A 115,029-nucleotide genomic window follows, 5' to 3' on the forward strand; every position below is an offset into this window, starting at 1 on the left:
CTGAACAGCCAGCTGGGTTTGCTGCTGGCCGGGCTTGAGGAACAGAGTGGTCAGCATCCGGCCTTGAAGGATGTGATCGAAGTGCTGACACCTTGCCAACACCGCTTGTTCGACCTGGGCGGTGAGTTGGCGATGCCGGTGTACAAGGCACTCAATGCAGCCGAAGTTGACCGGCTAGAGGCCGCAATTGACCGCTGGAACGAAGAGGTTGGCTCGCTGGAAAACTTCATCCTGCCCGGCGGTTCGGCATTGATTGCCCAGGCCCATGTGTGCCGGAGCCTGGCCCGCAGTGCCGAGCGCCGCTGCCAGCATCTAAACGCAGTAGAGCCGCTGGATGGCGTAGGCCTGGCCTATATCAACCGGCTATCAGACTTGCTGTTTGTGGCGGCGCGGGTGATTGCCAAGCGCCAGGGAGTGGCCGAGATTTTATGGCAGGCGGCGGCGAAGCCTCATTGATGGTCAGGTGATTTCGCCCCCCGTAGCTGTCGAGCTACAGCGAGGCTGCGTTGGGGACGACTTGTGCTGGGGGCGGTGTGGCCGACGTAGCCTCGCTGGGGCTCGACAACTACGTCCACGCCTGGCGCCTCAAACTTCAGGCCAGAACGCCCGAATGCCTGCCACACCTTGAGCACCGGTTTCCCAGGCGTTTTCCAGCTCGGCGGGCCCAACGCCACCTAATAGAAACACCGGTTTGCTAAACCCGCTGATCAGCTGCGCCGCCTGCTCCCAACCCAACGGCTGTGCATCAGGGTGAGTCTGGGTCGGTTGCACGGGCGACAGCGTGACAAAATCCACATCCATCAACTCGGCCAGCGCCAGCTCTTCGGCATCGTGGCAGGACGCCGCCAGCCAACGATCCTTAGGCAGCGGCCGGCCCTTGCTGGCGTACTTGCGCAGTTGCGCCGAGGTCATGTGCCAGCCAGCCGAGGGAAAATCTCCCAGCCACTCAAACGGCCCCTTGAGCATCAGTTGTGCCTTACCCGCACACAGACCCACAGCGTCCACCGCCAAGTCGCGGTATTTGGGGTCGTAACCATTGGGCGCACGTAACTGAACCAGTTTGATGCCGCCGGCAATGGCTTTCTGGATACCGCGCAGCAGGGTCGGGGTTTCCAGTTCACCGGGAGTGATCAGGTAGTGGGCAGGCAACCGCGCCGCTGCGACGATCGGCGCATTGGCCGCCGGGAACTCATAGTTCACCAGGTCCCGTGGAGCAACCCACTCAAGTGGCTGCCCTTCGGCGCCATGGGGCTCGCCGGTAAAGGCCGAGACTTCCCAGACATCCAGCAACACCTGCTTGTCCGGGTAATCATGTTGCACCTTGATCAACGGCCGGGCCGCGGTGACCAGAATGCCCAGCTCTTCCTGCAGCTCTCGGCTCAGCGCCGTGGCAACCGATTCACCGGCCTCCACCTTACCGCCGGGAAACTCCCAGAGACCGCCCTGATGCTGGATGTCGGCACGACGTGCCAGCAGAATCCTGCCGTCTACGCCCCGGATGACCGCTGCTGCTACATGAACTCGTTTCACCGTACTACTTCCTCTAAACCGGCCTTATGCCAGGCCTTGAAGGCCGGCCATTGGTAAATCGTCTCGACGTAGGCCGCGTCCACTGCCGACAGCTCTACCTGATAGGTACGCAGGCGTACGGCGATTGGGGCGAAATACGCATCCACCAGGCAGGCACCGCCAAACAGGAATGGGCCAGTCTCAGTGGCAACGGCGCGGCACTCGGCCCACAAGGCGGTCATGCGCTGGACTTCCACCTGCACATCAGCCGGCACCGGTGACAGTGGCGCGTTGTGGCTCAGGTCAAACGACATATTGCCGCGAATCGCGAAGAAACCACTGTGCATCTGCGCGCAGGCCGAGCGGGCCTGGGCACGGGCGGCAATGTCTTTTGGCCACAATTGGGCGCCGGGAAATTGTTCATTCAGGTATTCAGCAATTGCCAGGGAGTCGCCAATCACCCCGTGCTCGGTTTTCAACAGCGGTACTTTGCCGGTGGGCGAGTATTTGAGAACGCGCTCGCGGGTGTCCGGTTGATTGAGCTTGATCAGTTCTTCGCTGTAGTCAACGCCAGTCAGCTCAAGGGCCAAGGCTGCACGCAAGGACCAGGAAGAATAGAGTTTGTCGCCGATGATCAGGTGCAGGCTCATGGTGATCGTCCTTTGCATGAGAGTGAGCAGGCCCGCCGCCTTGAGGGACGGGCCTATGACGCAGGTATCAGGTGCGGTATTCCGCGTTGATCTTCACATACTCGTGGGACAGATCGGTGGTCCAGATGGTTTCGCTGCACTCACCACGACCCAGCTCGATGCGGATGGTGATTTCTTCACGCTGCATCACCGCCGAACCCTGAGCTTCGGTGTAGGTCGCAGCACGGGCGCCACGGCTGGCGATGCACACTTCGCCGAGGAACACGTCGATCTTGCTCACGTCCAGATTGGGTACGCCGGCACGGCCGACAGCAGCCAGGATGCGGCCCCAGTTCGGGTCCGAGGCAAACAGCGCAGTCTTGATCAGCGGCGAATGGGCCACGGTATAGCCCACATCCAGGCATTCCTGGTGATTGCCGCCACCGTTGACTTCAACGGTGACGAATTTGGTTGCACCTTCGCCGTCGCGCACGATGGCCTGGGCCACGTCCATGCACACTTCGAACACCGCCTGCTTCAACGCCGCGAACAACGGGCCGGCGGACGAGGTGATTTCCGGCAGGTTGGCCTTGCCAGTGGCGATCAACATGCAGCAATCGTTGGTCGAGGTGTCGCCGTCGATGGTGATGCGGTTGAACGACTTGTTGGCGCCGTCCAGCAGCAGGTTTTGCAACACGTCACGGGAGACTTTGGCGTCGGTGGCGATATAGCCGAGCATGGTCGCCATGTTCGGGCGGATCATCCCGGCGCCTTTGCTGATACCGGTGACGGTGATGGTCACGCCTTCGTGCTCAAACTGGCGGCTCGCGCCTTTGGGCAGGGTATCGGTGGTCATGATCCCGGTGGCAGCAGCCGCCCAGTTGTCCACGGACAGGTCATCGAGTGCAGCTTGCAAGGCACCTTCGATTTTCTCCACAGGCAGCGGCTCACCGATCACGCCGGTGGAGTACGGCAGCACTAGATTGGCATCGACACCAGTCAGTTCAGCCAGCTTGGCGCAGGTACGCGCGGCAGCGGCCAGGCCTGGCTCGCCGGTACCGGCGTTGGCATTGCCGGTGTTGGTCAACAGGTAGCGCACCGGGCCTTCGACCCGTTGTTTGGCCAGGATCACCGGAGCTGCGCAAAACGCGTTCAGGGTGAATACGCCGGCGACGGTCGAGCCTTCGGCACAGCGCATCACCACTACATCCTTGCGCCCCGGACGTTTGATGCCGGCCGAAGCAATACCGAGTTCAAAACCGGCAACCGGGTGCAACGTAGGCAAAGGACCAAGACCAACAGCCATGAATGCGCTCCTTAAAATGTTTGATGTCTGCGCCGTCGTCATCGACGGTGATTAAATGGCAAAACGCCGCGACGGCTGATGCCGGTCGCGGCGCGGGGTGTTTCTTGTCAGCGGAAAATCTTAGTCGATTTTACCGTGGCAATGTTTGTACTTTTTGCCCGAACCGCAGAAGCACAGTTCGTTGCGGCCCAGCTTCTGCTCGTTGCGCACCGGAGCTTGAGCCAAGGCCACATCGACCTCCTCGCCCAGGGCTTCCGAGTGCTCCAGACCAGGCGCTTCGTCGTGCTGGAACTGCAGACGGGAGGCCAGTGCTTCGGCTTCCTGACGCAGGCGAGCTTCTTCTTCGATCGGGTCTTCGCGACGCACCTGAACGTGGGACAAGACACGAATCGAATCGCGCTTGATCGAATCCAGCAGTTCGGAGAACAGCGTGAACGACTCGCGCTTGTACTCCTGCTTCGGGTTCTTCTGGGCGTAGCCGCGCAAGTGAATACCGTGACGCAAGTGATCCATGGTCCCCAGGTGGTCTTTCCACAGGTCGTCCAGTACGCGCAGAACGATTTGCTTCTCGAACGTGCGCAGTGCTTCTGCACTCGCCTGCTCTTCTTTCTCGTTGTACGCGGCCAGCAATTCGGCCATCAGTTTTTCGCGCAGGGTTTCTTCGTACAGGTGATCGTCTTCGTCAAGCCATTGCTGGACCGGCAAGTCCACACCGAAATCGCTCTTCAACGCCGCTTCCAGGCCAGCAACATCCCACTGTTCAGGCAGGGACTGTGGAGGAATGTGAGCGCTGACGGTAGCGTTCAGTACGTCCTGGCGGAAGTCGGCGATGGTTTCGCCAATGTTAGTGGCGGCCAACAAACTGTTACGCATGTGATAGATCACTTTACGTTGTTCGTTGTTGACGTCATCGAATTCGAGCAGTTGCTTACGAATGTCGAAGTTGCGACCTTCCACCTTGCGCTGGGCCTTCTCGATGGCGTTGGTCACCATGCGGTGCTCAATCGCTTCACCGGACTGCATGCCCAGGGCTTTCATGAAGTTCTTCACCCGATCCGAGGCAAAGATACGCATCAGGCTGTCTTCCAGAGACAGGTAGAAGCGGCTGGAACCGGCATCACCCTGGCGACCGGCACGACCACGCAACTGGTTGTCGATACGGCGCGATTCGTGACGCTCGGACGCAATCACCTGCAAGCCGCCGGACTCCAGCACTTGCTGGTGACGCTTCTGCCAGTCGGCCTTGATCTGGGCGATCTGCTCAGGGGTCGGGTTGTCCAGGGAGGCCACTTCCACTTCCCAGTTGCCGCCCAACAGGATGTCGGTACCACGACCGGCCATGTTGGTGGCAATGGTCAGTGCGCCTGGGCGACCGGCCTGGGCAATGATCTCGGCTTCCTTTTCGTGGAACTTGGCGTTGAGAACCTTGTGCTCAATGCCTTCCTTTTCGAGCAGGCTGGACATGTGCTCGGATGTTTCGATGGTTGCAGTACCCACCAGCACCGGACGGCCCTGGGCCATGCATTCCTTGATGTCGGCAACGATGGCGGCGTACTTCTCGTCAGCCGTCAGGAACACCAGGTCGTTGAAGTCTTTACGCGCCAGCGGTTTGTTCGGCGGGATGACCATCACCGACAGACCGTAGATCTGGTGGAATTCGAACGCTTCGGTGTCGGCTGTACCGGTCATGCCGGACAGCTTGTTGTACAGACGGAAGTAGTTCTGGAAGGTGGTCGAGGCCAACGTCTGGCTTTCGGCCTGGATGTTGAGCACTTCCTTGGCTTCGATGGCCTGGTGCAGGCCTTCCGACAAACGACGACCGGGCATGGTACGGCCGGTGTGTTCGTCGACCAGTACGACCTGGCCGTCCTGGACGATGTATTCGATGTTGCGATGGAACAGCTTGTGGGCGCGCAGGCCGGCATACACGTGGGTCAACAGGCCCAGGTTATGCGACGAGTACAAGCTTTCGCCTTCAGCCAGCAGGCCGACGCGGGTCAGCATCTCTTCGATGAACTGGTGACCGGCTTCGTTGAGTTCGACCTGGCGGGTCTTCTCGTCGACGGTGTAGTGGCCAGCCTTGGTCACTTCGCCTTCGACTTCTTCAACGTGCAGTTCCAGCTGCGGGATCAACTTGTTGATCTCGGTATAGAGCTTGGAGCTGTCCTCGGCCTGCCCTGAAATGATCAGCGGGGTACGGGCTTCGTCGATGAGGATGGAGTCGACTTCGTCGATCACGGCAAAGTTGAGTTCGCGCTGGAATTTTTCTTCCATGCTGAACGCCATATTGTCGCGCAGGTAGTCGAAACCGAATTCGTTGTTGGTGCCGTAGGTGATGTCGGCAGCGTAGGCCAGGCGTTTCTCTTCCGGCGGCTGGAACGGCGTTACGACGCCGACGGTCAGGCCGAGGAATTCATACAACGGGCGCATCCAGTTGGCGTCCCGGCGAGCCAGGTAGTCGTTCACCGTCACAACGTGCACGCCCTTGCCGGACAATGCGTTGAGGTAAACGCCCAGGGTCGCCACCAGGGTCTTGCCTTCACCCGTACGCATTTCAGCAATCATGCCTTCATGCAAGGTCATGCCGCCGATCAACTGGACGTCGAAGTGGCGCATGCCCATGACACGCTTACCGGCTTCACGGGCGACCGCAAAGGCTTCGGGAAGCAGCTTGTCGAGGGTTTCACCTTTGGCTATGCGGGCCTTGAACTCTTCGGTCTTGGCGCGCAATTGCTCGTCCGAAAGGGCAACCATCTGCTCTTCGAAGGCATTGACCAGCTGCACCGTCTTGAGCAGGCGTTTGACTTCGCGCTCATTCTTGCTTCCAAAAAGTTTCTTTAACAAAGGCGCAAACATATCGGCAGGTTCTTCCACACATAGGGATGGAGGGCGCCCCGTGAGTCGCCCGAGCAGCCCTCATGGCCGCATGCGAACGAGCATTCTACCCGGAAACGTGGGTGAGGAAAGTGGCGTTATTCCACGGTGCTGGCACGGCGCACTAAGAGGGCTTGTTTAAAATAAGGGCTTTTTGCTGAACTTCAACCCATCGGGGTAATAAGTTACTCATTGATTTAATGGATAAACTGCCTATAAAGCAATGGCCACAGCGGCGCAGACACTTTCTGCTACCATGGCAGCTCTGTTACTCAAGGTGTCTGATCATGGCATTTCGCCCTCTTACGGCCCGTGCTCCCGCCGTGTTGCTTCGCGAAGCCAAGCCTTTAAAAGCCATCTTCGGCCATGCGCAACGCCTGGGCCATCTGCAACGCCTGGTGGACAGCCAACTGCAACCCGCCGCCCGCGAACACTGTCATGTAGCGTCGTGGCGCGAAGGCAACTTGCTGCTGATCGTCACTGACGGCCATTGGGCGACCCGCTTGCGCTATCAGCAAAAACGCTTGCAGCGCCAGTTGCAGGCCTTTGCAGAGTTCGCCAGCCTCACACGCATCCAGTTCAAGGTACAGCCGCCTACCGTGCAGCAAGGCGCGGTGGGGCATACGATGGATTTGTCGGTGAATGCCGCTGAAACCATTCAGGCTACGGCGGACGGGATTACTGATCCGAACCTGCGCGCGGCGCTGGAGCGGTTGGCCAGTCACGCCAAGCCCAAGGCCTGAGGCTCACACAAGACAATGTGGGAGCTGCTTGCCTCCCACAATTGACCGAGTCGATCCGGCTATTTATCACTTACGCTTGCTACCGCCGAGCAAAGACCCCAACAAACCCCGCACCAACTGTCGGCCCATCTGATTGGCCGCCTGCTGCATTGCCGACTTCAACGCCTTGCCTGCCGTAGAGCCAAGAAAGGCTCCGGCCTTGTCGGTGAAGCTGGGTTCTTCAGTCGCAGGCTTGGCCTCATCGGTCGGCCCCAGTTCTTTGCGGGCCATTAATATTTCATAGGCCGACTCTCGATCAATCGGCTTGTCATAGCGCCCCAACAGCGGTGAAGCGGCGACCAATGCGGCGCGCTCAGCTGCGGTCAACGGTCCGATCCGCGATTGCGGTGGCGCTACCAACACCCGCTGGACGACCTCCGGCGTGCCTTTTTCCTGCAGCGTACCCACCAGAGCTTCACCAGTACCCAACTCGGTCAGCACCGCCAGGGCATCGAAGGCCGGGTTCGGCCGAAAGCCATCAGCCACTGCCCGCAAGGATTTCTGTTCCTTGGTGGTGAACGCCCGAAGGCCATGCTGGACTCGCAAGCCCAGTTGCGCCAGCACAGTGTCCGGCAGATCTCCCGGCGACTGGGTGACGAAATAAACGCCCACGCCTTTGGAACGAATCAGCCGTACTACTTGTTCCAGGCGATCCTGCAGAGCCTTGGGCGTATCGGCAAACAACAGATGCGCCTCGTCGAAGAACAACGCCAATAGAGGCTTGTCGGTATCACCGCGCTCCGGCAACTGCTCGAACAACTCCGCCAACAGCCACAACAAGAACGTGGCATAGACCTTGGGAGACTCATGCACCAGTCGGCTGGCGTCCAGCAGATGAATGCGCCCGCGACCATCGCTGGTCGGCTGCAAGATATCTTCCAACTGCAGGGCCGGCTCACCAAACAAAGCCTCGGCACCCTGCTGCTCAAGCACCGCCAGACGCCGCAACAGGGCCTGGCTGGAGCCGGTGGTCATCAGCGCCGCGTCTTCGCCCAGCAGTTGCGGGTTGTACTTGAGGTGATTGAGCAGTGCCTTGAGGTCCTTCAGGTCCAGCAGCAATAGGCCTTCGCGGTCAGCGACTTTAAAGGCGGCATACAGGGTCGACTGCTGACTGTCGGTCAGCTCCAGCAAGCTGCCGAGCAACAGCGGGCCCATTTCGCTCAAGGTTGTACGAAGTGGATGACCGGACTGACCGTGGATATCCCACAACGTCACCGGATACGCCTTGGGGGTGTAATTAAGGAACGGCATACCGGCGATGCGCTCGGCGACCTTGCCCTGGGGATTTCCCGCAGCGCCCAGGCCACACAAATCACCCTTGATATCGGCGGCGAACACCGCGACGCCGGCATCACTGAATGCTTCTGCCAGGCGCTGCAAGGTCACGGTCTTGCCGGTCCCCGTGGCGCCGGCGATCAGACCGTGGCGGTTGGCCAGGCGCATGGCCTGGGAAATCGGTTGACCTTTGAGGTCTGCGCCAATAAGGAGTTGCGATGAGTCAGGCATTTTGTCACCCATGATTAATCTTTAGCGCCGCACGGTCGATACACATATAGCGAGAGACCCAACAAGTCTAAAAAAAACAGCTTGGCTAGATCCTGCAGGAGCAGATGGAAATACCACACTTTTTTTGACGCTGCTATTTCGCGCGTTTCCAAAAGGACGCGCCTCGGACATTAAGACCTTAGCGGACCCTACAAGCCATGAATAAAAATCTGCGCTTCAGTCACAAAATCCTGCTTGCAGCCGCCCTTATCGTCATCGCCGCATTTGCGTTGTTTACCCTGTACAACGACTACCTGCAACGTAATGCGATACGCGACGACCTGAACAGTTACCTGCATGAAATGGGCGACGTCACCGCCAGCAATATCCAAACCTGGCTGGCCGGACGCATTGTCCTGGTAGAAAGCGCCGCACAAAACATCGCCATCAACCCGGAGCCGACCATCATTGCCGGCTTGCTGGAACAGAAGGCCCTGACGTCGTCGTTCATGGCCACCTACCTGGGTGACAGCAAAGGCGGCTTTACCATTCGCCCCGACAGCAAGATGCCCGACGGCTTCGACCCCCGTGTTCGGCCCTGGTACAAAGGTGCACAGGCCCGCAACGGCTCAACGCTGACCGAACCCTATATCGATGCTGCTACTGGCCAATTGATCATTTCCATCGCCACCCCCAGCAGCAAGGCCGGACAAAGTGTCGGCGTGGTGGGCGGCGACCTGAGCCTGCAAACCCTGGTGGACAACATCGGCGCCTTGAACTTCGGCGGCATGGGCTATGCGTTTCTGGTCAGTGCCGACGGCAAAGTCCTGGTGCACCCGGATAAAAGCCTGGTGATGAAATCCTTGAGCGACGTCTACCCGACCCAGCCCCCAAAAATCAGCAGCGATTTCAGCGAAGTCGAGGTTGACGGCAAAACCCGTATCGTCACCTTTACCCCGATCAAGGGCTTGCCGTCGGTGAACTGGTACCTCGGCCTGTCGGTGGATAAAGACAAATCCTTCGCCATGCTCAGCGAATTCCGCACATCCGCGATTATTGCCACCATCATTGCAGTGGCTATCATCATCGCCTTGCTGGGCATGTTGATCCGCGTGCTGATGCAGCCGTTGCATGTCATGACCCGAGCCATGGAAGACATCGCCGATGGCGAAGGCGACCTGACGCGGCGTCTGACCATTCAGAACCACGATGAATTCGGCATCCTCGGCACGGCGTTCAACCGCTTTGTGGAACGGATTCACACCTCGATCCGCGAAGTGTCCTCGGCCACCGAGCAGGTCAATGAAGTGGCCCTGCGCGTGGTTAGCGCCTCCAACTCGTCAATGGTCAATTCCGACGAACAGGCCAACCGCACCAGCAGCGTCGCCGCCGCCATCAACGAACTGGGCGCCGCCGCCCAGGAAATCGCCCGCAACGCAGCGCAAGCCTCTCATCAGGCCAGCGATGCCCGGCATTTGGCCGAAGACGGTCAACAAGTGGTCGAACGTAATATCAAGGCGATGAACCAACTGTCCGAGATGATCAGCGCTTCCAGCAGCAATATCGAGGCGCTCAACAGCAAGACGGTGAACATCGGGCAGATTCTCGAAGTGATCACCAGCATCTCCCAGCAAACCAACCTGCTGGCGCTCAACGCAGCCATTGAAGCGGCACGGGCCGGTGAAGCCGGGCGCGGGTTTGCGGTGGTGGCCGACGAGGTGCGCAACCTGGCGCACCGGACCCAGGAGTCGGCGCAGCAAGTGCAGAAGATGATCGAGGAGCTGCAAGTCGGCGCCCGGGAGTCGGTCAGCACCATGAGCGAAAGCCAGCGCCACAGCCACGACAGCGTGGAAATCGCCAACCTGGCGGGAGAACGCCTCAACAGCGTGACCCAGCGCATCGGTGAGATCGACGGCATGAACCAATCGGTGGCCACCGCCACCGAGGAACAGACATCCGTGGTGGAGTCGATCAACATGGATATCACTGAAATCAACACACTCAACCAGGAAGGTGTGGAAAACCTGCAGTCCACCTTGCGCGCCTGTTCCGATCTGGAACGGCAAGCGGCGCGATTGAAACAACTGGTGGGCAGCTTCCGCATCTGACCCGCTGCCGAAGCGGCAATCTGCCGCTTCGGCCGTCCAGCTAAATCCCAACCGAACATCTATCCTTGACTAAGGTCCACGGTAAGGAGAGCAATGGATCGGAGGGATGTTTATCGTGCATATCGCTGACATAACCATGTTCTACGCCCCAGCCAGCGGCGGCGTGCGTACCTATCTGGATGCCAAGCACCGACGCCTTGCGCTCAAGCCCGGCATTCGCCACAGCCTGTTGATCCCCGGCGCCCAGTTGAGCGAACAGGATGGTGTGTTCAAAGTCCCTGCCCCCGCCCTGCCCTTCGGCAAAGGCTACCGTTTCCCTCTGCGCCTGGCCCCTTGGTGTAAGGTCCTGCACGATCTACAGCCCGATCTGATTGAAGTTGGCGACCCTTACCTGACCGCGTGGGCTGCGCTGGATGCGCGACGCCAGTTGGATGTACCGGTGATCGGCTTCTACCACTCGGACCTGCCGCTGCTGGTGAGCAATCGCATGGGCAACTGGTTCACGCCTAACGTCGAAGCGTATGTCAGCAAGCTTTATGGCAATTTTGACCGGGTCCTGGCGCCGAGCCAGGTGATGGCCGACAAGCTGACCGGGCTGGGGGTGAAAAACGTCTTCGTCCAGCCATTGGGTGTCGACTTGCAAACCTTTACCCCCGCGGCTCGTGACCCCGGCCTGCGTGCCGAACTGGGTATCAGCGAAGACACCCGGCTGCTGATCTTCGCTGGCCGCGGCGCCAAGGAAAAGAATCTGCCGGTGCTGCTCAACTGCATGAAACGCCTGGGCGATGGTTATCACCTGTTGCTGGTGGGTTCTGGCATGCCCGCTGCCGTGCCAAACAACGTCACCGTGGTAGATGGGTTCCACCCACCCGCCTATCTCGCGCGACTGATGGCCAGCGCCGACGCGCTGCTGCATGGCGGCGACCAGGAAACCTTTGGCCTGGTGATTCTGGAAGCCATGGCCTGCGGCATTCCCGTGGTGGCCGTAGCAGCGGGGGCCTTCACTGAAATCGTCAACGAACGCTGCGGATTGTTGTGTACACCGAACAACCCCCGCGCCATGGCCGAGGCTGTGCTGGAGTTGTTCAGTGCCGACAGCCAACAACTGGGCCAACAGGCACGACGCCACGTCGAGCAGCATTACGCTTGGGACATGGTGGTCGATAGTCTGCTGGGGCATTACCAGGCGGTGCTGGGCACGCACCATCCGATGCTGGCCCATGGCTGAGCCCGAGAACGCGCCAGCGGTATTGCTGGTGCTGCACGATCTCGCACCGCAGACCTGGGCCGATTACCGGCCATTCGTCGAGGTCGTGGATGCCCTGGGCAACGTGCCAATCACCTGGCTGGTAGTACCGGACTTCCACCACCACAATGCTTTAGAGGCCCACGGTGATTTTCGTCGTTTGCTCGACAGTCGGGTTGCCAAAGGTGACGAACTGACACTGCACGGCTACTTCCATTGTGACGACCAACCCGCACCGCGCACCCCACGGGATTGGCTCATGCGCAGGGTGTACACCCATGAAGGCGAGTTTTACCGGCTGTCAGAGGCTCAGGCGCTGAAAAGACTGACGGAGGGTGTGGATCTGTTCCGACGTTACGACTGGCCTGTACAAGGCTTCGTCGCCCCCGGCTGGCTGATGAGCGAAGGCACTCGCCAGGCCTTGCGCCAGTTACCGCTGAGTTACACCAGTGATGCACAGCATTTGTATCGCCTCCCCGACTTCACTCCGATAGCCGCTCCCAGCCTGGTGTGGAGCGCACGAAGCGCGTGGCGCCGAGGGCTGTCGAAAATGCTCAGTGACCGTCGCGAACAGCGCTGGCAACATGAGCCGGTCATTCGCCTGGGCTTACACCCGATGGACATGCGTCATGACCTTTCCCGCCGTTACTGGCTCGATACCCTGCAGCGGATGTTGAACCACGGCCGACGGCCATTGACCAAAGCCGCCTGGTTGGCGACACAGCCTTGATACGGCTTACCTGGCGAGTGGCGCGCTATCAGACGCGGGAGCCTCGGTTTCTTCCTGCAACTGCTCCCACAATTGGGCTGCGCCAGGGAAGTCGGTTCCATCGTCCCCATCGAGAGCATCCGGGTCATAGCGACTCAAACAACCCTCGCCCAACGTAGCGGGCGCTCTGGAAGTGGCTTTATCGAGTGGGTCACTCATCGTCCAATCCTCGAATCAAAAAAAAGGGCCTACAGCGATTTAACGCCCAGGCCCTTTACTCTTCAACCAAAACACTTCGATCAGAACACTTCGATCAGAACACTACTGTCTTGTTGCCACGCACCAACACCCGATCTTCCAGGTGATAACGCAAGCCACGGGCCAGGACCATCTTCTCGACATCACGGCCGAAACGCACCATGTCTTCGATACTGTCGCTGTGGCTGACACGCACTACGTCCTGCTCGATGATGGGACCGGCGTCCAGTTCTTCGGTGACATAGTGGCAGGTTGCGCCGATCAGCTTCACGCCCCGCAGGGAAGCCTGGTGATACGGCTTGGCGCCAACAAACGAAGGCAGGAAGCTGTGGTGAATGTTGATCACCTTGCCCGCATATTCGCGGCACAGTTGCGGCGGCAGGATCTGCATGTAGCGCGCCAGTACCACCACGTCGGCCTCGTGCTGCTTGACCAGGCGCGAGACCTCGGCGAAAGCCGGCTCCTTGTTCTGCGAGTCGACTGGGACGTGGTAATACGGAATGCCGTGCCACTCGACCATGCTGCGCAGGTCGTCATGGTTGGAAATCACGCAGGAGATTTCACAGTCCAGTTCATCGCTGTGCCAACGGTGCAGCAAGTCTGCCAAGCAGTGGGATTCGCGGCTGGCCATCAACACCACGCGCTTTTTCTGCTCCGTGTCGGTGACGCGCCAGGTCATCGAAAACTCTTCGGCGATGGGTGCAAAGGCCTCGCGAAAAGCCTCAAGGCCAAAGGGCAGTGTATCGGCACGAATTTCGTGACGCATGAAAAACCAACCGCTGAGATTGTCCGAGTGATGGCTCGCTTCAGTGATCCATCCGTTGTGGGAGGCCAGAAAGTTACTGACTTTAGCAACGATACCAACCCGGTCCGGGCAAGCGATCACCAGCCGAAAAGTGCGCATTAGGGGAAAACTCCAGAACTTCGCAAAGGCCGCCATTCTAGCGATTGCGCAGAAAAACTGCAGTATTCCTCAACGCTTATTCTGCGCTGATACCCTGACCCGCCCCTTAGTAACGCAAGGCTTTTTACCTCCTATATCTGAACACAAGCAGCTGTTACCACAATTAAGCGGGATTTAATGAGAGTCTCTTTAGCGGGTTGGACGTACTAATTAACTCAACCTCATGCTTTTCTCGCAAACATTCAAAGTAAATTACATAAAACCGACCTTAAATGTTTACTTGGGGAAACTGTCTGACTACTATTAGGGCACTATCCCCGTCACCCAGCGCCCTGCATAAGGTAGTCCACATGTCCTTGATCAACGAATATCGTGCCACCGAAGAAGCTATCAAAGAGCTGCAAGCCCGTTTGAAGAATCTGTCCCAAGACGACAAACTGCAAACCGAGCTGGAATTCGAAGGCAAACTGCGCACCCTGATGGGCGAATACTCCAAGTCCCTGCGTGACATCATCGCGCTGCTGGATCCGGAATCGAAAGTTAAAGCACCACGTGGCGCCGTAAAAACTACCGGCACCAAGCGCGCGCGCAAGGTTAAACAATACAAAAACCCGCACAACGGCGAAGTGATTGAAACCAAAGGTGGCAACCACAAGACTCTGAAAGAGTGGAAAGCCAAGTGGGGCGGCGACGTCGTTGAAGGCTGGGCTACCCTGCTGGGCTAAGCCTCGCAAGGTCGCGACCTGATTCGCGAGACAATAAAAAACGCCAGCTTGCTGGCGTTTTTTATTGTCCGGATTTTCTTAAAGCTGATTACAGACTCAAGCGCACACGCAAAGAATCGGCATATTCCTGCCAATCATCAAGCACCTGACGCTGAACCGATGTAGCACTAACAGCCAACTCAAGCCTGGCCTGTTTGAAACTCTCAAAGGTATTGGGCGCTCCGTAGTCAGCGTCTGACAAACGTTGCTGACAGAAAAGCGTCCAGCGTTGTTGCTCTTCGCTATTCAAGGTCTCAGCAAAGTTGCGAGCGCGGTAACGAAATAATAATTCCGGTAAGCGATGATCATCGAAAGGCCACTGCTGGCGTGCTAGTTGTGCAGGCTCACAAGCTCTCACTTGCTCACATAAACGCCGATCACGATCACCGATAAAACCATCATAAAGCTGCTGCTCAGGGTCGGCGCTCGACGCAAAATCTTCTTCGGCGTAAATCGCTGCCAATTTATCGCGCCAAAGTTCCTGGGCGTCAGTTAGCCGCAGCGCCCGAGCCTGATATTCATCCATATCCAGGTTCAAGCGTTGGCGATCCTCTGCCCGCAGCACATTCAAGGGCGCAACCACCGGGCAACGATTGATGTGCACCAACTTGAGTGGCACCGGCAACTCACCGTCGGCCAGGTCATCACGGCGGGTATACAGGCGTTGACGCAAGGTGTCTGCGTCCAGGTCCAGCAACCCCTGGGGATCGAGCCCCAGATCACAAACGATCAAGGCGTTGCGATTGCGCGGATGCCAGGCCAGCGGCAGGACTACGCCGAGATAATGCCGCTCGGCAGAAAAGCGCCCGGAGATGTGCACCATTGGCTGTAACAACCTGACCTGGTCCATGACCCGCTGTTTGCTGCGTTGCTGAAACAGCCAGTCGTAGAGCTTGGGTTGTTTGTCACGAATCAATCGGGCCAGTGAAATGGTGGCACGCACATCGGACAAGGCATCGTGAGCCTGCCCATGGTCGATACCATTGGCCGCCGTCAGCCGCTCAAGCTTGAGGGTTACGCGGCCGTCCTGCTGCGGCCAGACGATTCCTTCCGGGCGCAGCGCATAAGCGGTGCGCACTACATCGATCAGGTCCCAGCGGCTATTACCGCCCTGCCACTCCCGGGCATAGGGGTCGAAAAAGTTGCGGTACAAACTGTAGCGCGTCATTTCATCATCGAAACGCAAGGTGTTGTAGCCGGCCCCACACGTACCGGGCGCAGCGAGTTCGGCATGCACCCGAGTCATGAAATCGGCCTCGGCCAAGCCTTTTTCCGCCAGTTGGCCGGGTGTGATGCCGGTGATCATGCACGCTGCCGGGTGCGGCAAAATATCATCGCTGGGTTGGCAATAGAGGTTGACCGGCGGCCCAACCTCATTGAGTTCGAGGTCAGTACGAATACCGGCTACCTGCAGCGGGCGGTCGTTACGCGGGTTGATGCCAGTGGTTTCATAGTCGTACCAGAAGATAGTGGTCACGGGCTATTCCTGTGCTGAAGACCGACAAAGTCTAGGCGTTGAAAGGCGCCGGGGGCCAGCGCCATATGCACTGGATAAACATTCAGTGAAATGTTGGCGCAGTTTGAGGTGTTGCTTGTGCCGACGACACTGCTAGCATCCGTCTCTCTATTCGCCGGCTACCCGCCAAGGTCGCCCATGCTCAACCGCTCCGCACTGCCAGGGAATGCGATGCCACCAGCACCACTGGACACCCGCTACCAGATCGAAACCCCGGAAGGTATCGACCTGCCACTGCGCCCGGCCGGCCTGCTGCCCCGTGCGCTGGCGTTCGGTTTTGACCTGGGCTTGCGCGGCGTGATCCTTGGCATCCTGTTCACCGCCCTGGCCTTTCTCGGCAACCTGGGCATGGGCCTGGGTTCGATCCTGCTGTTCCTGGTCAGTTGGTGGTACATGGTGCTGTTCGAAGTCCTCAACCAGGGCTGCTCGCCGGGCAAGCAAATCATGGGCCTGCGGGTGGTGCAGGACGACGGAACACCGATTGGCTGGTCCTCCTCGCTGATCCGCAACCTGCTGCGTTTCGTCGACATGCTGCCATTCGCCTACTTCCTCGGCGCCATCAGTTGCCTGCAACACCCCAACTTCAAGCGCCTGGGAGATCTGGCGGCAGGAACCCTGGTGATCTACCGCGAGCAGCCCCTGTCACGACCGCAACTACCAGAAGCACCTGCGTTGCGCCTGCCGTTTGCCCTTGACCTGAACGAGCAGCGGGCGATTCTCGCTTTCGCCGAGCGCCAGGGCGAGTTGTCCGCAGAAAGGGTCAATGAACTGGCCGCTATTCTCGCCACTCCCCTGCACGTCTCCCCCGAGAGGGCGGTGGCACAGCTCAATGGCGTGGCCCGTGGCTTGTTGGGCCCGGCATGAAGCAAAGTCTTTTCGAAACCCGTCACCAGCCCCATTGGCAGGCGTTTGCCGCCCAACTGACGGCGCTTGAACAAGGCAAGGCCAAGCATCAGGACCTGACGGGCTTCCCCCATGATTACCGACGCTTGTGCCAACACCTGGCGCTGGCACAGGAGCGCGGCTACAGCAGCTACCTGGTAGACCCGCTGCAACAACTCGCCCTGCGTGGCCATCAGCAGCTGTACCGCCATCGCAGCCAGCTCGGCGCCAGCGTGTTGAGTTTTGTGCTGGCCGGTTTTCCCCGGCTGGTCCGCGAACAGTGGCGCTTTGTGCTGGTGGCCAGCCTGCTGTTCTTTGGCAGCCTGATCGGCATTGCCTTGCTGGTGTACCTGTTTCCCGACCTGATCTACAGCATCGTCAGCCCGCAACAAGTGGTCGAGATGCAGACCATGTACGACCCCGACGCCAGCCGCCTGGGGCGCGCTGCCGAGCGGGCATCAAGCGAAGACTGGATGATGTTCGGCTATTACGTCATGCATAACATCGGTATCGCCTTCCAGACCTTTGCGGCAGGCTTGCTGTTTGGCCTGGGCAGTGTGTTTTTCCTGTTCTTCAATGGGCTGATGATCGGCGCTATCGCCGGTCACCTGACGGAAATCGGCTACGGGCAAACCTTCTGGTCGTTTGTCATTGGTCACGGTGCTTTCGAATTAAGCGCCATCGCCCTGGCCGGGGCGGCGGGACTGCAACTGGGCTGGGCGTTGATCGCCCCTGGGGCCCTGACCCGTGGCGAAGCCCTGCGTTTAGCTGCGCACAAAAGCGTACAGATGATCTGCGGCGTCATGCTGTTTCTGCTGATAGCAGCATTTATCGAGGCCTATTGGTCCTCCGCCACCAATGTTGCGCCATGGATCAAGTACCTGGCGGGTGCCGCGCTATGGATACTGGTGGCCGCCTACCTGCTGCTCGCCGGTCGGAGTTGCCATGCGCCTGAGTGATGCCAGCGTGGTAATCCGCCCCCGAAGCTCTTGGGAAGCCATGGACCTGGGCGTGTTATTGGCCCGCGAGCACCGCATGCTATTAATGGTTAGCTGGGCACTGGTGAGCCTGCCTGTTTTTGCCCTGTTCAGCCTCCTGCTGTGGGACTACCCAACCATCGCACTGTTGCTGTTCTGGTGGCTGAAACCTGCTTTCGACCGCCTGCCGCTGTATATCCTGTCCAAAGCCTTGTTCGGCGAAACACCCACACTCAAGCAGGCCTTGCGCCAATGGCCACGCCTGCTCAAGAGCCAACTGTTTGCCAGCTTGACCTGGCGGCGCTTGAGCCTCAGTCGCAGCTTCGTAATGCCCGTAGTACAACTTGAAGGCCTGGAGGGCCAGGCCCGACAACGGCGCCTGGGCATCCTGCAACAACGCAATGCCGGCGCCGCCCGCTGGCTGACGCTGATCGGCGTGCACCTGGAAATGGCGCTATGGATCGGCTTGATGGTGCTGTTCTATCTATTCCTGCCGCAACAGATCGAACTGGACTGGGACTGGCAGCAGCTCGTACTCACTACCGGGGGTGACTGGCTCTGGCTGGAGCACCTGACCAATGCCTTCTACGCACTGATCCTGGTGTTCTGGGAACCGATCTACGTTGCCTGCGGTTTCAGCCTCTACCTGAACCGGCGCACGGTACTGGAAGCCTGGGACCTGGAGCTGGTGTTCCGCCGCCTGCGCCAACGCCTGGGTTCAGTGGCAGCGGCTTTGTTGCTGGCGACAGGACTGGTGCTGGTCCCGCCAACTCCCCGTGCGATGGCTGAACAACCCGCGGACTCAAAAACCGTGAGCACTCAAGCCGCCAGCCAATCGATCAAGGCGCTGCTGGAACAGCCCCCTTTCAAAAATCCGGAAACGCTCACCCGCTATCGCTTCGGCGACGACAAACCCACCGATAAAAACAAACCCGAGGGCGACGCCAAGCTGCCGGCCTGGTTGCAAGCGCTGCTGGATAACCTCAACAGCAACTCGTTCAAGCATCTCGCCCTGGGCCTGGAAGTACTGCTTTGGGGATTGCTGTTGGGGGCCATAGCCCTGGTGATCTGGCGCTATCGCGACTGGTTGCGCACCTTTGTCAGCCAGCGTGGCGCGCACAAGCCCAAGGCCATCAAACCCGCTCCCGCTCAACTGTTCGGCCTGGAACTGGGTACCGAAACCCTACCCGACGACATCGCCAGCACCGCCGAACAACTCTGGCCCACGCAGCCCCGGGAAGCACTCGGTTTGCTCTATCGCGGCTTGCTCAGCCGGCTGCTGCATGACTTCAACCTGCCGCTGAAAAGCGCCGACACCGAAGGCCAGGTCCTGGAGCGCATCCGCCAGTTGCAACAACCGCAGTTGCTGGCCTTCAGCGATGACCTGACCCTCCATTGGCAAAACCTCGCCTATGGCCATCGCCTGCCCCCCGCTCTGGTGCAACAGCAGCTGTGCAGCCACTGGCGCGCCTTGTTCGGTTCCGGAGCTGTGCAATGAACCGGCTACTGCTCTGGGTAGGCTTGCTGCTCGGTTGCCTGTTGGCGGCCGGTGGTTTCTACGCCTGGCACAAGGCGATTCCCTACGAGGAAGTGGTGGATCGCGGCCCATCGCCTGAAGCCCAGGCCAATTCCTACCTGGCGGCGGAACACTTTCTGCGCCAGCAGGGCCTGACGGTCGAACACGCCAACAGCCTTGAGCGCCTGGACAGCCTGCCGCCCAAAGGCAACAGCCTGTTATTGCTGGGTGAACGCAGCAGTATGACGCCGCGCCAAGTCGATCAGTTGCTGCAGTGGACCAAGGCCGGCGGCCATTTGTTGCTGGTGGCCGAAGCTATGTGGGATGAAGAAACCGAGACCAGCGGCGATCTGCTGCTGGATCGCTTGCAGTTGCGACAGACCTTCAGCGATAGCTTCGACGAGCCGGCGCCCGCCAGCAAGCACAAGGCCCCCGACCTGACACGGCTCTATGTCGACAACGAAACCGCCCCGGTTTTTTTCAGTTTCGACACCGACTTCAACCTCACCGACCCCAAGCACCTGGCACAGTTCTCGGCCAACAGCGCCAAGTCCAGCCACCTGATGCAACTGGACCTCGGCCACGGCAGCGTCACCGTAATCACCGACAGCGAACTGTGGAAAACCCCGGACATTGGCCTTCACGACAACGCCTGGCTGCTGTGGTACCTGAACCAGGGGCGTGACGTCACACTGCTGTTCAACAGCGATGTCGATGACCTGTTCAGCCTGTTGTTGCGCTACTTCCCCCAGGCGCTGGTGGCGCTCGCCGCGTTGATTGCACTGGGAGTGTGGCAATCGGGCATGCGTCAGGGGCCGATCCAGGCACCCGCGCCCAAGGCTCGCCGGCAGTTGCAGGAACACTTGAACGCCAGCGCCGATTTCCTGCTGCGCCGCAGCGGGCATAACAGCCTGTTGCACGCCCTGCAACGCGACATCTTGCGCACCGCCCGGCGCCGCCACCCTGGATTCGAACACCTCGACACCGCCGAACAGTGGCAGGCCCTTGAACGCCTGACCCGTCAACCCACTCTCATCATCAGCCAGGCCATGGGTCCACTCCCGGCAAAGCGGCTCTCCAGCGCCGACTTCAGCCGCCATGTGGCCTGCCTGCAAACTCTCAGGAATGCCCTATGAGCGAATTTCCAGCGGACCCATCCCTGACGGCCGATGCCGAGCCATCCCGCCAGCGCGCCAGCCAACTGGCCCAGGCACTGCGCATCGAGTTGCGCAAAGCGGTCATCGGCCAGGACGCAGTAATTGATGATGTCCTCACCGCGCTGATCGCCGGTGGCCACGTGTTGCTCGAAGGGGTTCCGGGCCTGGGCAAGACTTTGCTGGTACGCGCCCTGGCCCGCTGCTTTGGCGGCGAATTCGCACGTATCCAGTTCACCCCGGACCTGATGCCCAGCGATGTCACCGGGCATGCCGTGTACGACCTGCACACCGAACAGTTCAAGTTGCGCAAGGGGCCGTTGTTCACCAATCTGCTGCTGGCCGACGAAATCAACCGCGCCCCGGCGAAAACCCAGGCGGCGTTGCTTGAAGCGATGCAGGAGCGCCAGGTGACCCTTGAGGGCGAAGCCCTGCCCATCGGGCAACCGTTCATGGTGCTGGCCACCCAGAACCCGATTGAGCAGGAAGGTACCTACCCTTTGCCCGAGGCCGAACTGGATCGCTTCATGCTCAAGGTCCGCATGGACTACCCCCAAGCGCAGCAGGAACTGGATATGGTTCGCGAGGTAACTCGCTCACCCCGGGCGGACATGCTCGACGTACAGCCACTTAGTACCGTGCTGCACGCCCAAGACGTGCTGCTGTTGCAACAGGTCGCCAGTGAGCTGGCACTGGATGAGCAGGTACTCGACTACGCCGTGCGCCTGGCCCGCACCACCCGCAGTTGGCCCAGCCTGACCATCGGCGCCGGCCCACGGGCATCCATCGCCCTGGTGCGCGGCGCAAGGGCCAGGGCCTTGCTGCGCGGCGGCGAGTTCGTAACCCCGGATGACATCAAGGGCTGCGCCCTGGCGGTGTTGCGCCATCGGGTGCGCATTGCCCCGGAGCTGGACATAGACGGGCTGGAGGTGGACCAAGTGCTCAAGCAACTGCTGGACCAAGTGCCGGCGCCACGACAATGATCCGCCCATGAAGCCCACTCGCCTGCTGCTGACCTGGCTCGGTGTACTGCTGGCGTTGAGCATCGTGCTCGACACCTTCGCGGCCCTGCAAGTCGACGTGCCGGACACGCTGCACTCAGTAGTCTGGGGCCTGCTCCTGGCCCTGTTGCTGCTGGCCCTGCTGGACGCTAGCCGCCTGAAGCGCCGGCCCTCCCCGCGAGTACAGCGACAAATGCCGGGTAGCCTGGCTCTGGGTCGTTGGGGCGATGTGCGGATCACCCTGGAACACGACTACGCAGAGCCACTGACCCTGACGGTGTTCGATCACGTGCCCGAAGGCTTGAGTGTGGAGAATCTGCCCCAGTCCATTGCCCTGCGGCCCGGTGAACACAGTGAATTGGGCTACCGCCTGCGCCCATTGAGTCGCGGGCACTTCAGCTTTGAGCGCTGCGAAGTCCATATCCCCAGCCCCCTGGGCCTGTGGTCGGCACGACGCCATGTGCAGGTCAACGATATGACACGGGTCTACCCGGACTTCGCCCGTTTGTACGGCGCGCAGTTACTGGCCGTAGACAACTGGCTCAGCCAACTCGGTGTGCGCCAGCATCAACGTCGTGGGCTGGGCCTGGAGTTTCACCAGTTACGTGAATTTCGCGAGGGCGACAGCCTGCGCCAGATCGACTGGAAAGCCACTGCCCGGCAACGCACGCCGATTGCCCGGGAGTATCAGGATGAGCGTGATCAACAGATCGTATTCATGCTCGATTGCGGCCGGCGCATGCGCAGTCAGGACGTCGAACTGTCCCATTTCGATCATGCCCTCAACGCCTGCCTGCTGCTCAGCTACGTCGCCTTGCGCCAAGGCGATGCCGTGGGCCTTTGCACGTTCGCCTGCGACCAACCGCGCTACCTGGCGCCGGTCAAGGGCAGTGGCCAGCTCAACCTGCTGCTCAACGCTGTATATGACCTGGACACCACCCGGCGTACCGCCGATTACCAGGCGGCCGCCAGCCAACTGCTGGCCCGGCAGAAACGTCGGGCGCTGGTGATCGTGGTGACCAATTTACGGGATGAGGGCGATGAGGAGTTGCTGACGGCAGTCAAACGCATCAGCCGCCAACACCGGGTGTTGGTGGCCAGCCTGCGGGAAGAAGTCCTCGACCAACTGCGCCAGGCACCGGTACAGACCCTGCCCGAAGCCCTGGCCTATTGCGGCACCGTCGATTACCTCAATGCGCGGGAAGAACTCCATGACCGCTTGAAAGCCCAGGGTCTAGCCGTGTTGGATACTCGTCCTTCGGAACTGGGAGCTGCCCTGGTGACGCGCTACCTGGGCTGGAAAAAAGCCGGCGTGCTATGAACCCGGCGCACGGCCCAGGCTTTCGGTACAAACACCGAAGCTCGGCTGACAACGCGCACGGTTCCTAGGCCGAAGCCTGGAAGGGATCAAAGCTGAAGTACTGCAACAGCGAGTTGATCAGTTGCTTATACTCGACGGGCGCCTGCAACACGCGGAACCCCGAATCGTATTGCTGGGGGTTGATATCTTCATGGCTCCACAGGCAGGTCGCCGTGAGGTCAATGGCATGCATATCGCCCTCGGGCCCAGGGATCTTCAAGCGCAGTTCGAAATCCGCGTCGACCATCATGGGCAATTGGCTGATTAACATCAGCCCCTCTTCAGAGACGTCGCCCAAATAGCCAATAGGCTTGTCCGTGAGGCGGTTGAACACTCGCAGAAAGCAGGTTAATTGATGCCGCTTGATCCGTCGGTTAGTAAACATGGTGAGTTCGCCATCCAATGACCATGACTCTGGCCGCTCCAGTGATTCGGAACGGGTCGTTGATGCCAACAGCCCGCTCTCCCTGGATCTCGGTGCGACAACAGCAAGGTACTTTGTCACTTTACAGCTGCCGAATCCGGATCCTGTATCCATTTGAATAGAAAGTTGTACAACCAGACTTTCAAAGATTAGTTCAAGTCCGGCAAGGGGCCAGCTATAAAACGACAAATATCATCACAATGATGCTGGCCTAGGCTGCGCGGCACTTGCACCGGGGTAATGCCCCAGTTGCTGCAGGGTATCCAGTCGCGCACGAGCGCGGAACGCGTATTCGCTGGTCGGGTACTGGCTGATGATGAATTGGTAAGTTTGCACCGCATCAACAAACAGTTTTTGCCGCTCCAGGCACTGGCCGCGCAGCATCGAGACCTCCGGTTGCACGTAGCGACGGGAGCGACTCTCACGGTCGACCTGGGACAACTCAAGGGTGACCCGCGCACAGTCGCCGACGCCATAGGCACGATAGGCGTTGTTCAAATGATGGTCCATCGACCAGCGGGTGCAGCCGACAACACTGACGGCAAGGGCAGCAATGATCACAATTCGCATGGGGGTTCTCCTGTCTTGTGCAATGTATCGACCCCTGCGCAAAAATCTTCAAGATTGATCGTTTATACAAACAGATGAAAACAAGTGAATCGCCGATAAGTAGTGCAAACGAACAATGACTACAACCAAAGAGCATAGTAGCCTTCCTCAGTCCTTGAACTCAGGAGTCCGTGCATGTCCGTCCGTCGTACCAAAATCGTCGCCACCCTTGGCCCGGCCAGTAACTCGCCGGAAGTCCTCGAACAGCTGATTCTGGCTGGCCTGGACGTTGCCCGTCTGAACTTCTCCCACGGCACCCCGGACGAGCACAAGGCTCGCGCCAAGCTGGTACGTGACCTGGCCGCCAAGCATGGCCGCTTCGTCGCATTGCTGGGTGACCTGCAAGGCCCGAAAATTCGTATCGCCAAATTTGCCAACAAGCGAATCGAGCTGAAAGTCGGTGACAAGTTCACCTTCTCCACCAGCCACCCGCTGACCGAAGGCACCCAGGACATCGTCGGCATCGACTACCCGGATCTGGTCAAGGATTGCGGCGTCGCTGACGAACTGCTGCTCGATGACGGCCGTGTGGTCATGCGCGTCGACACTGCAACCGCTACCGAACTGAACTGCACCGTGCTGATCGGCGGCCCGCTGTCGGATCACAAAGGTATCAACCGTCGCGGTGGTGGCCTGACCGCGCCAGCGCTGACCGAGAAAGACAAGGCCGACATCAAGCTCGCCGCCGAAATGGAAGTGGACTACCTCGCGGTATCCTTCCCGCGCGACGCAGCCGACATGGAATATGCCCGTCAACTGCGCGACGAAGCCGGCAGTACTGCCTGGCTGGTGGCGAAGATCGAACGCGCCGAAGCCGTGGCCGATGACGAAACCCTCGACGGCCTGATCAAGGCTTCCGACGCCGTAATGGTTGCCCGTGGCGACCTGGGCGTGGAAATCGGTGATGCCGAGCTGGTGGGCATCCAGAAGAAGATCATCCTGCACGCACGCCGCCACAACAAAGCGGTGATCGTCGCGACCCAGATGATGGAGTCGATGATCCAGAACCCGATGCCGACCCGTGCCGAAGTGTCCGACGTGGCCAACGCCGTGCTCGACTACACCGACGCCGTGATGCTCTCGGCTGAAAGTGCCGCCGGTGCCTACCCGCTCGAAGCAGTCCAGGCGATGGCGCGCATCTGCGTCGGCGCTGAAAAGCACCCAACCAGCAAAACCTCCAGCCACCGCATCGGCAAGGTGTTCGAAAGCTGCGACCAGAGCATCGCCCTGGCAGCCATGTACACCGCCAACCACTTCCCCGGTGTGAAGGCGATCATCGCCTTGACCGAAAGTGGCTACACGCCGTTGATCATGTCGCGCATCCGTTCCTCGGTGCCGATCTACGCGTTTTCCCCGCACCGCGAAACCCAGGCCCGCGCGGCCATGTTCCGTGGCGTCTACACCGTACCGTTCGACCCGGCTTCGTTGCCGCCTGAGCAAGTCAGCCAGGCCGCGATCGACGAGTTGCTCAAGCGCGGTGTCGTGGAGAAAGGCGACTGGGTCATCCTGACCAAGGGCGACAGCTACCACACCATCGGCGGCACCAACGGCATGAAGATCCTGCACGTTGGCGACCCAATGGTCTGAGTGACACGCTGAAAAACAAAAGCCCCGCCATGTGAATGGCGGGGCTTTTTGCTTTTCCGCCACAGCAATACCACTTGTCACAAGATGTGCTCACCTTCAGCGCTTGCTGATAAACCTCAACAACGCCGCAATCGCTTCCGGCGATTTCAGCCGCTGGGTAAACAACGCACCCTCCTCTTCAATCACCTTGCGCAACTGTTCGCGATCCACGCTTTTCATCAGTTGCTTGCTGATCTGCACGGCACCGGGGGCCAAGGTTTCGAAACGTTCGGCCACCGCCCTCGCCTTCGCCAGCACCGCTTCACCACTGCCCAGCGCTTCAGTGGCGATGCCCCAGGCGGCAGCCTGCTCACCGGTGAATCCTTCACCCAACAGCAACAACTCGGCAGCTTTCGCATGCCCCAAAAGCCGCGGCAGGATCAGGCTGGAACCAAACTCCGGACACAGCCCCAGGTTGACGAATGGCATGCGCAAGCGGGCGTCGCGGCTGACGTACACCAGATCACAATGCAGCAGCATCGTCGTCCCAATGCCTACCGCCGCGCCAGCCACCGCAGCAATCACCGGCTTACGGCAGTTGAGCAAGCTCTTCATAAAGTGAAACGGCGGGCTGTCGAGGTCCGTGGGCGGTTGTTCGAGGAAGTCTGCGATGTCGTTGCCGGCGGTGAAGCACTCGCTGCTGCCCTGGATAAGCACCGCATTGGTGGTGACATCGGCATCGGCCTGTTCCAGTGCGTCAGCCAGTTGGCTGTACATGGCGCGGGTCAGGGCGTTTTTCTTGTCAGGGCGGTTGAACTGCAGAATCAGCAGCCCGCGTTCGCGCTGCAGCAGGATGGCGTCGGTCATGGCAAGTCTCGCAGATAAAAATCAGCGTTCAACCACGGGGCAGGAACACGTCGGCCAGCAGTTGATTGCGCGGCAACCCCGCCAGGAACAAGCGTTTGGAAAAAGCCTCGACGCTGGAAGGGTGCCCGCAGAGTAAAGCCAGGGTTTGCCGGGAAACAAGCCGCAGTTGCGCCAAAGCCTGCGTCAACTCAGCCGCCGTCCATAGCTCGACCGTCAGGTTGGGGTGGGCGGCCACCAGCAACGCCAGGGGCTCGGCCAAATAATGGCCCTCGGCATCATGGGCCAGGTGAATCACCCTGATGACGCCCTGATGATCCTGGCGCAACGCCTCGCGAAGCACACCCCATAACGGCCCCAAACCGGTACCTGAGGCCAGCAGCCAGAGTGGTCGCGCTTGCCAGTCCGGATCGTATTGCAACGTACCACCACGCAGTTCGCCCAGGCGTAAACTGTCGCCGACCTTGAGTTTCCGGGCGGCATCGCTGAATTCACCGGGCAGGCGGCAATCGAGGTGAAACTCCAGAAACGGGTCCTCCAGGGGCAGGCTCGCCAGGGAATAGGGCCGCGCGACCGCACCGGCCCACAACACCAGGTGCTGCCCGGCCCGGTAACGCAGGCCGCGCTCGGGTTGCAGGCGCAGCCGCAATACCGTCGGGCTCAGCCAATCAACGCTCAGCACCTCGACCGGCAGACCGTCACGCAGCGGGTCAAAAGCTTCGATCTGCACGTCGCCCATGACCTGACACTGGCAGGCCAAGCGCCAACCGTCCTGGCGTTGCGCAGGGCTCAGCGCACCAGGCTGATTGTCCTGAACCTCGCCCAGGCAACGCACCAGGCAGGCATGGCAACTTCCGGCGCGGCAACTGTAGGGGACGGCGACACCGGCCTGGTTCAGGGCATCCAGCAGGTTGCTGCCGGCGGGGACCGACCAGTGGCGTTCGCCGGCGTGCAGTTCAGGCATGGAACGTTCTCAAATGTAAGAGCGAGCTTGCTCGCGATGGTTGCTAACGATAACGCGGGGTGCCTGACGAAACCCACCAGATTCACGTTTTTCGCGAGCGAACTCGCTCCTACCGTAAATAGGACCCGGCATCCATGACCATAGTCGGGTGTATCAGCCACCGCGCCGGGTTATACTGCCGCGCCTTTTTAGCGTCGCGTCAGCACTACCCCAGCACTACCTGCTGACGTGCCTTGGAAAGGTGTCTTCAGACGACCGATGCACCCCACTGAAGCCACCTTTATTGAATGTTCCCGTCTTAATAGAGGAGCGCGACTCATGACCGTGATCAAGCAAGACGACCTGATTCAGAGCGTTGCCGACGCCCTGCAATTCATTTCCTACTACCACCCCGTTGATTTCATTCAGGCCATGCACGAAGCCTACCTGCGCGAAGAATCGCCAGCGGCCCGTGACTCCATGGCACAGATCCTGATCAACTCGCGCATGTGTGCCACCGGCCACCGCCCGATCTGCCAGGACACCGGCATCGTCACCGTGTTCGTACGCGTGGGCATGGATGTGCGCTGGGATGGCGCCACCATGGGCCTGGACGACATGATCAACGAAGGCGTACGTCGCGCCTACAACCTGCCGGAAAATGTCCTGCGGGCCTCAATCCTCGCCGACCCGGCAGGCGCGCGCAAAAACACCAAGGACAACACCCCTGCAGTGATTCACTACTCCATCGTCCCGGGTAACACCGTGGAAGTGGACGTGGCGGCCAAGGGCGGCGGTTCTGAAAACAAGTCGAAGATGGCCATGCTCAACCCGTCCGACTCCATCGTCGACTGGGTTCTGAAGACCGTTCCGACCATGGGCGCCGGCTGGTGCCCACCGGGCATGCTGGGTATCGGCATCGGCGGCACCGCCGAGAAAGCCGCGGTGATGGCCAAGGAAGTGTTGATGGAATCCATCGACATCCACGAGCTGAAAAAGCGCGGCCCATCCAGCCGTATCGAAGAGATGCGCCTGGAGCTGTTCGAGAAGGTCAACCAACTGGGCATCGGCGCCCAGGGCCTGGGGGGCCTGACCACCGTGCTCGACGTGAAGATCATGGACTACCCGACCCACGCCGCCTCGCTGCCGGTGTGCATGATCCCCAACTGCGCCGCCACCCGTCACGCCCACTTCGTGCTTGACGGTTCCGGCCCGGCTTCGCTGGAAGCGCCACCGCTGGATGCCTACCCGCAAATCGTCTGGGAAGCCGGCCCGTCGGCCCGTCGCGTCAACCTCGACACCCTGACCCCGCAAGACGTGCAGAGCTGGAAACCGGGCGAAACCGTGCTGCTCAACGGCAAGATGCTCACCGGTCGCGACGCCGCGCACAAGCGCATGGTCGAGATGCTGAACAAGGGTGAAACCCTGCCGGTGGACCTCAAGGGTCGCTTTATCTACTACGTCGGCCCGGTTGATCCGGTGCGCGATGAAGTCGTTGGGCCTGCCGGTCCGACCACGGCAACGCGGATGGACAAGTTCACTCGCCAGATCCTCGAACAAACCGGCTTGTTGGGCATGATCGGCAAATCCGAGCGCGGCCCGACCGCTATCGAAGCGATCAAGGACCACAAGGCCGTGTACCTGATGGCCGTGGGCGGCGCAGCTTATCTGGTGGCACAAGCCATCAAGAAATCCCGCGTCGTGGCTTTCGCCGAACTGGGTATGGAAGCGATCTACGAGTTCGACGTCAAGGACATGCCGGTCACCGTTGCAGTGGACAGCAAGGGTGAATCGGTACACATCACCGGTCCTGCCATCTGGCAGAAAAGGATCAGTGAAAGCCTGGCGGTAGAAGTGCAGTAAGCATTTCACGGCAAGGATAAAGGCGACCGGGGCAGCATGGCCCGGTCGCCTTTTTTATGTCTCACACCCTCATCTGTGGCGAGAGGGCTCGCCACAACAGCTTTGCTGCGCATGCTATGGTGCTCGCCCTTATTGCGCATGCTCATCTTCGTATGATCACGATCCCCCGCCCATTGCGCTTGACCTTCTACTCCCTGCTGATCATCGCTGGCGCCGTGCTGGCTGCCGCCCTGGCCATACACCACGCCGAACGCCAGGCGCTGGTGGATGACGCGGCCCGGGCCAATCAACAGCTGGCGCTGTATGCCAACTCCCTGCACACCCTGATCGAGCGTTACCGCGCCCTGCCCGCCGTGCTGGCCCTGGACTCGGAAATGATCAGCGCCTTGAAAGGCCCGCTGGACGCCGCCACCCAAGACTTGCTCAACCGCAAGCTGGAGCGCATCAACGGCGCCGCGCAATCATCCACCCTGGAATTGATGGACCGCAACGGCCTGGCCGTGGCCGCCAGCAACTGGAACCTGCCCAGCAGTTATGTCGGGCACAACTACGCGTTTCGGCCGTATTTCAGCCAGACCTTGAGCCAGGGCACCGGACGCTTTTATGCGGTAGGGGTCACCACCGGTATTCCGGGGTACTTCCTCTCCAGTGCGGTACTGGATGAAAAAGAGCAGTTTCTCGGCGCCATGGTGGTGAAGCTGGAATTTCCGGAACTGGAACGCGAATGGGCCCAAGGTAACGACCTGCTGCTGGTCAGCGATGCACGGGGCATTGTGTTTATCGCCAATCAGCCAGGCTGGCGGTATCGCGCCTTGCGCCCGCTATCGGACAGCGACCACGCGGAACTCAAGGCCACTCGGCAATACGACAAAAAACAGCTGATGCCCCTGGAGTATCAGGCGTTGCTGCGCTTCGACGACAACAGTCACCTGATGCGCATCGACAGCCCCGAGGGCAGTGCCAATTACCTGTGGGAATCCCTGCCGTTGAAGGCCGAAGGCTGGACCTTGCATCTGCTGCGCAAACCCCAGGTTGCCGCCGAGGACCAACGCAACGCCGGCCTTGCCGCTGCAGGTCTGTGGCTGGCGCTGGTGTTCCTGCTGCTGTTCCTGACTCAACGCTGGCGCCTGGCTCGCCTGCGCCAACGCAGCCGCGAAGAGCTTGAACAGTTGGTACAAGAACGCACCCGCGACTTGCGCACTGCCCAGGATGGGCTGGTGCAGTCGGCCAAGCTGGCAGCGCTGGGGCAGATGTCCGCGGCCCTGGCCCATGAGATCAACCAGCCCTTGACGACGCAGCGCATGCAACTGGCCACCTTGCGCCTCTTGCTGGATCACGGTCGCGTCGATGACGCTTACAAGGCACTGACCCCGCTGGACGACATGCTCACCCGCATGGCCGCGCTAACCGGCCATCTCAAGACCTTTGCCCGTAAAAGCCCCAGCGGTTTGCGCGAACGCCTGGACCTGGCGACTGTGGTGGATCAGTCCCTGCACTTGCTGGACACCCGTCTGCGGGACGAAGCCATCGGCACAGTGCTGGACCTGACCCGCCCGGCGTGGGTGCGCGGCGATGCAATTCGCCTGGAACAGGTGCTGATCAACCTGCTGCGCAACGCCCTCGATGCCATGGCCGACAAACCGCGCAAGCGTCTGGAAATCCGCCTGCACGCCGATCAACAACTGTGGCACCTGACTGTCACCGACAGCGGCGGCGGGATTGCCGAAGAAAACCTCAACAGCGTATTCGACCCCTTTTTCACCACCAAACCCGTGGGCGATGGGCTCGGCCTCGGGCTGGCGGTGTCGTACGCTATCGTCCACGAACTCGGTGGCCGCCTGAGTACCGCTAACCAAGGCGATGGCGCGGTATTTACCCTGACCCTGCCCATCGCCCTGGAGACCCCGGACCTATGCTGAACGCAGTGATTGTGGTGGATGACGAAGCCAGCATCCGCACGGCCGTGGAGCAATGGCTGAGCCTGTCAGGCTTTGAGGTGCAGCTGTTCAGCCGTGCCGATGACTGCCTGGCGCAATTGCCCAGGGATTTCCCTGGGGTGATCCTCAGCGATGTGCGCATGCCAGGGCTCAGCGGCCTGGAGTTGCTGGCCGAGGTGCAACGCCGTGATGCCGACCTGCCGGTGATCCTGTTGACCGGCCACGGTGATGTGCCGATGGCCGTGGAAGCCATGCGCGACGGCGCCTACGATTTTCTGGAGAAACCCTTCAGCCCCGAGGCTCTGCTCAGCAGCCTGCGCCGAGCCCTGGACAAGCGTGGATTGGTCCTGGAAAACCGGCGCCTGCATCAACAGGCCGATCACCGCGCCAAGTTGGAATCGAGCCTGTTGGGCGTGTCCCGAGGCTTACAGAATCTACGTCGACAAGTGCTGGACCTGGCAACCTTGCCGGTCAATGTGCTTATTCGTGGCGAGACCGGCAGTGGCAAGGAACTGGTCGCCCGTTGCCTGCATGATTTCGGGCCACGGGCGAAGAAGCCATTTGTAGCACTGAACTGTGCCGCGATTCCCGAGCAACTGTTCGAGGCCGAGTTGTTTGGCCACGAGAGCGGCGCCTTTACCGGCGCCCAGGGCAAGCGCATCGGCAAGCTGGAATACGCCGACGGCGGCACCCTGTTTCTCGATGAAATCGAAAGCATGCCCCTCGCCCAGCAAGTAAAACTGCTGCGGGTATTACAGGAGCAGAAGCTGGAGCGCCTGGGCTCCAACCAGAGTATCAAGGTGGACCTGCGCATCATTGCCGCCACCAAGCCGGACCTGCTGGACGAAGCCCGCGCCGGGCGCTTTCGCGAGGATTTGGCTTATCGGCTGAACGTCGCGCAGCTGCGTCTGCCGCCGTTGCGTGAGCGCCGGGAAGATATCCCGCTGCTGTTCGAACACTTCGCCCAGAACGCCGCCGAACGCCTGGGCCGCAGCTTTGCCCCACTGAGCGGGCCGCAATTGGGCCACCTGCTCAGCCATGACTGGCCGGGCAACGTGCGGGAGCTGGCCAACGTCGCCGAGCGCCGGGTGCTAGGGCTCGGTGAACCGGAGCCGGAAGGCATCGAAGCCGGGCAATCGTTGGCGGCGCAGCAAGAGGCGTTTGAAGCCCATTGCCTGAAAGCCGCGCTGACTCGGCACAAAGGCGATATCAAAGCCGTGCTGGCAGAACTCCAACTGCCACGGCGCACCCTGAATGAAAAGATGCAGCGGCATGGGTTGGCACGGGAGACGTTCTTGAAAGATGAGTGAGCGGATTTTCGCTCATTACCAGTTATTCATCAGCGATTTTCCGCTCAATAAAACCCTACAACCCTTCTAGACCGGGCCTTCATCTGTTTGGCACAACTCCTGCTATAGCCCCGACAGGCTGCGCTTGTGCGCGCTCCACAAAAACAATTAGATGAAGGATCCTTCAATGGATAACTCCAACTCCCTGCCTTTGGGGTCGGCGGCTGCGCCGGCAAAAGAACGCACCACTTCCAGCCGGATCAAATCGATCTTCAGCGGCTCGGTCGGCAACATGGTCGAGTGGTACGACTGGTACGTCTACGCCGCCTTCTCTCTGTACTTCGCCAAAGCCTTCTTCCCCAAAGGCGACACCACCGCCCAACTGCTCAACACCGCCGCGATCTTCGCCGTGGGCTTCCTGATGCGCCCGATCGGTGGCTGGCTGATGGGCCTGTACGCCGACCGCAAGGGCCGCAAAGCCGCGCTGATGGCCTCGGTACTGCTGATGTGCTTCGGCTCGCTGATCATCGCCCTGACTCCCGGTTATGAAACCATTGGTGTCGGCGCACCGATCCTGCTGGTCTTCGCCCGCCTGCTGCAAGGCTTGTCGGTCGGTGGCGAATACGGCACCTCGGCCACTTACCTGAGTGAGATGGCAACCAAGGAACGTCGCGGCTTCTTCTCCAGCTTCCAGTACGTAACCCTGATCTCCGGCCAGCTCATCGCCCTCGGCGTGCTGATCGTGCTGCAACAGACCCTGACCACCGAACAACTGTACGACTGGGGCTGGCGTATCCCGTTCGTCATCGGCGCCCTGTGCGCAGTGGTCGCGCTGTACCTGCGTCGCGGCATGGAAGAAACCGAGTCGTTTACCAAGAAAGAGAAGTCCAAGGAAAGCGCCATGCGCACCTTGATGCGCCATCCCAAGGAACTGATGACCGTGGTCGGCCTGACCATGGGCGGCACCCTGGCGTTCTACACCTACACCACCTACATGCAGAAATACCTGGTGAACACCGTCGGCATGAGCATCTCCGACTCCACCACCATCTCGGCGGCGACGCTGTTTCTGTTCATGTGCCTGCAACCCATCGTCGGCGGGCTGTCGGACAAGGTCGGTCGGCGGCCGATCCTGATTGCCTTCGGCATCCTGGGTACATTGTTCACCGTGCCGATCCTCACCACCCTGCACACCGTCCAGAGCTGGTGGGGGGCGTTCTTCCTGATCATGGCGGCGCTGATCATCGTCAGCGGCTACACCTCGATCAACGCGGTGGTAAAAGCCGAGCTGTTCCCTACCGAAATCCGCGCCCTGGGCGTTGGCCTGCCGTACGCGCTGACCGTGTCGATCTTCGGCGGTACTGCTGAATACATCGCGCTATGGTTCAAGAGCATCGGCATGGAAACCGGTTACTACTGGTACGTGACCGCATGTATTGCGGTGTCGCTGATCGTCTATGTGACCATGAAGGACACTCGCAAGCATTCGCGGATTACCACAGACTAAGGGTTCGCTCGCTGTAAAAAAGGGGCCGTGTCAGTGGATGACACGGCCCCTTTTCATTGGTGAACACTCAACCACGGTGCACTATGATGCCCTTCCCAGAACCACCCAGCAGGAACCCCGGCTATGCCTGACGACATCCACTTCTATGAACCCGCCAACGGCCACGGCCTGCCTCATGACCCGTTCAATGCCATCGTCGGCCCACGACCGATTGGCTGGATTTCGTCCCAGGACAGCGAAGGTCGCCTGAACCTGGCGCCCTATAGCTTCTTCAACGCCTTCAACTACATTCCGCCGATCATTGGTTTTTCCAGTGTCGGGCGCAAAGACAGCCTGAACAACATCGAGCAGACCGGCGAATTCGTGTGGAACCTGGCCACGCGGCCGCTGGCCGAGCAGATGAACCAGAGTTGCGCGGCTGTTTCACCCGAGGTCAACGAGTTTGAATTGGCCGGGCTGACGCCGGCAGCCTCGAAAGTGATCGCCGTGCCCCGCGTGGGCGAGAGCCCGGTGTCCTTTGAATGCAAGGTGACGCAGATTATTCAACTGCAACGAGCAGATAAGGGACTGGTGCCAAGCTGGCTGGTGCTCGGCGAAGTGGTCGCGGTGCATATCGCCAAGTGGCTGCTCAAGGATGGGGTGTACGACACCGCCGCCGCCGAGCCTATTCTGCGTGGCGGCGGGCCGGCGGATTACTTTCAGTTGGGGCCTGAGGCCTTGTTCAAGATGTACCGACCCAAGGTTTAGGAAGCTGTTGCCCAGGCCAACTGACCTTCTTCGTCGACGTCGATCAACCGCTCCAATTGCTGGGCGGCAGCGTCGTCGGCGTCATCGGCGGTCTTGAACTTCTGCCCTTCGAGGATAGTGTGAAAGCGCGGCGCGCCCATGCCATCCAGGGCCTTGACGGCGACGGCAGCGCTGTAGCCACCTTCTCCCGGTACTACGGCGGAAACGGCTTCGTGATGGGCAAACTCTTTACGTGCCATGTTGCAGGTCCTGGCCAATGGAAAGTCGGCCATTCTAGACGTTCAGCCAGCCAGTTGCAGATATTCGCCGTAGGCGCTGGCGGCGCAGGTGTCGATGAAGGTCTGGAAGTCCATGCTGCGAACCACCCCGTCATTCAATAACTCGGTGAAGATCATCAGCGCTGGCGAGTTGAAGTAGGCACTCATCGCCTGCTCGCTGCTCCAGAAGCCTGAGATCAACCACACATCAGGTTCCGATAGGGAATGCTGCAACGAAAACTGCAGGCAACCCTGAGCCTGGCGGCCCGGTTCGATCAAACTGCTCAAGCGTGCACCCAGCTCGGTGCTGCACCCGGTGCGGGCGCGGATAAAGGCCATATGGCTCGCGGGAATGGGGGTGGACATGTTCGACTCTCCCGTTGAGAAGTGATGCTCGGCAAGCACTGTGAGGGCGTGTTGCCACAGGATCAAAGATAGCGGCGCTGCCCTACGGGCGGTTAGTCGATTCCTGCAGGCTTATTGCACAATCCTGCGAGATGCGTAGAGGTAACGGGCAGGCCACGGATTCTATGCCCGCCATGAGCGCCTTGTTTCACATGGATCACGCAGTGGTTACGGCCGCTCGACTTGCCTGATTCACGATTTATCGCAGGATCAGGCAAGGATTGTGCAGAATCGGCGTAACACTGCTTTGAAAGCGCCTTTAAGCTGTGCCCATCGTCAAAGCACCAAGAGGTTGCCCCATGTCGTCGTCAGAACACCGTCCTGCCCCCCTCGATCCCGACATGGAAAAGCAGCGCGCGGAACTGGCCGATATCGTTCTGCGCCACACCTGCGAAGACGGCTCCTACGCCACCGCTATCCACTCATTCGTGCTCAATCGGCACAACTCGCCCCGCGACTTCATGCCGGTGCTGGCCCAACCCGCGCTGTGTATCCTGGCCCACGGCAGCAAGGAAGTGCGCCTGGCGGATGAGACCTTCACTTATGACCCGCTCAATTACCTGGTGTTTTCGGTGTCGATGCCGGTGTCCGGGCGCATCATTGACGCCTCGCCGGAAAACCCCAACCTGTCCCTTCGCCTGGACATCGACCCGGCGCAAATCACCGCCTTGATCGCCGAAGCCGGCCCCATGGGCGTACCCACTCGCCCCGCCGCCCGTGGCATGTATGTCGACCGTCTCGACAGCCAACTGCTGGATGCTGTACTGCGCTTGACCCGTTTACTCGACTCACCGAAAGACATCGCCATGTTGGCGCCGCTGATCAACCGCGAGATTCTCTATCGCCTGCTACGCAGCCCGCACGGCTATCGGCTGTATGAAATTGCCGTGGCCAACAGTCAGAGCCATCGGGTCAGCCAAGCTATCCAATGGCTGAACGGCAACTATGAACAACCGCTGCGTATCGATGACCTGGCCAAGGAAGTGAACCTCAGCGTCTCGACCTTGCACCATCGCTTCAAGGCGATGACGGCCATGAGCCCGCTGCAATATCAGAAGCAACTGCGCTTGCAGGAAGCCCGGCGCTTGATGATTGCCGAGGGCCTGGAAGCCTCGGCAGCGGGCTATCGAGTGGGCTATGAAAGCCCGTCGCAATTCAGCCGCGAGTACAGCCGCCTGTTTGGCGCGCCGCCGTTGCGGGATTTGGCGCGGTTGCGCTTGAGCGTCTGACCCTGCCCTGCAACAAGGTATCAGTCCAGGCTACGGGGCAACTGCAAGGTCACGCGCAAGCCACCTTCGCGCAGGTTCTGCAAACTTACTTCGCCGCCATGGCTGTGAGCGATATTGCGGGCGATGCCCAGCCCCAAACCATAGCCCTGCTGCTGCCCGGCGAGGCGAAAGTGCGGTTCGAAGACTTGCTCCAGGCGCTGTTCGGGCACGCCGGGGCCTTCGTCATCGACATGCAAAATGAACTCCGCGCCATCGTCCTCAATGTACAGGTGGGCGTTCTGCCCGTACTTCAAGGCGTTGTCGATCAGGTTGCCAATGCAGCGCTTGAGCGCCAGCGGCTTGCCCGGATAGGCCGCCAGCGCCCGGCCATGCTGGGTCACCCGACCGTTGCCGTTGGGCGCCAGGTAAGGCTCCACCAGGCAGTCGAGCACATGATTGAGGTCCACCGGCTCGATGTTTTCATGGATGTCGGTGTCCTTGACACATTGCAGCGCGCCCTTGACCAGTAACTCCAGTTCATCCAGGTCGCGACCGAACTTGGCTTGCAGCTTTTCATCTTCCAGCAACTCCACCCGCAAGCGCAGGCGGGTGATGGGCGTGCGCAAGTCGTGGGAAATGGCGCTGAATAATTGGCTGCGCTCGGTGAGGTAGCGGCTGATGCGTTCGCGCATGGCGTTGAAGGCGCGCCCCACTTCCACCACTTCGCTGCCGCCACCTTCGGCCACAGGTTCCACATCGGCGCCCAGGGACATGTCCCGCGCCGCCCGCGCCAGACGCTTGAGCGGTCGGCTTTGCCAATGCACCAGCAAACCGATGAACAGCAACAGGAAACTACTGGTCAGTACGATAAACCACACTTGCTGGGACGGCAGGCCTTGCTCTTCGAGGCTGGTGTAGGGCTCGGGCAACAGCGAGGCTATATACAACCATTCACCTTGGGCCAGTTGGATCTGGGTCACCAGCACCGGTGGGTTGACCGGTTCCAGCGTCAGCGCGTAATGGGCCCAGGAGCGTGGCAATTCATCCAGTTTCAAACCGGCGTTGAAAATGCGCAGGTCCTCGGCGCTGACAAACTCCACCGAGATATGCACGTCGCTGCCCAGGGTCTGGCGCAGCACTTCTTGCACGGCATCCAACACCGCTAGTTTGCGCGGGGTTTGCGGCAGCAGCGCCATGTCCAGGGGTTTGTCATTGAGGGTCACCACAAAACGGGTGCCGCCCATGCTGCGCAACTGGTCCAGCACCAACGGACGGTAAGCCACCGGCAGGGAACGGAAATAGCTGACGCTGGCGGTCATCGAATGGGCCAGGCTGCGGGCGCTCGTAACCAGGCCTTCGAGCTGGGTGGCGCGCAGTTGCGAGACCCAGATCACGCTCGACAGCGCCTGGGCAAACAGCACCGCCAGCAAGGTCAGCAGCAGCATGCGACCCAAAAGCGAACGCGGTACCGGAATGCGCCGACGCAGGTCGGTCAGTCGCTCAATGGGCATTGCCGGCAACCACACACGCCGCCAGTTGGTAACCGCTACCGCGTACGGTGCGGATCAGCCGTGGAGGTTTTTCAGTGTCTCGTAGCCGTTGGCGCAGGCGGCTGACGGCCATGTCGACAATCCGATCCAAAGGCATCAGGTCGCGCCCACGGGTGGCGTTGCCGATGGTGTCGCGATCAAGGATTTGCTGGGGATGATCGAGGAATAGTTTGAGCAGGGCAAAATCGGCGCCGGAGAGGATCACCTCTTCGCCATCCAGGTGAAATAGCCGGTGGCTGATCATGTCCAGCCGCCATTCATCAAACACCAGCACGTCGCCGCCGCGCTCCTGGCCAAACTGACAACGGCGCAACAGGGCTTTGATACGCGCCTGCAACTCACGAGGGCTGAAAGGCTTGCCGATGTAATCGTCGGCGCCCAGCTCCAGGCCGATCACCCGGTCAGCTTCGTCGGAGCTGGCAGTGAGCATGATGATGGGCACCTGCGCCTGGCGCGGGTGCTGGCGAATCCAGCGGCAGAGGCTGAAGCCATCTTCGTCCGGCAGCATCACGTCGAGAATCACCAGATCGCACGGGGCCTCGTTCATTGCCTGACGAAACCCCGCGCCATCGGGCACGCCTCGCACCTGGAAACCGGCGCGACTGAGGTAGGTTTGCAGCAACTCGCGGATTTCCTCGTCGTCATCGACGAGGAGAATGGATTTACTGATTACGCTCATGGGGTCGTCCTTATTGTTTTGGATGGGACGGGCTTGATAATTCGTTGTTCTTGCGGGCCTCATCGCGGGCTATGCAAATGCCTGCTCCAACGCAACTCCAGCACCGGTCAACCCGGAATACGGCGCGGTCACCAGCCATACCGGAATGCCTTTGAAGTAGTCGCTCATGCAGCCCTTGTCGCCAAAACTCTTGGCGAAACCACTGCTGATAAAGAAGTCGGCAAACCGCGGGATCACCCCACCGACGATGTACACCCCGCCACGTCCACCGGTGGTCAGCACGTTATTACCGGCCACACGCCCCAGCCAGATACTGAACTGGTCCAGCACTTCCAGGGCAATCGGATCACCCGCGAGGCCTGCGGCAGTAATGGCCTCGGGAGTTTCCAGGACAGCCTCGTGACCGTCCACCGCACAGATCGCCCGGTACAAACGCGGCAACCCGCCACCGCTCAATACGGTTTCAGCGCTGACATGGCCGATCTCGCTGTAGATGTGTTGCCACAGCTGGGTTTCCCGTGGGCTGCTCAAAGGCAGGTCAACATGACCGCCCTCCCCCGGCAACGCCGCCCAACGGCCGGCACCCAAGTCCAGCAAGGTGCCAACACCCAGCCCAGTACCCGGCCCGATCACCACCGCCGGGCGCAATGGCTCGGGCGTGCCTTCACAGACCACTCGAAATTCATTGGGCTGCAAACGGGTCATGCCCAAAGCCATGGCCGAGAAATCATTGACCAGCAGCAGTTCGTCCACCTGCAAGGTTTTGCAGAAGGCCGTTTTGCTCAGGCGCCAATGATTGTTGGTAAATTTAAATTCATCACCGCTCACCGGCCCCGCCACCGACAGGCAGACCGCGCCGATGGAGCCAAGCTCCAGGCCTTCCTCCTTGAGGTAAACCTTGATGGCTTCCTCGGGACTGGCGTGATCCACCGTGGCATGCACACGGATCGAATGCAGTTCCTGATCTCGCCACAACGCAAAACGGGCGTTGGTACCACCGATATCACCGACCAGGGCCAGTTTCACTTGAGTGTCTCCAGGGCAGAAGTAAAGGCGCTGGCGCCCTGCTCTGCGGAGCTTGCGGCCAGGCGCATAAATGCAAACAGCTCGCGGCCTGCGCCCACGTTGTTACCCAAGAGGCCCGTGGCAGGCGCGCGCGCTGCAAATTCTTCGGCGTCCACCTTAAGTTCCAGGGTGCCTTTGACGCCATCGACGCGAATGATATCGCCATCTTTTACCCGCGCCAGCGCACCACCACGCTGAGCCTCAGGGCTGACATGAATCGCGGCAGGGATCTTACCCGAGGCGCCGGACATCCGCCCATCGGTGACCAACGCCACCTTGAAGCCGCGATCCTGCAGCACGCCGAGGAACGGCGTCATCTTGTGCAGTTCCGGCATGCCATTGGAGCGCGGGCCCTGGAAGCGCATCACCGCAACAAAGTCCTTCTCCAACTGGCCGGCTTTGAACGCATCGGCCAAGTCCTGTTGATCCTGGAAAACCACGGCCGGCGCTTCGACGATTTGATGCTCAAGGGCCACGGCGGAGACTTTCATCACGCCACGGCCGAGGTTGCCTTCCATCACCCGCAAGCCGCCTTCCGGAGAGAATGCACGAGCCACGGGGCGCAGGATGGTTTCGTCGAGGCTTTCGATAGGCCCCTCGCGCCAGACCAGTTCGCCGTCCACCAGGAACGGTTCCTGGGTGTAACGGCTCAGGCCAAAACCTGCGACGGTGTTGACGTCTTCGTGGAGCAGGCCAGCTTCCAGCAGCTCGCGGATCAGGAACGACATGCCACCCGCCGCCTGGAAGTGGTTGATGTCGGCTTTGCCGTTCGGATAAACGTGGGAGAGGGTCGGCACCACCTCGGAGAGGTCGGCCATGTCCTGCCAAGTCAATAGAATGCCCGCCGACATGGCGATAGCCGGCATGTGCAGAGTGTGGTTGGTGGAGCCGCCAGTGGCGTTGAGGGCGACGATGGAGTTGACCAGGGATTTTTCGTCGACGATTTCGCCAATCGGCATGACCGCGCCGTTTTGCTTGGTCAGGCGCGTGACCTGGTGCGCGGCTTCGCGGGTCAAGGCGTCACGCAACGGCGTGTACGGGTTGACGAAGGACGCGCCCGGCAAGTGCAGGCCCATGACTTCCATCAGCAATTGGTTGGTGTTGGCGGTGCCGTAGAAAGTGCAGGTGCCGGGGCTGTGGTAGGACTTCATCTCCGATTCCAGCAGCTCTTCGCGGGAGGCCTTGCCTTCGGCGTAGCGCTGGCGCACGTCGGCCTTCTGCTTGTTGGAAATCCCCGACGGCATCGGCCCGCCCGGGACGAAGATCATCGGCAGGTGGCCGTAGCGCAGGGCGCCCATCATCAGGCCGGGAACGATCTTGTCGCAGATCCCCAGCATCAGCGCGGCGTCGAACATATTGTGGGACAGCGCTACCGCCGTGGACATGGCAATCACTTCGCGGCTCAGCAGGCTCAGTTCCATGCCGGGCTCGCCCTGGGTCACGCCGTCGCACATGGCGGGTGTGCCGCCAGCGAACTGACCGACGGAACCGATCTCGCGAAGGGCCTTCTTGATTTGCTCGGGGAAGTGTTCGTACGGCTGGTGGGCCGAGAGCATGTCGTTATATGACGAAACTATTGCCACGTTGGCGGCGTTCATCATCCGCAGGTTGTTCTTGTCTTCGGTACCGCAACCGGCCACGCCGTGGGCAAAGTTGGCGCATTGCAGCTTGCCACGCATCGGACCATCGCTGGCAGCGCCGCGAATGAGCGCAAGGTAAGCCTCACGGGTTGCACGGCTACGGGCGATAAGCCGTTCGGTGACCTCAAGTACGCGGGGATGCATGTGTAGAACTCCAGGCTAACGGATGTGGCGACCTGAGTGCCTATGCTGGTCAAAAGCCCGCCGCGAAGAGCTTGGCAGGGTGTTACTTGACCAATCGGACCAGTTGATTCAGGTCACTCGTTGTTGAATGAACAAAATATTGCCACTAAAAAGGCTTGTTTTCTATTTTTATACGAATAATCTTGTAATTCTTACAACAAATCGACGACAGGCGCTTTTCAAATGACTCTTAGAATCGCAATCAATGGTTTTGGCCGTATCGGCCGTAACGTCCTGCGCGCACTTTATACCCAAGGCTATCGTCAGGATTTGCAGATCGTCGCCATCAACGATCTGGGTGACAGCTCAATCAATGCTCACCTGCTTAAGTACGACACCGTCCACGGCACTTTCGATGCAGAGGTCTCTCACGATCAGGAAAGCCTGACCGTCAATGGCGACCGGATTGCCGTCAGTGCCATTCGCAACCCGGCCGACCTGCCGTGGGCCGCCGAGAAAGTCGACGTAGTATTCGAATGCACCGGTATGTTCACCGACCGCGCCAAGGCCGCCGCCCATATTACCGCTGGCGCGCGCAAGGTAATCATCTCGTCCCCGGCCAAAGGCGCTGATGCCACCGTGGTCTACGGTGTGAACCACGATATCCTGCGTCAATCCCACCAGATCATCTCCAACGCGTCCTGCACCACCAACTGCCTGGCGCCGGTGGCCCAGGTGCTGCACCGCGAGCTGGGCATCGAAAGCGGCTTGATGACCACCATTCACGCCTACACCAACGACCAGAACCTGACCGACGTCTACCACACCGACCCGTACCGCGCCCGTTCGGCCACGCAGAACATGATCCCGAGCAAGACCGGTGCGGCCGAAGCCGTGGGTCTGGTGCTGCCGGAACTGGCGGGCAAGCTGACCGGCATGGCCGTGCGTGTGCCGGTAATCAACGTATCGCTGGTGGACCTGACCGTGCAGCTTAAGCGCGAAGCGTCGGCAGATGAGGTCAACGCCCTGCTCAAAGAAGCCAGCCAGCATTCGAAAGTCCTCGGTTACAACACCCTGCCGCTGGTTTCCAGTGACTTCAACCATAACCCGTTATCGTCGATCTTCGACGCCAACCACACCAAATCCAGCGGCAAGTTGCTTAAGGTGCTGGCCTGGTACGACAACGAATGGGGCTTCTCCAATCGCATGCTGGATAACTGCCTGGCGCTCTGCAACGCCGAATAACCCGCAATCTGTTAGAGGGGCTGTTGTGGCGAGGGCCTTTGCTCCCTCGCCACAATGATCTGAAACACACTCTGCTACTTGCCATTTTTGCTGATGATAAGCATTATCATTCGCTGCAAATCGGTCTGGTATCAGTGTGAGCCAATCTCGCTTCAATCAAGTCTTCCTCAGCCAGCGGGTGATTCTGCTGCGCACCTTGCAGCGGATGGTGAATAACCACAGCACCGCCGAGGACCTGCTGCAGGAAACCTACCTGCGCGTCACTCGAGCTCTTAGCGAGAGACCGATTGATCACCTCGAACCGTTCGTCTTCCAGACTGCGCGCAACCTGGCGCTGGATCACCTGCGCTCGCGTCGGATCCAGGCCCGAACGCTGCAGGAAGGTGTCTCGATAGAGATCCTGCAAAGCGTCGCCTCCCCCCTCAGCACACCTGAAGATGCGACCCACGCCGAACAATTGCTGGAGCACCTGAGCGTCAGCCTCGGCCAGTTGAGCGCCCGCCAGCAGCAGATTTTCATCCTCAGTCGCCTGCACGGTTGCAGCTATCAGGAGATCGCCGACCAGCTCGAAGTGTCCTTGAGCACCGTGCAAAAGGAACTGAAATTGATCATGGCGATCTGTGTGGGTGTGGCTGAACGGCTCGATCGCCCTTAAGCTTTGTCAGGACAAGCCGACAGACTTGTCGCTCCACTATGTAAGACATTGAATAAAACGTGGCGAAGACCCGAGGAACACCGTGACGGACCCGAAAAAACTGCGTCCCCATGAGCTGGCTCATGAGGTGTTGCAAGATACGGCCATGGACCAAGCCCTCGACTGGCTGATTGCGTTGCAGTGCCCACAGCCTGGCCAGCAGGCCGAGTTCCAGACGTGGCTGGCCGCCGATCCGGCCCACATTGAGGCCTTCGCCAAAGCGCAGGCGGCCTGGGGCGGTGCGCCGGTGCACAGCGCCGCCGTGGCCCTTAATGCGCCACGCAAGCCCAGCGCCTGGCACCGCATAAAACCTCACTGGAAACCCTTGGCCACCGCCGCCGTGTTGCTGTTGGGGCTGTTCAACTTCAGCAATCTACCGGTGCGCCTGCAAGCGGACCACCTGACCGTGGTTGGCGAGCGTCAGCGCCTGCAACTCCATGACGGCTCCAAGGTGTTGCTCAATACCAACTCGGCCTTCTCCAGCACCATCAATGACCATCAGCGCATTGCCCGCCTGTATCAAGGCGAAGCGTTTTTCGAAGTGGTTGCCAGCCGTGGCGCGCCCCTGGAAATAGACGCCGGCCCGGTGCGCGCCCGCGTGAACGACACCGCATTCGCCGTGCGTTACCTGAACGGCGAGGCCCAGGTCCAGGTACAGCGTGGGGATGTCGACCTGAGCAGTACGTCTGGCAACGCCCGGGTCCGCCTGAGCGCCGGTGAAAGCATCCGCATCGGCCCCAAGGGCTTCGGTCAACCGGCCAGGCTCGATGCCAATAAGGAACTGGCCTGGGTCCAGGGCCGGCTGATCTTCGAAAACTGCCCGATGAGCGAGGTTCTAGCGGAGCTGCGACGCTATTACCCCGGCTGGATCATCAACAACAATGACAAACTCGCCAGCGTTGCTGTCACCGGCAACTACCGCCTGGACCAGCCACTGGACGTGGTGCGCTCCCTGGCCCACATCACTTCGGCCAAGCTCTCGGAATTCCCGGCAGTGGTCATTCTCAACTGAGGCCAATTATTTTTACTCGATAGTCATCCGTGGTACGTCTCGTCATAGCCAATGCAACTGATTCGCATTTGTGTCAGTTCGCAACTATAAGATTCGTCTCTTGCGGAGCGCTTTCGATGTCCTCTCGTTTCAACCGGTCCTCTTCTCCCTCACGTCGCCACGGGCTGTCCTTGCTGACCGCTGCCATCCTGCTGGCAGGCAGCCAGGTTGCCCCGGTCATGGCCGCCACCAGCGACGAGCCTGCCCGGCACAGCAACGCCAACTACAGCTTCAGCATCGAGCAGCAATCCCTGGTGTCGGCGCTGAACGCCTTTACCTCCGTGACCGGCTGGCAAATCGGCCTGCCCGCCGAATTGGGCGCAGGGGTTTCCTCCCCAGGCACACGCGGGTCGTTGACGCCGGAAAAAGCCCTGGACCGGCTGTTGGTGGGGACCAACCTGAGCTACCGAAAACTGGGCAATAACAACATCGTCCTGGAAAAGCGCGCGGCGGGTAGCGCAATCACCCTGCAACAAATGACCATCAGCGCCACCCGCCAGGAACAGGAAGTGAGCACCGTTCCCAGCACCGTCAGCGTGCACGATCGCCAGGAACTGGACCGCCAGAACGTCAATAACATCCGCGACCTGGTGCGTTACGAGCCAGGCGTTTCGGTCGGCGGCGCCGGTACTCGCTCCGGCAACGCTGGCTACAACATTCGCGGCATTGACGGCGACCGCATCCTGACCCAGGTCGACGGCGTTGAAGTCCCGGACAACTTCTTCAACGGCCCGTACGCCAAAACCCGCCGCAACTACGTCGACCCGGAAATCGTCAAGCGCGTGGAAATCCTTCGCGGCCCGGCATCGGTGCTGTACGGCAGCAACGCCATCGGCGGCGCGGTGAGCTATTTCACCCTCGACCCCGACGACATCATCAAGCCCGGCCAGGATTTCGGCGCCCGCCTGAAAACCGGCTACAGCTCTGCCGACGAAAGCTGGCTGACTTCCGGCACCATTGCCGGCCGCGTCCAGGACTTCGACGGTTTGCTGCATTTGAGCCAGCGCAACGGCCACGAAACCGAATCCTACGATGGCAACAATGCCACTGGCCTGGAGCGCACCGGCGCCAATCCGGAAGACGCCCGCACCACCAACGTGCTGGCCAAACTGGGCTGGAACTATGCTGAAGATTCCCGCTTGGGGCTGACTTACGAGAAGTACAAGGACGATCGAGACATCAATCAGAAAAGTGTGGTGGGCGGACCATTCAACACGGGACGCCCAACCAACTACTACCGCGCCCGCTCAGGCAACGACACCATCACCCGTGAGCGTTTCGGTCTGGAAAACAGCTTTGCCCTCGACAGCCTGTTGGTTGATCACGTGAAGTGGAGCCTGAACTACCAGATCGCCAAGACCGACCAAACCACCGCAGAAATCTACCAGACGTCCCGCCGCGTGTTGCGCACTCGCGAGACGCTCTACGAAGAAAAACAGTGGGTGTTCGACGCTCAGTTGGACAAGGCTTTCAACATCGGCGAAACCGACCACCTGCTGACCTACGGCACTACACTCAAGCAGCAAAAAGTTACCGGCTCGCGGGCCGGCGAAGCTAGCTGCCTGGCGGTCGGCGGTGGCTGCACGGCCATCGGTGCACCGAGCCCGATGCCCTCCGACAGTGTGGTCAAGGCCAGCGATTTCCCCGACCCAACCATCAACAGCTACAGCCTGTTCGCCCAGAACCAGATCAGTTGGAACGACTGGACCTTCCTGCCTGGCGTGCGCTACGACTATGTACAACTCAAGCCCAAGCTGACCGAGGAGTTCCTCAACACCGTCGACCCGCAAAGGATCTACGACCACAGCGACAAGGCAAAAACCTGGCATCGTGTCTCGCCCAAGTTCGGCCTGACCTATGCCCTGACCGAGCAATACACCTGGTTCGGCCAGTACGCCGAAGGTTTTCGCACTCCGTCGGCCAAGGCCTTGTACGGCCGTTTTGAAAACCTTGCTGAAAATTACATCGTCGAGCCCAACTCGGACCTCAACCCCGAAACCAGCAAAAGCTATGAGACCGGGATTCGCGGCAACTTTGAGTCCGGGAGTTTCGACGTGGCAGTGTTCTACAACAAGTACCGCGACTTCATCAACGAAGACGCCTCTGTTGCAGGCAGAACGATCGAAGCGTTCCAGGCCAACAACATCAAGCACGCCACCATCAAGGGCGTGGAAGTCAAAGGCCGCCTGAATCTCGATGCGTTTGGCGCGCCGCAAGGCTTGTACACCAAGGGTTCGATTGCCTACGCCCACGGTCGCAACAACGACACCGGCGAGCCGCTCAACAGCGTCAACCCGCTCAAGGGCGTGTTTGGCCTGGGTTACGACCAGGACACCTACGGTGCGCTGGTCAGTTGGACCCTGGTGAAAAAGCAGGATCGTGTCGACAGCCAAACCTTCTTCTCCCCCGACGGCAACAAGGCCAACGGCCCGTTCAAGACCCCAGGCTTCGGCATCGTGGACCTGACTGGTTTCTACAAAGTCACCGACGAGGTGACCATCAACGGCGGCCTGTACAACCTGACCGACAAGAAATACTGGAACTGGGATGACGTGCGCAGCTACGACAGCGTCGGCGAAGCCGGCGTAACCTCCCCTGCCAGCCTGGACCGCCTGACTCAACCAGGCCGCCACTTTGCGATCAACTTGATCTGGGATATCTGATACGTGGCGCCTCACCCCTGCAGTTTTATCACTGCCAGGGTGAGGATTTTTTACTGTAACGCGTCTTCTTGTTCGTCTAGTTCATAGCAGCCTGGCATTTTCTATTGCGCAGCAAGGCGCTTTCTCCCCTCAAGGACACCCCATGACCGCTTCCCCTACCACCGAACGCCCAAGTCTGCGCTCCCAACGTCTGAACCAGATCACCCACTCGCCGCATACCAAGCTCGACGCCTTGGTCAAGGCCCATGCGCCATTTGAAACCCAGGCCAACTTCGCCCGTTTCGTGGTCGCGCAGTATCTGTTCCAGTCGGAACTGGTGGCGCTGTATAACGACGCAGAGTTGATCAAAATCGTCCCGGACCTGGCCGAACGCTGCCGCGCCGACGCCGCCAAGCTGGACCTGGCCGACCTGGAAACCGAAGTCCCGGCCCCGTTGGCTGGCGCTGTGAAAAACCCGAGCAAGGCACAAGCCCTGGGTTGGCTGTTCGTCTCCGAAGGCTCCAAGCTGGGCGCGGCGTTCCTGATCAAGCGTGCCGTCGGCCTGGGCCTGAGCGAAACCTTCGGTGCCCGTCACTTGGGCGAACCGGCCGGTGGTCGTGCCGAAGGCTGGAAGCGCTTCACCCGCACTCTCGACGCACTGGAGTTCACCCCCGAAGAGGAAGCCGACGTGGAAAAAGGCGCGGTTGACGCGTTTGTGCGCTTCACCGTGCTGCTGGAGCAGGCATACGCTACCACCGCAGAATTAGTCTGATTCCCTTGTAGGAGCGAGCTTGCTCCCGGCGGCGCTCCAACGATGAACCCGAAAGCGCCGCGTGCATTCAGAACGCCCGCATCATCGTTAACGTCCATCGCGAGCAAGCTCGCTCCTACATGAAAAACCCCACCCAAATGACCGGCAAAACCCAATCCTCCTCAAAAGTCGCCCGTGTGCTATTCGGCCTGCTGGCCTACGTCAGCCTGGGGATAGGCCTGATCGCCATCGTCGTGCCGGGGCTGCCCACCACCGAATTCATCCTGCTGGCCGCCTGGGCCGCCACCAAAAGCTCGCCGCGCCTGAGCGCCTGGCTGGAAAACCACCGATTGTTCGGGCCGATTCTGTTCAACTGGCGCAACGGCAAAATCATAGCCCGTCGGGCCAAGGTCAGCGCCACCGTAAGCATGCTGCTGTGCGCAGGCTTGATGCTGGTGATGCTCGACCACGGCTGGCCGATCTACCTGGCGATTGCCGGGATGAGCCTGGGCAATCTGTGGGTCTGGTCGCGGCCGGAACGCCTGTTGCAAACCTCCTGACAAATCCCCTACCACTCATCGCCTCCCCCTCATGAATTACCCGCCCCCGCCGATGTTCCGGGCATAGCGCCGAATGGACTTGGCACCTTGAGTCAGCCACAGACTCTGCTTGCATTCTAATAAGTCCATACGCGAGTAATCCTATGTTCGACACGCTCTCCATCCGCTTGAAAATCGTGCTGTTGTCTGGTCTCTGCCTGTTGGGCGTGATCGCGTTGATTGTCAGCATCAACCTCTACGAGACCAACCAGAACGACAAGCTGATCAGTGCGTCCAGTTCGCGAATGCTCACCGCAAGCGTGGAAAATCTCCTGCAGGCCAAGGCCGCCGAACAAGCGGCGCAAGTGCAAAAAACCTTTGGCGAAAACCTGCTGGTGGTCACCGCTCTCGCCGATCAGGTCAAGGATTTGCGCAACATGGCAGTCAAGCGCTCCCTGGAGCCTTCGACCCTGCGTGAAGAACTCAACCAGAGCCTAAAGACCGCCTTCGAACGCAACACCAAAGTGCTGGGTATCTGGCTGTCCTTCGAACCCAATGCCCTGGATGGCAAGGACAACGAATTCATCAATGACGCCGTCCGTGCCTCCAACGAAGCCGGGCGTTTCTCCAGCTACTGGAGCCGCGCCGGCGGTGAAGGTGAAAACACGCTAATGGTCGAGGAAGACCTGACCAAGACCACCCTCAACCTCAGCGGCACGCCCTACAACATCTGGTACACCTGCCCACGGGACAACAAGCGCATTTGCCTGTTGGACCCGTATGAAGACACCGTGGCCGGCAAGTCGATGCTGATGACCACCATCTCCCTGCCTCTGCTGGTGGACGGCAAGGTGATCGGCGTGATCGGTATCGACATCGCCCTCAACGCCCTGCAAGCCGCAGCCGACTCATCGCAACGCGAGCTGTTCGACGGTGCCGGGCACATGCAAATTGTTTCCGGCAACGGCCTGTTGGCCGGCTACAGTGGCCAGGCGGATAAGGTCGGCAAGAATATCGGCGACATCCTCGGTACCGAGGGCAAGGACATTGTGCAACTGCTGGCCAATGACAACCGCAAGATCCTTGAACAAGGCGAATTGATCCGCTCGGTTTACCCAGTCAAACCCATCGCCGACGCCAGATCCTGGGGCGTGCTCATCGATCTGCCCAAGCAGGTATTGCTGGCCGACTCGGTAAAACTGCAAGCGGTACTCGACGAGGCCCAGGCCAGCGGTACCCTCAAAGCCTTGCTGGTAGGCGCTGCTGCTGGCCTGCTCGGCTTGTTGCTGATCTGGCTGACCGCCACCGGCGTAACGCGGCCGATCAACAGCGTCGCGGTCATGCTTAAGGAAATTGCCAGCGGTGACGGCGACCTCACCCAGCGCCTGGCTTATGCCAAGAAAGATGAACTGGGGGAACTGGTCGGCTGGTTCAACCGTTTCCTCGACAAGCTGCAACCGACCATCGCCCAGATCAAGCAGAGCATCACCGAAGCCCGCGGCACCGCCGACCAATCTTCGGAAATTGCCCGCCAGACCAGCGAAGGCATGCAGGTGCAGTTCCGCGAGATCGACCAGGTGGCCACCGCGTCCAACGAGATGAGCGCCACCGCCCACGAGGTTGCCAACAGCGCATCCAGTGCTGCTAATGCCGCACGCGGTGCCGATCAGTCGGCGCGCGAAGGCATGCAGATCATCGAGCGCAGCACCCGCGACATCACCACCCTGGCCGAGGAAGTCAGCAAGGCCGTAACCGAAGTCGAAGCCCTGGCGGTCAACAGTGAGCAAATAGGTTCAGTGCTGGAAGTGATCCGCAGCATCGCCGAACAGACCAACCTGCTGGCCTTGAACGCGGCGATTGAAGCGGCGCGAGCCGGGGAAAGCGGTCGTGGCTTTGCGGTGGTGGCCGATGAAGTACGCAACCTGGCCAAGCGCACCCAGGACTCAGTGGAGGAAATTCGCCTGGTGATCGAGCGCATCCAGAGTGGCACCCGTGGCGTGGTAGCAACCATGCATTCGAGCCAGAGCCAGGCGCAGAACAACGCCGGGCAGATCCATCAAGCGGTGCAGGCCCTGGGCAAGATCAGCGATGCCGTGACGGTGATCAGCGACATGAACCTGCAAATCGCCAGCGCCGCCGAGCAGCAGAGCGCCGTGGCCGAAGAGGTCAATCGCAACGTCTCGGCGATCCGCACCGTGACCGAAACCCTCACCGGCCAGGCCACGGAGTCGGCGGCCATCAGCAGCCAACTCAATGCCCTGGCCAATCAGCAGATGAAGCTGATGGACCAGTTTCGGGTTTAAGCCCCGGTCCAGGCGCTGACAAACAGCGCAAGGTCTTCTTTTGGCGCCGTGCGCGGCGGGTTTTGCGGGGTGCCCAGGTAGAGGAAGCCGATGACTTCCTCGCCTTCGCCCAATCCCAAACCTTTAGCCACGTGGGCCGAGTAGGACAGCTCACCGGTGCGCCACACCGCGCCAATCCCCTGGGCATAGGCCGCCAGCAGAATCCCATGGGCCGCACAGGCCGCAGCCAAACGTTGCTCGGACTTCGGCACATTGAAGTGCTCCTGCAAGCGAGCAATCACCACCACCACCAGCGGCGCACGCAGCGGGCCGGCCTGGGCCTTGTCGACAAAGGCCTGGGGCGCTTCGGGATTTTGCAGGCGCGCGGCTTGAGCCAGCAGCGTACCCATTTGCTCACGGGCCGGGCCTTCCACGGTCAAAAAGCGCCAAGGCCGCAGCTGGCCGTGATCCGGTGCACGCATGGCCGCCGCGAACAGTACTTCGCGCTGCTCGGCGGTGGGGGCGGGCTCCAGCAGTCGCGGCACGGAAACACGGTTGAGCAAAGCGTCGAGAGCCTGCATTGGCCACCTCCAGAGAAAAATGTGCGGTCATTCTAGCGGGAATGAATCAGATACTACTAAACGATAATTGCTCTTATTCAATCCGCCCTGCCCTGTTAGACTTTGCGCCCTTGTTTTGACTGAACATCCAGGAAACCTGATGCCCCGTCCGCTTCTTCGCTTGTTTGCGCTATTGATGGCCCTGGGCCTGAGTGCCTGCGATGACGCCCCGCCCCCAGCGTTTATAGAGTTCACTCAGGCCGAGCCGGGTGAAGCGCGGGCCGGTGGCAGCACCACGGTGAGGAAGTCCGATCAGAACGCGTTCTCCCTGCCGTCGGCCAACCTCTCGCCTACTCGGCGCCTGGATTTCAGTGTCGGTAACAGTTTCTTTCGCAGCCCCTGGGTGATTGCGCCGTCCACCACCACCGCACGGGATGGCCTGGGGCCGCTGTTCAATACCAATGGCTGCCAGAACTGCCATATCAAGGATGGCCGTGGCCACCCACCAACGACCGATGCGGTCAATGCCGTGTCGATGCTGGTGCGCCTGTCGATCCCCAACTCGCCACCGTACGCCAAGGTCATCGAGCAACTGGGGGTTATTCCCGAACCTGTCTACGGCGGGCAGTTACAAGACATGGCCGTGCCCGGTGTCACACCGGAGGGCAAGGTACGGGTCGACTACACACCGATAAATGTCAGTTTCAAGGACGGCACCGTGGTCGAACTGCGTAAGCCGATTCTGCAGATCACCCAACTGGGCTACGGACCGATGCACCCGGACACGCGTTTTTCCGCGAGGGTTGCACCGCCAATGATTGGCCTGGGATTGCTGGAAGCCATTCCCGACGCCGACATCCTGCAAAACGCTGGGAAACAGGCGGATAAAAACGGCGTGATAGGCCGGCCAAACTGGGTCTGGGACGACGCCCTGCAAAAAACCGTCCTCGGCCGATTTGGCTGGAAAGCCGGACAACCCAACCTTAATCAACAAAATGTTCACGCGTTCTCGGGTGATATGGGCCTGACCACCAGCCTGAGACCGTTCGATGACTGCACCGAGGCGCAAACTGCCTGCAAACAGGCGCCCAGCGGCAACGGCCCGGAGGGTGAGCCGGAAGTCAGTGATAACATCCTGCGCCTGGTCTTGTTCTACACCCGCAACCTGGCTGTGCCGGCCCGCCGTGACGTTGAGTCAGCGCAGGTGCTGGCCGGGAAAAACCTGTTTTATCAGGCCGGTTGCCAGTCGTGCCACACGCCGAAGTTCACCACGGCAAAAAATGCCGCTGAACCTGAACTGGCCAATCAAGTGATTCGCCCCTACAGCGATTTGCTGCTGCACGACATGGGCGACGGCCTCGCCGACAACCGTACCGAATTCCGGGCCAGTGGCCGCGACTGGCGCACGCCGCCGTTGTGGGGCATCAGCCTGACGCAAACCGTCAGCGGGCATACCCAGTTCTTGCATGACGGCCGCGCCCGCAACCTGCTTGAAGCCGTGCTGTGGCACGGCGGTGAAGCGCAGGCCGCGCAGCAGCATGTGCTGTCTTTTAACGCCGAACAGCGCGCCGCGTTGCTCACGTTCCTGAATTCTCTATAAGCTTTGCCCCACTTACAGAAGGGAGCTCGACATGTTCCGTCCCAAGTTGTTGTTCACCAGCCTTGCCGCCCTTGCCCTCGGCGCCTGCTCGCCCCAGGACCCGCAAGCGGTGACCTCGGCGGCCATCGCCAAGCAAGTGATCCTGCCGACCTACAGCCGCTGGGTCGATGCTGACCGGCAACTGGCCGTCAGCGCCCTGGCTTACTGTCAGGGTAACCAGTCCCTGGAAACCGCTCGTGCCGACTTCCTCCACGCGCAAAAAGCCTGGGCCCAGTTGCAACCGCTGCTGATCGGTCCATTGGCCGAAGGCAACCGAGCGTGGCAGGTGCAGTTCTGGCCAGACAAGAAAAACCTGGTAGGCCGGCAGGTGGAGCAACTGGTCACCGCCCAGCCGCAAATTGATGCTGGCGCCCTGGCCAAGTCCAGCGTGGTGGTGCAAGGCCTGTCGGCCTACGAATACATCCTCTACGACGCCAAGATCGATCTGGCCGATGACGCGCAGAAAGCCCGTTATTGCCCCTTGCTGACCGCCATCGGCGAACGGCAGAAACTCCTCGCCGAAGAGATCCTGTCGAGCTGGAACAGCACCGATGGGATGCTGGCGCAGATGACCAAGTTTCCTAACCAGCGCTACGCCGATTCCCACGAAGCCATCGCTGCCCTGTTGCAGGTGCAAGTGACCGCCCTGGACACCCTGAAGAAAAAACTCGGCACGCCCATGGGCCGCCAGACCAAGGGTATCCCACAGCCGTTCCAGGCCGATGCCTGGCGCAGCCAGTCGTCCCTGCAGAGCCTGGAAGCCAGCCTCGCAGCGGCCCAGACCGTGTGGGTCGGCGTCGACAATAAAGGCCTGCGCGGCCTGTTGCCGGCCGATCAGAAGCCTTTGGCCGACAAGATCGACGCCGCCTATGCCGCGTCCTTGAAACTGTTCGCCAGCAACCAGCGCTCGCTGAATGAATTGCTGGCCGATGACGCCGGGCGCCAGCAACTCAACAACATCTATGACAGCCTCAACGTCGTCCACCGCCTGCACGAAGGCGAACTGGCCAAGACGCTGGGCATCCAACTGGGCTTTAACGCCAACGACGGTGACTGATGATGCTCAGGCGACAGGCTTTGGCCATCGGCAGCGTGCTGCTCAGTGCAATTACCCTGGGTGGTTGGACGCTGTTCAAGCAGAAGGGTAAAGGCCCGCTGCTGCTGTCGGCGCGCGATGACAGTGATGGCAAGCACTACGCCGTCGGCTATCGTCTGGACGGTACACAGGTATTTGCCACCCAAGTGAGCCAGCGCTGCCACGACATCATCAATCACCCGACGCTGCCCATTGCGCTGTTTGTCGCCCGTCGCCCGGGTACCGAAAGCTACCTGATCGACTTGCGTGACGGTGCGCTCCTGCAAACCATCACCTCCAACGCCAATCGCCACTTCTATGGCCACGCGGTCATTCACAAGAGCGGCGACTGGCTGTACGCCACGGAAAACGACACCTCAGATCCCGGTCGCGGCCTGCTCGGCGTGTACAAGTTCGAAGGCGAGCGGCTGGTGCACAGCGGCGAGATTTCCACCCATGGCATCGGCCCGCACCAGGTGTCGTGGATGCCCGACGGCGAAACCCTGGTGGTGGCCAACGGCGGCATTCGCACTGAGGCCGAAAGCCGGGTCGAAATGAACCTCAATGCCATGGAGCCGAGCCTGGTACTGATGCAGCGTGACGGCACCCTGCTGAGCAAGGAAACCCTGCCCCAGCAGATGAACAGCGTGCGGCATATGGGGATCGCCAGCGATGGCACCATCCTCGCCGGGCAGCAGTTCATGGGGCCACCCCATGAGCGTTCCGAGCTGTTGGCAATCAAACGGCCAGGGCAGCCTTTGGTGGCGTTCCCGGTGGCCGACGAGCAGTTGCAGGCCATGGGGCATTACACCGCCAGCGTCGCCGTGCACAGTGAGTTGCGCCTGGTAGCGCTGACGGCGCCACGGGGCAACCGCTTTTTTATCTGGGACATGGACACCGCACAATTGCGCCTGGACGGGCCGTTGCCGGACTGTGCCGGCGTCGGTGCGGTGGCGGACGGTTTTGTTGTGACATCCGGCCAGGGCCGCTGCCGTTTCTACGATTGCCGGCAAGAACAGTTGCAGGCAAAGCCGTTGGAATTGCCGGCAGGGCTCTGGGACAACCATCTGCATTTGATCTGACATCAATACAGGGTCTGTAGGACGTTCTCCACCCCGTGATGGGAACGTTCCTGCCACCTATCTCTGTCAAAATTACCAGTTGGAATCCCCCAAAAAGTCGGTGTAATGTGCCGACTCGTCTGTCTTCGTCTGTCCCAGTTTTTCCAAGGAATCGGAATATGCTGCGCCGTCGCATGCTGATCATGTTGGGTGTCGTCCTGTTAATCGTCCTGCTGCTGGCGGGCTATAAAGCCTTCTCCATTTATCAGCAGGTCCAGGTCTTTTCCGCGCCAAAACCGCCCGTGAACGTGGCGGTGGCGACGGCTGTCGAACAACCATGGCAACAACGCCTGCCGGCAGTGGGCACGCTCAAGGCCTTGCAAGGGGTCAATCTGAGCCTGGAAATTGCTGGCACCGTCAAGGCCGTGCAGTTCGAGTCCGGGCAGAAGGTCAAGGCCGGCCAGCCTCTGGTGCAACTGGACAGCGCGGTGGAAAGCGCCCTCCTGGAAACCGCCCAGGCTGACCTGGGCCTGGCGCAACTGGACTTCGGCCGTGGCAGCCAACTGGTGGGCAGCCAGGCGATCTCCAAGGGCGAGTTCGACCGGCTCTCGGCGCAACTGCAAAAAAACAAGGCCACGGTCAACCAGCTCAAGGCGTCACTGGCCAAGAAGCACATCGTCGCGCCGTTCAGCGGCACCATCGGCATTCGTCAGGTGGACGTCGGCGACTACCTGGCCAGCGGTACGGTGATCGCCACATTGCAGGACATCAGCAGCCTGTACGTCGACTTCTACATCCCCGAACAATCGGTACCCAAGGTCGCAGTCGGTCAAAGCGTCCAGGTGGAAGTTTCGGCCTGGGCGAAGCAGGACTTTCCCGGCACCATCAGCGCCATCAATCCGAAAGTCGAGAACAGCACCCGCAACGTGCTGGTGCGCGCCACCCTGGCCAATCCCGATAACAAATTACTGCCGGGCATGTTCACCAGCCTGCAGGTACTGCTGCCGGACCCGGCGCCGCAGATCGTGGTGCCGGAGAGCGCGATCACCTACACCCTTTACGGCAACTCGGTGTACGTCGTAGCCCAGAAAAAGGCCGAAGACGGCACGCTGGAAAAGGATGCCAATGGCCAGCCGGTGCTGATCGCCGAGCGGCGGTTTGTCGAGACCGGTGAACGTCGCAGTGGCCTGGTCCTGGTGGCCAAGGGGCTCAAGGATGGCGAGCAAGTGGTCAGCGCCGGCCAGATCAAACTGGACGCCGGCACCCACATAGCCATCAGCCCGGACAAGAACCTGCCGGCCGATCCTGGCCAGTCTCCACGCGCCGACGGTGCAAGGAACTGAGCCATGAAGTTCACCGACACGTTCATCCGTCGCCCCGTGTTGGCCATGGTGGTCAGCCTGCTGATTGTACTGCTGGGTTTCCAGGCCTACAGCAAGCTGCCGCTGCGCCAGTACCCGTCCATGGAAAACGCCCTGATCACCGTGACCACGGCGTATCCCGGCGCCAATGCCGAAACCATCCAGGGCTATATCACCCAACCGTTGCAGCAAAGCCTGGCGAGCGCCGAAGGCATCGACTACATGACGTCGGTCAGTCGCCAGAACTTCTCGGTGATCTCCATTTATGCCCGCATCGGCGCCAACAGCGACCGGCTGTTCACCGAGTTGCTGGCCAAGGCCAATGAGGTCAAGAACAAACTGCCCCAGGACGCCGAAGACCCGGTGCTGAGCAAGGAAGCCGCCGACGCTTCGGCGCTGATGTACATCAGCTTCTCCAGCCAGGAACTGAGCAACCCGCAGATTACCGATTACCTGTCGCGGGTGATCCAGCCCAAACTCGCCACCCTGCCCGGCATGGCCGAAGCCGAGATCCTCGGCAACCAGGTGTTCGCCATGCGCCTGTGGCTGGACCCGGTCAAGCTCGCAGGCTTCGGCTTGAGCGCCAGCGACGTCACCGATGCGGTGCGCCGCTACAACTTCCTCTCCGCTGCCGGCGAGGTGAAGGGCGAGTATGTGGTCACCAGCATCAACGCCAACACCGACCTCAAGTCCGCCGAAGCCTTCGCCGCCATCACCCTGAAAACCGACGGTGACAGCCGCGTGCTGCTCAGCGACGTAGCGCGGGTGGAGATGGGCGCGGAGAACTACAACGCCATCAGTTCCTTTGGCGGCACCCCGTCGGTGTACATCGGCATCAAGGCCACCCCCAGTGCCAACCCGCTGGACGTGATCAAGGAAGTGCGCAAGATCATGCCGGAGCTGGAGTCCCAGCTACCGCCCAACCTCAAGGCGGAAATCGCCTACGACGCCACGCTGTTTATTCAGGCGTCGATCAATGAGGTGGTGAAAACCCTGTTCGAAGCAGTGCTTATCGTGATCGTCGTGGTTTTCCTGTTCCTCGGCGCGCTGCGTTCAGTGGTGATTCCGGTGATCACAATTCCGTTGTCGATGATTGGCGTACTGTTTTTCATGCAACTGATGGGCTACTCGATCAACCTACTGACGCTGCTGGCAATGGTATTGGCCATCGGCCTGGTGGTGGACGATGCGATCGTGGTGGTGGAGAACATCCATCGGCATATCGAAGAAGGCAAGACACCGCTGGATGCTGCACTAGAGGGCGCCCGGGAAATTGCCCTGCCGGTGGTGTCGATGACCATCACTCTGGCCGCGGTCTATGCGCCGATTGGCTTTCTGGAGGGGCTGACCGGAGCGCTGTTCAAGGAGTTCGCCCTGACCCTGGCCGGTGCGGTGGTAATTTCCGGCATTGTTGCACTGACCCTGTCGCCGATGATGTGCGCGCTGCTGTTGCGCCATGATGAAAACCCCACGGGACTGGCTCATCGCTTGGACCGCACCTTCGAAAGCCTCAAACGGCGCTACCAGAGCGCCCTGCACGGCACCTTGAACACCCGGCCAGTGGTGGTAGTGTTCGCGCTGATCGTGCTCTGCCTGATTCCAGTGTTCCTCAAGTTCACCCAGTCGCAACTGGCCCCCGACGAGGACCAGGGCATCATTTTCATGATGGCCAGCGCCCCGCAGCCGACCAACCTTGATTACCTCAACACTTACACCGATGAGTTCATCAAGATCTTCAAGGAATTCCCGGAGTACTACTCCTCGTTCCAGATCAACGGCTTCAATGGCGTGCAATCAGGCATCGGTGGTTTCCTGCTCAAACCGTGGAATGAACGCAGCCGCACCCAAATGCAAATCCTGCCCGAAGTGCAGAAACGCCTGGCAGACATTCCCGGCCTGCAAGTATTCGGCTTCAACCTGCCCTCCCTCCCCGGCACCGGCGAAGGCTTGCCCTTCGGTTTCATCATCAACACGCCCAACGACTATGAATCCCTGCTGCAAGTGGCCGACCGGGTAAAAAAACGCGCCATGGAGTCGGGCAAGTTTGCCTTTGTCGACATCGACCTGGCCTTCGACAAACCGGAAGTGGTGGTGGATATCGACCGCGCCAAGGCGGCGCAAATGGGTGTATCAATGCAGGACCTCGGCGGCACCCTGGCGACATTGCTGGCGGAAGCGGAAATCAACCGTTTCACCATCGACGGCCGCAGTTACAAGGTGATTGCCCAGGTAGAGCGGGCTTATCGGGACAACCCGCAGTGGCTGAGCAACTACTACGTAAAAAATACCCAAGACGAACTGTTGCCGCTGTCGACCCTGATTACCATCACAGACCGGGCGCGACCGCGACAACTGAACCAGTTCCAGCAGCTCAACTCGGCACTGATCTCCGGTTTCCCCATTGTCAGCATGGGTGAGGCCATTGAGACCGTGCGCCAGATTGCCATTGAAGAAACCCCGCCCGGATACGCCTTCGACTACAGCGGTGCCTCACGCCAGTTCATCCAGGAAGGCAGCGCCCTTTGGGTCACCTTCGCCCTGGCGCTGGCGATCATCTTCCTGGTGCTAGCGGCGCAGTTCGAGAGCTTCCGCGATCCTCTGGTGATTCTGGTGACGGTGCCGCTGTCGATTTGTGGGGCATTGATTCCGCTGTTCCTCGGTTGGTCGAGCATGAATATCTATACCCAGGTGGGGCTGGTGACCTTGATCGGGTTGATCAGCAAGCACGGGATTTTGATCGTCGAATTCGCCAACCAGTTGCGTAAGGACAAGGGGCTTACAGCACGAGAGGCGGTGGAAGAAGCCGCAGCGATTCGCTTGCGGCCGGTATTGATGACTACGGCGGCGATGGTGTTTGGCATGGTGCCGCTGATCTTCGCCACCGGGGCGGGGGCGGTAAGCCGGTATGACATCGGGATGGTAATTGCGACGGGGATGTCGATTGGGACGTTGTTTACGTTGTTTGTGTTGCCGTGTGTTTATACGTTGCTGGCTAAGGCGGATGAGGTCTGAGACGCCGCCATTTTGGGGGGCCAATCCGCTTTTCTGTGAGTTTTCCGGAAAGTGTCCACCATGTGTCCGGTCCGTACAGCTTTTCAAAGTGACACGCCGTAAGGGCGTAACCCTAAGCCGCCGTCACCCCAAAAATGGATATATACCCCAAACCCCAACCGTCAAACGCAACCCGAAAAAAAAGGCCTCACAAAACGAGACCTTTCATATGGGTTTCAATGAATTCAACGCTATGGCCTCATCCCTTGTGAAAGCCCGAACATAAACAGCAACAGCTGATGATCAGGCTGAACCACGGCATTCACCTTGGCGATCCGCGGCAACGGGCACTGCCCGCCACCCTGCACCGCACTGAGGATTTCTGTACGCGGCAGCTCCCAGGCAGCCAGGGCCAGGGATGCAATCCCCAACGCCCCCAACAGAAATAAACCTCGTGCTATTTCTAGCTTCATTACGTTAAACCTTTGATAGCGCTGCCAAACGCCGTCTCGTAAAAGTAGCTGAGTTTTTGCCAGTCGGAAGCGTTCCACGACGAATGGCGACGCAATTGCAGCATGTCATGGGAGGCCGCCTGCCGAGCGGTCATACGCTGGCGGCATTTCTCGAAATCCAGCAACGCCACTTCAACATTGGCCGCGTCGCCCTCACCCGTGACCTTGACAAAAATGTGCTTGATGTAGAGGCACCCATGCTGCCAGCGGCCTTTGTGCATACGTGCCAAGGTGCCAGCGAGCTCCTGCAGCAGGCGCTCATGCACCAACTCGCCGTACTGTTCGCGGCCACCAGCGGCGTACCAGTTTTCGATTTCGTCAAAACCCTCCAGGGCTGCCGTCACCAGCAAGGCCTTCCATTGATGCTCTGGATCACGGCGTGCTTCGCAGAACACCAGCTCCGGCACCCGCACATCCAGCAAACGCAGACCCTTGAGGGCATCACGCTCGCGTAACACGGTAGGGCGTCCAAAAGGATGCAGCCAGCTGCGGTAGATATGGCCGGTCTGGCGCTTGCTATACAACAAACGGCCATTGGTCCCAACCACACGTTGCACGCCACTTTCACCGCCACGGCGACGATTGGGTTCCTCGACCCATTCACCCTGCTGGCGCCAGAAATAATCAAATCGCTCCTCGGGAGCTACTTCACTACCTGCTACACACTCAACTGCCATCCTGTTACCTCTTACGCAAGACATACACTCGCCACATGGCGTAGAGCGGAATGAAGTCCAAATGTTCCAGAACCCGGAAACCGGCTTGTTCGAACTCAGCCTCAACAGTAGCAGCCGGTAACACAAACCGATTTTGGTAACCTTCCTGCTCACCCTGATTGCGACGCCGCACCTCGGAACGCTTGCGCTTCCAGGCCTTGAAGTTGCCATCCACCCACAGCGAAATAATCACGCTGTCACGGGTAACACGCTGAAACTCCCGCAATATCGCCAGCCGGTGCTCGGGATCACCAATGTGGTGCATCAGGCGCATGCAAAAAATGCTGTCGACGGCGTTGTCTGGCAAATCAATATCAAAGGCAGATGTTTGCAAGGGCCGTACCCGTTTCACCACCTCGGCCGGTTGGGCCACTGTGGCAATCTTCAACATCGCTTCGGAATTGTCGGCACCGATAATCACGCGGTTGGGTTTTTCCGCCAGCAATGGCCAGAAACGCCCGGCGCCACACGGCAGGTCCAGCACCAGGCCAGGCTCACCCGCCATGGCCAGCGCACCGCGTGCCAATTGCTCATCGCGTTTGTGGGACAGTCGACGAGCCAGATTGTCCTGATGCTTGAGCAAATAATTCTGCGCATGCTGCTCATCGTACTTTTCGGAAAATTCAAGCTTGATTGGGGTAACCATCAGCGGGTCTCCTGTACTGATGCCTACGACCTTAAGCGGCGGAGTGTCATCCTCAGGTCAACCCTTTGTGAAAAAAATGTCCCGTCTAACGGTAAAACATTACAAAGTTTTACAGGCAAACGTCATAGCATGGGGCCATCTTCGTCGAACAAGCTGAAATCTGCCCCTGAGAATAGGGGCAGGAAAGGGATCAGGATTTGACCGGATTCAACTCAACATGGAACCGGCAGCCATTGGGCTCCATGGTGCTGAGGCTGACGGTCCAACCCTGGTTTTCGCAGATCCGCTGAACCAGCGACAAGCCCAGCCCGAGGCCTTCGCCGCGCTTTTCGTTACCGCGCACAAAGGGCTCAAACATCGCTTCGCGCTTGTCTTCGGGAATACCCACGCCAGTGTCTTCCACTACGAACCCTGTGGGTTCCAGGGTCAGCCGGATAAAACCCTGTTCGGTGTAATGCAGGGCATTGCGCAGTAGGTTGCCCATGACCGCATGCAGGAACGTGGCGTTGTAGCGAGTACTTAGGGGATTGCCCGGCTGGTAGAACAATTCAATGCCTTTGCGCTCGATGGGACCGCGCCAGATTCCCAACAGATCCTCGGCCACCTGCGTGAGACCGACCTGGGGCGACATGCTGGCGTCTTCCCGTTGGGTACGGGCCAGCATCAGGAACGTCTGCACCAGTTCGCTCATCTCTTCACAGGCACGGGCAATACGCTCGACCTGACTGCGAGCGCGGGAATCAATGGCCGGGTTCTCCAATAGCAATTCACAGGAACTGGCCAGCACCATCAATGGCGTGCGCAATTCGTGGCTGACATCGCTGGTAAACATCCGCTCCCGGGTGAGCGCCTGCCGCAGGCGGCCGAGGGTGGCGTCAAACGCCACCGCCAACTCCCCCACTTCATCAGCGGCATAGTCCGGGGCCAATGGCGGCGCCAAACCAAGCAATTGGTCACGATGACGAACCTGGCGAGCCAGGCGCACCACCGGTGCCATCACCTTGCGTGCCAGGACCCAGCCAAGAAACACGGCCAGCGCCAGGCTGAGAACAAAACCTACCAGCACCACGGCAAACAGCACGCGCTCGCGCTCTTCGAAGTCGCTCTGGTCTTGCAGCAGGACATAACGGCGGCCGTCAACGATCTCGACCATGGCGTGATACGACAGCTGTTCGCGAAACACCTCGTGAAAACCCGAGTCCAGGTGACGCAAATCCTTGGGCAGTTCAAAATCCCCGTGCCCACCGCTGAAATAGAACAACTGGTCCGGCTCGGGCCGATGCCGCCAATCTTCAACGCTGTCCATCAGCAGCAGCCGTTGCAGATCGCCACCCAACCCCGCTGAAATCAGTTTTTCTTCCACCAGGTGTACGGTGGCAATGATGCCCATGGCGAAGGCCCCTGCCACCAGCGCGCTCATCAGCGCAAAAGCAATGATGATCCGCTGGGCAAGGCTTTGCTTAAACTCCATCTCGTCCCTCAACCAGGCGATAACCCACACCGTGCACCGTTTGCAGCAACGGCTTGGCGAAGGGTTTGTCGATCACTTGGCGCAATTGGTGGACATGGCTGCGCAAGCTGTCGCTGTCTGGGCAATCGTCGCCCCACAAGGCTTCCTCGAGAATTTCCCGACGCAACACATGGGGACTTTTCTGCATCAACACCGCCAGCAATTTCAGGCCCACCGGGTTGAGCTTGAGCAGGCGCCCTTCGCGGGTTACCTCCAGTGTGTCGAGGTCGTAGGCCAGGTCGCCCACTTGCAGGGCACGACGCCCCCCGCCTTGGGCGCGACGCAGCACCGCCTCGATGCGCGCTGCCAGTTCCGACAGGGCGAACGGCTTGAGCAGGTAGTCATCAGCGCCAGACTTGAAGCCTTGAAGCCGGTCATCCAACTGGTCGCGGGCCGTCAGCATGATCACCGGCGTGTCGCGACGGGCGTCTTCGCGCAGGCGTTTGCACAAGGTATAGCCATCGATGCCTGGCAGCATGATGTCGAGAACGATCAAGTCGTAATGCTCGGTAGCGGCCAGGTGCAGGCCCGACAAGCCGTCCTGCGCACAGTCGACGGTGTAACCCTTTAGCCCCAGGTAATCGGCCAGGTTGGCCAGAATATCGCGGTTGTCTTCAACCAATAAAATTCGCATGGGCAGTGTCTCCGTACGCGGTAACGGCCGTGTTGGCTCGCGCAGCTTAAGGCCAAGTATGGCCCACGGCTAGGCCTGAACGAGCAACTGATTAAGGGTTTCAACCAATTGAATGGATTAACGAGTTTTTCACTATCGGTTCACAAACCGACCACAGTGTCAGGCGGAAGATCGCCGCCCATCGATATAAGGAACATGGACATGGGCTTTCCCAAGACAGCGCCAATGCGTTATTTGTTGTTGGTGACCGGCGCCTGGCTGGTCATCTTTCTTCTGACGCGCAGCGTACTGCTCATCAGCCACCTGGATGAAGTCAGCGGTAACCTGCTGCCGGTGTTTGGCGTGGGCCTGCTTTACGACCTGGGCTTTCTGGCCTACGCCGCCCTGCCCCTGGGGCTGTATCTACTGCTGTGTCCACCGGCGTTATGGCGCCGCCGTGGCCACCGCTGGTTTCTGCAAGGCGTGCTGACAGTCAGTTTGTTCGCCATGCTGTTCACGTCAGTGGCGGAATGGCTGTTCTGGGATGAGTTCGGTGTGCGCTTCAACTTTATCGCCGTCGATTACCTGGTGTACTCCAATGAGGTACTGAACAACCTGCTGGAGTCTTACCCGATCGGCAAACTGCTGAGCCTGCTGGCGATGCTGGCGATTGTGTTGAGCCTGGCGTTACGCAAACCGTTCAACACAGCACTCGATTCTCCCCTTCCTGTGATGCGTGGCCGCTTGCTCAGCGCGCTGGGTTTACTGGTTATCGCCGGTCTGAGCTTGCAACTGATCAGCCAGGACAACCCGCGTGCCCAGGGTGGCAACGCTTACAATAACGAACTGGCAAGCAACGGCCCGTATCAGTTCTTCGCCGCGTTCCGTAACAACGAGCTCGATTACACGCAGTTCTATGAGAGTCTGCCGTCCGATGTCGTCGCCAAGCAATTGCGCGCAGAGCTCAGCGAACCCAATGCACGCTTTATCGGCAGCGATCCACTGGATATCCGCCGCGCCATCGACAACCCTGGCACGTTGCGCAAGCCCAATATCGTGTTGGTGACCATCGAAAGCTTCAGTGCCAAATACATGGGCAGCAACGGTGACGGGCGCAACCTGACGCCCAACCTCGACGCACTGCGCCAGCAAAGCCTGTATTTCAACAATTTCTACGCCACCGGCACGCGTACCGATCGCGGCCTGGAGGCTATTACCCTGGCCATTCCGCCAACGCCTGGGCGTTCGATCGTCAAGCGTATCGGCCGGGAGAGCGGCTTTGCCAGCCTTGGCCAGCAACTCAACGCCATTGGTTACGACAGCGTGTTTGTTTACGGCGGGCGCGGCTACTTCGACAACATGAACGCGTTTTTCAGCGGTAATGGTTATCGGGTGGTGGACCAGAGCAGCGTCGACGAAGCGCAAATCTCCTTCAAAAATGCCTGGGGCATGGCCGACGAAGACCTCTATAAACAGACGTTAAAACTGGCAGACGCCAATTACGCCAAGCAGCAACCGTTTCTGCTGCAACTGATGACCACTTCCAACCATCGTCCTTATACCTACCCGGACGGGCGCATAGACATCAAATCGGGCAACGGTCGCGACGGTGCGGTGAAATACACCGACTACGCCATCGGCCAGTTCCTGGAGGCCGCACGCCAGAAACCGTGGTTCGACAACACTATCTTTATCTTTGTCGCTGACCACACTGCTGGCAGCGCAGGCAAGGAAGACTTGCCTATCAGCAACTACCAGATACCGCTGTTCATCTATGCACCAAAACTGATCGAGGCCCGTGAAAGCACGCAACTGGCTAGCCAGATCGACATCGCACCGACATTGCTGGGCCTGCTTAACCTGAGTTACGAATCGACATTCTTTGGCCGCAACCTGCTGCAAGACAACTCGCTGCCGCCCCGTGTGGTGGTGGGCAACTATCAGCACCTGGGTTTGTTCGACGGCAAGGACCTGGCGATTATCAGCCCGCGCCAAGGCCTGCGTCGCCATGACCAGGCCCTGGGTGAGAGCCAAGAGTCACGCGTGGGCAGCGATGACCCGCTGATTCAGCGGGCCATCACCTACTACCAGGCCGCCAGTTATGACTTCAAACATCAACTACTAAGCTGGAAGGGCCCCAAGAACGCGGCCCCCCAGTTAAGCACACGCTAACCAAAATGCTCCGGGCAGGTCAGTCCGGAGCTTTCAATACTAGGGTCTGCCATGTCTTCAACCGTTTTGCGCCCAGCTTCCAAGCCCCTCAATTTTTGGCTGTACCTGGGAGTACCCGCCGCTGCGGCGGTGATTTTGCTGCTGCTGGAACTGACGTCACTGGACATGAGCCTGGCCAAACTGTTTTACAGCGCAGCAGACGGCGGCTTTATTGGCCGATACAGTTTTTTCCTTGAAGACATCCTCCACGACCGCGCCAAACAACTGGTCATCCTGTTCTCGGTGCTGGCCATACTGGGCTTTGTTGGCGCGCTCATTCTTGAGCGACTCAAACCCTACCGACGCGAACTGGGCTGCCTAGTACTGTCTCTGGGCCTGTCCACCTCATTCGTTTCCCCGCTGAAAGTGGTCACCGCCGTGCAGTGCCCCTGGAGCCTCAAGGAGTTTGGCGGCCAGGAAACCTACAGCGCACTGCTGAGCGCCCGACCGCAAACCGACAAGCCCGGGCGCTGCTGGCCTGGAGGTCACGCAGCCACGGGGTTTACCTTGTTTGCCCTGTTCTTTGTGTTACGCGATCGCCGACCACGCCTGGCACGCAAGGCGCTTATCCTGGCATTCGGGTTGGGGGCGGTGCTCTCCATCAGTCGAATGATGCAAGGGGCGCACTTCTTTTCCCATAACGTCTGGACAGCGATCTTTTGCTGGCTGATCTGCTTGGGGACGTATTACTTTTTGCTGTATCAGCGTGGAGAAAAGGCCGAGCAAGTTATTCAGGGAAAGATCGTGAGAACGACTTGAGGCCAACAGATCGTCGATATGTCGTCCTGCTGACGTCCACATAACGGGCCATTAAACCCTCGGCCATAAAAAAGCCCCGCCTGCATCACTGCAGGCGGGGCTTTTCAGTATAGGGGTAAGGCTGGCTTACATCATGCCGCCCATGCCACCCATACCGCCCATGTCTGGCATACCGCCGCCAGCTGGTTGGTCATTCGGAGCTTCAGCGATCATGGCTTCGGTGGTCAACATCAAGCCGCCAATGGACGCCGCAGCCTGCAGAGCAGAGCGAGTCACTTTGGTAGGGTCAAGGATGCCCATCTCGATCATGTCGCCGTATTCGCCGGTAGCAGCGTTGTAACCGAAGTTACCCGAACCCTGCTTGACCTTGTCGACTACTACGCTTGGCTCGTCACCGGAGTTGGCAACGATCTGACGCAGTGGAGATTCGATTGCGCGACGCAGTACAGCAATACCTACGTCCTGATCAGCGTTCTCGCCTTTCAGATCGCTGATGGCTTGCAGAGCGCGAATCAGCGCTACGCCACCGCCAGGTACCACGCCTTCTTCAACGGCTGCACGGGTAGCGTGCAGGGCGTCTTCAACGCGGGCTTTCTTCTCTTTCATTTCGACTTCGGAACCAGCGCCAACCTTGATCACTGCAACGCCGCCGGACAGTTTGGCCAGACGTTCTTGCAGTTTTTCACGGTCGTAGTCGGAAGTGGTATCAGCCACTTGCGAACGGATCTGGGTCACACGGGCCTGGATGTCAGCTTCAACACCAGCGCCGTCGATGATGGTGGTGTTTTCCTTGGACAGGATCACACGCTTGGCATTACCCAGGTGTTCCAGGGTAGTGCTTTCCAGGCTCAGGCCGATCTCTTCGGAGATAACGGTACCGCCAGTCAGGACAGCGATGTCCTGCAGCATAGCCTTGCGACGGTCGCCAAAGCCTGGGGCTTTGACGGCAGCAACTTTAACGATGCCACGCATGTTGTTCACAACCAGAGTCGCCAGGGCTTCGCCTTCAACGTCTTCGGCCACGATCAGCAGTGGACGGCCGGCTTTGGCAACGGCTTCCAGTACTGGCAGCATTTCGCGGATGTTCGAGATCTTTTTGTCGACCAGCAGGATCAGCGGGCCGTCGAGCTCGGCAACCATGGTGTCCGGCTTGTTGATGAAGTACGGGGACAGGTAGCCACGGTCGAACTGCATGCCTTCAACAACCGACAGTTCGTTTTCCAGGCCCGAGCCTTCTTCAACGGTGATCACGCCTTCTTTACCGACTTTTTCCATGGCTTCGGCAATGATGTCGCCGATGGAGCTGTCGGAGTTGGCCGAGATGGTGCCGACCTGAGCGATAGCCTTGGTGTCAGCGCATGGCTTGGACAGGGACTTCAGCTCTTTGACAATGGCGATGGTCGCCTTGTCGATGCCGCGTTTGAGGTCCATCGGGTTCATGCCGGCAGCGACGGCTTTCAGGCCTTCGTTGACGATCGATTGAGCCAGGACAGTAGCGGTGGTGGTGCCGTCGCCTGCGTCATCGTTGGCACGGGAGGCAACGTCTTTGACCAGTTGCGCGCCCATGTTTTCGAAGCGATCTTTCAGCTCGATTTCCTTGGCAACGGAAACGCCGTCCTTGGTGATGGTCGGAGCGCCGAAGCTCTTCTCGATGATCACGTTACGGCCTTTAGGGCCCAGGGTCGCTTTTACTGCGTCAGCCAGGACGTTGACACCGGCGAGCATTTTCTTACGGGCGGAATCGCCGAATTTAACTTCTTTAGCAGCCATGATCGATATTCCTTAAATACTTTGTAGTAACGGGAAAATGAGCGGGGAATCAGTCTTCCAGAACAGCGAGAATCTCGTTCTCAGCCATTACCAGCAGGTCTTCGCCGTCGATTTTCACAGTGTTGCTGCCGGAGTAAGGGCCGAATACAACCTTGTCACCCACTTTCACGGCCAGCGCACGTACTTCACCGTTTTCCAGCTGCTTGCCTGGACCAGCAGCGAGAATCACACCGTGGTTGGCTTTTTCAGCAGCCGAACCTGGCAGAACGATGCCGCCAGCGGTTTTCTTTTCTTCTTCACTGCGACGGATGACGACGCGGTCATGCAGAGGACGAAGCTTGCTCATTGTCGATCTCTCCTAATTGTGTTTTTCATCGGCCGGTGTCAATACCGGCAGGTTAAATTCCGGCGATGCCGGTCGCGGCTCGCTGGGCGAATCGCGGAAGTCTGTCTGGTGTCGCCACCAGAAACCTTGCGGTGACCGTTACATAAGGGCGCATAAGCTTATTACAAGGCTTGGCGACGAAAATTTTCGTGATTGCCATGCACTTAAAAACAACACGGCCCCCAAAGGCGCCGTGCCAATCACGCAGTTACTTGGAGTCGCGGTGTTCGAACTCGCCTTCGATCACATCACCCTCGCGCCCCAGCGGCTGGCGCGGCACCGGGCCGCCACGGGATTGCAGGTCATCAGCGAAGGCGCGCTGGCGGATTGCTGCTTCTTCGGCACGCTGGCGCATCTTGCCTGCCAGCAGTCGACGGGTGATCGGCAACAGCATGATCAGGCCAACCACGTCGCTGACAAAACCTGGCAGGATCAGCAGGCCGCCACCCAAGGCCATCATCAGGCCTTCGAGCATGGTCTGGGCTGGCAGTTCGCCGCGATTCAAGCTTTCACGGGCACGCAATGCGGTGGCCAGGCCGGCGATGCGAAGCACAAGTACACCAAGCATCGAGCCGAGAATAATCAGCAGCAGGGCCGGGAAAAACCCGATAGCCCCGCTGACCTTGACGAATACGAACAGCTCCAACACCGGGAACAGCAGAAAGAGCAATAAAAAAGGGCGCATCAAATGGTTCCTCAACGCAAGAATGCCTTGCTACTCCACCTTAGATGACGTCGTCGTTTCGTGAATTCAAGCGTCGGCGGCCGTTTTTTTCGGCCATTCTTCGGCGTGAGCCAGGAAAACCAAGGCCTCGCGCACTTGTGTCGGCGTATTGCACGTCTCGGCAAACGGTAGCCAGTAGACGCCCTGACCAACGCGCAAGTGCATGCCCTCGCTGTCGATACCGGCCAGTTGCGCAGGCTCCGATGTCGGCAAACCGGCCAGTTCGACATAGTGGGCAATGGCCTTGGTGTGATCGCTGTTCATGTGTTCAATCATGCTCAGCTCGGCTTTACCGGCAAACGGGTTGGCCAGGGTCAGTTGATCGACCCAGTGGATTGCGCCGAAACCGCCGATATAACGGTGACGCACCGGTTTGAGTACCCAAAAATCAAAATCATGGGCCTTGTGGTAGTTCGCCGAGTCGGGGAAATAGCGCTAATAACGCTCGGCCGCCGCCGCAATGGATGCTTCATCCTCAAGTTTCTCGGCCTCGGCCAGGTACGTCAGGCGGCCAACAGCCTGGACATCCTCGGCCTCGCGCTCACCCACGAGCAGCGAACACTTGGGATCTTTTTGCAGGTTATGGGTGTGCTGGGCGATCCGGCTGATCAAGATCAGCGGCCGGCCCTCTTCGTCCAGGCAATAAGGCACCACCGAACCGAAAGGGAAGCCCGGCATGGCTTTGGATAGGGTGGCGAGTGCTCCCCGGTATTCCTTGAGCAGTAGTTCTCGGGCATTCTTGGCAATGTGCGCGCTCAACTTATGACTCCCTCGGTAAATTTCGTCAAAACCAGACTTGGGCAACCGCTTAATTCTGCTCACAGGACTTGCGAATGCATCTCAACGACAAAGTAATCATTATCACCGGCGGTTGCCAGGGTTTGGGCCGCTCCATGGCCGAGTATTTTGCGAGCAAAGGTGCCCACTTGGCGCTGGTGGACCTTAACCCGGAAAAACTCGATGCTGCGGTCACTGCCTGCAAGGCTCATGGCGTCAAGGCGCGTGCCTATCTGTGCAACGTGGCCGATGAAGAGCAGGTCACCCACACGGTGGCAAAAATCGCTGACGATTTTGGCGCGATCCACGGTTTGATCAACAACGCAGGGATCCTGCGCGATGGGCTGCTGCTCAAGGTCAAGGACGGCGAGATGATCAAGATGAGCCTGGCCCAGTGGCAGGCGGTCATTGATGTCAACCTGACCGGTGTGTTCCTGTGTACCCGCGAGGTGGCGGCGAAGATGGTCGAGTTGAAGAACCAGGGCGCCATCATCAACATTTCGTCGATTTCACGCGCCGGCAACGTTGGCCAGACCAACTACTCCGCCGCCAAGGCCGGTGTCGCTGCAGCCACCGTGACCTGGGCCAGGGAACTGGCGCGCTACGGCATTCGCGTGGCAGGGATTGCGCCGGGTTTTATCGAAACCGAGATGACCCTGGGCATGAAGCCCGAGGCGCTGGAGAAGATGACCTCAGGTATTCCCCTCAAGCGTATGGGTCGGCCTGAGGAGATTGCCCATTCGGCGGCGTATATCTTCGAAAACGACTATTACACCGGACGGATTCTGGAATTGGATGGTGGGTTGCGGTTGTAAGGCCGCTTCCACATTTACCAGGTCACGCCAAAGCCTGCGGTATAACGGGTTTTGCTCAAGTCGCTGTCCGAACCGCCACTGATAATGTCGCGCTCAGCCTTGAGATTAAGCGAAGCCCATTCGGTGACTTTGTAGCGCAGGCCCATCTCTGCATCGAGAGAGTAATCGGCAGGTCCTGCCAGGGGCTTGCCCAGTTCGCCGCTGGTGAAGAACTCGACCGTCTTGCCTACCAGGTAGCGGTTGTAGTCCCACTTCATGGCCAAGGAATAGAAGTTGTCCTTGCCGCCATCCTGGTATTCATAGTCGGTGCGGTTAAGCAGCGAGCCAAGAGAGAAGGCGCCCAGTTCGTCATCCCAGAACTGATAGCCGGGACCGGTACCGACGGTGCGCTGACGTGTGAGGTCTTCGACCTTGTCGCGCTTGTAGTTCAGGCGACCCTGCCAGAACCACTGGTCGGTGATAAAACGGTCCAGGGCGTACTCGGCGCTCCAGTTATCAGTGGTGACCACGTCATTCTGGAACACGCGGTTGTACTCGCCTTCGGCAATATGCCGCCATTTGCCATGGCGGGCTGTGGTCTTGAAGCCCACGTCATAGTCATCGGTGTCTTTTTCCGCCCGCTGGTAGTCCAGCGCCACATCGACGTTGCCTTTCCACACCAGATCTTCGATCACAGGCTTGGGCTTGATGATTTGCTGAATGCTCGCCAACTCGACGGTTTTCGGCTCCTCGCCATTAGCCAGGATGACCTTGCCATCGTCGGCCGCGTGCAGGGACTTGGCTTTCTCGCCGGTGTAGGCGTCCTGTTTGACCAGCAACTCCTGGTCGCTTTCCAGGGTTTTCACCTGCTTCCAGTCCACCGGGATGGCGCCGGCGTATTCGGTCTGGATCAGCAGCTTTCCACCGTCGAAAACCTTGATTTTGCCGGTCAGGCGGTCACCATTTTTCAACCAGACGGTATCGGCGAGCAAGGGCGTAGAGGCGCTGAAAACAGCGAGGCAAAGCAGGGTTCTGGACAACATAAGCGGATGTGGGGCTCAAATTTGGCGAAAAAAAGGGCAATATCGTGTTAGATAAAGTCTTAGCAAGGACAGACTCAAGTATCTGTATTGAGTTCAATTCTCAACGTCATCTTTACAGACGTTTCTTACAAAGAGACTGATAATTTCAACCGGATACGCCCAACGTGAACGAACCCACCGAAACCCCGCAAAGCCCCGCAGAGATTCGCCGCACTGCGCTTTACCTAACCCTTGCGCAGGTGCCCGAAGGTTGCGTGGTCAGTTACGGTGAGTTGGCGCAGCTGGCCGGGCTGGGCCGTGCGGCGCGCTGGGTTGGCCGCACCCTCAGCCAACTGCCCGACGACACCAGGTTACCCTGGCACCGAGTCGTCGCTGCCGGCGGTCGGATAAGTCTCCCGGTGGGCAGCGCATCAGGAGACGAGCAACGTGGGCGATTACGCAGCGAAGGGGTGAGTATCCTGAACAATCGCGTTGATATTCAGCGTCATGGCTGGCGCCCGGTAGAGCACAGCGGTTAGAGTGCGCGCTTTGTTTCCGTAATCTGAGGCAGACTACAGTCCATGCCCCGTAAAACCTGGCGCGCCGCGCTCGCCGCCTATGCCAGCCCCTCGACGTTAGTGCTGTTACTGCTCGGCTTTGCCGCCGGTCTGCCTTACATGTTGGTGTTCTCGACGCTCTCGGTCTGGTTGCGTGAGGCCGGCGTGGCCCGCGAAACCATCGGCTATGCGAGCCTGATCGGCCTGGCGTATGCCTTCAAGTGGGTCTGGTCGCCGCTGCTCGACCAATGGCGCCTGCCACTGCTGGGCAAGCTCGGACGTCGTCGTTCCTGGTTGGTACTGTCCCAGACGCTGGTGATCCTCGGATTAATCGGCATGGGTTTCTGCGACCCGCAAAAACACCTGTCCTGGCTGATCGCCATTGCCGTTATTGTCGCCTTCGCCTCGGCCACCCAGGACATCGCGGTGGATGCCTATCGCCTGGAAATCGCCGACGACAGCCGCCAGGCCGCGCTGGCCGCCTGCTATATGTCCGGTTACCGCATCGCCGCCCTGCTAGCCACCGCCGGTGCACTGTTTTTTGCCGAGGGCTTCGGCTCCACCGGCTTCAACTATAAGCATTCGGCGTGGACCGGCACCTATGTGCTATTTGGCATATTGATGGTCCCTGCCCTGCTGACCACGTTTTTTATACGCGAGCCGGACGTGCCATTGCGTACCCAGTTGCAGGCCGGGCGCTATAGTTTTGCCCACCAACTGATGTCTGTGTTCGTGTTGATTGTGTTGCTGGTGTCCGTGCCGGCCATGTTCACCCAGCTGTACAACACCGATTTCGCCAGCGTGCTGTTCGACGGCGTCAGCCTGCTCGACCTGCTGCTGGAGGACCGCGCATTTCTGCGGGCCATCCTCTATGTCTCCCTGACCGCACTGTGCCTCTCGGCGATGGGCCGCCGCGGCCTGGCGCCGGTGCTGACGCCGGTCAACGACTTTATCCTGCGTTATCGCTGGCAAGCCCTGCTGCTGCTGGGGCTGATTGCCACCTATCGCATGTCGGACACCGTGATGGGCGTGATGGCCAACGTGTTCTATATCGACCAGGGCTTTACCAAGGATCAGATTGCCAGCGTCAGCAAGATCTTCGGCCTGATCATGACCCTGCTGGGTGCTGGCATGGGCGGCCTGTTGATCGTGCGCTTCGGCATCCTGCCGATCCTGTTTATCGGCGGTATCACCTCAGCCGGCACTAACCTGCTGTTCCTGATGCTGGCGGACATGGGCGCCGACCTGCAGATGCTGATCTTCACCATTTCCCTGGATAACTTCAGCTCGGGCCTGGCGACGTCGGCGTTTGTCGCCTATCTGTCGAGCCTGACCAACCTGAAGTTCTCGGCGACGCAATATGCGCTGCTCAGCTCGATCATGTTGCTGCTGCCGCGATTGATCGGCGGTTACTCGGGGGTGATGGTGGAAAAGTTCGGCTATCACAACTTCTTCCTGATCACCTGCTTGCTGGGTGTGCCGACGCTGATCCTGATTGCCTTGCACTGGTTCCAGGAAAGCCGGCGAATTCGGTTGAACCCCCCGAAAGAAGAGTGACACAAGCCCGGCTCCAACAACCAGATGCCTGTACGTCGGCCGCAAGCGCCCGTACAATCCCAAGTCATTTCAAGTCCAAGCAACCGACAACGGCCTACCATGCGCACCAGTCAATATTTGCTCGCCACACAGAAAGAAACGCCTTCCGACGCGGTCGTGATCAGCCACCAGCTGATGCTGCGCGCCGGCATGATCCGCAAACTGGCCTCGGGCCTGTACACCTGGCTGCCCATGGGCTTGAAGGTGATGCGCAAGGTCGAAGCGATCGTTCGTGAAGAAATGAACGCCGCCGGCTCTCTAGAAGTGTTGATGCCGAGCACCCAACCGGCTGAGCTGTGGCAGGAGTCCGGGCGCTGGGAAGAGTACGGCCCTGAATTGCTGCGCTTCAAGGACCGTCATGGCCGCGATTTCTGCGCTGGCCCGACCCATGAAGAAGTGATCACCGACCTGATGCGCAACGAGTTGAGCAGCTACAAACAGCTGCCCCTCAACCTGTACCAGATCCAGACCAAATTCCGTGACGAAATCCGCCCGCGCTTCGGTTTGATGCGCGGCCGTGAATTCATCATGAAGGACGCCTATTCGTTCCACGCTGACCTGCCATCCCTGCAGGTCACCTATGACCGCATGCACCAGGCCTACTGCAACGTATTCACTCGCCTGGGCCTGAAATTTCGCCCGGTTGAAGCGGACAACGGCTCCATCGGCGGCGCTGGCTCCCACGAGTTCCACGTACTGGCCGACTCCGGCGAAGACGATATCGCCTTCAGCAACGGCTCCGACTACGCGGCGAACATCGAGAAAGCCGAAGCCGTGCCACGGGAAACCTCCCGTCCTGCGCCAAGCGAAGAGCTGCGTCTGGTGGACACTCCCGAGACCAAAACCATCGCGGCCCTGGTGGAGAAGTTCAATCTACCGATTGAAAAGACCATCAAGACCCTGATCGTGCATGCCGAAGAAGAAGGCAAGCTGATCGCCCTGGTGATTCGTGGTGACCACGAACTCAACGAAATCAAAGCCTCCCAGCAGCCAGGCGTTGCCAGCCCGCTGGTCATGGCCAGCGATGCCGAACTGCGTGACGCCATTGGCGCCGGCGCCGGTTCCCTGGGCCCGCTGAACCTGCCACTGCCAATCATCATCGACCGTTCGGTTGAGCTGATGAGCGACTTCGGTATCGGCGCGAACATCGATGACAAGCACTACTTTGGCGTCAACTGGGAGCGTGACCTGCCGGTTCCGACCGTGGCCGACCTGCGCAACGTAGTGGCCGGCGACCCGAGTCCGGATGGTAAGGGCACCCTGGAAATCAAGCGCGGCATCGAAGTCGGACACATTTTCCAGCTGGGCAACAAGTACAGCAAGGCGATGAAGTGCGAAGTGCTGGGTGAAAACGGCAAGCCTATCACCCTGGAAATGGGCTGCTACGGCATCGGCGTTTCCCGCGTGGTTGCCGCCGCCATCGAGCAGAACAACGACGAAAAAGGCATCATCTGGAGCGACGCCCTGGCACCGTTCCAGATCGCCCTAGTACCGCTGCGCTACGAAACCGAGCAAGTACGCGAAGCCACCGACAAACTGTATGCCGAACTGACGGCCGCAGGTTTTGAAGTGCTGCTGGATGATCGCGACAAGAAAACCAGCCCAGGTATCAAGTTCGCCGACATGGAACTGATTGGCATCCCTCACCGGATCGTGGTCAGTGACCGTGGCCTGGCCGATGGCAATCTGGAATACAAGAGCCGGACCGAAGCCCAAGCCCAACCGCTGCCAGTGGCTGACGTACTGTCTTTCCTTCAGGCGCGTATTCGTCGCTGAAAACCAGATCAAGAGAAGTCATGCTCAAGCGAAACACCTTAGCCCTCGGGGGCGCCACTTTATGTGGCGCCCTACTGCTCAGCGGCTGCGCCAATCAAATGTCGCAACGCAGCGAGCACGAGGAACGCATCGAGCGAAAATTGCTCGACCATAGCCTACAGATCGATGTTGGCGAGCCCAAGGTGCTTGAGCTGCCGCAACGTCGGGTGCGCATTCATGAGCAGAGGACCTTCGAGGTCACTGAATTTGAAGTCACCCGTCATTATGATCGCTATACGCCGTACCAGCCTTGGCGGGAACTCTATGAGATCCCCCTTGGCGCGGTGGCGGTGGTGGCAGGCGTCGGCGCCAATGTGGTCAATGTCTTCGCCCTGGGCAACCTGCCGGACAGCGTGACCCGCGACTGGATCAGCTATGGCGTGGCCGGGCTCAACCCGCTCATGAACGTGCAGTCCCACGGCCGCGCGCAACAGAACCTGGCGGGCATTGATGAAATCCAGCGCGACAGGCGCCTGGAATACACCAGCCTGCCGTGGAGCGAACGCCCGGTCCAGGTGAAGGCCGGCAAGCAAACCTTTGATCTGACCACCGACCGCAACGGCGTACTGCGCCTGAACCTGTTGGACAGCCCGTTTGCCGAGCAGGACCTGAACCACGTCAGAACGTTGCAGATCAGCATTGAAGATGCCCAGGATGACGTGCATTCGGACTCATCGCTGGCCATCAGCAGCACCTTGCGGGGAAAACTGCTCGAAGCTCATGGGTTGATCTACGACGACCTAGAAGATGACGAAGTCAGCCAATGGGTACACCGAGTCAAGCGCTTGTCGGAGCTTGGCCTGGAAGAAGAAGCCAGCGAACTGGAACAAAGCCTGATCGAACTGACCCGCAATGATCCTGAATTGCAGCAGGAATTTCTCAAGGCCTTGACCCAGGATGGCGGACGGTTGGTGGCGGACCCTGGGGCGAACTGACATTGCTTTTCTGTAGAAGCGAGCTTGCTCGCTCCTACCACGGCAATTCCAACTGTTCATTCCCATTGTTCAAGTCTAGCAACCGCACACCAATTCCCAGCAACCGCACCGGTTTCCCACCGCGCTTAAACGCCTGGGTCAGCAACTGCTGATAGCTCTCAAGATCCCGCCCTGCCCCTGCCTGCTCCAAGGTAGTCTGAGTGAAGTCATGGAATTTCACTTTGACGAAAGGCTTGCCCGGTCGATAGCTACTGTCGATACGTGCCATGCGCCCAGCCAGGGTGTCGATCAACTCGGGGAGTTTTTCCAGGCAACTGGACAGGTCCGGCAAATCGACGTCGTAGGTGTTTTCCACACTGATTGATTGCCGACGACTGTCGTTCTGCACAATGCGCTCATCAATCCCACGGGCCAGGCTCCACAGCCGCTCGCCGAAACTGCCAAATTCGCGCACCAGCGCCAGCTTGTTCCAGTCCCGCAGTTGCAGACAGTCTTCAATCCCCAGCCGCGCCAGCTTGTCCGCCGTGACCTTGCCCACGCCATGCAGCTTATTAACCGGCAACACAGAAACAAAATCCTCGACTTGATCCGGCGTTATCACAAACAGCCCATTGGGCTTTTTCCAGTCGCTGGCGATTTTGGCGAGGAATTTGTTCGGTGCCACACCAGCAGAGACGGTGATATGCAGTTGATTGGAGACCCGGCGCCGGATGTCCTGGGCAATGCGCGTGGCACTGCCGCCAAAGAGCGGGCTGTCGGAGACGTCCAGGTAGGCCTCATCCAGCGACAGTGGCTCAATCAGGTCAGTGTAATCACGAAAGATCGTCTGGATTTCCTTCGACGCTTCTTTATAGGCATCCATGCGCGGCTTGACGATAGTCAGGTCCGGGCAGAGCTTCAGCGCGTGGCGGGACGACATAGCCGAGCGCACACCGTAGGCCCGCGCCTCATAGTTGCAGGTAGCTATCACGCCACGGCGGTCCGCCGAACCGCCGACGGCCAGCGGCTTTTGCGCCAGGGTCGGGTCGTCACGCATCTCGATGGCGGCGTAGAAACAGTCACAGTCGACGTGGATGATTTTGCGCTGCGTCATATATAAGGAGGGAATGGTCAACGGATCGCCAGTATCTCACTCGCACCTGTATATAGCACCAGTACTGTGAATCTTCTGACTCGGCGGCAGGAAAAAAGCCTCATACATTTATTTTCTCAATCGAAACAGACACCCCAATAGAGCTGAAAGCCTCGGCCATACTGGGCCAGAGCCCTTTAAGGTGTTGCCTTGGAGAGCTAAGCGATTGAACCACAAGCGCTTTTCTTTGAATTAGCGATTGACACACCTGCGTATCGCTGTAGAATGCCGACACACAGACGCGGGATGGAGCAGTCTGGTAGCTCGTCGGGCTCATAACCCGAAGGTCGTCGGTTCAAATCCGGCTCCCGCAACCAAACATCAAGAAAGGCTACTCGAAAGAGTGGCCTTTTTTGTGCGCGTCTACTTTACCCTCGCTGCAGCTCTCTCCCTTCTTGTCCTACAAAAAAACCTTGCCCATCGAGCACTTACCGCTCACAGATGACAATTACCGGCTAATTCGCACTTATTTGACTCATCGGTAGATTAACGGTTGACACCTCGCCGTTGCGCTGTAGAATGCCGCCACACAGACGCGGGATGGAGCAGTCTGGTAGCTCGTCGGGCTCATAACCCGAAGGTCGTCGGTTCAAATCCGGCTCCCGCAACCAAACATCAAAAAAGGCTACTCGAAAGAGTGGCCTTTTTTGTATCCGGTGAAAAAGTTCTTTTGAAACAATGGCATGGCATCCTTCATGAAACCGGATGCGGTTTGTGGAGTCCATTCCATAGCACGCTATGCTGACTACTCTCTAAGACTAATGCGCGCTGTCGCCGGACCCGGTGAACCGCGTTAATATTTGTAATTATTTTGTCCATAGGGATTGGTAACTTGGCTGGATACCCCCATCCTGTCGCGCACAATCCACGAGGTGATTGATGCGCGCCAACTCGTCTGAACCACAAGACACTATTACAGCGACACAACCGATCCCCCCCACCCGCTTGCGCTGGCTGGATCTGTTGAGCAAGTACCGCCACCCCATCGGATTGGCTGTCACGCTGTTGCTGTTCACGATTGCCTTGATTGCCTGTCGCCACCTGCTGCTTGAGCTGGACCTGTACGCACTGCATGACTCAATCCTGGAAGTGCCCAAGCCTTCCCTGCTGGGTGCATTCGCCGCCGCTATCGCCGGCTTCATTATTCTGTTGGGCTACGAGTTTTCCGGCGCCCGCTATGCCGGTGTGAAGCTGCCCGCTAAAACGCTGGCCTACGGTGGCTTTACCGCATTCGCCATCGGCAATGCCATTGGCCTGTCGATGTTGTCGGGTGGTTCGGTGCGTTACCGGCTGTATGCGCGACACGGCATCGGCGCTTCAGAAGTTGCCCGTATGACGGTGTTCGCCAGCCTGGCCCTGGGTTGCGCCTTGCCCCCACTGGCCGCCCTGGCCACCCTGAGCAACTTGCCCGCCGCCTCTAATGCGCTGCATCTACCCGCCAGCCTGCTCGGCGGTATTGCCGGCGCCGTTCTGCTGTTGTCGGTAGCACTGTGCATCGGTATTTATCGCCGCCGGCTGGCGGAGCAACCTTATCCAGACAACCTGCTGGTCAAGGTCGGACGCCGCACCCTGCGCCTGCCCGGCCGCCGCCTGACTTTCCTGCAATTGATCATCACCGCCCTGGATGTCGCCGCTGCCGCCACCGTGTTGTATCTGTTGCTGCCGGAAGCACCACCCTTTGGTCCGTTCCTGCTGGTTTACCTGCTGGCCCTCGCCGCCGGCGTACTTAGCCATGTGCCGGGTGGCGTCGGGGTTTTTGAGGCGATTCTGCTGGCGGCCTTCGCCGACAAGCTCGGTGCAGCGCCATTGGCCGCCGCCCTGCTGCTGTACCGGATGATCTATGTGGTGCTGCCGCTGTTGATCGCCTGCATATTCCTGCTGGTCAATGAAGCCCAGCGCCTGTTCCAGACGCAACAAAGCCTGCGGGTCGCTTCGGGCCTGGCCGCACCGGTTTTGGCGGTACTGGTTTTTTTGTCCGGCGTGGTACTGCTGTTCTCCGGCGCCACCCCGGAAATCGACTCACGACTGGAAAACATCGGTTTCCTGATTCCCCACCGCCTGATTGACGCCTCGCACTTCGGCGCCAGCCTGATCGGCGTGTTCTGTCTGTTGCTGGCCCAGGGCCTGCGTCGACGTTTGTCGGCGGCCTGGATGCTGACCATGGTGCTGTTGCTGGTGGGCGCCCTGCTCTCCCTGCTCAAGGGCTTCGATTGGGAAGAAGCCAGTCTGATGACCATGACCGCCGTGCTGCTGGCCATCTTTCGACGCTCCTTCTATCGCGCCAGCCGCCTGACCGAACTACCGTTCTCGCCGTTGTACCTGGTGGCCAGCGTCTGCGTGCTCGGTGCTTCAATCTGGCTGTTGCTGTTTGCTTATCAGGACGTACCTTACAGCCATCAGCTGTGGTGGCAGTTCACTCTCGACGCCAACGCCCCGCGTGGCCTGCGCTCGCTGCTGGGCGCCGCCGTAGTACTGGTGATTGTTTCGTTGACCTGGCTGCTGCGCACCGCACGCCCGGTGATCCACCTGCCGACACCCGACGAACTGGAGCGCGCCACCAAAATCTTGATGGCTTCGGCGCAACCCGACGGTGGCCTGGCGCTGACCGGTGACAAGGCGCTGCTGTTTCACCCCAATGACGAGGCGTTCCTGATGTACGCCCGTCGCGGCCGCAGCCTGGTGGCCCTCTATGACCCGATCGGCCCCACCCAGCCACGGGCCGAGATGATCTGGCAGTTCCGCGACCTGTGTGACATTCACCACGCGCGCCCGGTGTTCTATCAGGTCCGCGCCGAGAACCTGCCTTACTACATGGACATCGGCCTGACCGCGATCAAGCTGGGCGAAGAAGCCCGGGTCGACCTGAAACGCTTTGACCTGGAAGCCAAGGGCAAAGAGATGAAAGACCTGCGCTATACCTGGAACCGTGGGACCCGGGACGGCCTGTCCCTGGAGATCTTTGATCCGGGCCAGGCGCCGATGGACGAACTGAAAGTCATCTCCGACGCTTGGCTGACCGGCAAGAACGTGCGGGAAAAAGGCTTTTCCCTGGGACGATTCAGCAACGACTATCTCAAGCACTTTCGCATCGCGATCATTCGCTTCGAAGGGCACCCGGTGGCCTTCGCCAACTTGCTTGAGACGTATAGCCATGACCTGGCCAGCCTCGACCTGATGCGCGCCCACCCCGACGCGCCGAAACTGACCATGGAGTTCATGATGGTCGGCCTGATTCAACATTATAAGAACCATGGCTACGGCCGCTTCAGCCTCGGCATGGTGCCGTTGTCGGGCCTGCAACCACGTCGTGGCGCGCCCCTGACCCAACGCCTGGGCTCGATGGTGTTCCGCCGTGGCGAGCAACTGTATAACTTCCAAGGTTTACGCCGCTTCAAAGACAAGTTCCAGCCCGACTGGGAACCCCGTTATATGGCCGTGCCCGCAGGACTTGATCCGCTGGTGGCACTGGCCGATACCGCCGCCCTGATTGCGGGCGGCTTGACTGGATTGGTGAAACGCTGATGATTCGACGCTCCTGGCGGTATGTATTGGCCTTTGTAGTGCTGCTCGCCCTGGTCCTGGGTGGCGGCTATTGGTTCTGGAACCGCCCCGCCCCGCAGCCGACTCTGGAGCAGTTGCCCCAGGCCGACGGTTCGGTCATGACCCGCGTAACACCGAGCACCACACCGAAAGCACGGGTAGCCGTCGCGGTGATGGCCGACGAAACCCTTACCGACAATCAACTGATCGCTCTCAGCCAGGGCGGCGCCGCACAGATCGTCCAGGTGATCTTGCCCAAGGACGACTGCAAGCTGCAGGAACAAGCCCTGCAAACCGCCCTGAGCCAGCTCAAGGGCCCGGCGACCCTCGTCAGCGGCATCGGCCCTGGCGCAGCGCTGGCCTGGCGCTGGCTGGCCGTGCAGAACGACGACAAGGCCAATGCCATCTCCGTCGGCTTCGCCCTGGTCCAGGAAGGCTGCAAGGACCCGCTACCCAAGACTGCCGCCCACGGCAGCTGGCTGGTGGCGTGGAACGACAACCCTGACGATGAAAGCGCCAGCTTCGTACGCGATACACCACGTGCCACCACCAGTATCAGCGACTACGATATTCACTACCCACAAGTGTTGAACAACGAGTTGCGTAAGCAATTAGTCGGTTCGGACAACGGTGGCCTGGCGATCCCGGTGGTGGAAGTACCTGCCGGCCAGGCCAAGGACACCGTCACGCTGTTCCTGTCTGGCGATGGCGGCTGGCGCGACCTTGACCGCGACGTGGCCGGGGAAATGGCCAAGATCGGCTACCCAGTGGTTGGCATCGACACCTTGCGTTACTACTGGCAGCACAAAACCCCGGAACAGAGCGCCAAAGACCTCAGCGAACTGATGCAACACTACCGGCAAAAATGGGGCACCAAGCGCTTCGTGTTGACCGGCTACTCGTTCGGCGCCGACGTCTTGCCGGCCATCTACAACCGCCTGCCGCAAGCCGAGCAGCAGCGGGTCGACGCAATCATCCTGCTGGCCTTCGCCCGTACCGGCAGCTTCGAAATCGAAGTCGAAGGCTGGTTGGGCAATGCCGGCAAAGAAGCAGCCACCGGCCCGGAAATGGCCAAGCTGCCGGCAGCCAAGGTGGTGTGCATCTACGGCGCCGAAGAAGTCGACGAGAGTGGCTGCACCGACAAGACCGCCGTGGGCGAAGCCATGAAACTGCCGGGCGGCCATCACTTCGACGAAAACTACCCGGCTCTGGCCCAGCGCCTGGTGGAAATCATCGAGAAGCGCCAGGGCAAGACCGAGTAACCCGAAACCGGGAATGTACTCGCAGCCCCACAAAAAAGCCCCCGCTGCCGCAAGGCACCGGGGGCTTTTTGTTGGGCTTACATTTCTACCTGGGTACCCAACTCGATCACCCGGTTCACCGGTAGCTTGAAGAAGCGCAGGTTGCCGTTGGCGTTCTTGAGCATGAAGGCGAACAGCCCTTCGCGCCAACGGGCCATGCCTTCGAGCTTGGAGGCGATGACCGTCTCACGGCTGAGGAAGTAGGTGGTGCGCATCGGGCTGAAATCCAGGTCGTCCAGATGGCACAGTTTCAGCGCCTCGGGCACGTCCGGCTCATCGACGAAACCAAAGTGCAGGATCACCCGGAAGAAGCCCTCGCCGTAGGAGTCGACTTCAAAGCGGCGCTGGGCCGGCACACGCGGGATGTCTTCGTAGACCACCGTCAACAACACCACCTGCTCATGCAGCACCTGATTATGCAGCAGGTTATGCAGCAAGGCGTGAGGCACGGCATCAGGTCGAGCCGTCAGGAACACCGCTGTGCCCTGCACTCGATGAGGAGGCTGTACCTGGATACTGCTGATAAAGATCGGCAGCGGTAGCCCGCCTTCATCCAGACGATCCACCAACAACTCTTTGCCGCGCTTCCAGGTGGTCATCAGGATAAACAGCACAATCCCCGCGAGAACCGGGAAGGCACCACCCTGGAGGACCTTCGGCACGTTGGCGGCAAAAAACAGCCCGTCTACCAGCAGGAAACCGACCAATACAGGGATTGCCAGGACCGGTGGCCACTTCCACAGCAGCAGCATCACCGCCGACACCAGGATGCTAGTGATCAACATGGTGCCGGTCACCGCCACACCGTACGCCGATGCCAACGCGGTAGACGACTCGAAGCCCAACACCAGCAGGATCACCCCGACCATCAGCGACCAGTTCACCGCGCCAATATAGATCTGGCCCTGTTCGGCGCTGGACGTGTGCTGGATATGCATACGCGGAATGTAGCCCAACTGAATCGCCTGACGGGTCAGGGAGAATGCACCGGAAATCACTGCCTGAGATGCGATCACCGTGGCCAGTGTAGACAGGCCCACCAGCGGAATCAGCGCCCAACTCGGCGCCAGCATGTAGAACGGGTTGCGTGCCGCTTCAGGGTTTTCCAGTAACAACGCGCCCTGGCCAAAATAGTTGAGCACCAATGCCGGCAGCACCAGCGCGAACCAGGCCCGGGCAATCGGCTTGCGGCCGAAGTGGCCCATGTCGGCGTACAAGGCTTCAGCGCCGGTCAGCGCCAGCACCACAGCACCGAGGATCGCCACACCCATGCCCGGATGGACGATAAAGAAACGCACCCCCCAGACAGGGTTCAGCGCATTGAGCACCTCGGGGTGTTGGACAATCCCATGAATGCCCAAGCCGGCCAGCACCAGAAACCACAGCACCATCACCGGCCCAAACAGCTTGCCAATGCGGTCGGTGCCATGTTTCTGGATCAGGAACAGCCCGACCAGCACCACCAGCGACAATGGCACCACCCAACGCTCAATACCGTCAAAGGCCAGCTCCAGGCCTTCTACCGCTGACAGCACCGAGATTGCCGGGGTGATCATGCTGTCGCCGTAAAACAACGCAGCACCAATCAGGCCGAGAATCACCAGCACCGAACGCAATCGCGGATAAGGTGCCGCTGCCCGCCGGGCCAGCGCCGTCAGGGCCATGATACCGCCCTCGCCCTGGTTGTCGGCCCGCAGGATAAACAATACGTACTTGATCGAAACGACCCAGATCAGCGACCAGAAAATCAGCGCCAGAATCCCGAAGACCCCGTCATGATTAACCTGAACCCCGTACGCCCCGGAAAACACCTCTTTAAGGGTGTAGAGCGGGCTGGTGCCGATATCTCCGTAGACCACCCCGACTGCCGCCACCAGCATGCCGATCGGCTTTGCGTTGGATTGCTCGGCACCTGCTGCCTGACTACTTGCCTGACCCATCAATCACTCCTGCCCTTGACCTAAGGCCTTTTATAAACAGCGCGCCTGTATACGGGCACCTAAGCTGTCCACAGCATGCGCTGTTTTACTTCTAGTTACAGACGATTTGTTGACCACCCGGATTCATCCAAGTGCAACGGCGCGAAGCATAGCGCAGCACTCGTCGCATTTCCCTGCATAAAGCTGGTCAAGTGCGTTGCCCGTCGCTAGAATTGCGCACTTTTTGATCAGAGGCGCATCAAGCGCCCGTCCGCCGCCTTGTCGTGCACGACTGGCAGCGTCATTCAATACCGAGGTTAGACATGTCCACCACCATCGCAAAGGCCAACCCCAAGGTTGGCTTTGTATCCCTGGGTTGCCCAAAGGCCCTGGTCGACTCCGAGCGCATTCTCACGCAACTGCGCATGGAGGGTTATGACATCGTGTCCACCTACCAGGACGCCGACGTGGTGGTGGTCAACACCTGCGGCTTTATCGACTCGGCCAAGGCTGAGTCTTTGGAAGTGATCGGTGAAGCCATCAAGGAAAACGGCAAGGTCATCGTCACCGGCTGCATGGGCGTGGAAGAAGGCAACATTCGCAACATACACCCCAGCGTGTTGGCCGTGACCGGCCCGCAGCAGTACGAGCAAGTGGTCAACGCCGTGCACCAAGTAGTGCCGCCGCGCCAGGATCACAACCCGTTGATCGACCTGGTACCGCCTCAAGGCATCAAGCTGACCCCGCGCCACTACGCGTACCTGAAGATTTCCGAAGGCTGCAACCACAGTTGCAGCTTCTGCATCATCCCGTCGATGCGCGGCAAGCTGGTCAGCCGCCCAGTGGGCGACGTGCTGGACGAGGCCCAGCGCCTGGTCAAATCCGGCGTCAAAGAGTTGCTGGTGATTTCCCAGGACACTAGCGCCTACGGCGTCGACGTCAAGTATCGCACCGGTTTCTGGAACGGCGCGCCAGTGAAAACCCGCATGACCGAACTGTGTGAAGCCTTGAGCAGCCTCGGCGTGTGGGTGCGCCTGCATTACGTCTACCCGTACCCACACGTTGACGAACTGATCCCGCTGATGGCCGCCGGCAAGATCCTGCCGTACCTGGACATCCCGTTCCAGCACGCCAGCCCGAAAATCCTCAAGGCCATGAAACGCCCGGCCTTCGAAGACAAGACCCTGGCGCGGATCAAGAACTGGCGCGTAATCTGCCCGGAACTGATCATTCGCTCCACCTTCATCGTCGGCTTCCCCGGCGAGACCGAAGAAGACTTCCAGTACCTGTTGAACTGGCTGACCGAAGCCCAACTGGACCGCGTTGGCTGCTTCCAGTACTCGCCGGTGGAAGGCGCCCCGGCCAACCTGCTGGACGCGGCGATTGTTCCGGATGAGGTCAAGCAAGACCGTTGGGAGCGTTTCATGGCCCATCAACAGGCCATCAGCTCGGCGCGCCTGCAACTGCGCATTGGCAAGGAAATCGAAGTGCTGATCGACGAAGTCGACGAACAAGGCGCAGTCGGCCGCTGCTTCTTCGATGCCCCGGAAATCGACGGCAACGTATTTATCAATGATGCCAGCGGCCTCAAGCCCGGTGACAAGGTCTGGTGCACGGTCACCGATGCCGACGAGTACGACTTGTGGGCTGAAAAACGCGCCTAATTTTGTAAACAAAGTGTGAAACATTGAAAACGCCCTGCTCTTTGACGAGATGCGGGGCTTTTTTAGGTCTATCGTATTGCCATCAGTGCCAATCATCGGCAAGGGGCTGCGGGCATGCGTCAGCATTCGGTTATCCATACACCTAAATCCAGCGATTATCAGGAGTTGACCCGCATCTGGGAGGCCTCGGTGCGCGCTACCCATGATTTTCTGCCGGATAGTTACATTGAACTGCTGAAAACCCTGGTGATGACCCGCTATCTGGATGCCGTGATGCTGATCTGCACCACGGACTCGCGCCAGCGCATCACCGGTTTCGCCGGAGTGGCGGCGGGCAAGGTCGAGATGTTGTTCATTGATCCGCAACACCGCGGGCAAGGCCTGGGCCGACAGTTGCTGCGCTATGCCATTGAGTCAATGAATGCCGAGGAACTGGACGTCAACGAACAGAACCCGCAAGCCCTGGGTTTCTACTTCAAACAGGGTTTCGAAGTGATCGGACGTACGGAGCATGACGGTATGGGGCAACCTTATCCGTTGCTGCACATGCGTTTGCGCCAGGAGCAGCAACAGGCCCGCCGAGGCTAAATGAAATGGAGCCGGGATTAACCGGCGCCACACAGGTACAATAGCCGCCCCCTTTTGCTACGGCCCTTGTCATGACTGACCCCACACGCCTCTCCAAACGCCTCATCGAACTGGTCGGCTGCTCCCGTCGGGAGGCTGAGCTGTTTATCGAAGGCGGCTGGGTCTCGGTGGATGGCGAAGTGATCGACGAGCCGCAGTTCAAAGTCACGACGCAAAAGATCGAGCTTGATCCAGAAGCCAAGGCCACGGCCCCTGAACCGGTGACGATCCTGCTGCATGCGCCGACTGGCGTAGATGCCGAAAGCGCGATGCAGACCATCAGCGCCGAGACCCTGTCCGAGGAACACCGCTACGGCAAACGGCCGCTCAAGGGGCACTTCCTGCGCCTGAGCGCCAGCTCCGACCTGCAAGCCAATGCCAGCGGCCTGTTGGTGTTTACCCAGGACTGGAAAATCCTGCGCAAACTGACGGCCGATGCCAACAAGATCGAACAGGAATACGTGGTGGAAGTGTCCGGCGACATGGTTGCCCATGGCCTGAACCGCCTAAACCATGGCATGACTTACAAAGGCAAGGAGTTGCCAGCGGTGAAAGCCAGTTGGCAGAACGAGAACCGCCTGCGCTTTGCGTTGAAAAATCCGCAACCGGGTGTGATTGCCTTGTTCTGCGAAGCCGTTGGCTTGAAGGTCGTCGCCATTCGACGCATCCGCATTGGCGGAGTCTCCATCGGCAAGGTGCCGGTGGGCCAATGGCGCTATCTGTCCGGCAAAGAGAAGTTTTAACCCCTCTCTTTTTTGCCTCCGAACCTCTCGACACCGCCTTCCTGGGCGGTGTTCACAGTTGAATGACCAGGATTGCCCACATGATTCACAACGACGTACTGCGCAGCGTGCGCTACATGCTCGACATCAACGACAATAAAGTTGTCGAGATTATCAAACTCGGCGGCATGGACGTTACCAAGGAAGACCTGCTCACCTACCTCAAAAAGGACGAGGAAGAAGGCTTCGTGTTCTGCCCGGACGAAGTCATGGCCCATTTCCTCGATGGCCTGGTGATATTCAAGCGTGGCAAGGATGAAAGCCGTCCACCGCAGCCGATCGACCTGCCGATAACCAACAACATCATCCTGAAGAAACTGCGTGTGGCCTTCGAACTGAAGGAAGACGACATGCACGCGATCCTCAAGGCCTCCGAGTTTCCGGTGTCCAAGCCTGAGCTGAGCGCGCTGTTTCGCAAGTTCGGCCACACCAACTACCGCACCTGTGGCGATCAGTTGCTGCGCAACTTCCTCAAGGGCCTGACGCTGCGCGTTCGCACCTGATTGATTGGCTTGCGGCGGCCTTCGGGCCCCGCAGGCAGGCATGACCCTTCATTCCGTTGAAAAATAGTGGCTCCGCTTCCGGCGGCTGGCGACTAGGGTGAGTCCTCTCCCCCTTTCGTTCAGGATCGCCCATGCACCCTTACTTCTCCCTGCAAGGCCGCACCGCCCTGGTGACCGGCGGCACCCGTGGTATCGGCAAGATGATCGCCAAGGCCTTTGTCGAGGCCGGCGCCATTGTCTACGTCTGCGCCCGTGACGCCGAGGCCTGCGAGCAAACCGCAATCGAGTTGAGTGCTTTTGGTGAGTGCCATGGTTTGGCCGCCAATCTGGCCCATGAAGAAGGTGTCGAGCGATTGGCAGCGCACATGGGCGAGCGAGTCGGCCAGTTGGACATTCTGATCAATAACGCCGGCACCACCTGGGGCGCACCGCTGGAAAGCTACCCGATAAAGGGCTGGGAAAAGGTCATGCAATTGAACGTGACTTCGGTGTTCAACTGCATCCAGCAATTGCTGCCACTGCTGCGCAAGGCGGGGTCAGCGGCCAACCCGGCGCGGATCATCAATATCGGCTCGGTCGCCGGGATTTCCTCGTTTGGCGAGCAAGCATATGCCTATGGGCCAAGCAAGGCGGCCCTACACCAGCTGTCGCGGATTCTGGCGCGGGAGTTGGTGAGCCAGCACATCAACGTCAATGTGATCGCCCCAGGGCGTTTTCCGAGCAAGATGACTCAGCATATCGGCAACGATGAGCAGGCCCTGGCTGAAGACACGGCGCTGATCCCAATGAAACGCTGGGGCCGTGAGGAGGAGATGGCGGCGCTGGCGATCTGTCTGGCGAGCACGGCCGGTGCCTATATGACCGGCAATATTATTCCGCTGGATGGCGGGTTCAGTCTCTGAAGTCGGCGGCTCGGGTTATCATGCCCGCCTTACCCCGCTTCGACCCCAGACCATGACCTACAGTGTTTCGCCCATCGGCTTCGTCCGCTCCTGCTTTAAGGAGAAGTTCGCCATTCCCCGCCAACCGCAACTGGCACCCGCCGCCCGTGGCGTTCTGGAACTGGTGGCGCCGTTCGATCAGGGGGACGCGGTACAAGGCCTGGAGCAGGTCAGTCATGTGTGGTTGCTGTTCCTGTTTCACCAGACGCTGGAAGACAAACCCCGGCTGAAAGTCCGCCCGCCGCGCCTGGGCGGCAACAAGTCCATGGGGGTATTTGCTACCCGCGCTACCCATCGGCCCAACGGTATTGGGCAATCGGTGGTCAAACTGGACAAGGTGGAAGCCAATCGCCTGTGGATATCCGGCATCGACCTGCTGGACGGTACGCCGGTTCTCGACATCAAACCTTATGTGCCTTACGCCGACATCATCGATACAGCGACCAATAGCATCGCCAGCGCTGCGCCGCAGCTGATTCCCGTGCAATGGCTGAAGTCTGCCCTGCAACAGGCACACGACCATGCTCAGCGCCTTGACGAGCCATTGGTGGCGTTGATTGAACAGTGTCTGGCGCAAGACCCACGGCCGGCGTACCAGGTTCCCACGCCAGAGCGCGAGTATGGCGCGCAGTTATGGGATGTGGATGTGCGTTGGCACTACCCAGAGGTTGGGATGATTTGTGTGTTGGAAGTGGTCGCGGCCGAGTAAACCCCGGAAACGAAAAAGCCCGCGCTGCCAGGGAAGGCAACGCGGGCTTTTTCATGTACGACTCTCGCGCCTACAAGTGACCCTAAGTCACTTCTCGACGAATGCACGCTCGATCAAGTAGTCACCCGGATCACGCATCCGTGGCGAAACTTTCAGGCCGAAGCTGTTCAATACTTCGCTGGTCTCATCAAGCATGCTCGGGCTACCACACAGCATGGCGCGGTCGTCCTGAGGGTTGATCGGAGGCAGGCCGATGTCGCTGAACAGCTTGCCGCTGCGCATCAGGTCGGTCAGGCGGCCTTCGTTTTCGAACGGCTCGCGAGTCACGGTTGGGTAGTAGATCAACTTGTCACGCAGGGCCTCGCCGAAGAATTCGTTCTGCGGCAGGTGCTCGGTAATGAATTCGCGGTAAGCGACTTCGTTGACGTAACGCACGCCGTGGCACAGGATCACTTTTTCAAAGCGCTCGTAGGTTTCCGGGTCCTGGATCACGCTCATGAACGGTGCCAGGCCGGTACCAGTGCTGAGCAGGTACAAATGTTTGCCCGGTTTCAAATCGTCCAGCACCAGGGTGCCAGTCGGTTTTTTGCTGACGATGATCTCGTCGCCTTCCTTCAGATGCTGCAATTGGGAAGTCAGCGGGCCATTCGGGACCTTGATGCTGAAGAACTCCAGATGCTCTTCCCAGTTCGGGCTGGCAATGGAGTAAGCGCGCATGAGCGGGCGGCCGTTGGGTTGTTGCAGGCCGATCATCACGAACTGACCGTTCTCGAAGCGCAGGCCCGGATCACGGGTGCACTTGAAGCTGAACAGAGTGTCGTTCCAGTGATGAACACTGAGGACACGCTCGTGGTTCATGTTGCTCATGTACGGGGGACTCCTGGAAATTTGTCTGCACCAATGGATGCGCAATTGCACAGCATTCTAATGGCGGTGACAATATCTGTTAACTGGATTATTAAGATAAGGGTTATCGGTTATATAGATATGCGATTTACTCTACGTCAACTGCAAGTCTTCGTCGCCGTCGCCCAGCAGGAAAGCGTCTCGCGCGCTGCTGGCCTTCTGGCCTTATCCCAATCCGCCGCCAGCACCTCAATCACCGAGCTGGAACGTCAATCCAGCTGCCAATTGTTCGATCGCGCCGGCAAACGCCTGAGCCTCAATGCCCTCGGACACCAGCTTCTGCCTCAGGCTGTGGCCCTTCTGGACCAGGCCAAAGAGATCGAAGACCTGCTCAACGGCAAGTCCGGCGTTGGCTCCCTGGCTGTCGGCGCCACGCTGACCATCGGCAATTATCTCGCCACGCTGCTGATCGGTAGCTTCATGCAGCAGCACCCCGAGAGTCAGGTGAAGCTGCATGTACAGAACACTGCACATATCGTGCATCAGGTTGCGCATTACGAAATTGATCTGGGTCTAATCGAAGGCGACTGCAGCCACCCGGACATCGAGGTGCAAACCTGGGTCGAAGACGAACTAGTGGTGTTCTGCGCCCCACAGCATCACTTGGCCCTGCGCGGCCAGGCGAGCATGAAAGAGTTGACTCAGGAGGCCTGGATCCTGCGCGAACAAGGCTCCGGCACCCGCCTGACCTTCGACCAGGCCATGCGTCATCACCGCAGCGCCTTGAATATTCGCCTGGAACTGGAACACACCGAGGCCATAAAGCGCGCGGTGGAGTCGGGACTTGGGATTGGCTGCATTTCCCGGCTGGCGCTGCGCGATGCATTTCGCCGCGGAAGCCTGGTACCGGTGGAAACCCCGGACCTGGACCTGGCGCGGCAGTTCTACTTCATCTGGCACAAGCAGAAGTACCAGACCTCAGCAATGCGTGAGTTTCTGGAACTGTGCCGCGCCTTCACCGCCGGGATTCAGCGCAGCGACGAGATCGTGCTGCCGAGTATTGCCTGACTTTTGTCAGATCAGAATCACGGCCCACACCGCCGTGATCATGGTCAACGCCACGAACTGCGCCGCGCTGCCCATGTCCTTGGCGTTCTTCGACAAGGGGTGGCGATCCAGAGAAATCCGGTCAATCGCCGCCTCTACTGCCGAGTTGAGCAATTCGACGATCAGCGCCAACAGGCAGACCGCAATTAACAGAGCCCGCTCTACACGACTGACATTCAGGAAGAAACTCAACGGAATCAGGATAACGTTGAGCAGTACCAACTGACGAAATGCCGCCTCGCCGGTGAACGCCGCACGCAGACCATCGAACGAGTAACCGCTGGCATTAAGGATACGTTTTAGACCGGTTTGACCTTTGAAAGGCGACATAGAGTAGGCAACTGCACAAAAAGGAGTGGGGAAGCTAGAGCACGCAAAGTCAAAAAAACGTGAACGGATCAAGCCTCAATCTTTCGAAATTGACTCAAGTTGTTGCAAGAGTAACGCCGCCTGGGTCCGCGTACGCACCCCCAGCTTGCGAAAAATAGCCGTCACATGAGCCTTGATGGTCGCTTCGGACACGCTCAGTTCATAGGCAATCTGCTTGTTCAACAGGCCTTCACAGACCATGGTCAGCACCCGAAACTGCTGGGGTGTCAGGCTTGCCAGGCCATCGCGAGCGGCCTTGGCTGCATCGGAGATATTGACCTCCTCGAATGCCTGCGGCGGCCATGAGACATCACCGTCCAGCACACTGCGTACAGCTTTCTGAATGTCTTCCATGGAGCTGGATTTGGGAATGAAACCGCTGGCACCAAACTCCTTGGAACGCACCACCACTGCCGCCTCTTCCTGGGCCGAGACCATCACCACGGGAATCTGCGGGTATTGCCCTCTCAAGAGCACAAGCCCTGAAAAACCATACGCACCGGGCATGTTCAGATCCAACAGCACCAGATCCCAATCAGACTTTTCGCTGAGGCGGGTTTCCAGTTCGGCAATGCTGGCGACCTCGACCAATCGCACATCGGGCCCCAGGCCCAGCGTGACGGCTTGGTGCAACGCACTGCGAAAGAGAGGGTGGTCATCGGCAATCAGGATTTCGTATGTGGCCATTCTTTTAAATGATCCTGTTTTTTATGGGAACACCGATGGGTTCGGTGCTCGCCAACGCAACACAAGGTGACCGCCAGGCAGCGGTCACCACAGGCCGCGTTCAACGTCAAAAACGCAAAAAAGCGACGTCTCAAATCCACGGCGGCGCCCTAATCGGCGCCAAGCATGCCCAGCGTAGCCTGGGTGGTCAAGCACTACGCCCGAGGGCATTTTAGCGGGCACGCCATTTACAGTGCCATCATGCAAACGTCGTCTGGCCATGACAGCTATAGATAAGGCGTCAAGCGAGTATGGACGATGTCTGTCGGGTCCAGTGCCAATTGATACTTGGCAGCCAGATAGTGGGTACTGAAAACATCCAGGTAGGCGTCCAGTACTTCGCCGGCCAACTGATCGTCGGCCAGTTCCAGACACAAGGCGGCCACCTCGGCCGTACAGAAATGGTCATCCCGCTTGGAGCGACGCAGCTTGTAGCGCGACAGTTGCTCAGGCTCCAGGCTCAGTACCGGCAAGTGTTCAAGGTAAGGGCTCTTGCGAAACATCTTGCGGGCTTCACTCCACGTGCCATCCAACAGAATGAACAGCGGGCGCTTGCCTTGCTCCAGCTTGACCTGGTTAACCACACGCTCCGGGGCGACAAATTCGCCAGGGAAAACGATATAAGGCTGCCACTGCGGATCAGCCAACAAACTCAGCAACTGCGGCTCAACCTCGGTGCGCGACCAGGGAAATGCGCTGGTGTCGTCAATCACATCGGCAATCAGCCAGCCGGTATTGCTGGGTTTGAGCGGCTCCACATCATGCATCAGCAGGCACATAGCGGATTTGGCGTTCACTTTCGGGCGCCAGGCGCACAGGCAATATTCTGGAATCACCCTGCAGCCGGGACACCGCTCGGCACGTGAACCCCGGGCGACAAACGGTTTGATGGCGCGAGCCAGGCGCTGGGCGCGCAAGCGGGAGACGGCATGACTCATCGGGTGCGGCGCCGTAAACATGAAAAAATCGACACGGATAGAACTCGGGAAGGCGAAAGTCGCCGCAGTTTACCAGAGCCTTGCCCGTTCAATACGCCTGGCCGTGGCCCCAAGGCGCCCCTATAATCGCGCGCCACTGAACGCATAGCGCAGTGGCTGGTCATAGCACCAGTAACCGAATCAGGAGAGTTTGATGCTGCGTCTTATGTCGCGTTTTGTTGCCCCGTCCATCGCCCTCGCGCTGGTTTTGCCTGTAGGCGCCCAAGCTGCGTCCTTGCTGGAGGCTCAACTGAACAAGAAGCTGCAAAGCGTCGCGGCGGAAAGCAACAAAGACCTGCCAAGGGAGATTGATGAGAAAACCCTGGAAGTGGCCTACACCGTAGAAGGGCTACAACTGATTGATCATCTCAGCGTAATGCCTGACCGTGCTGAGCAAATGCGCGCCAACCCCAAGGCAGTGTATTTCCAGCTGGGCCAAAGCGTGTGCTTGAACAAGGGTTATCGCGAGCTGATGGCCAAGGGCGCCGTGATGCGCTACGAAATTACCGAGAACAAGTCCAATCGCCCGGTGGCTTCGGTGAAGTTCCAAGAGGCTGACTGCCCGGCACCGGCCGCTGCAAAGAAGAAAAAGTAAGACGCCCTACTGTCGCGCGCTGCTGATCAGCGGCGCGCAATACACCCTCCTGTAATACCCCCCCGTTTCCCTGACCAGTACCCAATAAGCTATTGCCAGCCATGACTTTATGGGCTCATGATCAAATCAGGCTGATGACCTGCACCGTCCGGTTTACACGCCACCCTGTAACACTTCCAGGGCAAAAGAGGGTTGCCCTCGCATGACTTGCAGTGCAAAGGTTTTTAATCACAGGGAACATACAGAGCCGGTTTCGCCCACCTCCGCTAGCAGAGGCCCGACGAACCCCGTGTAGTGCCCGGCAACGCCGCCGAGGCAGGCAGCGACACATACAAGTGTCGTGGCGCCAACGAATTTCTCGTGGGCACCCAGGGTTCTGTGAAGAAGGAGAAGTTGAATGCCTTACGAACCGAATGACCTTCTGATCCGTCATTTTCAAGATAACGGGACCGACCTCACGCAGCAGGTCGAAGCGCAACTCAATCTGATTGCCCCCAGCAGCCCGAACATTCCTCTTTATCGCGACATGATCCTTACCGTGCTGCGCATGGCGCAGGATGACCGCAACCGCTGGAATGCCAAGATTACCTTGAAGGCAATCCGCGAACTGGACCACGCCTTTCGAGTATTGGAACAGTTCAAGGGCCGGCGCAAGGTCACTGTGTTCGGCTCGGCGCGCACCCCCGTGGAAAGCCCGCTCTATGCATTGGCTCGCGAAGTGGGCGCGGCCCTCGCACGCTCAGACCTGATGGTCATCACCGGCGGCGGTGGCGGCATCATGGCCGCCGCCCACGAAGGTGCCGGCCTGGAACACAGCCTGGGATTCAATATCACCCTGCCCTTCGAACAGCACGCCAACCCGACCATTGATGGTACGGAAAACCTGCTGTCCTTCCACTTCTTCTTTACCCGCAAGCTGTTCTTCGTCAAGGAGGCCGATGGGTTGGTGCTGTGCCCAGGTGGTTTCGGCACCCTTGATGAAGCACTGGAAGTCTTGACCCTGATCCAGACCGGCAAGAGCCCGCTGGTTCCCGTGGTGCTGCTGGATGCACCGGGTGGCGGTTTCTGGCAAGGCGCCCTGGACTTTATCCGCAGCCAGTTGGAAGCCAATCTCTATATCTTGCCCACCGATCTCAAACTGGTTCGCCTGGTGTACAGCGCCGAGGAGGCGGTAAATGAAATCAACCAGTTCTACGCCAACTTCCACTCCACCCGCTGGCTGAAGCGTCAGTTTGTGATCCGAATGAATCATCCCCTGAGTGATCGCGCATTAGCGCATATACAGGAAGCCTTTGCGGACCTGCGACTCAGTGATGACTTCCATCAGCACGCCTACGCGGGCGAGGAACACGATGAGTCGCACTTCAGCCACCTGACGCGATTGGCATTCAATTTTAATGGCCGTAACCAGGGTCGATTGCGGGAGTTGGTGGACTACATCAACTTACCGGAGAACTGGGCCGAGGCTCAGGGGAAGACGCAACAACGGGTACAGGAGCCCGCGTAAAATCAGAGGCAAAAAATGGCCCGCTACTTTCATAGCGGGCCATTTTTATATGCATCTATCAACACTCAGTCGTCCATATCCCGACCACTCAATAGGCGGCTGATCATCTCCATCGAGAATCCACGATAACTCAGAAAACGTCCCTGCTTCGCACGCTCGCGGACATCAATCGGCAGATGTCCGGCAAACTTGCGCCGCCAAGTGTCTTCCAGTTGCGCCTGCCAACTGATACCGCACTCACGCAAGGCGAGATCAATATCAGCACGTTGCAGGCCACGCTGGCTCAGCTCCTCGCGAATCCGCGCAGGGCCGTATCCAGAACGGGCTCGATAGGAAACAAAACTCTCAAGATAACGGGCTTCCGAAAGCAGTCCCTCTTCCGTCAAACGGTCAAGAGCTGTGTCGATCATCTCGGGAGAGGCGCCGCGCTGACGCAGTTTACGCGTCAGCTCGACTCGACCGTGCTCGCGTCGCGCGAGCAGGTCCATTGCAGTGCGCCGTACGGCGACAAGTGTATCCAGTACAACGGTCATCATTTAGCTCAGATGTCAGCGTCGGCCAGGTCGTCAGCGGTTTCTCTGGTCGAGTTTGCTTTGACATCGGCTGGCGGAGTCAGCAGCTTGTCACGGATCTGCTTCTCAAGAGTTGCAGCGATATCCGGGTTGTCAGCCAGGAACTTGGCCGAGTTGGCCTTACCCTGACCGATCTTGCTACCGTTGTAGGCATACCAAGCACCGGACTTCTCAACGAAGCCGTGCAGCACGCCTAGGTCGATCATCTCGCCGTTCAGGTAGATACCCTTGCCGTAGAGAATCTGGAACTCGGCCTGACGGAACGGCGGAGCCACCTTGTTCTTCACGACTTTGACGCGGGTCTCACTACCGACCACTTCGTCGCCTTCCTTCACCGCGCCAGTACGGCGGATGTCCAGACGGACCGACGCGTAGAATTTCAGCGCGTTACCACCGGTGGTGGTTTCCGGGCTGCCGAACATCACGCCGATCTTCATCCGAATCTGGTTGATGAAGATCACCAGGCAGTTGGCGTTCTTGATGTTACCGGTGATTTTACGCAGGGCCTGAGACATCAGACGGGCTTGCAGGCCGACGTGCATGTCGCCCATTTCGCCTTCGATCTCAGCTTTTGGTACCAGGGCAGCCACGGAGTCGATAACAATCACGTCGACAGCGTTGGAACGCACCAGCATGTCGGTAATTTCTAGGGCCTGCTCACCGGTATCCGGTTGAGATACCAACAGGTCGTCAACGTTGACGCCCAGTTTGCCAGCGTATTCAGGGTCCAGGGCGTGCTCGGCATCGACGAACGCGCAGGTGGCGCCCATCTTTTGCGCTTGGGCAATCACCGACAGCGTCAGAGTGGTTTTACCGGAAGATTCAGGACCGTAGATTTCAACGATACGGCCTTTTGGCAGGCCGCCAATGCCGAGCGCGATGTCCAGACCTAGAGAGCCAGTGGAAATAGCCGGGATCGCCTGACGGTCATGATCGCCCATACGCATTACGGCACCCTTGCCGAATTGACGTTCGATCTGACCCAGGGCCGCAGCCAAGGCTTTCTTCTTGTTGTCGTCCATTAAAGTCCTCACGTAATCAATAAGGCCTGACGGCCAACACCTGTATAAGTAGACAGTATTGTTCCACAAAGATCCGGGATCGCCTACCCCTGATTTTCTATTTCTATTGCAGCTCGTCGCAACAACCCCTCTAACGCGGCCTTTACCGTTTGTCGGCGAACCTCATCGCGGTTGCCAGGGAAATGCTGGCACTCGGCCGTGACGTCCTCGCCAACACCCCAGGCCAGCCATACGGTGCCCACCGGTTTGTCCGGCGAACCGCCATCGGGCCCCGCCACGCCGCTGACGGCTACAGCAAAACGCGACAGGCTTTTCTCCTGGGCGCCCTTGACCATGGCCTCAACCACTTCACGGCTGACGGCGCCGACTTTGGGGAACAGTGCTTGCGGCACATTAAGCTGGCGGGTTTTTTGTCGATTGGAGTAGGTGACGTACCCCGCCTCGAACCAGGCCGAGCTTCCTGGAATACGCGTGATCGCTTCTGCAATACCGCCGCCGGTGCAGGACTCGGCAGTGGTGACATAGGCATTGAGCACCTGCAAACATCGGCCCAGTTCAGCGGCAAGTTGGGTAATTTCCTTCACGGTCGTCTCCAGGAGCGGGCGGGCGAATGCCTACCCTACAGGAGCGTATCGCCCATGCAAGATGCAGACTGGAACAAGATGCTAACGAACGATGGTCCGCCCATAAGCCTGGCAGGCCCGCAGTACAATCAGTCCGTTATCGCCGGCAGCGGTGCTGCTGATAACTCGTTGAGCATGCGCCGGGGCAAGTCGGGCTCGCGGGGCTCCATGAACCACGCCGCCGGGGATGGTGGTGGTAGGCACTGAGCAGCGAACAGTAGTTGTGAAGGTTTTTCGATACGTGTCATCAAGTAGCTTCCTTGCAACGATCACTGCTGGTCCGGACGGCGGTTGGGTGGCTCATTCACCCCGATCCGCTTGGCCGCCCAACGCTCATAAAGCCCGATAGCCACGTCCGCACCGGCCATGGCCGTCAGGCAACCAATGGCACCAGCGGTCCAGATCGACATGCCGGCGGCGTACAACAACATCAATGCCGAAACCCCGCAGACCATGCAGGCCCCGGAGCGCAGGGCCAGGCGTCGGACCAGCGCCCAACCGCGGGCGCCCTCTTTATCGGCGCGCCACATTTCTCCGAAAACGCCGCCGATTACCGCCAATACGATGACCAGCCAGATAGGTATTTCCGCTAACGCTTGCTGCTCGTTTGTCATGTCACGCCTCCTGGAATGAGTGATACCGGCAGGTCGCCGGTTGTTTGATAAATCGGTGTGCATATGTAGGTAGGCATTCCAAAAAGCCCGGTTACCCGGGCTTTTCAGTAATGCGGTCCTTGGGCGCTACTGGCGCGGTACGGATCTTTCCTCAATGTTTTTCCGACCACGATCCCTGTCTGCCGGATAACTGCTTTTAGTGCTTTACGCTGCACACCCGGGTCAGTTGCCAACCCTCTGAACCGTTAAGGCCGATTCATCGCTGCCTGTTGTAAAACCGTGAAACTAAAGAGCGTCGGCTTCCTTGCCGGTGTTGCCTGGCATCCGTGCCACCGCTCGGTGGCGTCCATGCCGGTATTACGTGCTTTCCCTGTCTTCCTTGGCGGCTTCCTTGCCACCTCCACCAAGCCTTATTGGCTGGCTTGAGACAAAGAATATGCATGTATGCATATACAGTCAATGCATAAATGCATTTATATTCAGAAATTTAATGCGCAAATGCATTAGCGCCCGCAAACAAGGGGATTGGCAGTTTTGCGCAGGTGAAAAAAAACCCGCTCGGTGGCGGGTTTTGTCTTACAGAAGAGGGTTAACGAGCGTACATGCCCCACCAGAAAACGTGACCGAGGATGCTGATCTGTTCTTCCTGGATTTCCTGGAAGCTGTAGTCCTCGTCCGGATGCTCGTCGCGATTGAAACTGCGCAGGCGAATCCCCGAAGGCAAGCGATAGAGCTGTTTGACCCGCAATTGACCGTTGTGATTGATGGCATACAAGTCACCATCAACGATGTCACCAATCCCGCACTTGCCGGCATTGACCCCCACCGTCGCGCCGTCTCGCAACACCGGCAGCATGCTGTTGCCGCGTACCGTCACGCATTTAGCCTGGTCGAACTGCACACCATTGTGGCGCAGGCTGCGCTTGCCAAAACGCAGGCTGGCCTTCTCGCTTTCCTCGATGACGAATCTTCCTGATCCAGCAGCCAATTCAACCTCACGTAGAAAGGGGATCGACACCTCGTCATCGTTGATGGGGGTATCGTCGTCCCACAGGCTTATGTCCTTGAGTTCCGAATGCATCGGGTCACGCTCGTCTCCCCGCGCAGGCGCCAACGTTGCGCGCCCGCGCAGTTGGTCAGTGCTGACGCGAAAGTACTCGGCGATGCGGGAGATGTGCTTGTCCGACGGGTCAACGATCTTGCCGCTGAGAATCCGTGACAGTGTGGATTGAGGCACGCCAGTACGCCGGTGAAGCTCCGTGGGGGAGATCCCGTCGCGATCCAGCAGCTCTCTTAAGACAATGGAAACGTTGCGTTTTTGCATAAAGCGGATACTGAAGGTAGTTTTGGTGGATGGCAAATGCTATCTAGCATATTTAATGCATATAAAATGCATTTATACCTGGCCGCTTGTGAACTGCAGACCCCAGACCTTGCGTGTTAACCTTGCGCCCATCGCAAAAAATGCTGGGCCAAGCGCCCCCTTTGCCCCATCACTTTCAACGAATTCGCTAAGTATCCGATGAGTAAAAACACTTCCGATCTGTCCTCCCACACACCGATTGTGCTTGGGTATGTTGGGGATTTAGGGGGAAGGGCCTGTGGTTACGGACTATAACGCCCACAACTGGATACTTGCATAAGCGCATAATGGGCATTGGATGGCATGGTTTGGCGTATGGTTTGCCCCATTTTTGCCCCAGCTCGTGTCCGACTGATTCTTAGTGGCGAGTTGCAGAAGGGCCCCCTAACACACGCAGCTGATAATCCGTAAGCGCCTGGTAGAGCGATTCCGCGTCAAGGCGCAAGCGCTCCACCTCTTTTGCCGGGCCGTCTGCAGCTTGAGCCTCATGGTACCGTCTCAATGCATCGACAGCTTGCTGAACCAGCGGCTCGCCTGCCTCGATCAACTCCATCAAATTCTTCATAGCTAGACTCCGATACCTGCGTTTAGAAGTGTAGCCCTCAACCTAAAAATCAAAGACTCGAGGCATCTGGCCGATGATGGATTGGACAGCTTCGCAGTCTTGCACCCCGCATTACGTGGACCATGCACCATCCGCGTCCACTGATGTAGCTAAAGCAAGTGCTGCACTGGTTGCTGTCTGCGCTCATGAGCGGAGCGCTTCATTTCATGGGGAGGATTCCCTCCCGCCCCCCCCAACAAACACGCATAGAATTCCTGTAACTCGTCGCCTGGCTCTCCACATTCCGCCAAAGCCCGATCACTGTATATACACACAGCAATCGCAATAGGCATCCCTGTGAAAGACAAAGAAGACACCTACGAGTGGCTGGAACTACCCTCACACTTGGAATGTGGGCTAATGGCTTGGAGTGCTACGAAAGTCAGAACACCATTAGCATTATCATATTTATTGCTTGAAAGTGGACTTTAAAAATACCAGGACGAAACTTCATAGCCTAAGAGTTTTGGTCATACATTCCGCCCCACCCTCAGGCTTATGAGCACCAAGTTATGCTTGCAGATCAGTAAACACATCTAAAAATGGTAGCGGAATATACTTGCCGTCCAAATATTCAATCATAGATCTGAGCGCAAACTGATTTATACTTAGACCTTTTAATTCTCCACAAACAGGCTTGTATTTATCTAAAAACAACCTTGCAAGCTCATGCCCTTTCATCGTCACATATCTAGCATCCACCTGAAACGCCTCTCCGGACACATACTTAAGCTCAACAAACTTGTCCCCCGGACCGCCCACTATACTCGACACAAAGTTATTGATTGATTCCTGCAACAACTTTCTGTCTGCCAGCCACTCATCTCTGGATAAATTTTTCCCGGCAAATACCTCAAGCTTATATTCAGGCATAAAGCTCAAACGGTGCATCAGGACTAATGGATCCAGAAGCAAATTCTCCATGGTGTAGGCTTTGTCTTGAGCCAGCACCGCGACATTCCCACCTGATTTGTTTTTGCCATCCCAGTCAATGACTCCTCGCACAGTTCTACTTCCCTTCCTCTCTAGCGCCTCAACTACTCCTTTAACCTGCCCACAATCTCCTACACCCTGAATCTTCCTTACAAATTCAGTCACTCGTTCCTGCGACACTTCCGGAACGACACTTTTAAAAATATCTATTGCTTGCTGCTCTGGAAGCTTACTTCCCGAAGGCAAAAATGAAAGCGAAACCTTAGAACTTAAAGCGTCAATCTGCTTTAACTTCTGATATAAAGAAGTATAAATCTGTACATCTTCAAAACTTTCAACAAATACCTCGCGCCTGTTACGAGGATCTATAGCTATCTGACTCACACCATCCAAAAGATTATTAAGAGCTTCGTCTTTATCAACAAATCTAATCGAGTCATCGCTCATGATGGCAATTCTATCATTTGGCGCAAGAGCTACCGTAGTCGGCGAGTGAGTAGTAATTACGATATCCACCCCATAGACACGGACGAGTTCGTTAAGGCAACGATACATTTTAACGACCATACTGGGATGTAAAAATGCATCTGGCTCATCCAGTATCAACAGTTTGGGGATACCACTACTATCAGTCCTAGACTCTTCCGCGCGAAACATCGCCAGCACGAGCCATAAGGTGATTTTTTCGCCGGTGGAAAGTGAGTCTATATTTATATCCACCCCAGTACGCGAGTCACTCAAGACCGGAGTAAAATAATGCCCTTCGCTTTCAGGGTCAGGAGAGTTACAGGTGAACTTATTGTCAAATAAGTCAGCCAAAATACTATTAAAAGCTTCCCATGGGCCGACGCCATACAGGTGTAAAAACTCGCCTTCACTTAGAAACCTTATATCCTTCTTACCTTTATCTGCCTTATACCTCAAATGGTCATTATATTTTACCCGCTTTATGTATCTAAGATAAATATCTGACAGACTTCCAACTCCTAGTGAGTTATGTGGAGGTGCTTGGAGATGCAACAGAATATCGCTTGACGCTAACTCAGACCTAGGAATTTGCAAAACCGTGGAAGCGTAGCTACATGCGCGAAGCACCTCCCCCCCTGACACTGCCACCCCAAACATGGAGGACTTAACGAGAAGCTGATTACCGTTATCATAGGACCCTGAAACGATTGGCTCGCGATAAGTTTCAAAAATTTGAGCGACTGCGGCGTCACGCATCAAATCGCTCTTATAGTCATAGTCCTGCCCAAAACTCGGAATCAACTTTGAATAATCCAACATACGCACTTGATACAACTCTAAAGCATCGCCATTTACAGACACCTTGAGCTCTCCAGAAGCAACACTCTCGAGAAGCCTAGTTTTGCCAGAACCATTACTTCCTGTTACGACTATAACCCCACTACCAAAGTCCACATCTTCATCAAATTCAAATTTTTTACTTGGTGCTCGCCCGGAGTGAATTAACATTTTTACGCCTATATAATATTAACGCCCAACATCAACCCTAGCACACACTGCATAAGGCATGAAACTACAGTAGAGCAACTCAGAAACCCTATAACACCTTGACGTATAATAGGCCCAACCGTTTAAACCACCTAAATTAATAGTATTTAGCATATCCTCATCAAAATAGTCGACCTAATGCCGCCGGCTCCCAGTTCAAAATCACTAATTCGTTACTAACCTCGGTCTTTCCCTGTCGCTGATTCGTTGTGCTGTAGCGGATATCCAACGTCTCGAAGTGAAAGCCTTCAAACACCCGCCTGATATCCGGGTGGTCATTGATGCTGACCATCACCTTGCCCTTGCACCGCCGCATGAAGTCCGCCATGCGCTCGTAGTTCTCAAACGGAAAATCGACGCCATAGCCAGCGGTCTGCCAGTAAGGTGGGTCCATGTAGTGAAAGGTGTGGGGACGGTCGTAGCGCTCAGCGCAGTCAAGCCAGGGGAGGTTTTCAACGTAGGTTCCGGACAGACGTTGCCACGCTGCAGATAGATTTTCTTCAATCCGCAGCAGATTGATGGCCGGGCCAGTCGTCGCGGTACCGAACGTCTGCCCAGTTACCTTTCCAGCAAAGGCATGGTGCTGCAGGTAGAAGAATCGGGCGGCGCGTTGGATGTCGGTGAGGGTTTCAGGGCGGGTCATCTTCTGCCACTCAAACACCTGGCGGGAGCTGAGCGCCCATTTGAACTGGCGCACAAATTCTTCCAAGTGGTTCTGCACGACGCGGTACAGCGTCACCAGGTCGCCGTTGATGTCATTGAGTACTTCAACTGGCGCGGCCTGGGGACGCATGAAGTAAAGCGCGGCACCGCCGGCAAAGACTTCGACGTAACATTCGTGGGGTGGGAAGAGCGGGATGAGGCGGTCGGCCAGGCGGCGTTTGCCGCCCATCCAAGGGATGATGGGTGTGGACATATGAAAGCAAGACCTTTGCTGTATGGATAAACAGTGCTAGGCTCGCTCCGCTTTGTGCACGAAGCAGGAGCCTTGGCTGGACTTGCAGGGGTAATCTGCGGGGAAGGTGGCCGGGCTTGGATGTTGACGCATCCTGCCCGGCCGCTCCTTTTACTTCGGTGTAGACACTTCTTTCGCGTAGGCCTGACAGGCCCGCAAGGCGATCAATCCTTGGTCGCCGGTATCGGTGATTCCGATAACTCGTTGAGCATGCGCTGGGTCAAGTTGGGCTCTTGTGGCTCCATGAACCATGCAGCAGGTGGCGGTGGTGGCTGGCATTGCGCAGTCACGGGTGGTATCTGTGGCGGCGAGTACGACTGACAGCCGCAGATCAGCAGTAGCCAGACGATCACGCAGGCGAGCCTGCTGGGTTTGTACATCGGTCAATTCCTTGTGGTGTATTTGGTCTTTGGTCTGCAGGCGCTGCTCCAGGGCCAGGCGTTTGTCCCGTTCGGTGAGCTGCTGAGCGGCAGAGGCTTGGGATAACTCGTTGAGGGTGTCGGCCTGGAGCCGGGCCTGGCGCTCCAACTGCTGGCCGTAGCGCCAGTCTTGAACCGTCCAGGTCAACGCAGCAGAACCCAATGCCAACCCGATCAGTAGCGCACCGACGATGGCTATCCGGTATTGCGCGGGGATCAGCTCGAAGAGACGCATAACACCGCCCTCGCCCGGGCCCAGAGTTGCAGCCGATCTTCCAGGCCGTTGAGTCCGCCGTTGATCTTGCGGGTGATGCTGTTGAATTCATCCCGATCCGCCAACGTGTTCAGCTCCCGCACCCACCAGAACCACGCCGCCGACTCGGCAGCCCATTGCGGCAGCTCGAGCAGCTCCGGCGTACGCAACAATCGCTCGTCACCGAACAGCGCCAAGCTGCAACGCAGGTAGTTGCTGCGGCCGGTGATCTGAATCAGCCCCCGCCCTCGATAGCGCTGGCCATCTCCGTCAGCTTCGGGGGTGTTGCCCAATCTGGCGGCCAAGGTGCCAGTGTCGTACTTGCTCAAGTATTGGTCTCCGCCCAGTTCACGCACGTACTGCAACTGGCCGGATTCGTGGCCGAGCTGCGCGAGGAACGAGGCCTGGCGTTTGGGGGTGTTGATTTGCCGGTGGGTCATGGCTGCATTGAGGGCAGCTACAAAAACGCCCGCTTGGCCGCGGGCGTTGGGCATGATGCGTTGAAGCTGCTGTTCGGTAATAGTCATCGCTTTTCCCCAGACAAAAAAATACCGCTCAAGGGCGGCGCGTGGTGGTGCATCAACTCAGTGCGGATAGGCCCGCCTCAAAGATCGAGCACTTTGATTTCCTTGGTTTGCTTCTTTTTCTTGCCGGTCGCCTTTGCCTTACCTTTCTTGCCACCGTTGCATTCGACCGTGGTGGACCAGCCAGACTGGGTGTAAACCTGCTCGACCGAATCCACCAGGTACTCTCCATCGAGCCCGACCTTGAAGCCTTCGGCATTGATGGAACGCTCTGCGAACAAGTCCGTGCGCCCGGACATTTCAAGCCGTACAGCGGCGCTTGAGCGATTGAATGCGGTCAGCCGTGCTTTGGCTGCCTGCTCGGCAGCTGTTTTGTTGGGATAGATATGCCGGTCGGTATGCACTGCCGGCAGGCCATCCGGCACGTCATCGTTGTCCAGGCTGATCACCTTCAGTTCGCCAGTTTTCTTGTCCTGGTGTTTGGCGGCCACCGCTTTGTGCGAGTTGCGATCCCCCAAGCGAAACTGCCAGCGACTGACATCACGCTCAGTGATGGTGATAGCACCAAAGGCTTTGCCGCTCGCGCTTTGCCCACCTTGACGGGTCATGACGATCAGCTTGCCGTCAGCAACCTTTGCCGTGCAGTCGTGCTGTTTAGCCAGGCGCGTGATGAAGCCAAAGTCTGACTCGCTCAACTGATCCGCACGGGGCACCTTGGTACTGACCTGACAGACGGGACTCCAGCCGTTGCGCGCCGCGATGTCCGCGACGATCTTCGACAGCGGCGCGTCCTCCCAACTGCCGCTACGAATGGTCTTACCGCTGCCGCGCATGTCGCTGGCCTTGCCGCGCAGCACCATGGTGGACGGTGGTCCCGAAACTTCTATTTCATCGACCACGTAGCGCCCCAAACGCACCAATGCTGTTTCCTCGTACCCCAGATAGATCTCGACACCGGCACCTTTGGACGGTAGGGAGACCGCACCATCCCGGTCATCAATACGCAATTCAAAGTCATCCGACTCCATGCCCGGTTTGTCGGTCGTTCGTAACAGTAGGAGCCGGTCGTTAATCAGCGCCGTGATATCGGCACCGTCAGCGACGATTCGAAAACGTGGCGTCATAAAGTGTTGTCCAAAAAAGAACCCGCACAAGGCGGGCAAGAAAGTGGGTCAGTTCCAGAGCATGACCACGTCATCGACCGGCGCCAGCAGATCCGGCAGCCGTATCAACACGCCGGCCCGATAAGGCTGCGCCTCTTCCGATAATCCCTGATTGGCCCCCAGCACCGCCTCTACGGTGCCGTTGAGGTGGCCGTAAAAGTTATGGCAAATGACATCGAGCATGTCACCGTCAGACGTTCTGCATGTCGTCGCCATAGCGCACGAACTCCAATGTGAAAGCTTGTTTACGCGGAATGCCGCCTTGCAGCAGCGCGCTTTGTTCTTCCTCTAGGTTGACCAAGCACCAGGTGCCAAGCACGTCGCCATAACCCGTGGTCAAGGTGAGCGGTTGTAGCTTGGCGCCGATACTGCGCAGGGTATCCAGTTGCTTCAAGCCGACCTTGAGGTCCGGGTAAATCGCGCCCTTTAGAGTTAATTTCTCATCACCCATACCGATGGCCTGTTGCGCCGGCCGGCGCGTCAAGCGCTCCTGAGAGGCCCAGCGAAAACCCGAGGTGCGCCGCAGCTCATCAAACGCCGCCGTGTTCAGGTTGAAGAAGTACGGCTGTGCCTTGGGGTCCCTCGGCTGAATGATCAGCAGGTGCGGGAACGGTGTTACCGCTTCCGGTGCCGGCGTCCCATTCCCGGCGAAAGTGCCGGTCGGGATGATGTTCCCCAGTGACGGATTGATCTTGCCGACGAGTTTGTTGACCGCCGTCGCAGCCCTGCCCGCCTGTTCCTTCAGGACGCCTAGGCGCTCGTCAATCTGCGACATCGCACGGGTGGCCCGGTTGTACACCGACACGACCTGACCAACCTTTGCCTGAGCGGCGTTAATTCCACGCATGACGCGCTGGAGTTTTTCCCCGACCGCAGGCCCCACGAAGGGAATGTTTTCAAGCTCCGAGGCGGCCCCGGTGATTTCTCTGATTGCACCATTCACCGGGCCTAGCATCCCATCCAGGCTACGGCGGCCCGTCTCGCCCGCCGTAGCCAGGTAGGTCACGCCTGACTGCAATTGTCCCAAGTAGTCCATGAGTCCTTCCTATCAAAGGTGCGGGCTGTCGTAGAGCTGACGGCTCTCCAGTTGCTGGGCGATGTCGCGCCGTTGCTGCTCCAGGTACGGGCGAAGTTCCTGGGCAAGTTGCGCTGGGTCTTTCACATCACCCTGTACCGTGACGGTCACGCCCGCTTGAATATCAATCTTCTGATCGATCTTGGGTGGGGCAACCGTCGGCGGCTTCGCCATCAGCAAAGACGCACCAGAACTAGCCGATGTCGGCGCCGCTGCCAGCGAACGCACCACATCACCCGCCCGATTTTGAGGGGTAAGGCCCGCCAACAAGGACGGCGCCGGGGCATTGGCTTTCGGCGATGCAGCGAAGGAGCGCGCAATATCCCCTAGCACAGGCGGAATATCCTGACCGGCGTTCGCCATCATCAGAGGCCCGGCCGCTGGCATCGTCTTGACGGGTTCGTCACTGCCAAACATCGACTTGCCCATGAAACCGCCGAGCGCGCCGCCGCCATAACTGCCAATCGCAGCACCAATCAAACCACCGACCACCGTGCCGATGACCGGCACTACAGAACCAATCGCAGCCCCTGCGGCCGCACCGGCCATGGTGCCCGCCAACGAACCGGCGGCGGCGCCATAGCCTTCGGCCTTTTCATCCTGAGTTTCGGCATTCTGGAACGTGTCAAAAACCATCGACCCAGACTCGATAAGCGCCCCGCCCGGGATCAACTTACCGAGTTTTCCTACCTTGCCGGCAACCCCGCCTAGCCTCGACATCATTCCGGGCGGCGGAGGAATCGGTACTGGAGGCCGAGGTGGACGTGGCGGTACCGGTGGCCGAGGCGGACGAGGTGGCCCGCCAGGTCGACGCCGCCGAGCCTGACTACGACTTGCCCCGCGCCCACGTCGCCGGCCCTCACCCGCACCACCACCCATTGAGGCCGCATTGACGACAAACACTTTCTTGATGCTGTCTTCTGCGTCACCGCCAGCCCCGTCATTACCGCTGTCCCCAGCGGCATCCTGAATAAGCGACACCACTTTGAGCCCGGTCGAAACCACGTCAAACCCGCCTGCCGCCTCACTGGACTCTGATTCACCCTCGCCCTTGGGTCCGCCCCTGATTGCCGCCACGGCCTTGAGTCCGGTTTCAACCAACGACAAGGCGACACCTGCCTTGCCCTTCGGTGCGTCGCCATCACCGTCACCGTCTCCGGCGTTGGTAACAAAGACCTTCTGCACCTCATTGGTTTTGCCGGCGCCCAGCGTCCCCCGAGCAAGGTTGAACAACCCCTTGCCCATCTTGAAGGCACTGAAAGCCGCCACTGCGCCGCCAATGGCACCGATCGCAATGGTCGTACCGCTAATGATTTTCGGGAACTCATCGGCCAGCCCGGCAATGCTGTTGCCGACTTTGGTCAAACCATCCGCCGCCAGGTCCGTCAGCGGCCGCAGGGCATTACCCACGCTGGTCATCGAGGCTTCCATGCTCGAGGTGGCTGCACTCCACTTTGAGTTGGAGGTTTCGCGAGCCTTGGCGGCGTCCTGCTCGATCTTCACCCGACCATCGGTGTCCTTGATGGTCGACATGTTTTCCTTGATCTTGCTGCCGTACTTGATCTGGGCAAGCAGGCCCGCACTGGCGCTCTTATCACTGACGATAGAGGCGAGCCCCGCCGCCTCGATCAACGCGACCATAGCCTGTTCTTCTTCGACGCTGCCATCCTTGGATGCCTGGATTTTGGCCTTGAGTGCCTCAACCCTCTTGGCTTTTTTCGGGTCCTGTTTCGCGATCAGTTTTTCGCTGAGCATGATGAAGGCTTCGACCGGGTTGTCTGCCTTGCCGCTTTTCGTGGCAGCCAGGATCGAGCTGGTCAGGTCATAACCTTCCTTGGCAAAACGCTCCTGACTGGTGCTGCTGATCACCGCGTTGAGCAGGTTGTCCATATTCGTCGCGGCGGCCGCTGCATCCTGCGTTTGCGAGAACTGCGATTGCAGACTGGCGCCCAGGAAGCGCACGGCTTCGGGGCCTTCCATGCCCAACCGCTTGATGGTGCCGAGCAGCGCCGGCATGTACTTGGCCATGTCCTTGGGACCGAAGGCGCCAATGTCACCCGCAGCCGCGACCTGGCCCAACATCGCGCCCATGTCTTCCTTACGGACACCTGCCTCTTTGAACGCACTGAACAAGGTGGCGATGGTGTCGGCTTCCATGCCCTGGCCGTCCACCAGGTCTGCGATCAACGGCGCATAATCGACTGACTCTTCCCAGTCGATACCCTTTTCAATCAACCCACCCACAGCACGTGCCAGAGCCTGCTGACCCATGCCTTTTTTCGCCGCGACCTCACTGATTTTGTCGGCCATCTGCTTTTCAGCATCAGTGCCGGCCGTATGAGCCCAAAGCGCCATTTGGCGGATCTGGGTTTGATAGTTCGCGGATATCTTGGTCGGGATGGCAACCACTGCAATGGCCGCTGCTGCCCGCCCCACGGTGCCGCTCAGGCCTTCCCTACCCTCTTTGATTTGCGTATGCCCCAGCGCCTTCAGCTCAGTCTTGCGCGCCACCTGGCCCATCGACTGATACGCCTTAGCCAGGTTGCGGACTTCGACGCCTTGCTTTTTCAAGGTACTGAGGTTCGACTCAAGCTTGCGCAACAACGTACCCGCGCCGGCCGCGCCACTGTCATTGGCCTTTTTCCATTCATCCCGCAAACGGATGGTGTCGCCGATGGTGCGTTGCAGCACACGCGCTTTGGTGCCCTGCGCCTCCAGGCGTTTGATGCGCCCTTCAACGTCTTTGAAAGCGTTGCCGACAGTCGGGCTGACGGCCCCCCCGATCACCAGCCCGAGGGCGAGATTGTTCGCCATGTGATGGCTCCCGTTAGTGCAACTTTACCGGCAGCAGCTCAATCCGTGAGCCACCAGAGCATCTCGGAAAACGGCATTGCCTGGATCTCGGCTGCGGAGAATCCGGTTTCCGCAGCGAGACGTTTTGCCGCCAGCTTCAAAAGGCCTGCATCAAACCCCGTCGTCCTGCACCAGGCGAAAATAACCGGCCTGCAGGCGGTGGTAATCCACCAGCTTAAGGCCCTCCAGGTCATTGATACCCGCCTCGGCCAAACCGGCGAACAGCATCAGCTCGCGCTGTTCTTCGTCGCCAGCCGAGGCCCGATCTGCGGCACGCACCTCGCGCACCGTCGGTGAGCGCAGGGTCATGGTGTCCACCTTCACACCGTTGACCTCACTTTGGCGCGACAACGTCACCACAGCACTATCAGCGGTCACTTTCAGCCAGGTAGGAAGTTTTTTCAGTTCAGAGGATTGATTGCTCATGTTGGATATTCCTTAGAGGCCCAGCGCGGTGCGCATTTCGGCAAGTTGGTCCACACCATCGATGACTTGAACCGCGTTGATCATGTCGATCTCGTAAATCAGGCGACCATCAACTTCCATCTTGTAATAGGTGACCGCCACCGCATGTTTGATCTCGGCGGAGTCCCCGGCTTTCCAGTCACCCATGTCGACTTCTTTGAGCATCCCGCGCAGGGTGACAACCACTGCCGTCATAGACCCTTTGTGCCCTTTGAAGGCCCCCCGAAATACCGCATTGAACGCAGAACCATCGGCCAAGCCGAAGTATTTCAGGGACTCGCGCCGTACGCCTTTGGTGACAAAGGAGGCTTCGAGCTTTTCCAGCCCCATAGCCATTTCGATGGGGCCGGCCATACCGCCGCCGCGATACTCGTCGGTCTTGATGGCGAGTTTTGGCAGCGACAAGCTCGGCACGTCGCCGGTGAAGTTGATCCCGTCGACGAACAGGTTGGTGTTGAATAACGCTTGCGGAGTCATGTAAGAGCCTCCTTAGGCTTCAAGAACTTCGCGCAGCCACTGGTTGGTGACCTCGACGCGGAAGTTGGGGTTTTCGGCAGGGGGTACGTCGGTAAAGCGGATGTTCCAGTACACCTTGCCCTGTTCCAACTGGCTGGCCGTGTTCAACTCCGTGTCTGCGAACACTTCGAAGTTGATGATCGCGCCCAGGTTTTTCAGGTCGCGCATAAACGCCTGAAGCCCGTTAGTGACGTCAGAGATGTAGGTTTTGGTGATCGACCGGTCGACGGCCCATTTGTGCCCATAGAGAATCGCGTCCATGACCATGTCGAGCGTGCGGACCCGGGTAACAAATGCCCATTTAGGATCGCTGGAGCACGTCCGGTTGCCCCACAGACGGAAACCGTCGTCTCGAATAATAGTGGTGATGCCAGCCGCGTTGAGCAGGTTGGCCCGGCAGGTTTCGTCACCGTCGAGATATTCAATAGGCCGGGTGGTACCGGTGATGCCGACAAACTCCTTGTTCGACGGCGACGCCCAGAAGCCATATTCGGAATCGGTCCAGGCAAACAAACCAGCGGCCCAAGCCGAAGCCGGCGCGTCGATGGTTTTGCTTAGTTCGGTGTCCCAGAACTGCACGCCCGGATCGACCATGAACACACGCCTGCTACCAAAGTTCTCGCGGTAGGCCAGAGCAGCCTCATCGGTTGTATTCGGGCCGTCGATAAGGGCCATCGCCCGGAGCTTGCCTGCCAAGCCGTCGAGCGCAGTACCAATGGGCAGGGACGCGGAGTGTTTCGGCGCGATCAACAAGCGGGGCTGTGCATTGAACCGACTTTTGCCGTCCAGCAGTGCTTGCAAGCCAGTGCGCGTGCCATCAGCCAAGACACCACCGATGATGGCCGACATCTGCAACGCAGGGTCGGCATTGAACGCAACGCCGCACGCGACGATCACTGCCTTTGAACGTGCATAGATCGCCTTGATCGCCTTGGTGATTGCGGCATCAGCGCCCCAGGCGGCCACCGCTTCACTTTCGCGAGTGATCAAAAACAACTCGTTGGGCTTGGCGGTGGTCTGCGCCGAAACCGTGAAGGTGTCGCACAGCCCGATAATCGACGAGGACGGCAACGAGATGATGCGCGCCCCGGTGTCGACATTGGTGACGGTGACGCCGTGAAAAAATCCACTTGCAGCCATTGTGTTCTCTCCAGAATTGGAAAAGCCCCGCACAAGCGAGGCTTTCAAGGTTTAACAGGGATGTAAAAACGCCCCAACATAGCGGGGTGTTATTCGACTTCCTCAGAAATCCAGGAAGGCGCTGCAGGTCGATATTTCGTTTCGAGGAAATGCTTAGCGGTGGGCCAGTCGCGCAAATCCAATCGATACCCTTGCAGTTCTTTGTACTGATCCAAACTCAACGTTGCAGATTCACTCCCGCTTCGACTTGGTCGCCGTAGAGAGTGCCCCATGGATCGGTCGCGCCGGTTGGGCGAGTGCGGGAAGTTGTAAAGAAGGGAGCTACAGTGCGCAGGTGGTGAATGCAGATTAGGCGGGCCAGCCCTCATCAAGCATAGATTCGGTGAATTCATCACTTGCGACAGCGTCAAGCAAGGCAGTCTCGCGATCGAAACAGGCCTGTACATGGGCTCGGATGGCCTGGGCCACTGTTATCAGTTGTGCAGCCGTCATGTCCACCGGGCCGCTGACGGCCTTCCAGGTACAGACATAGTCCGGGTCGAGAGTGGCATGAAGCGCCGCTCCCAATAACTGGGCCTGGCCGTCACGGCTGGTATCAATGATCACGCCATCTACCTCAATTCCCACCGTCTCACACCGGAACCGGATAGAGGCAATCCGCTTGGGATAATCGGGCAACTCCACGGGGAGTGGGTCCTTACGAATCTCATCGTTGTCCCCCAGCATCCATATTCCATCGGTCTCTTGGACCATTCTCATGAATAACTCATCTGTAATGGGTACTGCCTTCTTCGGGATGCTGTGAATGCCTCCGATCAACTGAGTCACTCGGACCCAGTCATCGCCGAACAGTGCGTACTTCTGCGACATACAACCTCCTATTTGCCCAGGGCGAACCAGGTCACAGGTACACCTGTAACCCCGCCGTTATCGTTGTAAGCAACCACCATATTGGCAAGAGTATTGGTACCGCCGGACGTACTAGTACCGGGCACCGTGCCCGCCCAGGATGCGATGTTCATATTGACCTCGCTCCACGTTGCCAGCCGACTGGTGGTGAACTGAACCGGGAATGCGACTTGGGCTGACGTGCCGTCATTCAACGTGACCGCACCCCACTGCAAAATGAATCCGCCAAGCCATGACGGAAGAACGATTGCACCCTGTAGGCCAACGATGAACAGGAACCCCAAGCGCATTTTTTTGGGTGTGACGAAGACCGTGTCATCGGCGCCTTCGTTGGTCGCGGCTTGTGTAGCCTTGTCCTGGTCAGTGATGATGTTTCCAAAGTCCGATTCGTCGACAGTCAAGCCAACCTTAGGTCCTTTAAAACCGATATAAATCTTGTTGTGGTTTTGTCCAATGCCGCCGCCTTGACGGACGGGCGTATAGCCGATGGCCTTTAAAATCGAGGCAAACAACTTTTTTGGCGTGATGTACGTTTTGTCATCGACCCCCTCATCTGCAAGGGGCTGCGTTGCGCGCATGACGGCTCCGACAGTGTCTTCGGTTGCAATGTCATTATCCGTAACGAGTTTGCCCATGTCCGAGTTATCCACAGCAACCCGGACCCTGGCACCGTCGAATCCAATACGGATTTTGTTGGTGAGCTGACCAGGGCCACCCCCTTGCTGCACCGGAGTGAAACCGATGGCTTTGAAGATCGCCGCAAAGAACTTCTTCGGCGTCAGGAACGTAGCGTCATCGGCCCCTCCATCCACCAAGGGCTGCGTCGCGGCGTCTTGATCTGTAATGATCCTGCCCATGTCCGTGTTGTCCACGGCGACCTTGACCTTTGCGCCATCAAAGCCAAGTCGTATTTTGCTGGTGAGCTGACCAGGGCCTCCCCCTTGTTGCACCGGGGTAAAACCGATGGCCTTGAAGATCGAGGTAAAGAATTTTTTCGGTGTGAGGTACGTTTTGTCATCTACCCCCTCATCTGCAAGAGGCTGCGTTGCGCGCATGACGGCTCCGACAGTGTCTTCGGTTGCAACGTCCTTATCCGTAACAAGTTTGCCCATATCCGTGTTGTCCACCGCGACCCTGACCCTAGCGCTGTCGAAGCCAATACGGATTTTGTTACTAAGCTGATTAGGTCCGCCCCCTTGCTCTACCGGGGTGAAACCGATCGCCTTGAAGATCGCCGCAAAGAGCTTTTTTGGCGTCAGGAACGTTTTGTCATCGGTTCCGGCCTCTGCGAGTTCCTTTGTCGCCACTTTGGCGATCCCTGCTTTAACCTCCGTCGCCTGTACCAGCGCGTTGTTGAGGCTTTCGTCAACGTAGGCT

The 115,029-nt window shown here is 59.0% G+C and carries 102 protein-coding genes, 2 tRNA genes and 3 pseudogenes (2 of these 107 running past the window's edge); 52 read left to right on the forward strand and 55 right to left on the reverse strand.

Annotated elements, in window-relative coordinates; genetic code table 11:
- Window positions 1-456 carry the 3' portion of a cob(I)yrinic acid a,c-diamide adenosyltransferase gene (locus ACZRJ6_RS02400; RefSeq protein WP_463966924.1) on the forward strand. It extends 123 nt beyond the left edge of the window, so 456 of the gene's 579 nt are visible here — the last part of the coding sequence; its start codon lies beyond the left edge, outside the window; the stop codon is at window positions 454-456.
- A 129-nt stretch (window positions 457-585) separates the two neighbouring features.
- Here ACZRJ6_RS02400 and ACZRJ6_RS02405 read toward each other — a convergent pair whose 3' ends face one another.
- From ACZRJ6_RS02405 to secA, 4 genes are all read right to left on the reverse strand, one after another.
- Complete coding sequence (locus ACZRJ6_RS02405; protein WP_463966925.1) at window positions 586-1,530, reverse strand: Nudix family hydrolase; 945 nt, start codon at window positions 1,528-1,530, stop codon at window positions 586-588.
- Complete coding sequence (locus ACZRJ6_RS02410) at window positions 1,527-2,159, reverse strand: glutathione S-transferase family protein (RefSeq protein ID WP_463966926.1); 633 nt, start codon at window positions 2,157-2,159, stop codon at window positions 1,527-1,529. Before ACZRJ6_RS02410 ends, ACZRJ6_RS02405 begins: the two co-directional genes overlap by 4 nt.
- 67 nt (window positions 2,160-2,226) lie before the next feature.
- The gene (gene argJ, locus ACZRJ6_RS02415; protein WP_149411966.1) at window positions 2,227-3,444 is read right to left on the reverse strand and encodes a bifunctional glutamate N-acetyltransferase/amino-acid acetyltransferase ArgJ; all 1,218 of its coding nucleotides are present in this window, start codon (window positions 3,442-3,444) and stop codon (window positions 2,227-2,229) included.
- A gap of 120 nt (window positions 3,445-3,564) precedes the next feature.
- The gene (secA, locus tag ACZRJ6_RS02420) at window positions 3,565-6,300 is read right to left on the reverse strand and encodes a preprotein translocase subunit SecA (RefSeq protein WP_463966927.1); all 2,736 of its coding nucleotides are present in this window, start codon (window positions 6,298-6,300) and stop codon (window positions 3,565-3,567) included.
- A 305-nt stretch (window positions 6,301-6,605) separates the two neighbouring features.
- On the opposite strand from secA, the gene ACZRJ6_RS02425 reads away from it, so the two are divergent.
- Entirely contained in the window at window positions 6,606-7,061 is a 456-nt protein-coding gene (locus ACZRJ6_RS02425) for a DUF721 domain-containing protein (protein ID WP_133099592.1), read from the forward strand.
- A gap of 66 nt (window positions 7,062-7,127) precedes the next feature.
- Here the strand turns inward: ACZRJ6_RS02425 and ACZRJ6_RS02430 are convergent, their stop codons facing one another.
- Complete coding sequence (locus ACZRJ6_RS02430; RefSeq protein WP_463966928.1) at window positions 7,128-8,606, reverse strand: helicase HerA-like domain-containing protein; 1,479 nt, start codon at window positions 8,604-8,606, stop codon at window positions 7,128-7,130.
- Between the two features lie 197 nt (window positions 8,607-8,803).
- Here ACZRJ6_RS02430 and ACZRJ6_RS02435 point away from each other — a divergent pair.
- The 4 genes and pseudogenes from ACZRJ6_RS02435 to ACZRJ6_RS02450 form a co-directional block, all read left to right on the forward strand.
- Window positions 8,804-9,835 (forward strand): annotated as a pseudogene (locus tag ACZRJ6_RS02435) (HAMP domain-containing protein); the annotation flags it as partial.
- Between the two features lie 93 nt (window positions 9,836-9,928).
- A complete protein-coding gene (locus tag ACZRJ6_RS02440) occupies window positions 9,929-10,693 on the forward strand; it encodes a methyl-accepting chemotaxis protein (RefSeq protein ID WP_463967408.1) in 765 nt (254 codons plus the stop codon).
- 106 nt (window positions 10,694-10,799) lie between these two features.
- Entirely contained in the window at window positions 10,800-11,921 is a 1,122-nt protein-coding gene (locus ACZRJ6_RS02445; protein WP_463966929.1) for a glycosyltransferase family 4 protein, read from the forward strand.
- On the forward strand, window positions 11,914-12,669 hold the full coding sequence (locus tag ACZRJ6_RS02450; RefSeq protein WP_463966930.1) for a DUF2334 domain-containing protein: 756 nt from the start codon (window positions 11,914-11,916) through the stop codon (window positions 12,667-12,669). The genes ACZRJ6_RS02445 and ACZRJ6_RS02450 overlap by 8 nt, the downstream gene beginning before the upstream one ends.
- 6 nt (window positions 12,670-12,675) lie before the next feature.
- Here the strand turns inward: ACZRJ6_RS02450 and ACZRJ6_RS02455 are convergent, their stop codons facing one another.
- The gene (locus ACZRJ6_RS02455; RefSeq protein WP_463966931.1) at window positions 12,676-12,867 is read right to left on the reverse strand and encodes a hypothetical protein; all 192 of its coding nucleotides are present in this window, start codon (window positions 12,865-12,867) and stop codon (window positions 12,676-12,678) included.
- 94 nt (window positions 12,868-12,961) lie between these two features.
- Window positions 12,962-13,810, reverse strand: coding sequence for a formyltetrahydrofolate deformylase (gene purU, locus ACZRJ6_RS02460; RefSeq protein WP_463966932.1), 849 nt, complete (start codon window positions 13,808-13,810; stop codon window positions 12,962-12,964).
- 350 nt (window positions 13,811-14,160) lie between these two features.
- Between purU and mvaT the strand changes: the two genes are divergently transcribed.
- On the forward strand, window positions 14,161-14,535 hold the full coding sequence (mvaT, locus tag ACZRJ6_RS02465) for a histone-like nucleoid-structuring protein MvaT (RefSeq protein WP_005790963.1): 375 nt from the start codon (window positions 14,161-14,163) through the stop codon (window positions 14,533-14,535).
- 88 nt (window positions 14,536-14,623) lie between these two features.
- Here the strand turns inward: mvaT and sbcB are convergent, their stop codons facing one another.
- Window positions 14,624-16,051, reverse strand: a complete 1,428-nt coding sequence (gene sbcB, locus ACZRJ6_RS02470; protein ID WP_463966933.1) for an exodeoxyribonuclease I — start codon at window positions 16,049-16,051, stop codon at window positions 14,624-14,626.
- Between the two features lie 210 nt (window positions 16,052-16,261).
- Between sbcB and ACZRJ6_RS02475 the strand changes: the two genes are divergently transcribed.
- The 6 genes from ACZRJ6_RS02475 to ACZRJ6_RS02500 are packed head-to-tail and all read left to right on the forward strand — an operon-like array spanning window position 16,262 to window position 22,941.
- Window positions 16,262-16,954 carry an RDD family protein gene (locus tag ACZRJ6_RS02475; RefSeq protein ID WP_463967409.1) on the forward strand — a complete coding sequence of 231 codons (693 nt, stop codon included), beginning with the start codon at window positions 16,262-16,264 and terminating at the stop codon, window positions 16,952-16,954.
- Window positions 16,951-17,931, forward strand: coding sequence for a stage II sporulation protein M (locus ACZRJ6_RS02480; protein ID WP_463966934.1), 981 nt, complete (start codon window positions 16,951-16,953; stop codon window positions 17,929-17,931). The genes ACZRJ6_RS02475 and ACZRJ6_RS02480 overlap by 4 nt, the downstream gene beginning before the upstream one ends.
- Entirely contained in the window at window positions 17,918-19,447 is a 1,530-nt protein-coding gene (locus ACZRJ6_RS02485; protein WP_463966935.1) for a DUF4129 domain-containing protein, read from the forward strand. The genes ACZRJ6_RS02480 and ACZRJ6_RS02485 overlap by 14 nt, the downstream gene beginning before the upstream one ends.
- Window positions 19,444-20,601 (forward strand): DUF4350 domain-containing protein, encoded by a 1,158-nt coding sequence (locus tag ACZRJ6_RS02490; RefSeq protein WP_463966936.1) that lies wholly within the window; start codon window positions 19,444-19,446, stop codon window positions 20,599-20,601. The genes ACZRJ6_RS02485 and ACZRJ6_RS02490 overlap by 4 nt, the downstream gene beginning before the upstream one ends.
- A complete protein-coding gene (locus ACZRJ6_RS02495) occupies window positions 20,598-21,602 on the forward strand; it encodes an AAA family ATPase (RefSeq protein ID WP_463966937.1) in 1,005 nt (334 codons plus the stop codon). Before ACZRJ6_RS02490 ends, ACZRJ6_RS02495 begins: the two co-directional genes overlap by 4 nt.
- 7 nt (window positions 21,603-21,609) lie before the next feature.
- Complete coding sequence (locus ACZRJ6_RS02500; protein WP_463966938.1) at window positions 21,610-22,941, forward strand: DUF58 domain-containing protein; 1,332 nt, start codon at window positions 21,610-21,612, stop codon at window positions 22,939-22,941.
- Window positions 22,942-23,005: 64 nt separating this feature from the next.
- On the opposite strand, the gene ACZRJ6_RS02505 is transcribed toward ACZRJ6_RS02500, so the two are convergent.
- Both ACZRJ6_RS02505 and ACZRJ6_RS02510 read right to left on the reverse strand, forming a co-directional pair.
- A complete protein-coding gene (locus tag ACZRJ6_RS02505; protein WP_463966939.1) occupies window positions 23,006-23,365 on the reverse strand; it encodes a PilZ domain-containing protein in 360 nt (119 codons plus the stop codon).
- A 234-nt stretch (window positions 23,366-23,599) separates the two neighbouring features.
- On the reverse strand, window positions 23,600-23,974 hold the full coding sequence (locus tag ACZRJ6_RS02510; protein WP_463966940.1) for a tetratricopeptide repeat protein: 375 nt from the start codon (window positions 23,972-23,974) through the stop codon (window positions 23,600-23,602).
- A 174-nt stretch (window positions 23,975-24,148) separates the two neighbouring features.
- On the opposite strand from ACZRJ6_RS02510, the gene pyk reads away from it, so the two are divergent.
- Window positions 24,149-25,600 carry a pyruvate kinase gene (gene pyk / locus ACZRJ6_RS02515; RefSeq protein ID WP_133099608.1) on the forward strand — a complete coding sequence of 484 codons (1,452 nt, stop codon included), beginning with the start codon at window positions 24,149-24,151 and terminating at the stop codon, window positions 25,598-25,600.
- A 96-nt stretch (window positions 25,601-25,696) separates the two neighbouring features.
- On the opposite strand, the gene ACZRJ6_RS02520 is transcribed toward pyk, so the two are convergent.
- Both ACZRJ6_RS02520 and ACZRJ6_RS02525 read right to left on the reverse strand, forming a co-directional pair.
- Window positions 25,697-26,446, reverse strand: coding sequence for an enoyl-CoA hydratase-related protein (locus ACZRJ6_RS02520; protein WP_463966941.1), 750 nt, complete (start codon window positions 26,444-26,446; stop codon window positions 25,697-25,699).
- Between the two features lie 28 nt (window positions 26,447-26,474).
- Window positions 26,475-27,407, reverse strand: coding sequence for an iron-sulfur-binding ferredoxin reductase (locus ACZRJ6_RS02525; protein WP_463966942.1), 933 nt, complete (start codon window positions 27,405-27,407; stop codon window positions 26,475-26,477).
- 318 nt (window positions 27,408-27,725) lie between these two features.
- On the opposite strand from ACZRJ6_RS02525, the gene ACZRJ6_RS02530 reads away from it, so the two are divergent.
- The 5 genes from ACZRJ6_RS02530 to ACZRJ6_RS02550 all read left to right on the forward strand — a co-directional run bounded on the left by ACZRJ6_RS02530 (window position 27,726) and on the right by ACZRJ6_RS02550 (window position 34,729).
- A complete protein-coding gene (locus tag ACZRJ6_RS02530; protein ID WP_463966943.1) occupies window positions 27,726-29,249 on the forward strand; it encodes a fumarate hydratase in 1,524 nt (507 codons plus the stop codon).
- Window positions 29,250-29,401: 152 nt separating this feature from the next.
- Window positions 29,402-31,168, forward strand: a complete 1,767-nt coding sequence (locus tag ACZRJ6_RS02535; protein ID WP_463966944.1) for an ATP-binding protein — start codon at window positions 29,402-29,404, stop codon at window positions 31,166-31,168.
- The gene (locus ACZRJ6_RS02540) at window positions 31,162-32,496 is read left to right on the forward strand and encodes a sigma-54-dependent transcriptional regulator (RefSeq protein ID WP_463966945.1); all 1,335 of its coding nucleotides are present in this window, start codon (window positions 31,162-31,164) and stop codon (window positions 32,494-32,496) included. The genes ACZRJ6_RS02535 and ACZRJ6_RS02540 overlap by 7 nt, the downstream gene beginning before the upstream one ends.
- Window positions 32,497-32,662: 166 nt before the next feature.
- Window positions 32,663-33,982: an MFS transporter gene (locus tag ACZRJ6_RS02545; protein ID WP_149411945.1), complete on the forward strand. Its 1,320-nt coding sequence runs from the start codon at window positions 32,663-32,665 to the stop codon at window positions 33,980-33,982.
- Window positions 33,983-34,105: 123 nt separating this feature from the next.
- Window positions 34,106-34,729, forward strand: coding sequence for a flavin reductase family protein (locus ACZRJ6_RS02550; RefSeq protein WP_463966946.1), 624 nt, complete (start codon window positions 34,106-34,108; stop codon window positions 34,727-34,729).
- On the opposite strand, the gene ACZRJ6_RS02555 is transcribed toward ACZRJ6_RS02550, so the two are convergent.
- The gene (locus tag ACZRJ6_RS02555) at window positions 34,726-35,001 is read right to left on the reverse strand and encodes a hypothetical protein (protein WP_133099617.1); all 276 of its coding nucleotides are present in this window, start codon (window positions 34,999-35,001) and stop codon (window positions 34,726-34,728) included. The two genes, ACZRJ6_RS02550 and ACZRJ6_RS02555, sit on opposite strands and share 4 nt — an antisense overlap.
- A gap of 9 nt (window positions 35,002-35,010) precedes the next feature.
- Entirely contained in the window at window positions 35,011-35,352 is a 342-nt protein-coding gene (locus ACZRJ6_RS02560; RefSeq protein WP_463966947.1) for an antibiotic biosynthesis monooxygenase family protein, read from the reverse strand.
- Between the two features lie 338 nt (window positions 35,353-35,690).
- Between ACZRJ6_RS02560 and ACZRJ6_RS02565 the strand changes: the two genes are divergently transcribed.
- Window positions 35,691-36,620 carry an AraC family transcriptional regulator gene (locus ACZRJ6_RS02565; RefSeq protein ID WP_463966948.1) on the forward strand — a complete coding sequence of 310 codons (930 nt, stop codon included), beginning with the start codon at window positions 35,691-35,693 and terminating at the stop codon, window positions 36,618-36,620.
- A gap of 20 nt (window positions 36,621-36,640) precedes the next feature.
- Here ACZRJ6_RS02565 and ACZRJ6_RS02570 read toward each other — a convergent pair whose 3' ends face one another.
- The 4 genes from ACZRJ6_RS02570 to edd all read right to left on the reverse strand — a co-directional run bounded on the left by ACZRJ6_RS02570 (window position 36,641) and on the right by edd (window position 41,677).
- The gene (locus tag ACZRJ6_RS02570; RefSeq protein ID WP_463966949.1) at window positions 36,641-38,110 is read right to left on the reverse strand and encodes an ATP-binding protein; all 1,470 of its coding nucleotides are present in this window, start codon (window positions 38,108-38,110) and stop codon (window positions 36,641-36,643) included.
- Window positions 38,100-38,828, reverse strand: a complete 729-nt coding sequence (locus tag ACZRJ6_RS02575; protein WP_463966950.1) for a response regulator — start codon at window positions 38,826-38,828, stop codon at window positions 38,100-38,102. The genes ACZRJ6_RS02570 and ACZRJ6_RS02575 overlap by 11 nt, the downstream gene beginning before the upstream one ends.
- A gap of 69 nt (window positions 38,829-38,897) precedes the next feature.
- Complete coding sequence (locus ACZRJ6_RS02580) at window positions 38,898-39,854, reverse strand: glucokinase (protein WP_463966951.1); 957 nt, start codon at window positions 39,852-39,854, stop codon at window positions 38,898-38,900.
- Window positions 39,851-41,677: a phosphogluconate dehydratase gene (gene edd / locus ACZRJ6_RS02585; protein WP_463966952.1), complete on the reverse strand. Its 1,827-nt coding sequence runs from the start codon at window positions 41,675-41,677 to the stop codon at window positions 39,851-39,853. The genes ACZRJ6_RS02580 and edd overlap by 4 nt, the downstream gene beginning before the upstream one ends.
- A 222-nt stretch (window positions 41,678-41,899) precedes the next feature.
- On the opposite strand from edd, the gene gap reads away from it, so the two are divergent.
- From gap to ACZRJ6_RS02620, 7 genes are all read left to right on the forward strand, one after another.
- Window positions 41,900-42,901, forward strand: coding sequence for a type I glyceraldehyde-3-phosphate dehydrogenase (gene gap / locus ACZRJ6_RS02590; RefSeq protein WP_149411935.1), 1,002 nt, complete (start codon window positions 41,900-41,902; stop codon window positions 42,899-42,901).
- A 136-nt stretch (window positions 42,902-43,037) separates the two neighbouring features.
- Window positions 43,038-43,556, forward strand: coding sequence for an RNA polymerase sigma factor (locus tag ACZRJ6_RS02595; RefSeq protein ID WP_463966953.1), 519 nt, complete (start codon window positions 43,038-43,040; stop codon window positions 43,554-43,556).
- Window positions 43,557-43,638: 82 nt separating this feature from the next.
- A complete protein-coding gene (locus ACZRJ6_RS02600) occupies window positions 43,639-44,607 on the forward strand; it encodes a FecR family protein (protein ID WP_463966954.1) in 969 nt (322 codons plus the stop codon).
- Window positions 44,608-44,723: 116 nt separating this feature from the next.
- A complete protein-coding gene (locus tag ACZRJ6_RS02605; RefSeq protein ID WP_463966955.1) occupies window positions 44,724-47,309 on the forward strand; it encodes a TonB-dependent receptor in 2,586 nt (861 codons plus the stop codon).
- Window positions 47,310-47,451: 142 nt separating this feature from the next.
- Window positions 47,452-48,060 (forward strand): biliverdin-producing heme oxygenase, encoded by a 609-nt coding sequence (locus ACZRJ6_RS02610; protein WP_463966956.1) that lies wholly within the window; start codon window positions 47,452-47,454, stop codon window positions 48,058-48,060.
- 137 nt (window positions 48,061-48,197) lie between these two features.
- The gene (locus ACZRJ6_RS02615; RefSeq protein ID WP_463967410.1) at window positions 48,198-48,599 is read left to right on the forward strand and encodes a YbaN family protein; all 402 of its coding nucleotides are present in this window, start codon (window positions 48,198-48,200) and stop codon (window positions 48,597-48,599) included.
- Between the two features lie 143 nt (window positions 48,600-48,742).
- A complete protein-coding gene (locus ACZRJ6_RS02620; RefSeq protein WP_463966957.1) occupies window positions 48,743-50,881 on the forward strand; it encodes a methyl-accepting chemotaxis protein in 2,139 nt (712 codons plus the stop codon).
- On the opposite strand, the gene ACZRJ6_RS02625 is transcribed toward ACZRJ6_RS02620, so the two are convergent.
- Window positions 50,878-51,441, reverse strand: coding sequence for a nitroreductase family protein (locus tag ACZRJ6_RS02625; RefSeq protein ID WP_463966958.1), 564 nt, complete (start codon window positions 51,439-51,441; stop codon window positions 50,878-50,880). The genes ACZRJ6_RS02620 and ACZRJ6_RS02625 overlap by 4 nt on opposite strands.
- Before the next feature lie 139 nt (window positions 51,442-51,580).
- On the opposite strand from ACZRJ6_RS02625, the gene ACZRJ6_RS02630 reads away from it, so the two are divergent.
- The 5 genes from ACZRJ6_RS02630 (at window position 51,581) to ACZRJ6_RS02650 (ending at window position 59,568) form a co-directional block, all read left to right on the forward strand.
- Complete coding sequence (locus ACZRJ6_RS02630) at window positions 51,581-53,020, forward strand: di-heme oxidoreductase family protein (RefSeq protein WP_463966959.1); 1,440 nt, start codon at window positions 51,581-51,583, stop codon at window positions 53,018-53,020.
- A 31-nt stretch (window positions 53,021-53,051) separates the two neighbouring features.
- Window positions 53,052-54,116, forward strand: a complete 1,065-nt coding sequence (locus ACZRJ6_RS02635; protein ID WP_463966960.1) for an imelysin family protein — start codon at window positions 53,052-53,054, stop codon at window positions 54,114-54,116.
- Between the two features lie 2 nt (window positions 54,117-54,118).
- Window positions 54,119-55,216 (forward strand): DUF1513 domain-containing protein, encoded by a 1,098-nt coding sequence (locus ACZRJ6_RS02640; RefSeq protein WP_463967411.1) that lies wholly within the window; start codon window positions 54,119-54,121, stop codon window positions 55,214-55,216.
- Between the two features lie 158 nt (window positions 55,217-55,374).
- On the forward strand, window positions 55,375-56,538 hold the full coding sequence (locus ACZRJ6_RS02645; RefSeq protein WP_463966961.1) for an efflux RND transporter periplasmic adaptor subunit: 1,164 nt from the start codon (window positions 55,375-55,377) through the stop codon (window positions 56,536-56,538).
- 3 nt (window positions 56,539-56,541) lie between these two features.
- Complete coding sequence (locus ACZRJ6_RS02650) at window positions 56,542-59,568, forward strand: multidrug efflux RND transporter permease subunit (RefSeq protein WP_463966962.1); 3,027 nt, start codon at window positions 56,542-56,544, stop codon at window positions 59,566-59,568.
- Between the two features lie 230 nt (window positions 59,569-59,798).
- On the opposite strand, the gene ACZRJ6_RS02655 is transcribed toward ACZRJ6_RS02650, so the two are convergent.
- From ACZRJ6_RS02655 to colR, 5 genes are all read right to left on the reverse strand, one after another.
- A complete protein-coding gene (locus tag ACZRJ6_RS02655; protein WP_463966963.1) occupies window positions 59,799-60,020 on the reverse strand; it encodes a hypothetical protein in 222 nt (73 codons plus the stop codon).
- Window positions 60,020-60,736, reverse strand: a complete 717-nt coding sequence (locus tag ACZRJ6_RS02660; RefSeq protein ID WP_463966964.1) for a lipopolysaccharide kinase InaA family protein — start codon at window positions 60,734-60,736, stop codon at window positions 60,020-60,022. Before ACZRJ6_RS02660 ends, ACZRJ6_RS02655 begins: the two co-directional genes overlap by 1 nt.
- Window positions 60,737-60,740: 4 nt before the next feature.
- Entirely contained in the window at window positions 60,741-61,421 is a 681-nt protein-coding gene (locus ACZRJ6_RS02665) for a class I SAM-dependent methyltransferase (RefSeq protein ID WP_463966965.1), read from the reverse strand.
- 190 nt (window positions 61,422-61,611) lie between these two features.
- Entirely contained in the window at window positions 61,612-62,892 is a 1,281-nt protein-coding gene (locus tag ACZRJ6_RS02670; RefSeq protein ID WP_463966966.1) for a sensor histidine kinase, read from the reverse strand.
- A complete protein-coding gene (gene colR / locus ACZRJ6_RS02675; protein WP_133099640.1) occupies window positions 62,882-63,565 on the reverse strand; it encodes a two-component system response regulator ColR in 684 nt (227 codons plus the stop codon). Before colR ends, ACZRJ6_RS02670 begins: the two co-directional genes overlap by 11 nt.
- 201 nt (window positions 63,566-63,766) lie before the next feature.
- Here colR and ACZRJ6_RS02680 point away from each other — a divergent pair, with 201 nt between their 5' ends.
- On the forward strand, window positions 63,767-65,716 hold the full coding sequence (locus tag ACZRJ6_RS02680) for an LTA synthase family protein (RefSeq protein WP_463966967.1): 1,950 nt from the start codon (window positions 63,767-63,769) through the stop codon (window positions 65,714-65,716).
- A 51-nt stretch (window positions 65,717-65,767) separates the two neighbouring features.
- Window positions 65,768-66,514 (forward strand): phosphatase PAP2 family protein, encoded by a 747-nt coding sequence (locus ACZRJ6_RS02685; protein ID WP_463966968.1) that lies wholly within the window; start codon window positions 65,768-65,770, stop codon window positions 66,512-66,514.
- Between the two features lie 126 nt (window positions 66,515-66,640).
- Here ACZRJ6_RS02685 and groL read toward each other — a convergent pair whose 3' ends face one another.
- From groL to ACZRJ6_RS02705, 4 genes and pseudogenes are all read right to left on the reverse strand, one after another.
- Window positions 66,641-68,284: a chaperonin GroEL gene (gene groL, locus ACZRJ6_RS02690; RefSeq protein ID WP_133099644.1), complete on the reverse strand. Its 1,644-nt coding sequence runs from the start codon at window positions 68,282-68,284 to the stop codon at window positions 66,641-66,643.
- Between the two features lie 49 nt (window positions 68,285-68,333).
- Window positions 68,334-68,630 carry a co-chaperone GroES gene (locus ACZRJ6_RS02695; RefSeq protein ID WP_133099645.1) on the reverse strand — a complete coding sequence of 99 codons (297 nt, stop codon included), beginning with the start codon at window positions 68,628-68,630 and terminating at the stop codon, window positions 68,334-68,336.
- A gap of 247 nt (window positions 68,631-68,877) precedes the next feature.
- On the reverse strand, window positions 68,878-69,354 hold the full coding sequence (locus tag ACZRJ6_RS02700) for an FxsA family protein (RefSeq protein ID WP_149411917.1): 477 nt from the start codon (window positions 69,352-69,354) through the stop codon (window positions 68,878-68,880).
- A 66-nt stretch (window positions 69,355-69,420) separates the two neighbouring features.
- Window positions 69,421-70,152 (reverse strand): annotated as a pseudogene (locus ACZRJ6_RS02705) (HugZ family pyridoxamine 5'-phosphate oxidase).
- A gap of 74 nt (window positions 70,153-70,226) precedes the next feature.
- On the opposite strand from ACZRJ6_RS02705, the gene ACZRJ6_RS02710 reads away from it, so the two are divergent.
- Window positions 70,227-70,985 (forward strand): SDR family oxidoreductase, encoded by a 759-nt coding sequence (locus tag ACZRJ6_RS02710; RefSeq protein WP_463966969.1) that lies wholly within the window; start codon window positions 70,227-70,229, stop codon window positions 70,983-70,985.
- A gap of 14 nt (window positions 70,986-70,999) precedes the next feature.
- Here ACZRJ6_RS02710 and ACZRJ6_RS02715 read toward each other — a convergent pair whose 3' ends face one another.
- A complete protein-coding gene (locus ACZRJ6_RS02715; protein ID WP_463966970.1) occupies window positions 71,000-72,007 on the reverse strand; it encodes a DUF481 domain-containing protein in 1,008 nt (335 codons plus the stop codon).
- Between the two features lie 164 nt (window positions 72,008-72,171).
- Between ACZRJ6_RS02715 and ACZRJ6_RS02720 the strand changes: the two genes are divergently transcribed.
- From ACZRJ6_RS02720 to ACZRJ6_RS02735, 4 genes are all read left to right on the forward strand, one after another.
- On the forward strand, window positions 72,172-72,525 hold the full coding sequence (locus ACZRJ6_RS02720) for an MGMT family protein (RefSeq protein ID WP_463966971.1): 354 nt from the start codon (window positions 72,172-72,174) through the stop codon (window positions 72,523-72,525).
- A gap of 42 nt (window positions 72,526-72,567) precedes the next feature.
- Window positions 72,568-74,100 (forward strand): AmpG family muropeptide MFS transporter, encoded by a 1,533-nt coding sequence (locus ACZRJ6_RS02725; RefSeq protein ID WP_463966972.1) that lies wholly within the window; start codon window positions 72,568-72,570, stop codon window positions 74,098-74,100.
- Window positions 74,101-74,199: 99 nt separating this feature from the next.
- Window positions 74,200-75,915: a proline--tRNA ligase gene (locus ACZRJ6_RS02730; protein WP_133099651.1), complete on the forward strand. Its 1,716-nt coding sequence runs from the start codon at window positions 74,200-74,202 to the stop codon at window positions 75,913-75,915.
- 20 nt (window positions 75,916-75,935) lie between these two features.
- Window positions 75,936-76,889, forward strand: a complete 954-nt coding sequence (locus ACZRJ6_RS02735) for a hypothetical protein (RefSeq protein WP_463966973.1) — start codon at window positions 75,936-75,938, stop codon at window positions 76,887-76,889.
- A gap of 34 nt (window positions 76,890-76,923) precedes the next feature.
- Here ACZRJ6_RS02735 and dinB read toward each other — a convergent pair whose 3' ends face one another.
- A complete protein-coding gene (gene dinB, locus ACZRJ6_RS02740) occupies window positions 76,924-77,982 on the reverse strand; it encodes a DNA polymerase IV (protein WP_463967412.1) in 1,059 nt (352 codons plus the stop codon).
- A 279-nt stretch (window positions 77,983-78,261) separates the two neighbouring features.
- On the opposite strand from dinB, the gene ACZRJ6_RS02745 reads away from it, so the two are divergent.
- From ACZRJ6_RS02745 to ACZRJ6_RS02760, 4 genes are all read left to right on the forward strand, one after another.
- Window positions 78,262-78,338, forward strand: a tRNA-Met gene (locus tag ACZRJ6_RS02745).
- Window positions 78,339-78,555: 217 nt separating this feature from the next.
- Window positions 78,556-78,632 (forward strand) — tRNA-Met (locus tag ACZRJ6_RS02750).
- A 268-nt stretch (window positions 78,633-78,900) separates the two neighbouring features.
- Entirely contained in the window at window positions 78,901-81,543 is a 2,643-nt protein-coding gene (mprF, locus tag ACZRJ6_RS02755) for a bifunctional lysylphosphatidylglycerol flippase/synthetase MprF (RefSeq protein WP_463966974.1), read from the forward strand.
- A complete protein-coding gene (locus ACZRJ6_RS02760; protein ID WP_463966975.1) occupies window positions 81,543-82,823 on the forward strand; it encodes a virulence factor family protein in 1,281 nt (426 codons plus the stop codon). The genes mprF and ACZRJ6_RS02760 overlap by 1 nt, the downstream gene beginning before the upstream one ends.
- Before the next feature lie 77 nt (window positions 82,824-82,900).
- Here ACZRJ6_RS02760 and ACZRJ6_RS02765 read toward each other — a convergent pair whose 3' ends face one another.
- The gene (locus ACZRJ6_RS02765) at window positions 82,901-84,802 is read right to left on the reverse strand and encodes a potassium transporter Kup (protein WP_149411908.1); all 1,902 of its coding nucleotides are present in this window, start codon (window positions 84,800-84,802) and stop codon (window positions 82,901-82,903) included.
- A 302-nt stretch (window positions 84,803-85,104) separates the two neighbouring features.
- On the opposite strand from ACZRJ6_RS02765, the gene rimO reads away from it, so the two are divergent.
- From rimO to tsaA, 6 genes are all read left to right on the forward strand, one after another.
- Window positions 85,105-86,445, forward strand: coding sequence for a 30S ribosomal protein S12 methylthiotransferase RimO (gene rimO / locus ACZRJ6_RS02770; protein ID WP_463966976.1), 1,341 nt, complete (start codon window positions 85,105-85,107; stop codon window positions 86,443-86,445).
- Window positions 86,446-86,559: 114 nt separating this feature from the next.
- Complete coding sequence (locus ACZRJ6_RS02775; RefSeq protein WP_133099657.1) at window positions 86,560-87,033, forward strand: GNAT family N-acetyltransferase; 474 nt, start codon at window positions 86,560-86,562, stop codon at window positions 87,031-87,033.
- A gap of 71 nt (window positions 87,034-87,104) precedes the next feature.
- Window positions 87,105-87,815, forward strand: a complete 711-nt coding sequence (locus ACZRJ6_RS02780) for an rRNA pseudouridine synthase (protein WP_149411905.1) — start codon at window positions 87,105-87,107, stop codon at window positions 87,813-87,815.
- Window positions 87,816-87,895: 80 nt separating this feature from the next.
- Window positions 87,896-88,357, forward strand: a complete 462-nt coding sequence (locus ACZRJ6_RS02785) for a YehS family protein (RefSeq protein WP_133099659.1) — start codon at window positions 87,896-87,898, stop codon at window positions 88,355-88,357.
- Window positions 88,358-88,488: 131 nt separating this feature from the next.
- On the forward strand, window positions 88,489-89,259 hold the full coding sequence (locus ACZRJ6_RS02790) for an SDR family oxidoreductase (RefSeq protein WP_463966977.1): 771 nt from the start codon (window positions 88,489-88,491) through the stop codon (window positions 89,257-89,259).
- Between the two features lie 52 nt (window positions 89,260-89,311).
- The gene (gene tsaA, locus ACZRJ6_RS02795) at window positions 89,312-90,007 is read left to right on the forward strand and encodes a tRNA (N6-threonylcarbamoyladenosine(37)-N6)-methyltransferase TrmO (protein WP_463966978.1); all 696 of its coding nucleotides are present in this window, start codon (window positions 89,312-89,314) and stop codon (window positions 90,005-90,007) included.
- An 87-nt stretch (window positions 90,008-90,094) separates the two neighbouring features.
- On the opposite strand, the gene fpr is transcribed toward tsaA, so the two are convergent.
- Entirely contained in the window at window positions 90,095-90,874 is a 780-nt protein-coding gene (fpr, locus tag ACZRJ6_RS02800; protein WP_463966979.1) for a ferredoxin-NADP reductase, read from the reverse strand.
- 120 nt (window positions 90,875-90,994) lie between these two features.
- On the opposite strand from fpr, the gene ACZRJ6_RS02805 reads away from it, so the two are divergent.
- Window positions 90,995-91,921 (forward strand): LysR family transcriptional regulator, encoded by a 927-nt coding sequence (locus tag ACZRJ6_RS02805; protein ID WP_178114442.1) that lies wholly within the window; start codon window positions 90,995-90,997, stop codon window positions 91,919-91,921.
- Window positions 91,922-91,927: 6 nt separating this feature from the next.
- Here the strand turns inward: ACZRJ6_RS02805 and ACZRJ6_RS02810 are convergent, their stop codons facing one another.
- From ACZRJ6_RS02810 to ACZRJ6_RS02820, 3 genes are all read right to left on the reverse strand, one after another.
- A complete protein-coding gene (locus ACZRJ6_RS02810) occupies window positions 91,928-92,290 on the reverse strand; it encodes a diacylglycerol kinase (RefSeq protein ID WP_149411901.1) in 363 nt (120 codons plus the stop codon).
- Between the two features lie 75 nt (window positions 92,291-92,365).
- Window positions 92,366-93,016, reverse strand: a complete 651-nt coding sequence (erdR, locus tag ACZRJ6_RS02815; RefSeq protein WP_133099664.1) for a response regulator transcription factor ErdR — start codon at window positions 93,014-93,016, stop codon at window positions 92,366-92,368.
- 266 nt (window positions 93,017-93,282) lie between these two features.
- Window positions 93,283-93,993 carry a tRNA-uridine aminocarboxypropyltransferase gene (locus tag ACZRJ6_RS02820; RefSeq protein ID WP_149411899.1) on the reverse strand — a complete coding sequence of 237 codons (711 nt, stop codon included), beginning with the start codon at window positions 93,991-93,993 and terminating at the stop codon, window positions 93,283-93,285.
- Window positions 93,994-94,186: 193 nt separating this feature from the next.
- Here ACZRJ6_RS02820 and ACZRJ6_RS02825 point away from each other — a divergent pair, with 193 nt between their 5' ends.
- Window positions 94,187-94,627, forward strand: coding sequence for a PA3611 family quorum-sensing-regulated virulence factor (locus ACZRJ6_RS02825; protein WP_149411898.1), 441 nt, complete (start codon window positions 94,187-94,189; stop codon window positions 94,625-94,627).
- Window positions 94,628-95,024: 397 nt separating this feature from the next.
- Window positions 95,025-96,134, forward strand: a complete 1,110-nt coding sequence (locus tag ACZRJ6_RS02830; protein WP_463966980.1) for an LOG family protein — start codon at window positions 95,025-95,027, stop codon at window positions 96,132-96,134.
- A 65-nt stretch (window positions 96,135-96,199) separates the two neighbouring features.
- Here the strand turns inward: ACZRJ6_RS02830 and recX are convergent, their stop codons facing one another.
- From recX to ACZRJ6_RS02930, 20 genes and pseudogenes are all read right to left on the reverse strand, one after another.
- Window positions 96,200-96,667, reverse strand: a complete 468-nt coding sequence (gene recX, locus ACZRJ6_RS02835; RefSeq protein WP_133099669.1) for a recombination regulator RecX — start codon at window positions 96,665-96,667, stop codon at window positions 96,200-96,202.
- Between the two features lie 8 nt (window positions 96,668-96,675).
- Window positions 96,676-97,728 (reverse strand): recombinase RecA, encoded by a 1,053-nt coding sequence (gene recA, locus ACZRJ6_RS02840; RefSeq protein WP_463966981.1) that lies wholly within the window; start codon window positions 97,726-97,728, stop codon window positions 96,676-96,678.
- A gap of 83 nt (window positions 97,729-97,811) precedes the next feature.
- Entirely contained in the window at window positions 97,812-98,312 is a 501-nt protein-coding gene (locus ACZRJ6_RS02845) for a CinA family protein (protein ID WP_463966982.1), read from the reverse strand.
- 81 nt (window positions 98,313-98,393) lie between these two features.
- Window positions 98,394-98,561, reverse strand: a pseudogene (locus ACZRJ6_RS02850) (lysis protein); the annotation flags it as partial.
- A gap of 59 nt (window positions 98,562-98,620) precedes the next feature.
- A complete protein-coding gene (locus tag ACZRJ6_RS02855) occupies window positions 98,621-98,965 on the reverse strand; it encodes a phage holin family protein (protein ID WP_463966983.1) in 345 nt (114 codons plus the stop codon).
- Between the two features lie 589 nt (window positions 98,966-99,554).
- Complete coding sequence (locus ACZRJ6_RS02860; RefSeq protein ID WP_149411892.1) at window positions 99,555-100,289, reverse strand: LexA family transcriptional regulator; 735 nt, start codon at window positions 100,287-100,289, stop codon at window positions 99,555-99,557.
- A gap of 397 nt (window positions 100,290-100,686) precedes the next feature.
- Window positions 100,687-100,893, reverse strand: coding sequence for a hypothetical protein (locus tag ACZRJ6_RS02865; RefSeq protein ID WP_463966984.1), 207 nt, complete (start codon window positions 100,891-100,893; stop codon window positions 100,687-100,689).
- A gap of 549 nt (window positions 100,894-101,442) precedes the next feature.
- Window positions 101,443-103,341 carry an AAA family ATPase gene (locus tag ACZRJ6_RS02870; protein ID WP_463966985.1) on the reverse strand — a complete coding sequence of 633 codons (1,899 nt, stop codon included), beginning with the start codon at window positions 103,339-103,341 and terminating at the stop codon, window positions 101,443-101,445.
- Between the two features lie 160 nt (window positions 103,342-103,501).
- On the reverse strand, window positions 103,502-104,296 hold the full coding sequence (locus ACZRJ6_RS02875) for a DNA adenine methylase (RefSeq protein WP_463966986.1): 795 nt from the start codon (window positions 104,294-104,296) through the stop codon (window positions 103,502-103,504).
- Between the two features lie 150 nt (window positions 104,297-104,446).
- Window positions 104,447-104,989 carry a lysis system spanin subunit gene (locus ACZRJ6_RS02880; RefSeq protein ID WP_463966987.1) on the reverse strand — a complete coding sequence of 181 codons (543 nt, stop codon included), beginning with the start codon at window positions 104,987-104,989 and terminating at the stop codon, window positions 104,447-104,449.
- A complete protein-coding gene (locus ACZRJ6_RS02885; RefSeq protein ID WP_463966988.1) occupies window positions 104,971-105,534 on the reverse strand; it encodes a glycoside hydrolase family 19 protein in 564 nt (187 codons plus the stop codon). The genes ACZRJ6_RS02880 and ACZRJ6_RS02885 overlap by 19 nt, the downstream gene beginning before the upstream one ends.
- A 77-nt stretch (window positions 105,535-105,611) precedes the next feature.
- Window positions 105,612-106,655: a phage late control D family protein gene (locus tag ACZRJ6_RS02890; protein ID WP_463966989.1), complete on the reverse strand. Its 1,044-nt coding sequence runs from the start codon at window positions 106,653-106,655 to the stop codon at window positions 105,612-105,614.
- Between the two features lie 48 nt (window positions 106,656-106,703).
- Window positions 106,704-106,910, reverse strand: coding sequence for a tail protein X (locus tag ACZRJ6_RS02895; RefSeq protein WP_350614736.1), 207 nt, complete (start codon window positions 106,908-106,910; stop codon window positions 106,704-106,706).
- The gene (locus ACZRJ6_RS02900) at window positions 106,885-107,730 is read right to left on the reverse strand and encodes a phage tail protein (RefSeq protein WP_350614734.1); all 846 of its coding nucleotides are present in this window, start codon (window positions 107,728-107,730) and stop codon (window positions 106,885-106,887) included. Before ACZRJ6_RS02900 ends, ACZRJ6_RS02895 begins: the two co-directional genes overlap by 26 nt.
- A 12-nt stretch (window positions 107,731-107,742) precedes the next feature.
- Window positions 107,743-110,583 carry a phage tail tape measure protein gene (locus ACZRJ6_RS02905; RefSeq protein WP_463966990.1) on the reverse strand — a complete coding sequence of 947 codons (2,841 nt, stop codon included), beginning with the start codon at window positions 110,581-110,583 and terminating at the stop codon, window positions 107,743-107,745.
- A gap of 150 nt (window positions 110,584-110,733) precedes the next feature.
- Window positions 110,734-111,048, reverse strand: a complete 315-nt coding sequence (locus ACZRJ6_RS02910; RefSeq protein WP_463966991.1) for a phage tail assembly protein — start codon at window positions 111,046-111,048, stop codon at window positions 110,734-110,736.
- 12 nt (window positions 111,049-111,060) lie between these two features.
- Window positions 111,061-111,564 (reverse strand): phage major tail tube protein, encoded by a 504-nt coding sequence (locus tag ACZRJ6_RS02915; protein ID WP_463966992.1) that lies wholly within the window; start codon window positions 111,562-111,564, stop codon window positions 111,061-111,063.
- A gap of 12 nt (window positions 111,565-111,576) precedes the next feature.
- Complete coding sequence (locus ACZRJ6_RS02920; RefSeq protein ID WP_463966993.1) at window positions 111,577-112,743, reverse strand: phage tail sheath subtilisin-like domain-containing protein; 1,167 nt, start codon at window positions 112,741-112,743, stop codon at window positions 111,577-111,579.
- 348 nt (window positions 112,744-113,091) lie between these two features.
- Window positions 113,092-113,613, reverse strand: coding sequence for a DUF4376 domain-containing protein (locus ACZRJ6_RS02925; RefSeq protein ID WP_463966994.1), 522 nt, complete (start codon window positions 113,611-113,613; stop codon window positions 113,092-113,094).
- An 8-nt stretch (window positions 113,614-113,621) separates the two neighbouring features.
- Window positions 113,622-115,029 carry the 3' portion of a phage tail protein gene (locus ACZRJ6_RS02930; protein WP_463966995.1) on the reverse strand. It continues 455 nt past the right edge of the window, so the window shows 1,408 of its 1,863 coding nt (coding positions 456-1,863); its start codon lies beyond the right edge, outside the window — the gene reads right to left on this strand; its stop codon occupies window positions 113,622-113,624.

The sequence above is a fragment of the Pseudomonas sp. C321 genome, assembly GCF_055407105.1.

Coding starts and splice junctions, on each gene's coding strand:
- ACZRJ6_RS02685 (WP_463966968.1), top strand. CDS start 65,768: ATGTCTTCAACCGTTTTGCGCCCAGCTTCCAAGCCCCTCAATTTTTGG.
- ACZRJ6_RS02860 (WP_149411892.1), bottom strand. CDS start 100,289: ATGCAAAAACGCAACGTTTCCATTGTCTTAAGAGAGCTGCTGGATCGC.
- ACZRJ6_RS02565 (WP_463966948.1), top strand. CDS start 35,691: ATGTCGTCGTCAGAACACCGTCCTGCCCCCCTCGATCCCGACATGGAA.
- ACZRJ6_RS02865 (WP_463966984.1), bottom strand. CDS start 100,893: ATGAAGAATTTGATGGAGTTGATCGAGGCAGGCGAGCCGCTGGTTCAG.
- ACZRJ6_RS02450 (WP_463966930.1), top strand. CDS start 11,914: ATGGCTGAGCCCGAGAACGCGCCAGCGGTATTGCTGGTGCTGCACGAT.
- ACZRJ6_RS02790 (WP_463966977.1), top strand. CDS start 88,489: ATGCACCCTTACTTCTCCCTGCAAGGCCGCACCGCCCTGGTGACCGGC.
- ACZRJ6_RS02650 (WP_463966962.1), top strand. CDS start 56,542: ATGAAGTTCACCGACACGTTCATCCGTCGCCCCGTGTTGGCCATGGTG.
- ACZRJ6_RS02810 (WP_149411901.1), bottom strand. CDS start 92,290: ATGTCGCCTTTCAAAGGTCAAACCGGTCTAAAACGTATCCTTAATGCC.
- mvaT (WP_005790963.1), top strand. CDS start 14,161: ATGTCCTTGATCAACGAATATCGTGCCACCGAAGAAGCTATCAAAGAG.
- ACZRJ6_RS02525 (WP_463966942.1), bottom strand. CDS start 27,407: ATGCCTGAACTGCACGCCGGCGAACGCCACTGGTCGGTCCCCGCCGGC.
- purU (WP_463966932.1), bottom strand. CDS start 13,810: ATGCGCACTTTTCGGCTGGTGATCGCTTGCCCGGACCGGGTTGGTATC.
- ACZRJ6_RS02440 (WP_463967408.1), top strand. CDS start 9,929: ATGGTCAATTCCGACGAACAGGCCAACCGCACCAGCAGCGTCGCCGCC.
- ACZRJ6_RS02495 (WP_463966937.1), top strand. CDS start 20,598: ATGAGCGAATTTCCAGCGGACCCATCCCTGACGGCCGATGCCGAGCCA.
- ACZRJ6_RS02505 (WP_463966939.1), bottom strand. CDS start 23,365: ATGTTTACTAACCGACGGATCAAGCGGCATCAATTAACCTGCTTTCTG.
- ACZRJ6_RS02575 (WP_463966950.1), bottom strand. CDS start 38,828: ATGAGCGTAATCAGTAAATCCATTCTCCTCGTCGATGACGACGAGGAA.
- ACZRJ6_RS02655 (WP_463966963.1), bottom strand. CDS start 60,020: ATGAAGCTAGAAATAGCACGAGGTTTATTTCTGTTGGGGGCGTTGGGG.
- ACZRJ6_RS02730 (WP_133099651.1), top strand. CDS start 74,200: ATGCGCACCAGTCAATATTTGCTCGCCACACAGAAAGAAACGCCTTCC.
- groL (WP_133099644.1), bottom strand. CDS start 68,284: ATGGCTGCTAAAGAAGTTAAATTCGGCGATTCCGCCCGTAAGAAAATG.
- ACZRJ6_RS02540 (WP_463966945.1), top strand. CDS start 31,162: ATGCTGAACGCAGTGATTGTGGTGGATGACGAAGCCAGCATCCGCACG.
- ACZRJ6_RS02695 (WP_133099645.1), bottom strand. CDS start 68,630: ATGAGCAAGCTTCGTCCTCTGCATGACCGCGTCGTCATCCGTCGCAGT.
- ACZRJ6_RS02555 (WP_133099617.1), bottom strand. CDS start 35,001: ATGGCCGACTTTCCATTGGCCAGGACCTGCAACATGGCACGTAAAGAG.
- ACZRJ6_RS02805 (WP_178114442.1), top strand. CDS start 90,995: ATGCGATTTACTCTACGTCAACTGCAAGTCTTCGTCGCCGTCGCCCAG.
- ACZRJ6_RS02765 (WP_149411908.1), bottom strand. CDS start 84,802: ATGGGTCAGGCAAGTAGTCAGGCAGCAGGTGCCGAGCAATCCAACGCA.
- ACZRJ6_RS02660 (WP_463966964.1), bottom strand. CDS start 60,736: ATGGCAGTTGAGTGTGTAGCAGGTAGTGAAGTAGCTCCCGAGGAGCGA.
- ACZRJ6_RS02670 (WP_463966966.1), bottom strand. CDS start 62,892: ATGGAGTTTAAGCAAAGCCTTGCCCAGCGGATCATCATTGCTTTTGCG.
- ACZRJ6_RS02630 (WP_463966959.1), top strand. CDS start 51,581: ATGCCCCGTCCGCTTCTTCGCTTGTTTGCGCTATTGATGGCCCTGGGC.
- ACZRJ6_RS02920 (WP_463966993.1), bottom strand. CDS start 112,743: ATGGCTGCAAGTGGATTTTTTCACGGCGTCACCGTCACCAATGTCGAC.
- ACZRJ6_RS02605 (WP_463966955.1), top strand. CDS start 44,724: ATGTCCTCTCGTTTCAACCGGTCCTCTTCTCCCTCACGTCGCCACGGG.
- ACZRJ6_RS02715 (WP_463966970.1), bottom strand. CDS start 72,007: ATGTTGTCCAGAACCCTGCTTTGCCTCGCTGTTTTCAGCGCCTCTACG.
- ACZRJ6_RS02780 (WP_149411905.1), top strand. CDS start 87,105: ATGACTGACCCCACACGCCTCTCCAAACGCCTCATCGAACTGGTCGGC.
- ACZRJ6_RS02530 (WP_463966943.1), top strand. CDS start 27,726: ATGACCGTGATCAAGCAAGACGACCTGATTCAGAGCGTTGCCGACGCC.
- dinB (WP_463967412.1), bottom strand. CDS start 77,982: ATGACGCAGCGCAAAATCATCCACGTCGACTGTGACTGTTTCTACGCC.
- recA (WP_463966981.1), bottom strand. CDS start 97,728: ATGGACGACAACAAGAAGAAAGCCTTGGCTGCGGCCCTGGGTCAGATC.
- ACZRJ6_RS02635 (WP_463966960.1), top strand. CDS start 53,052: ATGTTCCGTCCCAAGTTGTTGTTCACCAGCCTTGCCGCCCTTGCCCTC.
- ACZRJ6_RS02625 (WP_463966958.1), bottom strand. CDS start 51,441: ATGCAGGCTCTCGACGCTTTGCTCAACCGTGTTTCCGTGCCGCGACTG.
- ACZRJ6_RS02475 (WP_463967409.1), top strand. CDS start 16,262: ATGCCACCAGCACCACTGGACACCCGCTACCAGATCGAAACCCCGGAA.
- ACZRJ6_RS02640 (WP_463967411.1), top strand. CDS start 54,119: ATGCTCAGGCGACAGGCTTTGGCCATCGGCAGCGTGCTGCTCAGTGCA.
- ACZRJ6_RS02550 (WP_463966946.1), top strand. CDS start 34,106: ATGCCTGACGACATCCACTTCTATGAACCCGCCAACGGCCACGGCCTG.
- ACZRJ6_RS02520 (WP_463966941.1), bottom strand. CDS start 26,446: ATGACCGACGCCATCCTGCTGCAGCGCGAACGCGGGCTGCTGATTCTG.
- ACZRJ6_RS02410 (WP_463966926.1), bottom strand. CDS start 2,159: ATGAGCCTGCACCTGATCATCGGCGACAAACTCTATTCTTCCTGGTCC.
- ACZRJ6_RS02425 (WP_133099592.1), top strand. CDS start 6,606: ATGGCATTTCGCCCTCTTACGGCCCGTGCTCCCGCCGTGTTGCTTCGC.
- ACZRJ6_RS02710 (WP_463966969.1), top strand. CDS start 70,227: ATGCATCTCAACGACAAAGTAATCATTATCACCGGCGGTTGCCAGGGT.
- edd (WP_463966952.1), bottom strand. CDS start 41,677: ATGCATCCCCGCGTACTTGAGGTCACCGAACGGCTTATCGCCCGTAGC.
- ACZRJ6_RS02825 (WP_149411898.1), top strand. CDS start 94,187: ATGCTGCGTCTTATGTCGCGTTTTGTTGCCCCGTCCATCGCCCTCGCG.
- ACZRJ6_RS02490 (WP_463966936.1), top strand. CDS start 19,444: ATGAACCGGCTACTGCTCTGGGTAGGCTTGCTGCTCGGTTGCCTGTTG.
- ACZRJ6_RS02735 (WP_463966973.1), top strand. CDS start 75,936: ATGCTCAAGCGAAACACCTTAGCCCTCGGGGGCGCCACTTTATGTGGC.
- argJ (WP_149411966.1), bottom strand. CDS start 3,444: ATGGCTGTTGGTCTTGGTCCTTTGCCTACGTTGCACCCGGTTGCCGGT.
- ACZRJ6_RS02875 (WP_463966986.1), bottom strand. CDS start 104,296: ATGTCCACACCCATCATCCCTTGGATGGGCGGCAAACGCCGCCTGGCC.
- ACZRJ6_RS02820 (WP_149411899.1), bottom strand. CDS start 93,993: ATGAGTCATGCCGTCTCCCGCTTGCGCGCCCAGCGCCTGGCTCGCGCC.
- secA (WP_463966927.1), bottom strand. CDS start 6,300: ATGTTTGCGCCTTTGTTAAAGAAACTTTTTGGAAGCAAGAATGAGCGC.
- ACZRJ6_RS02665 (WP_463966965.1), bottom strand. CDS start 61,421: ATGGTTACCCCAATCAAGCTTGAATTTTCCGAAAAGTACGATGAGCAG.
- recX (WP_133099669.1), bottom strand. CDS start 96,667: ATGACCGTTGTACTGGATACACTTGTCGCCGTACGGCGCACTGCAATG.
- ACZRJ6_RS02620 (WP_463966957.1), top strand. CDS start 48,743: ATGTTCGACACGCTCTCCATCCGCTTGAAAATCGTGCTGTTGTCTGGT.
- ACZRJ6_RS02725 (WP_463966972.1), top strand. CDS start 72,568: ATGCCCCGTAAAACCTGGCGCGCCGCGCTCGCCGCCTATGCCAGCCCC.
- ACZRJ6_RS02610 (WP_463966956.1), top strand. CDS start 47,452: ATGACCGCTTCCCCTACCACCGAACGCCCAAGTCTGCGCTCCCAACGT.
- ACZRJ6_RS02760 (WP_463966975.1), top strand. CDS start 81,543: ATGATTCGACGCTCCTGGCGGTATGTATTGGCCTTTGTAGTGCTGCTC.
- ACZRJ6_RS02830 (WP_463966980.1), top strand. CDS start 95,025: ATGCCTTACGAACCGAATGACCTTCTGATCCGTCATTTTCAAGATAAC.
- ACZRJ6_RS02545 (WP_149411945.1), top strand. CDS start 32,663: ATGGATAACTCCAACTCCCTGCCTTTGGGGTCGGCGGCTGCGCCGGCA.
- ACZRJ6_RS02855 (WP_463966983.1), bottom strand. CDS start 98,965: ATGACAAACGAGCAGCAAGCGTTAGCGGAAATACCTATCTGGCTGGTC.
- ACZRJ6_RS02915 (WP_463966992.1), bottom strand. CDS start 111,564: ATGACTCCGCAAGCGTTATTCAACACCAACCTGTTCGTCGACGGGATC.
- tsaA (WP_463966978.1), top strand. CDS start 89,312: ATGACCTACAGTGTTTCGCCCATCGGCTTCGTCCGCTCCTGCTTTAAG.
- ACZRJ6_RS02900 (WP_350614734.1), bottom strand. CDS start 107,730: ATGGACTACTTGGGACAATTGCAGTCAGGCGTGACCTACCTGGCTACG.
- ACZRJ6_RS02925 (WP_463966994.1), bottom strand. CDS start 113,613: ATGTCGCAGAAGTACGCACTGTTCGGCGATGACTGGGTCCGAGTGACT.
- mprF (WP_463966974.1), top strand. CDS start 78,901: ATGCGCGCCAACTCGTCTGAACCACAAGACACTATTACAGCGACACAA.
- ACZRJ6_RS02485 (WP_463966935.1), top strand. CDS start 17,918: ATGCGCCTGAGTGATGCCAGCGTGGTAATCCGCCCCCGAAGCTCTTGG.
- ACZRJ6_RS02480 (WP_463966934.1), top strand. CDS start 16,951: ATGAAGCAAAGTCTTTTCGAAACCCGTCACCAGCCCCATTGGCAGGCG.
- ACZRJ6_RS02500 (WP_463966938.1), top strand. CDS start 21,610: ATGAAGCCCACTCGCCTGCTGCTGACCTGGCTCGGTGTACTGCTGGCG.
- ACZRJ6_RS02570 (WP_463966949.1), bottom strand. CDS start 38,110: ATGCCCATTGAGCGACTGACCGACCTGCGTCGGCGCATTCCGGTACCG.
- ACZRJ6_RS02775 (WP_133099657.1), top strand. CDS start 86,560: ATGCGTCAGCATTCGGTTATCCATACACCTAAATCCAGCGATTATCAG.
- ACZRJ6_RS02880 (WP_463966987.1), bottom strand. CDS start 104,989: ATGCGTCTCTTCGAGCTGATCCCCGCGCAATACCGGATAGCCATCGTC.
- ACZRJ6_RS02560 (WP_463966947.1), bottom strand. CDS start 35,352: ATGTCCACCCCCATTCCCGCGAGCCATATGGCCTTTATCCGCGCCCGC.
- ACZRJ6_RS02890 (WP_463966989.1), bottom strand. CDS start 106,655: ATGACGCCACGTTTTCGAATCGTCGCTGACGGTGCCGATATCACGGCG.
- ACZRJ6_RS02615 (WP_463967410.1), top strand. CDS start 48,198: ATGACCGGCAAAACCCAATCCTCCTCAAAAGTCGCCCGTGTGCTATTC.
- erdR (WP_133099664.1), bottom strand. CDS start 93,016: ATGGCCACATACGAAATCCTGATTGCCGATGACCACCCTCTCTTTCGC.
- ACZRJ6_RS02455 (WP_463966931.1), bottom strand. CDS start 12,867: ATGAGTGACCCACTCGATAAAGCCACTTCCAGAGCGCCCGCTACGTTG.
- ACZRJ6_RS02430 (WP_463966928.1), bottom strand. CDS start 8,606: ATGCCTGACTCATCGCAACTCCTTATTGGCGCAGACCTCAAAGGTCAA.
- ACZRJ6_RS02895 (WP_350614736.1), bottom strand. CDS start 106,910: ATGGCGACGACATGCAGAACGTCTGACGGTGACATGCTCGATGTCATT.
- ACZRJ6_RS02910 (WP_463966991.1), bottom strand. CDS start 111,048: ATGAGCAATCAATCCTCTGAACTGAAAAAACTTCCTACCTGGCTGAAA.
- ACZRJ6_RS02885 (WP_463966988.1), bottom strand. CDS start 105,534: ATGACTATTACCGAACAGCAGCTTCAACGCATCATGCCCAACGCCCGC.
- ACZRJ6_RS02785 (WP_133099659.1), top strand. CDS start 87,896: ATGATTCACAACGACGTACTGCGCAGCGTGCGCTACATGCTCGACATC.
- ACZRJ6_RS02700 (WP_149411917.1), bottom strand. CDS start 69,354: ATGCGCCCTTTTTTATTGCTCTTTCTGCTGTTCCCGGTGTTGGAGCTG.
- gap (WP_149411935.1), top strand. CDS start 41,900: ATGACTCTTAGAATCGCAATCAATGGTTTTGGCCGTATCGGCCGTAAC.
- ACZRJ6_RS02510 (WP_463966940.1), bottom strand. CDS start 23,974: ATGCGAATTGTGATCATTGCTGCCCTTGCCGTCAGTGTTGTCGGCTGC.
- rimO (WP_463966976.1), top strand. CDS start 85,105: ATGTCCACCACCATCGCAAAGGCCAACCCCAAGGTTGGCTTTGTATCC.
- pyk (WP_133099608.1), top strand. CDS start 24,149: ATGTCCGTCCGTCGTACCAAAATCGTCGCCACCCTTGGCCCGGCCAGT.
- colR (WP_133099640.1), bottom strand. CDS start 63,565: ATGCGAATTTTATTGGTTGAAGACAACCGCGATATTCTGGCCAACCTG.
- fpr (WP_463966979.1), bottom strand. CDS start 90,874: ATGAGCAACATGAACCACGAGCGTGTCCTCAGTGTTCATCACTGGAAC.
- ACZRJ6_RS02905 (WP_463966990.1), bottom strand. CDS start 110,583: ATGGCGAACAATCTCGCCCTCGGGCTGGTGATCGGGGGGGCCGTCAGC.
- ACZRJ6_RS02680 (WP_463966967.1), top strand. CDS start 63,767: ATGGGCTTTCCCAAGACAGCGCCAATGCGTTATTTGTTGTTGGTGACC.
- ACZRJ6_RS02445 (WP_463966929.1), top strand. CDS start 10,800: ATGTTTATCGTGCATATCGCTGACATAACCATGTTCTACGCCCCAGCC.
- ACZRJ6_RS02645 (WP_463966961.1), top strand. CDS start 55,375: ATGCTGCGCCGTCGCATGCTGATCATGTTGGGTGTCGTCCTGTTAATC.
- ACZRJ6_RS02870 (WP_463966985.1), bottom strand. CDS start 103,341: ATGTTAATTCACTCCGGGCGAGCACCAAGTAAAAAATTTGAATTTGAT.
- ACZRJ6_RS02535 (WP_463966944.1), top strand. CDS start 29,402: ATGATCACGATCCCCCGCCCATTGCGCTTGACCTTCTACTCCCTGCTG.